A 114,469-nucleotide genomic window follows, 5' to 3' on the forward strand; every position below is an offset into this window, starting at 1 on the left:
GAGATGTCGAAGCTCGGCACCCTCGGCGCCCGACTGCACCACGGCGAGATCGGCTACGACTTCGTCAAGAACCGCAAGATCTGGTACGGCGTCTCGATCCTCATCACCATCCTGGCCATCGCCGGCCTGGCGGTGCGCGGCCTGCACATGGGCATCGAGTTCCAGGGCGGCGCGGTCTTCACCACCCCGAAGAACATGAGCGTCTCGGTGTCCACCGCCGAGGGCTTCGCGGAGGACGCCTCCGGCCATGACGCCATCGTCCAGAAGCTCGGCGACGGCAGCATGCGCATCCAGGTCGCGGGCATCGACACCAAGACCTCGGACACCATCAAGGAGCGGCTCGCCGACGACCTCAAGGTCGACGCCGAGAAGATCAACGCCGAACTGGTCGGTCCCAGCTGGGGCGAGCAGATCGCCAACAAGGCATGGCAGGGCCTGGGGATCTTCCTGATCCTGGTGGTGATCTATCTGGCGATCGCCTTCGAGTGGCGGATGGCCCTGGCCGCGTTCGTCGCGCTGATCCACGACATCACCATCACGGTCGGGATCTACGCCCTCGTCGGCTTCGAGGTCACCCCCGGCACGGTGATCGGTCTACTCACCATCCTCGGTTACTCGCTGTACGACACGGTGGTCGTCTTCGACAGCCTCAAGGAACAGACCAAGGACATCACCAAGCAGAACCGCTGGACCTACAGCGAGATCGCCAACCGCTCGATCAACAGCACCCTGGTGCGGTCGGTCAACACCACGGTGGTCGCGCTGCTTCCGGTGGCGGGCCTGCTGTTCATCGGCGGCGGCGTCCTCGGCGCCGGCATGCTGAACGACATCTCCCTGTCGCTGTTCGTCGGTCTCGCCGCCGGTGCGTACTCCTCGATCTTCATCGCCACCCCGCTCGTCGCCGACCTCAAGGAGCGCGAGCCGGCCATGAAGAGCCTGAAGAAGCGCGTGCTGGCCAAGCGCGCCCACGGCGGCGACCCGGACGAGGGGCAGGACGCCCCGGTGACCGGTGACGAGTACGACGAGCCCGCCGACGTCGCGGCGGCGGTCGTCGGGCCCCGCAACCAGCCGGCGTCCCGCGCCCGTGGCCGCGGCCGACCCTCGGGGAAGCGCCGATGACCGACCACGCCGACCTGTCCGACCTGCTGCTGAGCCGTATCCGGGACGTGGCGGACTACCCGGAGCCGGGCGTGATGTTCAAGGACATCACCCCGCTCCTGGCCGACCCCAAGGCGTTCGACGCGCTCACCGGCGCCCTCGCGGACGTCGCCCACCGGGCCGGCGCCACCAAGATCGTCGGCCTGGAGGCCCGCGGGTTCATCCTCGGCGCCCCGGTCGCCGTCCGCGCCGGGCTGGGCTTCATCCCCGTCCGCAAGGCGGGCAAGCTCCCCGGCGCCACCCTCAGCCAGTCGTACGACCTGGAGTACGGCTCGGCCGAGATCGAGGTCCACGCGGAGGACCTCGGCGCCGAGGACCGCGTCCTGGTCGTCGACGACGTCCTGGCCACCGGCGGCACCGCCGAGGCGTCCCTCCAGCTCATCCGCCGGGCGGGCGCCCGGGTCGCGGGCCTCGCCGTGCTGATGGAGCTCGGCTTCCTCGGCGGCCGGGCCCGGCTGGAGCCCGCCCTCGCGGGCGCCCCGCTGAAGGCGCTGCTCACGGTCTGAGGGCCCCGGGGCACCGGAGACGGCCCTCGGAAGCACCACGTAGGCGGACCCGGAGGAATCCGGCGTCCGCCTCGTGTGTTTCTCCTGTTGACGGTCCTCACACCGTTCCGGAGGCGATCGGCGGGCCCGGGCTCGCTACCATGGGGTCTCCGGAGCCTGACCGGGGGACCCGGATCGCGCACGAGGAGCCCTCTTGCCAGACGAGGCCCAGCACCTGACCGCCGCCAAGCCCGAGCCCGCCTCGGCCCCGGCGGCCAAGCCCGCGCCGGACACGCCCCAGGCGAAGAACGACACCCGCGGGCCGGTCCAGCGTGCCCAGGCGGCTCCCGTGGACAAGCCCGAGCAGGCGCGCCCCAAGCCATCCCCTCCCGAGCGCTCCGCGTCCCTGGCCCGCCCCAACACCGGCCAGCCCCGCTCCGGCTCCTCGAACCGCGTCCGCGCCCGCCTGGCCCGGCTCGGCGTCCAGCGGGCCAACCCTTACAACCCGGTGCTGGAGCCGCTGCTGCGGATCGTGCGCGGCAACGACCCCAAGATCGAGAACGCCACGCTCCGCCAGATCGAGAAGGCGTACCAGGTCGCCGAGCGCTGGCACCGCGGCCAGAAGCGCAAGAGCGGCGACCCCTACATCACGCACCCGCTCGCGGTGACCACCATCCTCGCCGAGCTGGGCATGGACCCGGCCACGCTGATGGCCGGACTGCTGCACGACACGGTCGAGGACACCGAGTACGGCCTGGAGGACCTGCGCCGCGACTTCGGCGACGTGGTCGCGCTGCTCGTCGACGGCGTCACCAAGCTGGACAAGGTCAAGTTCGGTGAGGCCGCCCAGGCCGAGACCGTGCGCAAGATGGTCGTCGCCATGGCCAAGGACCCCCGCGTCCTGGTCATCAAGCTCGCCGACCGCCTGCACAACATGCGCACCATGCGCTACCTCAAGCGCGAGAAGCAGGAGAAGAAGGCGCGCGAGACCCTGGAGATCTACGCGCCGCTCGCCCACCGCCTGGGCATGAACACCATCAAGTGGGAGCTTGAGGACCTCGCCTTCGCGATCCTCTACCCCAAGATGTACGACGAGATCGTCCGCCTGGTCGCCGAGCGCGCCCCCAAGCGCGACGAGTACCTCGCCATCGTCACAGACGAGGTGCAGCAGGACCTCAGGTCCGCCCGCATCAAGGCCACCGTCACCGGCCGCCCCAAGCACTACTACAGCGTCTACCAGAAGATGATCGTCCGCGGCCGTGACTTCGCGGAGATCTACGACCTGGTGGGCATCCGCGTCCTCGTGGACACCGTCCGCGACTGCTACGCGGCCCTCGGCACGGTGCACGCGCGATGGAACCCGGTCCCCGGCCGGTTCAAGGACTACATCGCGATGCCCAAGTTCAACATGTACCAGTCGCTGCACACGACGGTCATCGGCCCCGGCGGCAAGCCCGTCGAGCTGCAGATCCGCACGTTCGACATGCACCGCCGCGCCGAGTACGGCATCGCCGCGCACTGGAAGTACAAGCAGGAGGCCGTCGCCGGAGCCTCCAAGATCCGCACCGACGCGCCCAAGTCGTCCGGCAAGAGCAAGGACGACCACCTCAACGACATGGCGTGGCTGCGCCAGCTCCTCGACTGGCAGAAGGAGACCGAGGACCCGGGCGAGTTCCTGGAGTCGCTGCGCTTCGACCTCTCGCGCAACGAGGTCTTCGTCTTCACGCCCAAGGGCGACGTCATAGCGCTGCCCGCCGGCGCCACCCCCGTGGACTTCGCGTACGCGGTCCACACCGAGGTCGGCCACCGGACCATAGGCGCCCGGGTCAACGGCCGACTGGTGCCGCTGGAGTCGACCCTCGACAACGGCGACCTGGTGGAGGTGTTCACCTCCAAGGCGGCCGGCGCGGGCCCCTCCCGCGACTGGCTCGGCTTCGTGAAGTCGCCCCGCGCCCGCAACAAGATCCGCGCCTGGTTCTCCAAGGAGCGCCGCGACGAGGCGATCGAGCAGGGCAAGGACTCCATCGTCCGTGCCATGCGCAAGCAGAACCTGCCGATCCAGCGGATCCTCACCGGCGACTCGCTGGTCACGCTGGCGCACGAGATGCGCTACTCGGACATCTCCGCGCTGTACGCGGCGATCGGCGAGGGCCATGTCTCCGCGCAGAACATCGTGCAGAAGCTGGTGCAGGCCCTCGGCGGCGAGGAGGCGGCCACCGAGGAGATCGACGAGTCGGTCCCGCCGACCCGCAGCCGCCGCAAGCGCCGCTCCAGCGCCGACCCGGGCGTCGTCGTCAAGGGCGTCGAGGACGTGTGGGTCAAACTGGCCCGCTGCTGCACCCCGGTGCCCGGCGACCCGATCATCGGCTTCGTCACCCGCGGCAGCGGCGTCTCGGTCCACCGCAGCGACTGCGTGAACGTCGACTCGCTGTCCCGCGAGCCGGAGCGGATCCTCGAGGTCGAGTGGGCGCCCACCCAGTCCTCGGTGTTCCTCGTCGCCATCCAGGTCGAGGCGCTGGACCGCTCCCGGCTGCTGTCGGACGTCACGCGCGTGCTGTCCGACCAGCACGTCAACATCCTGTCCGCGGCCGTCCAGACCTCCCGCGACCGGGTCGCCACCTCCCGCTTCACCTTCGAGATGGGCGACCCCAAGCACCTGGGTCACGTCCTGAAGGCCGTACGCGGCGTGGAGGGCGTGTACGACGTCTACCGCGTCACCTCGGCCCGCAACCGAGGCTAGGAAGCGCGCCGGGCAACGGAAGGGGCCGCCGTACCCCGGGTACGGCGGCCCCTTCGTCGTGCGTGCGGCCCGCCCTCAGCCGCCGAACTCCTGCAGACCCTTCAGGGCCTGGCCCAGCAGGGCCTGGCGGCCCTCCAGCTCGCGCTCCAGCTTCTCCGCCTTCGCGGTGTTGCCCTGCGCGCGGGCCTGCTCGATCTGGCCCTTCAGCTTGTCCACGGCGGCCTGCAGCTGACCGGTCAGACCCTCGGCCCGGGCACGCGCCTCCGGGTTGGTCCGGCGCCACTCGGCCTCCTCGGCCTCCTGGATCGCGCGCTCCACGGCGTGCATCCGGCCCTCGACCTTCGGGCGGGCGTCCCTCGGCACATGGCCGATGGCCTCCCAGCGCTCGTTGATCTGACGGAACGCGGCCCTGGCGGCCTTCAGATCCGTGATCGGCAGGAGCTTCTCCGCCTCGCCGGCCAGCTCCTCCTTGAGCTTGAGGTTCTCCGCCTGCTCCGCGTCACGCTCCGCGAACACCGAGGAACGCGCGGCGAAGAAGACGTCCTGGGCGCCGCGGAAGCGGTTCCACAGCTCTTCCTCGTGCTCGCGCTGGGCCCGTCCCGCGGCCTTCCACTGCGCCATCAGGTCGCGGTACCGGGCCGCGGTCGGGCCCCAGTCCGTCGAGCCCGACAGCGCCTCGGCCTCGGCGACCAGCTGCTCCTTGATCCGCCGGGCGTCCTCGCGCTGCGCGTCCAACTGCGCGAAGTGCTGCTTGCGCCGCTTGGAGAACGCCGACCGCGCGTGCGAGAACCGGTGCCACAGCTCGTCGTCGGACTTGCGGTCCAGCCGCGGCAGACCCTTCCAGGTGTCCACCAGGGCCCGCAGCCGCTCGCCGGCCGCGCGCCACTGGTCGGACTGCGCCAGCTCCTCGGCCTCGGCGACCAGCGCCTCCTTGGCCTGCCGCGCCTCCTCGGACTGCCGGGCCCGCTGTGCCTTGCGCTCCTCGCGGCGCTTGTCGACCAGCTCCACGAGCTTGTCCAGCCGGACCCTGAGGGCGTCCAGGTCGCCGACCGCGTGATGGGCGTCGACCTGCTCGCGCAGGTGGTCGATCGCGGCCATGGCGTCCTTGGACGACAGGTCGGTGGTCCTCACCCGCTTCTCGAGGAGGCCGATCTCGACAACCAGGCCCTCGTACTTGCGCTCGAAGTAGGCCAGCGCCTCGTCAGGGGAGCCGGCCTGCCAGGAACCGACGACCTTCTCGCCGTCGGCCGTACGCACGTACACGGTCCCCGTCTCGTCGACGCGGCCCCACGGGTCGCTGCTCACAGCGCCTCCTCCACATGATGCCGTCGAGGGGCCTGTGCGCTCCCCCGGGCATCGTCCACAGTTTCGTCACGGCCAACATAGGCGACCGACGGGATGCCTGTCCGCATCCCGCGCGACCGAAATTACGCAGTTGGGGCTCAGGATGCGGTGACGGTCGCCTTGTCGATCACGACCGTCGCGTTGGGCGCCCCGTCGCCGGCTCCGGTGCTCTCCCCGGCGTCGGCGATCTTCTTCAGAACCTTCAGGCCCGCGTCCGAGACGGTGCCGAACGGTGTGTAGTTGGGCGGGAGCTGACTGTCCTCGTAGACGAGGAAGAACTGGCTGCCGCCACTGTCCTTCTGCCCCGTGTTGGCCATCGCGACCGTGCCCGCCGGGTAGACGCCGCCCTTGAGCGTCCCGTCCTTCAGGTTCTCGTCCGGGATCGTGTAGCCGGGACCGCCGGTGCCGGTGCCCGTCGGGTCACCGCACTGCAGGACGAAGATGCCGTTGGTGGTGAGCCGGTGGCACTTGGTGTGGTCGAAGTAGCCCTTGTTCGCGAGGAAGTTGAACGAGTTGACCGTGTGCGGGGCCGCCGACGCGTTCAGCGCCACGTCGATCGTCCCGCAGGTGGTCTCGAGCTTCATCGTGTACTTCGCCGACTCGTCGATCGACAGCGCCGGCTCCTTCTTCCACGTCTGCTTCCCGACCTCGCCCGCTGCCGGCTTCTCGCACGGGTCCGGCGCCTTGCTCGGCTTCTCGGGCTCAGGCGTGACCTCCGCGGCCGCGTTGGTCTTGTCGTCGTCCTGCTTGAGCACCCCCGTCGTGTACAGCGCGAGGCTGCCGACCAAGGTCACACCGAGGACCGACGCGATGACCGCGTTGCGGACCCGCGCCTTGCGCCGCGTCTCGGTACGCCGCTGCTGCTGCCGCAAGAACTTCTCCCGGGCGAGCTGACGCCGCCGCTGCTCCTGGCTGACCACCGGGTTCTCTCCTCATGCGTCTCGTGTGCCGGCCGGTACGCGTGCGTACGTGCGGTGAGCCGACCGCCTGCGTGTGCCCCGTACCGTATATGGGTTCGCTGAGGAATCGGCAGCGCCGGTAGGCTCTGACCACGGGCGCAGCCCGTCGCAAGCCTCACGTACCGACACAAACGAAGGACGATCGTGCTCATTGCCGGGTTCCCCGCCGGAGCATGGGGGACGAACTGTTATCTCGTCGCCCCCGCCGCCGGTGAGGAGTGCGTGATCATCGACCCGGGCCACCAGGCCGCCGACGGTGTGGCGGAGGCGGTCCGCAAGCACCGGCTCAAGCCCGTCGCCGTCGTCCTCACCCACGGCCACATCGACCATGTCGCCTCGGTGGTCCCGGTCTGCGGCGCGCACGACGTGCCCGCCTGGATCCACCCCGACGACCGGTACATGATGAGCGACCCGGAGAAGGGCATAGGCCGCGCCATCGGCATGCCGCTCATGGGGGAGCTGACGGTGGGGGAGCCGGACGACGTCAAGGAGCTCACCGACGGCGCCGCGCTGAAGCTGGCGGGTCTGGAGTTCTCCGTCGCGCACGCCCCGGGCCATACCAAGGGGTCGGTGACCTTCAACCTGCCCGAGTCGGCCGACATCCCGCCGGTCATGTTCTCGGGCGACCTGTTGTTCGCCGGCTCCGTCGGACGCACCGACCTGCCCGGCGGTGACATGGCCGAGATGCTCGACTCGCTGGCCCGCGTGTGCCTGCCGCTCGACGACTCGACCGTGGTGCTGTCCGGACACGGCCCCCAGACCACCATCGGCCAGGAGCGCGCCACCAACCCGTATCTGCGGCAGGTGGCCGCCGGCCCGGGAGCCCCGACCGAGGCTCCCCGACGAGGAATGTGACGAGTACTTCCGTGAGCACCTTCAAGGCCCCCAAGGGCACCTACGACCTGCTGCCGCCCGATTCGGCCAAGTACCTCGCCGTGCGCGAGGCGATCGCCGCCCCGCTGCGCGGATCCGGCTACGGCTACATCGAGACGCCCGGCTTCGAGAACGTCGAGCTGTTCGCGCGCGGCGTCGGCGAGTCCACCGACATCGTCACCAAGGAGATGTACGCCTTCGAGACCAAGGGCGGCACCAAGCTCGCCCTGCGCCCCGAGGGCACGGCCTCCGTGCTGCGCGCGGCCCTGGAGGCCAGCCTGCACAAGGCGGGCAACCTCCCCGTCAAGCTCTGGTACTCCGGCTCCTACTACCGCTACGAGCGCCCCCAGAAGGGCCGGTACCGGCACTTCTCGCAGGTCGGCGCAGAGGCGATCGGCGCGGAGGACCCGGCGCTCGACGCCGAGCTGATCATCCTGGCCGACCAGGCGTACCGCTCCCTGGGCCTGCAGAACTTCCGCATCCTGCTCAACAGCCTGGGCGACAAGGAGTGCCGCCCCGTCTACCGGGAGGCCCTGCAGACCTTCCTGCGCGGCCTGGACCTGGACGAGGACACCCTGCGCCGCGCGGAGATCAACCCGCTGCGTGTCCTCGACGACAAGCGCGAGTCGGTGCAGAAGCAGCTCGGCGACGCCCCGCTGCTGCGCGACTACCTCTGCGACGCCTGCAAGGCGTACCACGAGGAGGTGCGCGAGCTGGTCACGGCGGCGGGCGTGGTCTTCGAGGACGACCCCAAGCTGGTGCGCGGCCTGGACTACTACACCCGCACCACCTTCGAGTTCGTCCACGACGGCCTCGGCTCCCAGTCCGCGGTGGGCGGCGGCGGTCGCTACGACGGCCTGTCCGAGATGATCGGCGGCCCCGCGCTGCCGTCCGTCGGCTGGGCGCTCGGCGTCGACCGCACGGTGCTCGCCCTGGAGGCGGAAGGCGTCGAGCTCGAACTGCCCGCCACCACCAGCGTGTTCGCCGTGCCGCTCGGCGACGAGGCCCGCCGGGTGCTGTTCGCGAAGGTCACCGAGCTGCGCAAGAACGGCGTGGCAGCGGACTTCGCCTACGGCGGCAAGGGCCTCAAGGCCGCGATGAAGGCGGCCAACCGCTCGGGCGCGCGGTACGCGCTGATCCTCGGCGAGCGCGACATCGAGCAGGGCGTGGTCCAGCTCAAGGACCTGGAGTCCGGTGAGCAGACCGCGGTCGGCGTGAACGAGGTCGTGGCGGAGCTCGAGTCCCGCCTCGGCTGAGCCACCCGCTCCACGGGCGCCGGGTCCCCTCGCCAGGGGGCCCGGCGCCCGGCTCGTCAACGGGGCGCACCCCGCCGCCACCCGGAAGGGGAGCCGGGACCGGACGCCTGTGCGGGCGCCCCGCGAAGGTCGGCCGAAACCCTGCGCCCCGGGGCGAACAGATGTACGTCCTTATCCGCGGTCAACGGCGCACGCACCGAGCCGTACGGCACAATGGCCCCTGCCCGAAGCAGTCCCCACTCACCAGTGACGGAATCGGCGTGATGAGCAAGACGACAGTCAGGGACGTCGACATGGAGCCCGAATCCTCCTCCCCGCACCAGCGTGCCGCCTCCGCGCCGCGCACCGAGGGCGCGAGCCGGGCGTTCGCGCTGCTCCTCGTCATCACCGGCGCCGCCGGCGTCCTCGCCGCCTGGGTGATCACGCTCGACAAGTTCAAGCTGCTCGAGGCCAAGGTCAAGGGCGAGACGTTCGTCCCCGGCTGCAGCCTCAACCCGGTCGTCTCCTGCGGCAGCGTCATGGAGAGCGACCAGGCCTCCGTCTTCGGCTTCCCCAACCCGATGCTCGGCCTGGTGACCTACGGCATCGTGGTGTGCGTCGGCATGAGCCTGCTCGCCCGGGCCCGCTTCCCCCGCTGGTACTGGCTCACCTTCAACGCGGGCACCCTCTTCGGCGTCGGCTTCTGCGCCTGGCTGATGGTCCAGTCCCTGTACCGGATCAACGCCCTGTGCCTGTGGTGCTGCCTCGCCTGGGTCGCCACGATCGTCATGTTCTGGTACGTGACGTCGTTCAACATCCGCAAGGGCTTCCTGCCCGCGCCCTCCTGGCTCAAGAGCTTCTTCGGCGAGTTCACCTGGGTCCTGCCGGTGCTGCACATCGGGATCATCGGCATGCTGATCCTGACCCGCTGGTGGGACTTCTGGACCAGCTGACCGCCCGCGCCGGGCTGTCGGCGCGGTGCTTTAGGGTTTCAGCGTGGAGCCCGACCTGTTCACCGCCGCAGCAGAAGAACGCCAGGAGAAGGACCCCGCCGGGAGCCCCCTGGCGGTCCGGATGCGCCCGCGCACCCTCGACGAGGTGGTGGGCCAGCAGCACCTGCTGAAGCCGGGCTCCCCCCTGCGCAGACTGGTCGGCGAAGGCTCCTCGGGCCCCGCGGGACCGTCCTCGGTGATCCTCTGGGGCCCGCCCGGCACGGGCAAGACCACCCTCGCCTACGTGGTCTCCAAGGCCACCAACAAGCGCTTCGTGGAGCTGTCCGCGATCACCGCGGGCGTCAAGGAGGTCCGCGCGGTCATCGACGGCGCCCGCCGCGCCTCCGGCGGGTACGGCCAGGAGACGGTCCTCTTCCTCGACGAGATCCACCGCTTCAGCAAGGCCCAGCAGGACTCCCTGCTCCCCGCCGTGGAGAACCGCTGGGTCACGCTCATCGCCGCGACCACCGAGAACCCGCACTTCTCGGTCATCTCCCCGCTGCTCTCCCGTTCCCTGCTGCTCACCCTCGAGCCGCTCACCGACGACGACGTCCGCTCCCTGCTGCGGCGCGCCCTCACCGAGGAGCGCGGCCTGGGCGGAGCCGTCGCCCTCCCCGACGACACCGCGGAGCACCTGCTGCGCATCGCCGGCGGTGACGCCCGACGCGCGCTCACCGCCCTCGAGGCCGCCGCGGGAGCCGCGCTGGACAAGGGCGAGGCCGAGGTGAGCCTGGCGACCCTGGAGGAGACGGTCGACCGGGCCGCCGTGAAGTACGACCGCGACGGCGACCAGCACTACGACGTCGCCAGCGCCCTGATCAAGTCGATCCGCGGCTCGGACGTGGACGCGGCACTGCACTACCTGGCCCGCATGATCGAGGCGGGCGAGGACCCCCGCTTCATCGCCCGCCGCCTGATGATCTCCGCCAGCGAGGACATCGGCCTCGCCGATCCCAACGCGCTGCCCATCGCGGTCGCCGCCGCCCAGGCCGTCGCCATGATCGGCTTCCCCGAGGCCGCGCTCACCCTCAGCCACGCCACCATCGCCCTGGCGCTCGCCCCCAAGTCCAACGCGGCCACCACCGCGATCGGCGCGGCCCTGGAGGACGTCCGCAAGGGACTGGCCGGCCCGGTCCCGTCCCACCTGCGCGACAGCCACTACAAGGGCGCCGGCAAGCTCGGCCACGGCAAGGGCTACACCTACCCGCACGACCTGCCCGAGGGCATCGCCGAGCAGCAGTACGCCCCGGACGCCCTGAAGGACCGCGAGTACTACGAGCCCACCCGGCACGGTGCCGAGGCCCGGTACGCGGACGCGGTGGAGTGGACCAGGAAGCACCTCGGTCGCAAGCGGTCCTGAGCGCCCTGTAGACTCACGCGAAGTGCTGTGTCCCGTGTCCGGCTCCGGTCGGCGCCTCAGGCGGGACGACCAGCCGGATCCTTCGATCCAGGAGCGTCGCGCACCGTCGTAGGTGTCGCGGGCAGCCCACCACCACCCGTAAGTCCCGGGACCGGTCGGTGGGCCGTTCGTGTGCTGCACGTATGTGCCCAGACCAGGGGAGCGGCTGCCCGGCTCGTCCCATGTGGACCTGCTGGGATTCCCCGGCTGCGGATGCGACCTCCCGTAACTCTGAGGCAGCCGAAAAGGAAAAGGAAAAGAAGTGGCGAACCAGTCCCGCCCCAAGGTCAAGAAGTCGCGTGCCCTCGGTATCGCGCTGACCCCGAAGGCCGTCAAGTACTTCGAGGCCCGCCCGTACCCCCCGGGTGAGCACGGCCGTGGCCGCAAGCAGAACTCGGACTACAAGGTCCGTCTGCTGGAGAAGCAGCGTCTGCGCGCGCAGTACGACCTCTCCGAGCGGCAGCTCGTCCGTGCCTACGAGCGCGCCTCCAAGACCTCGATGAAGACCGGCGAGGCCCTGGTCATCGAGCTCGAGCGCCGTCTCGACGCGCTGGTCCTGCGTTCGGGCATCGCCCGCACGATCTACCAGGCCCGCCAGATGGTCACCCACGGCCACATCCAGGTGAACGGCAAGAAGGTCGACAAGCCTTCCTTCCGTGTCCGCCCGGACGACGTCGTGGAGGTCCGCGAGCGCAGCAAGGAGAAGACCCTCTTCACGATCGCTCGTGAGGGTGGCTTCGCCCCCGACGGTGAGATCCCGCGCTACCTGCAGGTGAACCTCAAGGCCCTGGCGTTCCGCCTGGACCGTGAGCCGAACCGCAAGGAGATCCCGGTGATCTGCGACGAGCAGCTCGTCGTCGAGTACTACGCCCGCTGACCCAGCAGGCACGCGGTATCCCGAGCCCGTCGTCCCTCCGCCCTCCGGGGCGGGGAGGCGGCGGGCTCGTCCTCGCCCGGGAGCCCTTCCGTCCTCCTCCGCCCGGACCGGCGCCGTGGCGGACGGTAATCCGGTACGGAGACCCGTCACCGGCGCGATAGGCTCGGTGACACGACTTTCTCGATGTTCAGGCGCGTTTCAAGGGAGCGGGTGCACACAGTGTCCGGTGGCGAGGTGGCCGGAATCCTGGTGGCCGTCTTCTGGGCGATCCTGGTCTCCTTCCTCGCCGTGGCACTGGCGAGGCTGGCCCAGACGCTCCGGGCGACCACCAAGCTGGTGGCGGACGTGACCGACCAGGCCGTCCCGCTGCTGGCGGACGCCTCCACGGCGGTCCGGTCCGCGCAGACCCAGATCGAGCGGGTCGACGCGATCGCCTCCGACGTCCAGGAGGTCACCTCCAACGCCTCCGCGCTGTCCACCACCGTGGCCTCCACCTTCGGCGGCCCCCTGGTCAAGGTCGCCGCCTTCGGCTACGGCGTGCGCCGGGCCCTCGGCGGCCGCAAGGAGGACGCGCCGGAGCGGACGCGGCGCAACGTGATCGTGGGCCGCACCGTCCCGGGAGCGCGGCGCGACAAGCGGACCCGGGGAAAGAAGGACTGACCCGACGATGTTCCGCCGAACGTTCTGGTTCACCACCGGCGTCGCCGCCGGCGTGTGGGCCACCACCAAGGTCAACCGCAAGATCAAGCAGCTCACCCCCGAGCATCTCGCCGTCGCCGCGGCCAACAAGGCGATCGAGGCCGGCGGCCGGCTCAAGGACCGCGCGGTGGACTTCGCCCTCGAGGTCCGCGACAACATGGCGCAGCGCGAGGCCGAACTCGGCGACGCGCTCGGGCTCAACGCCCCCGTCGACCGTGAACTGCCCGCGCCCCGCGGCTACGCCGTGATCGAGAACCGCAACAGCCCCCCGTACGTCGAGGGCTCCAAGAAGTCGACGTACCCGACGTACCCGTACAACCGGAATGAGGACCACTGATGGAGTCGGCCGAGATCCGCCGCCGCTGGCTGAGCTTCTTCGAGGAGCGCGGGCACACCGTCGTCCCGTCGGCGTCGCTCATCGCGGACGACCCGACTCTGCTCCTCGTCCCGGCCGGCATGGTGCCCTTCAAGCCCTACTTCCTCGGCGAGGTCAAGCCGCCCTTCGACCGCGCCACCAGCGTGCAGAAGTGCGTGCGCACCCCCGACATCGAAGAGGTCGGCAAGACCACCCGCCACGGCACGTTCTTCCAGATGTGCGGCAACTTCTCCTTCGGCGACTACTTCAAGGAAGGCGCCATCAAGCTCGCCTGGGAGCTGCTCACCAGCCCCCAGGACAAGGGCGGTTACGGCCTGGAGCCCGAGAAGCTCTGGATCACCGTCTACCAGGACGACGACGAGGCCGAGCAGATCTGGCGCGACGTCGTCGGTGTGCCCGCCGAGCGCATCCAGCGCCTGGGCAAGAAGGACAACTTCTGGTCCATGGGCGTCCCCGGCCCCTGCGGCCCCTGCTCCGAGATCAACTACGACCGCGGCCCCGAGTTCGGCGCCGAGGGCGGTCCCGCCGTCAACGACGAGCGGTACGTGGAGATCTGGAACCTCGTCTTCATGCAGTACGAGCGGGGCGAGGGGACCGGCAAGGACGACTTCGAAATCCTCGGCGACCTGCCCAGCAAGAACATCGACACCGGCCTCGGCCTCGAGCGGCTCGCCATGATTCTGCAGGGCGTGCAGAACATGTACGAGATCGACACCTCCATGGCCGTCATCGAGAAGGCCACCGAGCTGACCGGCGTCCGTTACGGCGACGCCCAGAGCTCCGACGTCTCGCTGCGCGTGGTCACCGACCACATGCGCACCTCCGTGATGCTCATCGGCGACGGTGTCACCCCCGGCAACGAGGGCCGCGGCTACGTGCTGCGCCGCATCATGCGCCGCGCCATCCGCAACATGCGTCTGCTCGGCGCCACCGGCCCGGTCGTCAAGGACCTCATCGACGTCGTCATCGGCATGATGGGGCAGCAGTACCCGGAGCTGATCACCGACCGCGTGCGGATCGAGAAGGTCGCCCTCGCCGAGGAGAACGCCTTCCTCAAGACGCTGAAGGCCGGCACCAACATCCTCGACACCGCCGTGTCCGAGACCAAGGCCGCCGGCTCCGACGTGCTCCCCGGCGACAAGGCCTTCTTGCTGCACGACACCTGGGGCTTCCCCATCGACCTCACCCTGGAGATGGCCGCCGAGCAGGGCCTCTCCGTGGACGAGGACGGCTTCCGCCGCCTGATGAAGGAGCAGCGGGAGCGCGCCAAGGCCGACGCCCGGTCCAAGAAGACCGGCCACGCCGACCTCGGCGCCTACCGTGAGATCGCCGACCGGGCCGGCGCCACCGACTTCATCGGTTACACGGACACCGAGGGCGAGTCGACCGTCGTCGGCATCCTCGTCGACGGCGTCTCCTCGCCCGCCGCCACCGAGGGCGACGAGGTCGAGATCGTCCTGGACCGCACCCCCTTCTACGCCGAGGGCGGCGGCCAGATCGGCGACACCGGCCGGATCCGCACCGACTCCGGCGCCGTCGTCGAGGTACGCGACTGCCAGAAGCCGGTCCCGGGCGTCTACGTGCACAAGGGCGTCGTCCAGGTCGGCGAGGTGACCGTCGGCGCCCGCGCCCACGCCGCCATCGACGACCGCCGGCGCAAGGCCATCGCCCGTGCCCACTCGGCCACCCACCTCACCCACCAGGCCCTGCGCGACGCCCTCGGTCCGACGGCCGCCCAGGCCGGCTCCGAGAACCAGCCCGGCCGGTTCCGCTTCGACTTCGGCTCCCCGGCCGCCGTCCCGCAGACGGTCATGCTGGACGTCGAGCAGAAGATCAACGAGGTGCTCGCCCGCGACCTCGACGTGCGCGCCGACGTCATGGGCATCGACGAGGCCAAGAAGCAGGGCGCCATCGCCGAGTTCGGCGAGAAGTACGGCGACCGGGTCCGCGTGGTGACCATCGGCGACTTCTCCAAGGAGCTGTGCGGCGGCACCCACGTGCACAACACCGCCCAGCTCGGTCTGGTGAAGCTGCTCGGCGAGTCGTCCATCGGCTCCGGCGTGCGCCGCATCGAGGCCCTGGTCGGCGTGGACGCCTACAACTTCCTCGCCCGCGAGCACACGGTCGTCAACCAGCTCACCGAACTGCTCAAGGGCCGCTCCGAGGAACTGCCCGAGAAGGTCTCCGCCATGCTCGGCCGGCTGAAGGACGCCGAGAAGGAGATCGAGAAGTTCCGCGCCGAGAAGGTGCTCCAGGCCGCCGCCGGTCTCGCCGAGTCCGCCAAGGACATCAAGGGCGTCGCCGTCGTCACCGGCCAGGTCCCGGACGGCACCACCGCCGACGACCTGCGCAAGCTGGTGCTCGACGTGCGCGGCCGCATCCAGGGCGGCCGGGCCGCCGTCGTGGCCCTGTTCAGCACGGTCAACGGCAAGCCGCTCACCGTCATCGCCACCAACGAGGCCGCCCGCGAGCGCGGACTCAAGGCCGGTGACCTGGTGCGCACCGCCGCCAAGACCCTCGGCGGCGGCGGTGGCGGCAAGCCGGACGTCGCCCAGGGCGGCGGCCAGAACCCGGCCGCCGTCGGCGAGGCCGTGGACGCCGTGGAGCGTCTCGTGGCGGACACCGCCAAGTGAACGGTTCCGCGCACCAGCAGGCGGACGGCCCGGCCCTGCGCCGAGGCCGCCGTCTCGCGGTCGACGTCGGGGACGCCCGGATCGGGGTCGCGTCCTGCGACCCCGACGGGATCCTCGCCACCCCGGTCGAGACCGTCCCCGGCCGGGACGTCCCGGCCGCACACCGCAGACTGAGGCAGCTCGTCGAGGAGTACGAGCCGATCGAGGTCGTCGTCGGTCTCCCTCGCTCGCTCAAGGGGGGCGAGGGCCCCGCCGCCGCCAAGGTCCGCGGCTTCACCCAGGAGCTGGCACGTATGATCGCTCCGGTTCCGGTGCGGCTCGTGGACGAGCGGATGACCACGGTGACGGCCAGTCAGGGGCTGCGCGCCTCGGGCGTGAAGTCCAAGAAGGGCCGCGCCGTCATCGACCAGGCCGCCGCTGTGATCATCCTCCAGCAGGCACTGGAATCCGAACGGGTGTCAGGCAGACCACCCGGCGAGGGCGTCGAAGTGGTCATCTGATCGCGATACGGTAACGTTCCGCGCGATGCGGGCGGTGTTCGAACAGCCCCCGCACAGAGAGAGACGGAACGGAAGCCGAGGTCTTCAGGTGGCCGGGCTGCCGCCGCCTCGCGGCTCTAGGGGATCGATGACTGAGTATGGCCGGGGCCAAGGCTCCGAACCGTGGCATCCGGACGACCCGTTGTACGGGGACGGCGGATGGGGAGGACAGCAGGCCGCCCAGCAGGCCCAGCAGTCCTACGGCGGCCAGCAGCAGCATTACCCGCAGCAGCCGCAGCAGCAGTACGGCGACTGGGGCACGGGCGAGCAGCACGGGTACGGCGATCAGTCGTACCCGCAGTACGACCAGTACGGTCAGTACGGTCAGCAGTACGCGCCCCAGCAGCACCAGCAGCCGCAGCACCCTCAGCAGCCCCAGCATCAGGCGCCGCAGCAGCACCAACAGCACCAGCAGCAGTACGACCAGAACGGCTGGCCCACCGGCTCCCACCCGCAGGACCCGTACGCCGGCGGCCCTCAGGACCCGTACGCGCAGCAGCCCGCGCCCTACGGCGGTGAGCAGTCCGACTACTACGGCACCGCCGAGGCCTACCCGCCGCCCGAGCCCCCCGGCCGCCGTCGGCCCGAGCCTGAGCGGGAGCCCGAGCCGCAGACCGACTGGGACCCCGGACCCGACCAGGGGGAACACGCGTTCTTCGCGGGCGGCGACGACGAGGACGGCCGCGACGGCGAGCCGGACGAGCGGCGCGGACGCGGCGAGCGCCGGGGCGGCGGGGAGCGCAGGGGAGGCGGCAAGGAGAAGAAGCGGCGCAGCGGACTGGCCTGCCTCGTGATCGTCGCCGTCTTCGGCGGCGGACTGGCCGGGGTGAGCTACTTCGGCTACCAGTTCTACCAGGATCGTTTCGGCAGCGCCCCGGACTTCGCGGGCTCCGGCAACGGCGAGCAGGTCACCGTCACCATCCCCAAGGGCTCCGGCGGCTACGCCATCGGCCAGGTGCTCAAGAAGATGGGCGTGGTCAAGAGCGTCGACGCGTTCGTCGCGGCCCAGGCGGCCAACCCGGACGGCAAGAACATCCAGGACGGCGTCTACACGCTCCAGAAGGAGATGTCGGCCGCGAGCGCGGTCGAACTCATGCTCAGCCCGAAGAGCCGCGACAACCTGATCATCGCCGAGGGCAAGCGCAACGCCGCCGTCTACGAGCTGATCGACGCGCGGCTCGAGGTCAAGAAGGGCACCACGGCCAAGGTCGCCGAGACCAAGTGGAAGACCCTCGGACTGCCCGACTGGGCCGTGAACCACCCCGACGTGAAGGACCCGCTCGAAGGGTTCCTCTTCCCCTCCAGCTACGCCGTCGCGAAGGGGCAGACGCCGGAGGACGTGCTCAAGCAAATGGTGGCTCGTGCCACCGAGAAGTACGAGTCCCTGGGCTTCGAGACCAAGGCGAAGAGCCTCGGCCTCGAGGGGCCGTGGGAGCTGGTGACGGTCGCCAGCCTGGTGCAGGCGGAGGGCAAGACGCACGACGACTTCCGCAAGATGTCGGAGGTCATCTACAACCGGCTGAAGCCGACGAACACGGAGACGAACCAGAAGCTCCAGTTCGACTCGTCCTTCAACTACCTCAAGGGTCAGAGCAAGATCGACATCTCCGAGTCGGAGATCAACAGCAACACCGACCCCTACAACACGTACACCAACAAGGGACTGCCGCCCGGTCCGATCGGCAACCCCGGTGACGACGCCGTCAAGGCGGCGCTCAACCCCACCTCGGACGGCTGGATCTACTTCGTGGCCACGGACGGCATGGACAAGACCGAGTTCGCCAGGAACATCGAGGAGCACCAGAAGCTCGTCGACAAGTTCAACGCGTCGAGGAAGAACTGATGCCGGAGCCCCGCCGTGCGGCCGTGCTCGGCTCCCCGATCGCCCACTCCCTCTCGCCCGTGCTGCACCGCGCCGCCTACGCGGAGCTGGGACTGGAGGGCTGGACCTACGACCGGTTCGAGGTGGACGAGGCGGCGCTGCCCGGCTTCTTCGAGACGCTCGGCCCGGAGTGGGCGGGGCTGTCGCTGACCATGCCGCTGAAGCGGGCCGTGATCCCGCTGCTCGACGGGATCAGCGAGACGGCGGCGTCCGTCGACGCGGTCAACACGGTGGTCCTCACCGGGGACGGCCGCCGCACCGGCGACAACACCGACATCCCCGGCATGGTCGCCGCCCTGCACGAGCACGGCATCGACAAGGTGGACACCGCCGCGATCCTCGGCGCGGGCGCCACCGCCTCCTCCGCGCTCGCCGCGCTCGCCCGCGTCTGCACGGGGGAGATCGTCGTCCACGTGCGCAGCAAGGCCCGCGCCGACGAGATGCGGCAGTGGGCGGAACGCCTCGACGTCACCGTGCGGATCGCCGCCTGGGACGACGCCGAGGAGGCCCTGCACGCCCCGCTGGTCGTCAGCACCACCCCGGCCGGCGTCACCGACGCCCTCGCCCACGCCGTGCCCGAGCGCCCGGCGGCCCTGTTCGACGTGCTGTACGACCCGTGGCCGACCGTCCTCGCCGCCCGCTGGTCCGCGTACGGCGGGGCCGTCGTCAGCGGCCTCGACCTGCTGGTGCACCAGGCGGTGCTCCAGGTGGAACAGATGACCGGCCGCTCCCCGGCCCCGCTGGAGGCCATGCGCCGTGCGGGCGAGGAGGCACTCGCCGCCCGGTAGGATCCCTCCTCGTTCCGCAGGGGGCGGAACCTCGGGGGAGGGGACCTTTTCATGTCCGCAGGCGTGCCTCTGGCGTCCTGGAAGACGCAGATGTTCGAGTCGCTGCTGGGCTTTCTGCCCGACTGGGTACAGATCACCGTCCTGGCGCTGGTGGTGCTCGCGCTCCTCACGGCCTGGGTGCTGAAGCTCAGGCGTCGGATCGCCGCCCGCCGCGCCCTGCGGACGGGCGCGCCCGTCCCTGTCCAGGGGAGCGGCACCGACTTCCTCGGCCCGTACGCCCCGCGGAACCAGGGCGGCACAGCTGCCCGTCCGGGCACTCGCCGGCCCGGCGGCGCCGACTTCCTCGGCGCCTACGCACCGCGTCGTGAGGACGGCGGACAGGGCTGATCCCGGTGGCCGGCCGGTGGTCCGGGCCGTCCGTCAGGTGGACCGGCGGCCGGATGCCGCGCCCGACGTGGGAGGATCGAAGGACGGCGGACCGGGACCCGCGCACCCCGTCCCGCCGCGCGCGTACGCGAGCAGGAGCGTGCGCTGGGCAGTACCGGGGCGCGAACACGGAGGAGCACCGTTGAGCAGGTTGCGCTGGCTGACCGCGGGGGAGTCCCACGGTCCCGCACTCGTCGCGACGCTGGAGGGCCTTCCCGCCGGCGTGCCGATCACCACGGACATGGTGGCGGACCACCTGGCGAGGCGGCGGCTCGGCTACGGTCGCGGTGCCCGGATGAAGTTCGAGCGGGACGAGGTCACGTTCCTGGGCGGAGTCCGGCACGGACTGACCCTGGGGTCCCCCGTCGCCATCATGGTGGGCAACACCGAGTGGCCCAAGTGGGAGCAGGTCATGGCGGCCGACCCGGTCGACCCGGAGGTGCTGGCCGGCCTCGCGCGCAACGCGCCGCTGACCCGCCCGCGGCCCGGCCACGCCGACCTCGCCGGCATGCAGAAGTACGGCTTCGACGAGGCCCGTCCGATCCTGGAGCGCGCCTCCGCCCGTGAGACCGCCGCCCGCGTGGCGCTGGGCGCGGTGGCCCGGTCGTACCTCAGGGCGACGGCCGGCATCGAGATCGTCTCCCACGTCGTCGAGCTGTGCTCGGTGAAGGCGCCGCAGGGCCTCCTCCCCACACCGGCCGACGTGGAGAAGCTGGACGCCGACCCGCTGCGCTGCCTGGACGCGGACACGTCGAAGGCGATGGTCGCCGAGGTCGACCAGGCGCACAAGGACGGCGACACCCTCGGCGGCGTCGTCGAGGTGCTGGCCTACGACGTCCCCGTGGGCCTCGGCTCGCACGTGCACTGGGACCGCAAGCTGGACGCCCGGCTGGCCGGGGCCCTCATGGGCATCCAGGCCATCAAGGGCGTCGAGATCGGCGACGGCTTCGAGCTGGCCCGTGTGCCCGGCTCCAAGGCGCACGACGAGATCGTCAACACGCCCGAGGGCATCAAGCGGGTCTCCGGCCGGGCCGGCGGCACCGAGGGCGGCCTTTCCACCGGCGAACTGCTGCGCGTCCGCGCGGCGATGAAGCCGATCGCCACCGTGCCCCGCGCCCTGAAGACCGTGGACGTCACCACCGGTGAGGCCACGCAGGCCCACCACCAGCGCTCCGACGTCTCCGCCGTCCCGGCGGCCGGCATCGTCGCCGAGGCCATGGTCGCGCTGGTGCTGGCGGACGCGGTGGCGGAGAAGTTCGGCGGCGACAGCGTCACCGAGACCCGCCGCAACGTCACCTCGTACCTCGACAACCTGGTGATCCGGTGAGCCCGCGGCTCGTTCTGACCGGCCCGATGGGCGTCGGCAAGTCCACCGTCGGGCAGCTCCTCGCGGAGCGTCTCGGCGTCGGGTACCGGGACACCGACGACGACATCGTCGCCGCCGAGGGCCGCGCCGTCTCCGACATCTTCGTCGAGGACGGGGAGCCCGTCTTCCGCGCCCTGGAGAAGGAGGCCGTGCGGCAGGCGCTCGCCTCGCACGACGGCGTCCTCGCCCTGGGCGGGGGCGCGATCCTGGACGCCGGCACCCGCGCGCTGCTCGCCGGACAGCGGGTGGTCTACCTGTCGATGGACGTCGAGGAGGCGGTCCGCCGCACCGGCCTCGGCGCCGCCCGCCCGCTCCTCGCGGTCAACCCGCGCAAGCAGTGGCGCGAGCTGATGGAGGCCCGCCGCCACCTGTACGAGGAGACCGCGACGGCCGTCGTGCCGACCGACGGACGCACGCCCGAAGAGGTCGCCGAGGCGGTCCTGGACGCACTGGAGCTGAAGGAAGCATGAGCAACGAGGCAGTGACCCGTATCCACGTCGCGGGCACGGCGGGCACCGAGCCCTACGACGTCCTGGTGGGCCGGCAGCTGCTCGGTGAACTCCCCGGGCTGATCGGGGAGAAGGCCCAGCGGGTGGCCATCATCCACCCCGAGGCCCTCGCCGAGACCGGCGACGCGCTGCGCGCCGACCTCGCGGGCCAGGGCTACGAGGCCGTCGCCATCCAGGTGCCGAACGCGGAGGAGGCCAAGACCGCCGAGGTCGCCGCCTACTGCTGGAAGGCGCTCGGCCAGTCCAACTTCACCCGCACCGACGTCGTCGTGGGTGTCGGCGGCGGGGCCACCACGGACCTCGCCGGGTTCGTCGCCGCGACCTGGCTGCGCGGCGTGCGCTGGATCGCCGTGCCGACGACCGTCCTCGCCATGGTCGACGCGGCCGTCGGCGGCAAGACCGGCATCAACACCGCCGAGGGCAAGAACCTCGTCGGCGCCTTCCACCCGCCGGCCGGCGTCCTCTGCGACCTCGCCGCCCTCGACTCCCTCCCGGTCCACGACTACGTCTCCGGGCTCGCCGAGGTCGTCAAGGCCGGCTTCATCGCCGACCCGGTCATCCTCGACCTGATCGAGTCCGACCCCGAGGCCGCCCGGACCCCGGCCGGACCGCACACCGCCGAGCTGATCGAACGCTCGATCCGGGTGAAGGCCGACGTGGTCTCCAGCGACCTCAAGGAGTCCGGCCTCCGCGAGATCCTCAACTACGGCCACACCCTCGGCCACGCCATCGAGAAGAACGAGCGGTACAAGTGGCGCCACGGCGCCGCCGTCGCCGTCGGCATGCACTTCGCCGCCGAACTGGGCCGACTCGCCGGCCGCCTGGACGACGCCACCGCCGACCGCCACCGCACGGTCCTGAAGACCCTCGGGCTCCCGCTGCACTACCGCTACGACCAGTGGCCCAAGCTGGTGGAGAACATGAAGGTCGACAAGAAGTCCCGCGGCAACCTGCTGCGCTTCGTCGTCCTCGACGGGCTCGCCAAGCCCACCGTGCTGGAGGGCCCCGACCCGGCCGTCCTGCTCGCCGCCTACGGCGAGGTGGGCGAGTAGCTGCCTGACGGGCACTCATCACCGCCCCCGGCCGTTCACACAACGACGGCAGGGGGCGGTACCGTTCGGTAACGCGGGGACGGCCCCCGTTGTCAGTGACCCATTGCCTGTACGAGACGGAGTGGCACCGGATGCAGCACGCAGTGGGTTCTCCGCTGCCGCCGCCCCACCAGCCGGGGCACGGACCGGCCGCCGGCTGGTCACCGGCCGCGCACCACCCAGGTCAGCATCAGCAGCAGGGCCCCTCGGCCCCGGCGCACGCCCAGCCCCCCGGTTACCCGGCGCCCCCGCCCCCGGCGGGCCCTCAGCACGCCTCCATGCCCCCGCCGCCGGACACCACCGGCCATGTCACGCTGCCCCCCGGCGGCCCGGTCGGCATACCGAGCGCGCCGCAGGCCCCGGCGACCCCCGACCCGACCGCGACGACCCTCGCCGTGCTGCTCATCGGGCCCGCCGGCGCCGGCAAGACGAGTGTCGCCAAGTACTGGGCGGACCACCGCCGTGTTCCCACCGCGCACATCAGCCTCGACGACGTCCGCGAATGGGTCCGCTCCGGCTTCGCCGACCCGCAGACCGGCTGGAACGACAACTCCGAGGCGCAGTACCGGCTGGCACGCCGCACCTGCGGGTTCGCCGCCCGTAACTTCCTGGCCAACGGCATCTCCTGCATCCTCGACGACGCGGTCTTCCCCGACCGCCCCGTCGTCGGCCTCGGCGGCTGGAAGCGGCACGTCGGTCCCGGCCTGTTGCCCGTCGTCCTCCTGCCCGGCCTGGACGTGGTCCTGGAGCGCAACGCGGAGCGCAGCGGCAACCGTCGCCTCAGCGACGAGGAGGTGGCCCGCATCCACGGCCGCATGGCCGGCTGGTACGGCTCGGGCCTGCCGATCATCGACAACTCCCAGCTGGACATACCGGAGACGGCCCGCATCCTCGACGACGTCCTCACCCGGGCGATCGCCAGCCCCCCGACGTGGTGAGCCGCGTCTTCCGGAGCCGCGTCTCTCGGAGCCGCGTTCTTCAGAACCGCGTCCTACGCAGCCGCGTTCTGTAGAGACCGCGTTCACCGGAGCCGCGTTCTTTAGAACCGCATCCTCCGGAACCGCACCGTCCAGAGCCGCATCCTCCGGAACCGCATGTCTCGGCGCGGAGCGGCCGCGCTGCCCCCGGTCGGCCCCGCTCGACCGGCGACATCCCGCCGCCGCTCCTACGCTCGAACCATGTCTGAGGTCTACGCGGTCCGCCGGACGCGCCTCCGGGAACGCTGCAACGCGAGCGGCAGCACCGCCGCGCTGGTGTCCCGGCCGGCCAACGTCCGCTACCTGTCCGGCGCCGCCCCCGAGAACGCCGTGCTGCTGCTCGGCAGGACCGAGGACGTCCTCGTGTGCGCGGAGCCGCCGGACGACCGCATCCCGCACAACCGCCCCGACGAGGCGCTGCGCCTGCACGTCATGACCGGCATCGGCGGCGACCCCGCCGTGGAGGCCGCCGCCCTCGCGGTGGCCCAGGGCGTCGACGCCCTCGCCGTGGAGGAGCACCACCTCACCGTCATCCGGCACCGCGCCATCCGCGAGGCCGCCCCGCCCCTGCGCCTCACCGGGGTCGCCGGCGCGGTCGAACAACTGCGTGTGGTCAAGGACGAGGAGGAGATCTCCTGTCTCCGCATCGGCGCGGAGATCGCCGACCAGGCCCTGGGCGAACTCCTGGAGTCCATCCTGGTCGGCCGCACCGAACGCCACCTCGCCCTGGAGCTGGAGCGCCGCCTGGTCGACCACGGCGCCGACGGCCCGGCCTTCCCCACCTCCGTCGCCACCGGGCCCAACGCCGGACGCCCCGGCCACCGGCCAACCGACCGCCGGGTGGAGGAGGGCGACTTCCTCTCCGTCTGCCTCGGCGCGACCTACCGCGGCTACCGCTGCGAGATCGGCCGCACCTTCGTGATCGGCACGGCCCCGGCCGACTGGCAGATCGAGCTCTACGACCTGGTGTTCTCCGCACAGCGCGCGGGACGCGAGTCCCTGGCGCCCGGCGCCGCATGCCGTGACGTGGACCGTGCGGCCCGCCAGGTGCTCGACTCCGCCGGGTACGCGGAGGCACTGCCGGTCCTCACTGGTCACGGCGTCGGACTGGAAATCGACGAGGACCCTCAATTGACCCCGGCGGCCATGGGTAAACTGGACGCTTGCGTGCCGGTCACCGTCGAGCCGGGGGTGCACCTCCCCGGCCGGGGCGGCGTCCGGATCGATGACACGCTCGTCGTGCGCCCCGAGGCGGACGGCGGACCCGAGCTACTCACCATCACGACCAAGGAGCTGCTCGCGCTCTAGCCTCGCGCAGTGCGCCTGCCCTCGCCCCGGCCGTCGTCCACGTCAGTCCAGTCCAGGAGATTCCGCAACCGTGGCTTCCACGAACGACCTCAAGAACGGCATGGTGCTCAAGCTCGAAGGCGGCCAGCTCTGGTCCGTCGTCGAGTTCCAGCACGTCAAGCCCGGCAAGGGCCCGGCCTTTGTGCGCACCAAGCTCAAGAACGTGCTCTCCGGCAAGGTCGTCGACAAGACCTTCAACGCCGGCGTCAAGGTCGAAACGGCCACCGTCGACAAGCGCGACATGCAGTTCTCCTACATGGACGGCGACTACTTCGTCTTCATGGACATGGAGACCTACGACCAGCTCATGGTCGACCGCAAGGCCGTCGGCGACGCCGCCAACTTCCTCGTCGAGGGCTTCACCGCCACCGTCGCCCAGCACGAGGGCGAGGTGCTCTTCGTCGAGCTGCCGGCCGCCGTCGAGCTGACGATCCAGGAGACCGAGCCGGGCGTCCAGGGCGACCGATCCACCGGCGGCACCAAGCCCGCCACGCTGGAGACCGGCCACCAGATCCAGGTCCCGCTCTTCATCACCACCGGTGAGAAGATCAAGGTCGACACCCGCACGAGCGACTACCTCGGCCGGGTGAACAGCTAACCGTGGCTGCCCGCAACACGGCCCGCAAGCGCGCCTTCCAAATCATCTTCGAGGGCGACCAGCGCGGCACCGAGGTCCTGACGGTCCTCGCCGACTGGATCCGGCACTCCCGGTCCGACACCCGGCAGCCGCCGGTGAGCGAGTACACGATGCAACTCGTCGAGGGCTACGCGGAGCACGCGAAGCGGATCGACGAGCTCATCGGCCAGTACTCGGTCGGCTGGACGCTCGACCGGATGCCCGTCGTGGACCGCAGCATCCTGCGGCTCGGCGCGTACGAGCTGATCTGGGTCGACGAGACCCCCGACGCGGTCGTGCTGGACGAGATGGTGCAGCTGGCGAAGGAGTTCTCCACGGACGAGTCCCCCTCGTTCGTCAACGGCCTCCTCGGCCGCCTGAAGGAACTCAAGCCTTCCCTGCGCCGCGACCAGTAGGACGCCCCGCCAGGGAGCGTCCCTCAGCGCCTGCGGGGAAGAACCGCGCGCTCAGCCTGACCCGGCCCGCGGCCGGGAAGGAACCGCAGCAGGCAGACGAAAAACCGCCGGGGTGCCGGAACCAGAAGGTTCCGGCACCCCGGCGGCACGTTTCTGCGCCCCCGCGAAGCGCCTACGCGTCCTCGTGGGACGCCACCGCACGGCGCGCGTCCGCGTCCAGCACACCCCAGCTGATCAGCTGCTCGGTGAGGACCGAGGGCGACTGGTCGTAGATCACGGCGAGCGTGCGCAGGTCGTCCTGGCGGATCGACAGCACCTTGCCGTTGTAGTCACCGCGCTGCGACTGGATCGTCGCCGCGTAGCGCTGGAGCGGGCCCGCCTTCTCGGCCGGCACCGTGGCCAGCCGCTCGAGGTCCAGGACCAGCTTCGGCGGCGGCTCGGCGGCGCCGCCCGGGGTCGTGCCCGGCAGCAGCTCCTGCACCGGGACGCCGTAGAAGTCCGCCAGCTCCGCGAGGCGCTGTACGGTCACGGCGCGGTCGCCGCGCTCGTACGAACCGACCACGACCGCCTTCCAGCGGCCCTGGGACTTCTCCTCGACACCGTGGAGGGAAAGGCCCTGCTGGGTGCGGATCGCCCGGAGCTTGGCCCCGAGCTGTTTGGCGTATTCGCTGGACATATAGCTCCCCGGCACTGTGTCGACGCGGATGGCTGGATTCCATGCCGCGCGGCTGGTAACTCACTGTGAGGTTACGCAGCGTTACTCTCGTGCGTCAAGCCGAATGGTCCACACCGACTCTTCCGTGGTAGCGAAGATCGGTTGCTCCATCCGGGTGAAAAGGGGTGTCGCTGCGGGCGCGGAACCACCTGCTAGCCTGAGGGACGTAATCCGACGTCCTTTAAGGTCCGTCCCGTGAGGCGGAGAAGGAGGTCCGTTTCGTATGGACACGCAGGACCCCGGGCCGCCGCCCGCATCCCAGGCAGACGCACGGCCCGTTCTCGAGGCCCCCGACATCGCCCGGGTCATGACCCGCATCGCCCACGAGATCGTCGAACGCGCCAAGGGCGCCGACGACGTGGTGCTCCTCGGCATCCCGACCCGAGGCGTCTTCCTCGCCCGGCGGCTCGCCGAAAAGCTCGAGCAGATCACCGAGCGCAAGGTCCCGGTCGGCTCGCTCGACATCACCATGTACCGCGACGACCTGCGCCTGCAGCCGCCGCGTGCGCTGGCCCGCACCGAGATCCCCGGTGACGGCATCGACGGCAAACTCGTCGTGCTCGTCGACGACGTGCTCTTCTCCGGCCGCACCATCCGCGCCGCCCTCGACGCGCTGAACGACATCGGCCGCCCCCGCGCGGTGCAGCTGGCCGTGCTCGTCGACCGCGGCCACCGCGAACTGCCCATCCGCGCCGACTACGTCGGCAAGAACCTCCCCACGTCGCTGCGGGAGACGGTCAAGGTCCTGCTCGCCGAGGAGGACGGCCGCGACACCGTGCTGCTCGGCGCCAAGCAGGCCCCCCAGTAGCACCGCGAAGCGCACGCCGGACGAGTGTGCGCCGGCGCGGCACGCCCACGCGCGTACCCGTCTGCCCGATTTCGCCTTATTGAACTGCCTTTACGGAGCCTGACAGATGCAGCGTCATCTCATCTCGGCCGCCGACCTCACCCGCGACGACGCCGTCCTCATCCTCGACACCGCCGAGGAGATGGCCCGGGTGGCCGACCGGCCGATCAAGAAACTCCCCACCCTGCGCGGCCGTACCGTCGTCAACCTCTTCTTCGAGGACTCCACCCGCACCCGGATCTCCTTCGAGGCCGCCGAGAAGCGGCTCTCCGCGGACGTCATCAACTTCTCCGCCAAGGGCTCCAGCGTCTCCAAGGGCGAGTCCCTGAAGGACACCGCCCAGACCCTGGAGGCCATGGGCGTCGACGCGGTCGTCATCCGGCACGGCGCCTCCGGCGCCCCCTACCGGCTCGCCACCTCCGGCTGGATCGACGCGCACGTCATCAACGCCGGCGACGGCACCCACCAGCACCCCACCCAGGCCCTGCTCGACGCCTTCACCATGCGCCGCCGCCTCGTCGGCCGGGACGCCGGGCTCGGCCAGGACCTGAACGGCCGCCGCATCACCCTCGTCGGCGACGTCCTGCACAGCCGGGTCGCCCGCTCCAACGTCGACCTGCTGCACACCCTCGGCGCCGAGGTCACCCTCGTCGCCCCGCCCACCCTGGTCCCGGTCGGCGTCGAGACCTGGCCCTGCGAGGTCTCCTACGACCTGGACTCCACGCTGCCCAAGTCCGACGCGGTGATGATGCTGCGCGTCCAGCGCGAGCGGATGAACGCCGCGTTCTTCCCCACCGAGCGCGAGTACTCGCGCCGCTACGGCCTCGACGGCGACCGCATGGCGCGGATGCCGGAGCACGCCATCGTCATGCACCCCGGCCCGATGGTCCGCGGCATGGAGATCACCGCCGAGGTCGCCGACTCCGACCGCTGCACCGTGATCGAGCAGGTGGCCAACGGCGTCTCCATCCGGATGGCCGTCCTGTACCTGCTGCTCGGCGGAGCCGAGTTCCAGACCCCGAGCACGTCCGCCGCCCCCGCCCGTACCGCCGAGGAGAACCGATGACGATGAGCAAGACCCTGATCCGTGGCGCGAAGGTGCTCGGCGGCGAGACCCAGGACGTCCTGATCGACGGCGAAACGATCACTCAGGTCGGCGCCGGCCTCTCCGCCGAGGGCGCCGAGGTGATCGAGGCCGGCGGCAAGGTACTGCTGCCGGGCCTGGTCGACCTGCACACCCACCTCCGCGAGCCCGGCCGTGAGGACTCCGAGACCGTCCTGACCGGCACCCGCGCTGCCGCGAGCGGCGGCTACACCAACGTCTTCGCCATGGCCAACACCTTCCCGGTCGCCGACACCGCAGGCGTCGTCGAGCAGGTCTGGCGGCTCGGCCAGGAGTCCGGCTACTGCGACGTGCAGCCGATCGGCGCCGTCACCGTCGGCCTGGAAGGGCAGAAGCTCGCCGAGCTGGGCGCCATGCACGAGTCCGCGGCCGGCGTCACCGTCTTCTCCGACGACGGCAAGTGCGTCCACGACGCCGTGATCATGCGCCGCGCCCTGGAGTACGTGAAGGCCTTCGACGGCGTCGTCGCCCAGCACGCCCAGGAGCCCCGCCTCACCGAGGGCGCCCAGATGAACGAGGGCGTCGTCTCCGCCGAGCTGGGCCTCGGCGGCTGGCCGGCCGTCGCCGAGGAGTCGGTCATCGCCCGCGACGTGCTGCTCGCCGACCACGTCGGCTCCCGCGTCCACATCTGCCACCTGTCGACGGCCGGCTCCGTGGAAATCGTCCGCTGGGCCAAGTCCCGCGGCATCCGCGTCACCGCCGAGGTCACCCCGCACCACCTGCTCCTCACCGACGAACTGGTGCGCAGCTACAACCCGGTCTACAAGGTCAACCCGCCGCTGCGCACCGAGCGCGACGTGCTCGCCCTGCGCGAGGCGCTCGCCGACGGCACCATCGACATCGTCGCCACCGACCACGCCCCCCACCCGCACGAGGACAAGGACTGCGAGTGGGCCGCCGCCGCCATGGGCATGGTCGGCCTGGAGACCGCGCTGTCGGTGGTCCAGGAGACGATGGTGGAGACCGGTCTGCTGGACTGGGCCGGCGTCGCCGACCGCATGTCCTTCACCCCGGCGCGGATCGGCCGCGCCGAGGGCCACGGCCGCCCCGTCTCGGCAGGTGAGCCCGCCAACCTCACCCTCGTCGACACCGCATACCGTGGACCGGTGGACCCCGCGGGCTTCGCCTCGCGCAGCCGCAACACGCCCTACGAGGGCCGTGAGCTGCCGGGCCGTGTCACCCACACCTGGCTCCGGGGCAAGGCCACGCTCGTCGACGGGAAGCTCACGTGACATCTCTCATCCTGCTGGCCGCCGAGAAGGAATCGGCGGAAGTGACCGACTGGGCCGCCCGGATCGGCTGGGTCGTGGGCCTCGCCCTCTTCGTCGCGCTCGTCTACTGGCTGATGCGCGAAGGCTGGAAGTGGCGCGGCACCCTCCAGAGCGACCTCCCCGAGCTGCACAGCGCGCCGGACGACCCCGGCCCGGCGACACTGGCCATGAGCGGCCGCTACCACGGCTCCACCACCGCCGGTCAGTGGCTGGACCGCATCGTGGCGCACGGCCTGGGCACCCGCAGCCGGGCCGAGCTCACGCTCGGCGAAGCCGGACTGGACGTCGTGCGCACCGGGGCGGAGGACTTCTTCATCCCCGCGGACGCACTGCGCGAGGCCCGGCTCGACAAGGGCATCGCCGGCAAGGTCCTCACCGAGGGCGGCCTGCTGGTGGTCACCTGGCAGCACGGCGACCGGCTCATCGACTCCGGTTTCCGCTCCGACCACGCGGCGGAGCACACCGAGTGGGTCGACGCCCTCACGAACATGATCAACAAGACGGAAGGCGCACGATGACAACCTCCACCAGGGGAGCCGACAAGGTTCCCGCCGTACTCGTCCTGGAGGACGGCCGGATCTTCCGCGGCCGTGCCTACGGGGCGGTGGGGGAGACCTTCGGCGAAGCGGTGTTCTCCACCGGCATGACCGGCTACCAGGAGACCCTCACCGACCCGTCGTACCACCGCCAGGTCGTGGTGATGACCGCCCCGCACGTCGGCAACACCGGCGTCAACGACGAGGACGCCGAGTCCAGGCGGATCTGGGTCTCCGGCTACGTCGTGCGCGACCCCGCGCGCGTGCCGTCCAACTGGCGCTCCCGCCGCACCCTCGACGAGGAGCTCGCCGCCCAGGGCGTCGTCGGCATCTGCGGTGTCGACACCCGCGCCCTCACCCGCCACCTGCGCGAACGCGGCGCCATGCGCGTCGGCATCTTCTCCGGCAACGCCCTGCCCGACGAGGGCACCATGCTCGCCGAGGTCCGCCAGGCCCCCGAGATGCAGGGCGCCGACCTCTCCGCCGAGGTGGCCACCAAGGAGGCGTACGTCGTCCCCGCGCAGGGCGAGAAGAAGTTCACCGTCGCCGCCGTCGACCTCGGTATCAAGGGCATGACCCCCTACCGGATGGCCGAGCGCGGCATCGAGGTGCACGTGCTGCCCGCCACCTCGACCGTCGACGACGTGTACGCGGTGAACCCGGACGGCGTGTTCTTCTCCAACGGCCCCGGCGACCCCGCCACCGCCGACCACGCCGTCTCCGTGATGCGGGGCGTGCTGGAGCGCGGCACCCCGCTGTTCGGCATCTGCTTCGGCAACCAGATCCTCGGGCGCGCCCTCGGCTTCGGCACCTACAAGCTGAAGTACGGCCACCGCGGCATCAACCAGCCGGTGCAGGACCGCACGACCGGCAAGGTCGAGGTCACCGCGCACAACCACGGCTTCGCCGTGGACGCCCCGCTCGACAAGGTCTCCGACACCCCGTTCGGCCGCGCCGAGGTGTCCCACGTCTGCCTGAACGACAACGTGGTGGAGGGCCTCCAGCTGCTCGACAAGCCGGCCTTCAGCGTCCAGTACCACCCCGAAGCGGCCGCGGGCCCGCACGACGCCGCCTACCTGTTCGACCGCTTCGTGAAGCTCATGGAGGGCCAGCGTGCCTAAGCGCACCGATATCCAGTCCGTCCTGGTCATCGGCTCCGGCCCGATCGTCATCGGCCAGGCCGCGGAGTTCGACTACTCCGGCACCCAGGCCTGCCGCGTGCTCAAGGCCGAGGGCCTGCGCGTGATCCTGGTCAACTCCAACCCGGCGACGATCATGACCGACCCGGAGATCGCCGACGCGACCTACGTCGAGCCGATCACGCCCGAGTTCGTCGAGAAGATCATCGCCAAGGAGCGGCCCGACGCCCTGCTGCCCACGCTGGGCGGCCAGACGGCCCTGAACACCGCGATCTCCCTGCACGGCAACGGCGTCCTGGAGAAGTACGGCGTCGAGCTGATCGGCGCCAACGTCGAGGCCATCAACAAGGGCGAGGACCGCGACCTGTTCAAGGAGGTCGTCGAGGAGGTCCGCCGCAAGATCGGCCACGGCGAGTCCGCCCGCTCCTACATCTGCCACTCCATGGACGACGTCCTCAAGGGCGTCGAGGAGCTCGGCGGCTACCCCGTCGTCGTCCGCCCCTCCTTCACCATGGGCGGCGCCGGCTCCGGCTTCGCGCACGACGAGGAGGAACTGCGCCGCATCGCCGGCCAGGGCCTCACCCTCTCGCCGACCACCGAGGTGCTCCTCGAGGAGTCCATCCTCGGCTGGAAGGAGTACGAGCTGGAGCTGATGCGCGACAAGAACGACAACGTCGTGGTCGTCTGCTCCATCGAGAACTTCGACCCCATGGGCGTGCACACCGGCGACTCCATCACCGTCGCGCCCGCGATGACGCTCACCGACCGCGAGTACCAGACGCTGCGCGACGTCGGCATCGCGATCATCCGCGAGGTCGGCGTGGACACCGGCGGCTGCAACATCCAGTTCGCGGTGAACCCCGAGGACGGCCGGGTCATCGTCATCGAGATGAACCCCCGGGTCTCGCGCTCCTCCGCGCTCGCCTCCAAGGCGACCGGCTTCCCCATCGCCAAGATCGCCGCCAAGCTCGCCGTCGGCTACACCCTCGACGAGATCCCGAACGACATCACGCAGGAGACCCCGGCCTCCTTCGAGCCGACCCTCGACTACGTGGTCGTGAAGGCCCCGCGGTTCGCCTTCGAGAAGTTCCCGAGCGCCGACTCCACCCTCACCACCACCATGAAGTCGGTCGGCGAGGCCATGGCCATCGGCCGTAACTTCACCGAGGCCTTCCAGAAGGCGCTGCGCTCGCTGGAGAAGAAGGGCAGCCAGTTCACCTTCGTCGGCGACCCCGGCGACAAGGCCGAGCTGCTGCGCGAGGCGGTCCGCCCCACCGACGGCCGGATCAACGCCGTCATGCAGGCCGTCCGCGCGGGCGCCACGCCCGAGGAGGTCTTCGAGGCCACGAAGATCGACCCGTGGTTCGTCGACCAGCTCTTCCTCATCAAGGAGACCGCCGACGAGCTGGCCGCCGCCCCCGAACTGACCCCCGGCCTGCTCGCCGAGGCCAAGCGGCACGGCTTCTCCGACCACCAGATCGCCGAGATCCGCGGCCTGCGCGAGGACGTCGTCCGCGAGGTCCGGCACGCGCTCGGCATCCGCCCCGTCTACAAGACGGTCGACACCTGTGCTGCCGAGTTCGCCGCGAAGACGCCGTACTTCTACTCCTCCTACGACGAGGAGACCGAGGTCGCGCCCCGCGAGAAGCCCGCGGTGATCATCCTGGGCTCCGGCCCGAACCGCATCGGCCAGGGCATCGAGTTCGACTACTCCTGCGTCCACGCCTCCTTCGCGCTCAGCGACGCCGGCTACGAGACCGTGATGGTCAACTGCAACCCGGAGACCGTCTCCACCGACTACGACACCTCCGACCGGCTCTACTTCGAGCCGCTCACCCTGGAGGACGTCCTGGAGATCGTCCACGCCGAGCAGCAGGCCGGACCGGTCGCGGGCGTGATCGTCCAGCTCGGCGGCCAGACCCCGCTCGGCCTCTCCCAGGCGCTCAAGGACAACGGCGTGCCGGTCGTCGGCACCTCGCCGGAGGCCATCCACGCAGCCGAGGACCGCGGAGCCTTCGGCCGGGTCCTCAAGGAGGCAGGCCTGCCCGCCCCCAAGCACGGCACCGCCACCACCTTCGCCGAGGCCAAGGCCATCGCCGACGAGATCGGCTACCCGGTCCTCGTCCGCCCGTCCTACGTACTCGGCGGCCGCGGCATGGAGATCGTCTACGACGAGACCCGGCTGGAGAGCTACATCGCCGAGTCGACCGAGATCAGCCCCTCCCGGCCGGTCCTCGTCGACCGCTTCCTCGACGACGCCATCGAGATCGACGTCGACGCCCTCTACGACGGCGAGGAGCTCTACCTCGGCGGCGTGATGGAGCACATCGAGGAGGCCGGCATCCACTCCGGCGACTCGGCGTGCGCCCTGCCCCCGATCACCCTCGGCGGCTTCGACATCAAGCGGCTGCGAGCCTCCACCGAGGCCATCGCGCGCGGCGTGGGCGTACGCGGGCTGATCAACATCCAGTTCGCTCTGGCCGGGGACATCCTCTACGTCCTGGAGGCCAACCCGCGCGCCTCGCGCACCGTCCCCTTCACCTCGAAGGCGACCGCGGTGCCGCTGGCCAAGGCCGCCGCCCGCATCTCGCTCGGCGCCGCCGTCGCCGAGCTGCGCGCCGAGGGCCTGCTCCCGGCCACCGGCGACGGCGGCGAGCTGCCGCTGGACGCGCCGATCTCCGTCAAGGAGGCCGTGATGCCGTGGTCCCGCTTCCGGGACATCCACGGCCGCGGCGTTGACACGGTCCTCGGCCCGGAGATGCGCTCCACCGGCGAGGTCATGGGCATCGACAGCGTCTTCGGCACCGCTTACGCCAAGTCGCAGGCCGGCGCCTACGGACCGCTGCCCACCAAGGGCCGCGCCTTCATCTCCGTCGCCAACCGGGACAAGCGCTCGATGATCTTCCCGGCACGTGAGCTGGTGGCCCACGGCTTCGAGCTGCTGGCCACCTCCGGCACCGCCGAGGTCCTCAAGCGCAACGGCATCAAGGCCACCGTGGTGCGCAAGCAGTTCGAGGGCACCGGACCCAACGGCGAGAAGACCATCGTCCAGCTCATCCACGACGGCGAGGTCGACCTCATCGTCAACACCCCGTACGGCACGGGCGGCCGGCTCGACGGCTACGAGATCCGCACCGCGGCCGTGGCCCGCTCGGTGCCCTGCCTGACCACGGTCCAGGCGCTCGCCGCCGCGGTCCAGGGCATCGACGCCCTCAACCGGGGCGACGTGGGAGTCCGCTCGCTCCAGGAACACGCGGAACATCTGACCGCGGCCCGCGAGGACCAGTAGCCCGAAGGGGGACACCGGAAACGGTGTCCCCCTCTCCATGAGGACACCATGTACAGGATTCTCTTCACCCTGCTCTTCTCACGGATGGACCCGGAGGAGGCCCACCACCTGGCCTTCCGCTGGATCCGCCGCGTCGCCCGCGTCCCTGTGCTGCGCACGTTCGTCGCCGCGATGCTCGCCCCGCGGTACGAGGAACTGCGCACCGAGGCCCTCGGCCTGCGCCTGCACAGCCCCTTCGGCCTGGCCGCCGGCTTCGACAAGAACGCCGTCGGCATCGACGGCCTGGCGATGCTCGGCTTCGACCACGTCGAGATCGGCACCGTGACCGGCGAACCGCAGCCCGGCAACCCCAAGAAGCGGCTGTTCCGCCTGGTCGCCGACCGCGCGCTGATCAACCGCATGGGCTTCAACAACGACGGCTCGCTCGCCGTCGCCGCACGCCTGGCCTCCCGCAGGCCGGTGTTCCGCACGGTCGTGGGCGTCAACATCGGCAAGACCAAGGTCGTCCCCGAGTCGGAGGCCGCCGCCGACTACGTGAAGTCCGCCGAACGGCTCGCGCCCCACGCCGACTACCTGGTCGTCAACGTCTCCAGCCCGAACACCCCGGGCCTGCGCAGCCTCCAGGCCGTGGACCAGCTCCGCCCGCTGCTGACCGCCGTGCGCGAGGCCGCCGACCGCGCGGTCCCGGCCCGCCGGGTGCCGCTGCTGGTGAAGATCGCCCCCGACCTGGCCGACGAGGACGTCGACGCCGTAGCCGACCTCGCCGTGGAACTCGGCCTCGACGGCATCATCGCCACCAACACAACCATCGCCCGCGAGGGCCTCGGCCTGACCTCGGACCCGTCCGCGGTGCAGGAGACCGGCGGACTGTCCGGAGCGCCCCTCAAGGCACGCTCCCTGGAGGTGCTGCGCCGCCTCTACGCGCGCGTGGGCGACCGGATCACGCTGGTCGGCGTCGGCGGCGTCGAGAACGCCGAGGACGCCTGGCAGCGCATCCTGGCCGGCGCCACGCTGGTCCAGGGGTACAGCGCGTTCATCTACGAGGGCCCCTTCTGGGCCCGTGCCATCCACAAGGGGCTCGCCGCGCGGCTGCGCACCAGCCCCTACGCCACGCTCGCCGACGCGGTGGGCGCCGACGTGAGGACTTCCGCATGACCGCACTCGAACCCTTCGGCGCACGGCTGCGCCGCGCCATGGACGAGCGGGGCCCTCTGTGCGTGGGCATCGACCCGCACGCCTCTCTGCTGGCCGAGTGGGGCCTGGGCGACGACGTCGACGGCCTGGAGCGGTTCAGCCGCACCGTCGTCGAGGCGGTCGCCGACCGGGTCGCCGTGCTCAAGCCGCAGAGCGCCTTCTTCGAGCGGTTCGGCTCGCGCGGCGTCGCGGTGCTCGAGACCACCGTGCGGGAGGCCCGGGAGGCCGGGGCGCTGGTCGTCATGGACGCCAAACGCGGCGACATCGGCTCGACCATGGCCGCCTACGCGGAGGCCTTCCTGCACAAGGACGCGCCGCTCTTCTCCGACGCGCTCACCGTCTCCCCGTACCTGGGCTACGGCTCGCTGAGCCCCGCCGTCGTGCTGGCGCGGGAGTCCGGCGCCGGACTGTTCGTGCTGGCGCTGACCTCCAACCCGGAGGGCGGCGAGGTGCAGCACGCGGTGCGGGCCGACGGGCGCACGGTCGGGGCGACCGTCCTCGGCCACCTCGCGCTGGAGAACGCGGGGGAGGAGCCGCTCGGCTCCTTCGGCGCGGTCGTCGGCGCAACCCTCGGCGACCTGTCCTCCTACGACCTCGACATGGGCGGGCCGATCCTGGCGCCGGGCATCGGGGCGCAGGGAGCGACGCCGGCGGACCTTCCGGCGGTGTTCGGGCGCGCGGTGCACAACGTCGTGCCGAACGTCAGCCGGGGAGTGTTGCGCCACGGTCCCGACACGGTCGCTCTGCGTGACGCCTCGGAGCGGTTCGCGGACGAGATCCGCGCCGCGCTGACGTCCGCCTGAGGGGGCCGACGAGGGACTCCGTGGTCGTCGCACTCTGAATACACCCTCAAATCCGTGGAATTTTGTCCAGAATGTCGGGCCTGGCGGAGGCTGACCAGGACTTTTCCGCTGTTCTCGCTGACTCAGGGCTCGAGGGCCGCTAGTCTCCGACGAGTGGGGGTACCTCCCACGCCTTTAGGCAGTGGGGGAGAACGGGCGGCACGTGTTGCTCGTGGCTCCCCAGGTGTGGGGCGACTAGGTTCCTCACCGGTCCGTATCCGACAGTTCGACATCCGAGGTGACGTAGGCGTGGCTCTTCCGCCCCTTACCCCTGAACAGCGCGCAGCCGCGCTCGAAAAGGCCGCCGCGGCTCGCCGGGAGCGGGCCGAGGTCAAGAATCGACTCAAGCACTCCGGCGCCTCCCTGCACGAGGTCATCAAGCAGGGCCAGGAGAACGACGTCATCGGCAAGATGAAGGTCTCCGCCCTGCTCGAGTCCCTGCCGGGCGTGGGCAAGGTCCGCGCCAAGCAGATCATGGAGCGTCTGGGGATCTCCGAGAGCCGCCGCGTGCGGGGTCTCGGTTCGAACCAGATCGCCTCCCTGGAGCGCGAGTTCGGCAGCACCGGCTCCTGAGTCACGGGCGGTCCGGGACCGGCGTCCCGGACACCCCGCGATTGCTGGAATAATCGCCGCATGGCTGCAACACCCCGGGGGGCGACCCCCGTACCCCCGGACGAGCGTCCGCGACTGACCGTGCTCTCCGGCCCCTCCGGGGTCGGCAAGAGCACGGTCGTCGCGCATATGCGCAAGGAACACCCCGAAGTCTGGCTCTCGGTGTCGGCGACGACCCGCAAGCCGCGCCCCGGTGAGCAGCACGGCGTCCACTACTTCTTCGTCACCGACGAGGAGATGGACAAGCTGATCGCCAACGGCGAGCTGCTGGAGTGGGCCGAGTTCGCGGGGAACCGCTACGGCACGCCCCGCGCGGCGGTGGCGGAGCACCTGGAGGCCGGAGTGCCCGTGCTCCTGGAGATCGACCTCCAGGGCGCGCGGCAGGTCCGCGAGTCCTTGGCCGACGCCCAGCTGGTGTTCCTGGCCCCTCCCTCGTGGGAGGAACTGGTCCGCAGGCTCACCGGCCGGGGCACCGAGTCGCCCGAGGTCATCGAGCGCCGGCTGGAGGCTGCGCGGACCGAACTCGCCGCCGAACCGGAGTTCGACACGACCTTGGTCAACACCTCCGTCGAGGAGGTGGCTCGCGAGCTGCTAGCCTTGATGAACGTCGTGTGATCGTGGACGACCGTCCGCCGGTCGAAACGACTGAATCTTTCCCATCCATCGGAAGGTAGAGCGTGTCCTCTTCCATCTCCGCGCCCGAGGGCATCATCAACCCGCCGATCGACGAGCTCCTCGAGGCCACGGACTCGAAGTACAGCCTCGTGATCTACGCGGCCAAGCGGGCCCGCCAGATCAACGCGTACTACTCGCAGCTCGGCGAGGGCCTGCTCGAGTACGTCGGTCCTCTCGTCGACACCCACGTCCATGAGAAGCCGCTGTCGATCGCGCTGCGCGAGATCAACGCGGGACTGCTGACCTCCGAGGCCGTCGACGGCCCCAACCAGTGACCGGTCAGTACGTCGTACCATCAGCTCGCAGCTGACTTTTCCACAGGCCCGGCAGACGTCTGCCGGGCCTGTGGTGTTCTCATGGGTGAGGGAAGCAGGATTCCGAGGTGCGGGGAGAGACGGTGGACAAGCCGAAGGTCGTTCTGGGGGTCAGCGGTGGCATCGCCGCCTACAAGGCCTGTGAGCTGCTGAGGCGGCTCACCGAGTCGGGACACGACGTACGCGTCGTCCCCACCGCCTCCGCGCTGCACTTCGTCGGCGCCGCCACCTGGTCCGCCCTGTCCGGCAACCCGGTCTCCACCGAGGTCTGGGACGACGTCCACGAGGTGCCGCACGTCCGCATCGGACAGCACGCGGACCTGGTCGTCGTCGCGCCCGCCACGGCCGACATGCTCGCCAAGGCCGCGCACGGCCTCGCCGACGACCTGCTCACCAACACCCTCCTCACCGCGCGCTGCCCGGTGGTCTTCGCCCCCGCCATGCACACGGAGATGTGGGAGCACCCGGCCACCCAGGAGAACGTGGCCACGCTGCGCGCCCGCGGCGCGGTCGTCATCGAGCCGGCCGTCGGCCGCCTCACCGGCGTCGACACCGGCAAGGGCCGGCTCCCCGACCCGGCCGAGATCTTCGAGGTCTGCCGCCGCGTCCTGGCCCGCGGCGCCACCGCCCCCGACCTCACCGGACGGCACGTCGTCGTGAGCGCCGGAGGCACCCGCGAGCCCCTCGACCCGGTCCGCTTCCTCGGCAACCGCTCCTCCGGCAAGCAGGGCTACGCCCTCGCCCGCACCGCCGCCGCCCGCGGCGCCCGCGTCACCCTGATCGCCGCCAACACCGCGCTGCCCGACCCGGCCGGAGTCGACGTCGTCCGCGTCGGCACGGGCGTGGAGCTGCGCGAGGCCGTTCTCGCCGCCGCCCGAGACGCCGACGCGGTCGTCATGGCCGCCGCCGTCGCCGACTTCCGCCCCGCCGTCTACGCCGCCGGGAAGATCAAGAAGAAGGACGACAAGGAGCCGGAGCCCATCACCCTGGTGCGGAATCCGGACATTCTCGCGGAGGTCTCCGGCGACCGGGTGAGGTCCGGTCAGGTGATCGTCGGCTTCGCCGCCGAGACCGACGACGTCCTCGCCAACGGCCGCGCCAAGCTGAAGCGCAAGGGGTGCGACCTCCTCGTGGTGAACGAGGTGGGTGAGGCGAAGACCTTCGGATCCGAGACCAACGAAGCCGTGGTGCTGGGCGCCGACGGCAGCGAGACGCCCGTGCCCCACGGACCGAAAGAGGCCCTCGCCGACACCGTCTGGGACCTCGTCGCCGAGCGCCTCGCATGAATGGCTCATCCGTTCCCCGGCCACCCGGAACGCCTCCATCCGGGGTGTGGCGCCTCTGGCGAAGCGCGCCCGGCCCGGAGAGAATGCCCGTGCCGCAGGTCACAGCGCTCTCGCGAGGCGAGACGGGGGGACCCGTGGCGACGCACGACCGATAAACTGTTCCACCGACGGCGTCGGGTGCAGCCCCCGCCGTTCGCCCATGATCAGCCAGCAGCCGCTGCAACCCCAGGGAGCATTGTGTCCCGTCGTCTGTTCACCTCGGAGTCCGTGACCGAGGGTCACCCCGACAAGATCGCTGACCAGATCAGCGACACCATTCTCGACGCGCTGCTCCGCGAGGACCCGACCTCCCGGGTCGCCGTCGAGACCCTGATCACCACCGGCCTCGTGCACGTGGCCGGCGAGGTCACCACCAAGACGTACGCGGACATCGCGACGCTGGTGCGCAGCAAGGTCCTCGAGATCGGTTACGACTCCTCGAAGAAGGGCTTCGACGGCGCCTCCTGCGGCGTCTCCGTGTCGATCGGCGCGCAGTCCCCGGACATCGCCCAGGGCGTCGACACGGCGTACGAGACCCGGGTCGAGGGCGACGACGACGAGCTGGACCGCCAGGGCGCGGGCGACCAGGGCCTGATGTTCGGCTACGCGACGGACGAGACGCCGACGCTGATGCCGCTCCCGATCTTCCTGGCGCACCGCCTGTCCAAGCGCCTGTCCGACGTCCGCAAGAACGGGACCATCCCCTACCTGCGCCCCGACGGCAAGACCCAGGTCACCATCGAGTACGACGGCGACAAGGCGGTCCGTCTGGACACCGTCGTCGTCTCCTCGCAGCACGCGTCCGACATCGACCTGGAGTCGCTGCTCGCCCCCGACATCCGCGAGTTCGTCGTGGAGCCGGAGCTGAAGGCGCTGCTCGAGGACGGCATCAAGCTCGACACCGAGAACTACCGCCTGCTGGTGAACCCGACCGGGCGCTTCGAGATCGGCGGCCCGATGGGCGACGCCGGCCTCACCGGCCGGAAGATCATCATCGACACCTACGGCGGCATGGCCCGCCACGGCGGCGGCGCCTTCTCCGGCAAGGACCCGTCCAAGGTGGACCGCTCGGCCGCGTACGCGATGCGCTGGGTCGCCAAGAACGTGGTCGCGGCCGGCCTGGCCGCCCGCTGCGAGGTGCAGGTCGCGTACGCGATCGGCAAGGCCGAGCCGGTGGGCCTGTTCGTGGAGACCTTCGGCACCGCCAAGGTGGACGTCGAGAAGATCGAGCGGGCGATCGACGAGGTCTTCGACCTCCGTCCCGCCGCGATCATCCGCGACCTGGACCTGCTGCGTCCGATCTACGCCCAGACGGCTGCGTACGGCCACTTCGGCCGTGAGCTGCCGGACTTCACGTGGGAGCGGACGGACCGCGTGGAGGAACTGCGGAAGGCCGCGGGGCTGTAGCCCGCGGGCTTGTTCCTGGCCGAGGCCCGGTGCAGCTTCCCCTTCGGGGGGAGGGGTGCCGGGCCTCGGTGCGTTTCGCGGGCCGCCAGAGTGCGGGTGGTTCGTGGCTGGTCGCGCAGTTCCCCGCGCCCCTGAGGGCGCTTTCGCAACGGCCCGCCGACAAGGCCGCGCCGCCGCGGGCAGTACGTGGGCTGAGCGCGCAGTTCCCCGCGCCCCTGAGGGGTGTCGCTGCGGGCGGCGGAGTTGTCAGTCGGGTTTGGAACAATGCAGGGGTGAGCAGCGAGGACGGACGGACGGACGGGGACGCGCAGGGCGCGCCCCCGGAGCAGCTCGCCCTCATCCGCGAGACCGTCCGCCGGACGAACACCCCCCGCGCCAAACCCCGCACCTGGCGCGGCGCCGCCCTCGCCAAGGAGCTGCCCGTCGCCCGCGTCCTCGTCGACAAGGGCGTCCTCCACCTCGACCGCTACTTCGACTACGCCGTCCCCGAGGAACTGGACGCCGACGCCCAGCCGGGAGTGCGGGTGCGGGTGCGCTTCGGCGCCGGGCGGCACCGCGTGCGGGACGGGCGGCGCGAGGGCGGCGGCCTGATCGACGGGTTCCTGATCGAGCGCCGCGCCGAGTCCGACTACTCCGGACCGCTGGCGGCACTGGCGCAGGTCGTCTCGCCCGAGCGGGTCCTGGACGAGGAGCTGCTCGGCCTCGCCCGCGCGGTCGCCGACCGGTACGCGGGCAGTCTCGCCGACGTCCTCCAGCTCGCGGTGCCGCCGCGCAACGCCCGCGCCGAGCAGCGACGCTCGCCGGACCCGCTGCCCCCGCCCCCGGCACCGGCGGCCGGGTCCTGGGAGCGGTACGAACAGGGACCGGCCTTCCTGGAGTCCCTGGCCTCGGGCGGCAGCCCGCGCGCGGTGTGGAACGCCCTGCCCGGTCCGCTGTGGTGCGAGGAGATCGCCCGCGCGGTCGCGGCGACGCTGTCCTCGGGGCGCGGCGCGCTGGTCGTGCTGCCGGACGGCCGGACCGTGGCCAGGCTCGACGCCGCGCTCACCGAACTGCTGGGGGACGGGCGGCACGCGGTGCTCACCGCCGACGCCGGACCGGAGAAGCGGTACGCGCAGTGGCTCGCCGTCCGGCGCGGGTCGGTGCGGGCGGTGATCGGGACGCGGGCGGCGATGTTCGCCCCGGTGCGCGACCTCGGGCTGGTCGCGGTGTGGGACGACGGCGACGACAACCACAGCGAGCAGCACGCGCCGCAGCCGCACGCCAGGGAGGTGCTGCTGCTGCGGGCCGCGCAGGACAGGTGCGGCTTCCTGCTGGGCGGCTGGAGCTGCACGGTGGAGGCGGCACAGCTCGTGGACACCGGCTGGGCGCGGCCGTTGCAGGCCGCGCGGGAGCGGCTGCGGGTGTCCGCGCCGCTGGTGCGGACGGTCGGAGATCACGACCTGGCGCGGGACGAGGCCGCCCGCGCCGCCCGGCTGCCCACGCTCGCCTGGCAGGCCGTCAGGGAGGGACTGCGGCACGGGCCGGTGCTGGTCCAGGTGCCCCGGCGCGGTTACGTCCCGCGCATGGCGTGCGCGACCTGCCGGGCGCCGGCGCGGTGCCGCCACTGCTCGGGCCCGCTGGAGGCGCACGGCTCCGACGACCTGCGCTGCGGGTGGTGCGGGCGCACGGAGAGCGGCTGGCACTGTCCCGAGTGCGGTGGGTTCCGGCTGCGTGCGCAGGTGGTGGGGGCGCGGCGGACCGCGGAGGAGCTGGGGAGGGCGTTCCCCGCGGTGCCGGTCCGTACGTCGGGGCGAGAGCATGTGCTGGACACGGTGCCCGGGGCGCCGGCGGTGGTGGTGAGCACACCGGGCGCGGAGCCGGTCGCCGAGGGCGGGTACGCGGCGGCGCTGCTGCTGGACGGCTGGGCCATGCTGAGCCGCCCCGACCTGCGGGCCGGGGAGGACGCGTTGCGGCGCTGGATGGGCGCGGCGGCGCTGGTCCGGCCGCAGACGGCGGGCGGCACGGTGGTCGTGGTCGCCGAGCCGACGCTGCGGCCGGTGCAGGCGCTGGTGCGGTGGGACCCCGCGGGGTTCGCGGTACGGGAACTTGCGGAGCGGGGTGAGCTGGGTTTTCCGCCGGTGTCACGGATGGCGGCGGTGGCCGGGCCCGGGGAGGCCGTGGCCGAGTTCCTCGGTGCCGTGGAGCTGCCGCCCAGCGCGGAGGTTCTGGGGCCGGTGCCGATGCCGGTCACTCCGGCGGGGCGTCCCCGCCGGCCGGGGGCGCCTCCGCCGGGGGAGCAGTGGGACCGGGCGTTGATCCGTGTTCCCCCGGGTCACGGGGCGGCCCTCGCAGGGGCGTTGAAGGTGGCGCAGGCGGCGCGGATGGCGCGGGGCGGGAGCACACCGGTGTGGGTGCGGATCGATCCGGCGGACATCGGGTGACGCGTGTGGGGCCGGCCGGGGTGCTGGGAGGCACGACTGCCGGCAACGGCGGGGAGTGCTTCAAGCAGCTCCCGCAGCAACGCCCTCAGGGGCGCGGGGAACTGCGCGATCAGGCAGGGACGACCCGCACTCGGTGTTGGTGAGGTGTTGCCGCGCCTGCGGCGGTGGTGGGTTGTTGTCAGCGGTCGTGGTGTCCGTGTCCTTCAGGGGCGCGGGGAACTGCGCGATCAGCCAGGGACGACCCGCACCCGGCGCTGAGAATGGCGTCGACGGCGGCGTCCATGACGGCCGTCGAGCCGTCGGTCGCGGCGGCCTCGATCAGGTCGAGGGCTCGGGGAAGGTCTCCAGCAGTTCCTCGAACAGCGGGGAGACTGCCCAATCGACGGGGCGCGCCCCTCAGAGAAGGGTGCGCGCCCTCCCGGGACGGCGGCGGGAGGGCGGGCGGCGGGGGTCAGCCGTTGCGGGGGGTCGGGAAGGCCGTGGGGCGGGGGTCCTCGCGGAGGGACGGGCTGCCGGCGGTCGGCTGCGTCGGCATCGCACGGGCCGCCGGCACGGTCGGCACCGTCGTCACGCCGGACCCGACGTTGACCGTCCGGGTGCCCGCCGACGACTCCGGGGCCCGCTCGGTCTCGGCGGAGGCCGACGCCTGCGCGGCCGCGCGGCGGGCGCCGTACCGGCGGTGCACGGCCTGCTTGGTGACCCCGAGCGCGGAGCCCACCGCGTCCCACGAGAAGCCCAGGGAGCGGTCGAAGTCCACGGCAGCCGTGACCAGGGTCTCGACGCTGTCCCGCAGTTCCTGGGCGAGACGGACGGTCGGGGCGGGGGCTCGTCCGTAGACGACGAAGCCCGTGGAGGGACCGGAGCGGCGGGGGCGGTAGACGTTGCCGAGCTGGGCGGTGAGCGTGCGCAGTGCGTCCACCTGCCGGCGGACCCGCTCGATGTCCCGCACCAGCAAGTGCAGGCTGGCCCGAGCCTGGGCGTCGTGGGTTGCGTGGTCGGCCATGAACAAGCCTCTCGAACCGGCGTTGAAAGGAACGGACCCCGTCGGGGCCCTTGGTCAACTCTTCCTTGACCAACGCCGTTCCGGTCCCCGGGTCACGGGCTGGGGCGCGGCGGCATATGCGTACGCCCCTGACGGGACCGGCGGGCACGGGACCGTCCCCAGCTCGGAACGTTCCTGCACCGCGAGCTCCGTGGCCCGGACGCGGACCCCGTCCCTGCGTCCCTGGGTGAAGACCGCCCCATAGACTGGTGCGTCGCCCGAACCGTTCCCGCCCGAGAGGCCCTGCGCACCCCATGAAGCTCGTCTTCGCCGGTACCCCCGAGGTCGCCGTTCCCGCTCTGGACGCTCTTCTCGCCTCCGGGCGGCACGAGGTCGCCGCTGTCGTCACGCGGCCCGACGCGCCCGCCGGTCGCGGCCGCCGGCTGGTCGCCTCGCCGGTCGCCGAGCGGGCGGAGGAGGCGGGCATCGAGGTGCTGAAGCCGGTCAGGCCGAAGGACCCCGACTTCCTGGAGCGGCTGCGGGAGATCGCCCCCGACTGCTGCCCAGTCGTCGCCTACGGTGCCCTGCTGCCGCGCGTGGCCCTCGACATCCCCGCCCACGGCTGGGTCAACCTGCACTTCTCGCTGCTGCCCGCCTGGCGCGGCGCCGCGCCCGTGCAGCACGCGATCATGGCGGGCGACGAGATCACCGGCGCCAGCACCTTCCTCATCGAGGAGGGGCTGGACTCCGGGCCCGTCTACGGAACGGTCACCGAGGGGATCCGCCCCACCGACACCAGCGGCGACCTGCTCACCCGGCTCGCCTTCGCCGGCGCCGGACTGCTCGCCGCGACGATGGACGGCATCGAGGACGGGACGCTGAAGGCCGTGCCGCAGCCCGCGGAGGGCGTCAGCCTGGCCCCCAAGGTCAACGTCGAGGACGCCCGCGTCGACTGGGGGACCCCGGCGCTGCGCGTGGACCGGGTGGTGCGCGGCTGCACGCCCGCGCCCGGCGCCTGGACCACCTTCCGCGGCGAGCGGCTGAAGATCGTGCAGGCCAGGCCCGTACCGGAGCGGACGGACCTGACGCCCGGGCAGCTGTCCGCCGGGAAGAACAACGTGTACGTCGGCACCGGTTCGTACGCCGTGGAGCTGCTGTGGGTGCAGCCGCAGGGCAAGAAGCCGATGCGCGGCGCGGACTGGGCGCGCGGGGTGCGGATCGCGGCCGGGGAGACCCTCGGCGGCTGACGGCCACGGGCTGCTCCCCGGCGTAAGCCGTAGGCTGGGGCGCGCATGTCCACCCACATCCGGAGCACCTTTTTCGTGAGCGACCAGCCCCGTCGGCCCCGCAGGCCCGCCAAGCCCTACCGCCGGCCCAAGAAGGACCCCGTCCGCATCCTCGCCTTCGAGGCGCTGCGGGCCGTGGACGAGCGTGACGCGTACGCCAACCTCGTCCTGCCCCCGCTGCTGCGCAAGGCGCGGGAGAGCGAGGGACCCGAGAAGTTCGACGCGCGGGACGCGGCGCTCGCCACCGAGCTGGTGTACGGCACCCTCCGCCGCCAGGGCACCTACGACGCCGTCATCGCGGCCTGCGTCGACCGCCCGCTGCGCGAGGTCGACCCGCCGGTGCTGGACGTGCTGAGCCTCGGCGCGCACCAGCTCCTCGGCACGCGCATTCCCACGCACGCCGCCGTGTCCGCCACCGTCGAGCTGGCCCGGGTGGTGCTCGGCGACGGGCGCGCCAAGTTCGTCAACGCCGTGCTGCGGAAGATCGCCCAGGACGACCTGGACGGCTGGCTGGAGCGGGTCGCGCCGCCGTACGACGAGGACCCGGAGGACCATCTCGCCGTCGTGCACTCCCACCCGCGCTGGGTGGTCTCCGCGCTGTGGGACTCCCTCGGCGGCGGACGCGCCGGTGTGGAAGAACTGCTGCGCGCCGACAACGAGCGGCCCGAGGTGACACTGGTCGCCCGTCCCGGGCGGGCCACCACCGACGAGCTGCTCGCAGAGGAGGCCGCCGTCGCCGGCCGCTGGTCCCCCTACGCGGTGCGGCTGACCGAGGGCGGGGAGCCCGGCGCGGTCCCGGCGGTCGCCGAGGGGCGGGCCGGGGTCCAGGACGAGGGCAGCCAGCTGGTGGCGCTCGCGCTCGCCGCGGCGCCGGTGGAAGGGCTGGACCGGCGGTGGCTGGACGCGTGCGCGGGCCCCGGCGGCAAGGCCGCGCTGCTCGGCGCGCTCGCGGCCGAACGCGGGGCGGTACTGCTCGCCTCCGAGAAGCAGCCGCACCGGGCGGGGCTGGTCGCCAAGGCGCTGGCCGGGAACCCCGGCCCGTACCAGGTGGTCGCCGCCGACGGGACGCGTCCGCCGTGGCGGCCCGGCAGCTTCGACCGCGTCCTGGTCGACGTGCCGTGCACCGGTCTCGGCGCGCTGCGCCGCCGGCCCGAGGCCCGGTGGCGGCGCCGCCCGGAGGACCTGGACGGCTTCGCGCCGCTCCAGCGCGGGCTGCTGCGCACCGCCCTGGAGTCCGTGCGGGTCGGCGGCGTCGTCGGCTACGCCACCTGCTCGCCGCACCTCGCGGAGACCCGGGCGGTGGTGGCGGACCTGCTCAAGCAGTTCCCGGACGCCGAACTGATCGACGCCCGCCCGCTGCTCCCGGACGTCCCGGACCTCGGCGAGGGCCCGGACATCCAGCTCTGGCCCCACCTCCACGGCACGGACGCGATGTATCTGGCGCTGCTACGCCGTACCGCCTGACCCGGAGGACGCCCGCGCCCTCCTGCTCCGGCTCCGACGAACGTACCGATGCCGCCGGTGACGCCTGAGCCACGTCCCGACGGCACCACCCCCGTCTCCGGCCTCGGCGAACGCACCGATGCCATCGGTGACGAGCCTCCTCCCGACGGCACCACCCCGTGGGCGGCGGCCGGCCTTCGCTCCGGCGTCCGGCCTGTCGGCCCTCCGGCGTCCGGCCTGTCGGCCCTCCGGCGTCCGGCCTGTCGCCCCTCCGGCGTCCGGCCTGTCGGCCCTCCGGCGTCCGGCCTGTCGCCCCTCCGGCGTCCGGCCTGTCGGTCCCCGGCGGCCGCAGATCACAGGCGCCGTGCGCGCCCGGGTTGTCGGGGCGGCTCGGCCCCGGGCCCAGGAACCCGTCTGTGCCCGCCGGGCGCGCCACCGCCCCGGGCAGCCGGACCGACCGGGCGGACCGTTCAACGGCGGGTGTGGGCACGGATCTTCCGTGCCGACACCCGCCGTTGACCAGTCCCCGGACCGTTCGCACCGCCGCGCGGCGCAGCGCATACGCTTGGGGCATGGCCCCGCAGATCAGTCCCAGCATCCTGTCCGCCGACTTCGCCCGGCTCGCCGAGGAGGCGAAGGCCGTCGAGGGAGCAGACTGGCTCCACGTCGACGTGATGGACAACCACTTCGTGCCGAACCTGACGCTCGGCGTGCCGGTCGTGGAGTCGCTCGCCAAGGCCACGGACACGCCGCTGGACTGCCATCTGATGATCGAGGCGCCCGACCGCTGGGCGCCGCAGTACGTGGAGGCGGGAGCCGGCTCGGTCACCTTCCACGTCGAGGCGGCCACCGCGCCCGTCCGGCTCGCCCGGGAGATCCGCGCCAAGGGAGCCCGAGCCTCCATGGCGCTGCGGCCCGCGACGCCGATCGAGCCGTACGAGGACCTGCTGCCCGAGCTGGACATGCTGCTGATCATGACGGTTGAACCCGGCTTCGGCGGGCAGGCGTTCCTCGACATCATGCTGCCGAAGATCCGCCGCACCCGTGAGCTGATCAGCAAGCACGGGCTGGAGCTGTGGCTCCAGGTCGACGGCGGCGTGTCGGCCTCGACCATCGAGCGGTGCGCCGACGCCGGCGCGGACGTCTTCGTCGCGGGATCCGCCGTGTACGGGGCGTCGGACCCGGCCGAGGCGGTCCGCGCCCTGCGCAAGCAGGCGGAGACCGCGACGGCCGAGGCGTCGTGGTTGCACGACCACTGAGCGTCATATACGTGAACGGCGGTCAGCAGGGCTGATCGACAGCGCCGGATCTGCAAGGATGAACGGCGAGTCCAGAGTGTGAACAGCAGTGAGGAGATCGCCGTGTCGGGTATGTCGGCGGGCCGGTCAGCCATGCGGATGGGACCCGCTGAGCTGGTTCAGGCGGCGGCCATGGCCCGCCGCTTCTACCTCGAGGGCAAGTCCAAGATCCAGATCGCCGAGGAGTTCGGCGTCAGCCGCTTCAAGGTGGCCCGGGTCCTGGAAACCGCCCTCGAGCGGGATCTGGTACGCATCGAGATCCGCGTGCCCGCCGAGCTGGACGCCGAGCGCTCGGACGCGCTCCGCGCCCGCTACGGCCTGCGGCACGCCGTCGTGGTCGAGTCCCCGGCCGAGGCCGAGGAGACGCCCGACCCGGAGAACCTGGGAGAGGTGGCCGCCGACCTGCTCGGCGAGCTGGTCAACGAAGGGGACGTGCTGGGCCTCGCCTGGGGGCGTTCCACCATCCACATGGCGGCGGCCCTGGACCGGCTGCCGCCCTGCACGGTCGTGCAGCTGACCGGCGTGTACGACGCGGGCACGGCGGAGCGCGGCTCGGTCGAGGCCGTGCGCCGCGCCGCGCAGGTGTCGGGCGGCGACGCCCACCCGATCTACGCGCCGATGCTGCTCCCTGACGCCGCCACCGCGGAGGCGCTGCGCCACCAGACGGGCATCGCGCGGGCCTTCGAGTACTTCGACAAGGTCACTGTCGCCTGTGTGTCCATCGGCTCCTGGGAGCCGGGCATCTCCACGGTGCACGACATGCTCAGCGACGAGGAGCGGGCCCACTACGCCTCCCTCGGCGTCGCCGCCGAGATGTCCGCCCACCTCTTCGACGCCGAAGGGCGCAGGGTCGGCCGCGACCTGGGCGAGCGGTGCATCACCGTCAAGACCGACCAGCTGCGCAAGATGCCCGAGGTCGTCGCCATCGCCGGCGGCCAGCGCAAGGGACCGGCCATCGACGCGGTGCTGCGCTCCGGCCTCGTCACCAGCCTGGTGACCGACACCTCGGCCGCCGACTACCTGATGACCGCCGGACCCGCCCCGCGCTCCGCCCTGAACCGCGCGGACCCGGACGGCCTCTGACGGCGTGTGAGCACGGGAGGGGCCTGGCAGCATCGGCCGCATGATGCCGCTCCGGGCCCTCCTCCCGCGTCTCGTGGCCTGCCTGCTCCTCGCCCTGCTGGCCGGCTGCTCGTCCGGCGGTGACGACGGAGGCGGCCGCACCGGGACCCCCGCCTGGGCCGAGGGGATGCCCGTCACCGATGTGTCCGGGCTGCCCGCCGAAGCCCGCCGCACCCTTCGGCTCATCGACGAGGGCGGCCCGTTCCCCTACGAGCGGGACGGCTCCGTGTTCGGCAACTTCGAAGGGCTGCTGCCCCGGCGCGAGCGCGGCTACTACCGCGAGTACACGGTGCCCACGCCCGGATCCGACGACCGGGGCGCCCGGCGCCTGGTCACCGGCCGGAACGGCGAGACCTACTACACCGACGACACTACGCATCGTTCACGGCGGTACCGAGATGACCCACGACCTCACCGGCCGGCTCGTCGTCCCCCTCGACCTGGACGGGGTGACCGACAAGGCGGCCCTGATGGACCGCTGCGCCCACGCGCTCGGCCTGCCCGACTGGTTCGGCCGCAACTGGGACGCCCTCGTCGACTCCCTCTCCGACCGCACCGTCTGGCCCGCTGGCGCGGACGGACGCGGCCTGCTGCTCGTCGTCCGCGGCTGGCATGCCTACGCGGACGCCCGTCCGCAGGAGTGGGCGACCGCCCAGGAGGTGTTCGCCGAGGCGTCGGAACGCGATCCCGCGCTCACCGTGGCGCTCGCCGTTGGAGGATCCGCCGAGCACCTTCCCGACCAGGCTGGACGATCCGACCGGGACTGACATTCCGGTCGCCGTGGGAGAATGAAGTACGTGCTCTTCCCCCTGGCTGACCTGTCCGGGGGCCACCTCTGATCGACTGGGATGTGCAGCACGTGCGTTTCCTCAACGACATCCAGCCCCCGTACGACCTGACGTACGACGACGTCTTCATGGTGCCGAGCCGCTCCGCGGTCGGCTCGCGGCAGGGTGTGGACCTCAGCTCGCCCGACGGCACGGGCACCACGATCCCGCTCGTCGTCGCCAACATGACCGCGATCGCCGGCCGCCGCATGGCAGAGACGGTCGCCCGGCGCGGCGGGCTGGTGGTCATACCGCAGGACATCCCGATCGAGGTCGTCGCCGAGGTCGTCTCCTGGGTGAAGTCCCGCCACCTGGTGCTGGACACCCCGATCGTGCTGGCCCCGCACCAGACGGTCGCCGACGCGCTGTCCCTGCTGCCCAAGCGGGCGCACAACGCGGGCGTGGTCGTCGACGAGGAGCGCCGTCCGGTCGGCGTGGTCACCGACGCCGACCTGACCGGCGTGGACCGCTTCACCCAGCTCGACGAGGTCATGTCCAAGGACCTGCTCCTCCTCGACGCCGGCATGGACCCGCGTGAGGCCTTCAACACCCTCGACGGCGCCAACCGCCGCTACGCGCCCGCGGTGGACGCCGAAGGCCGCCTGGCCGGCATCCTGACCCGCAAGGGCGCCCTGCGCGCCACCCTGTACACGCCCGCCACGGACGCGCAGGGGCGGCTGCGCATCGCCGCCGCCGTCGGCATCAACGGCGACGTGGCGGGCAAGGCCAAGCAGCTCCTCGAGGCGGGCGTCGACACCCTCGTCATCGACACCGCGCACGGCCACCAGGAGTCGATGATCAACGCCGTCCGGCTGGTGCGCGGGCTCGACCCGCAGGTGCCGGTCGTGGCCGGCAACATCGTCTCCGCCGAGGGCGTCCGCGACCTGATCGAGGCGGGCGCGGACATCGTCAAGGTCGGCGTCGGCCCCGGCGCCATGTGCACCACGCGCATGATGACCGGCGTCGGCCGGCCGCAGTTCTCCGCCGTGCTGGAGTGCGCCGCCGAGGCGAAGAAGTACGGCAAGCACGTGTGGGCCGACGGCGGCGTCCGGCACCCGCGCGACGTGGCCATGGCCCTCGCGGCCGGCGCGTCCAACGTGATGATCGGCTCCTGGTTCGCAGGTACCTACGAGTCCCCGGGCGACCTCCAGCACGACGCGAACGGCCGCCCCTACAAGGAGTCCTTCGGCATGGCCTCCGCCCGCGCCGTGCGCAACCGCACCTCCGAGGAGTCCGCCTACGACCGCGCCCGCAAGGCGCTGTTCGAGGAGGGGATCTCCACCTCCCGCATGTTCCTCGACCCGGAGCGCTCCGGCGTCGAGGACCTGATCGACTCGATCATCGCGGGCGTCCGCTCCTCCTGCACCTACGCCGGCGCCGCCTCGCTGGAGGAGTTCGCCGAGAAGGCCGTCGTCGGCATCCAGAGCGCGGCCGGCTACGCCGAGGGCAAGCCGCTGCACGCCAGCTGGAGCTGACCCCGTCCGGTGGGGCGGGTGTGGAACGGCCCACACGGCCGGCGCAACGAACACCCGCCTCACCTCGAGGAACGCAATGATCTTGCGGTGGTGCGCAAGGTTGCTGCATTTCAGCAGCAACGAAGAACCTCGTAGGGTTACGCGCTGTACGTGTGTGGCGGGGACCCCGCTCGGCGGGTCCCGGCTGTCGCGGGGTGCCGTCCGGTCCCGGCCGCGGAAGTCCGGCAGCGATCAAGGAGTCCCCGCGTGCTCGACCATGGCGCACCCCCGCACAACGGCGGTCCCTCCGCCCCGCACTCCCAGGGCCTGGGCATGCGTCTGATGCGCCGCAAGCCGGTGGAACGCCTGGTCGCCGAGGGTGGCCATGGCGAGGGCGGCACCCTTCGCCGCTCCCTCGGGCTGTGGCAGCTGACCATGATCAGCATCGGTGCCACGCTCGGCACCGGCATCTTCGTCGTCCTCGGCGAGGCGGTCCCCAAGGCCGGTCCCGCGGTCACGCTGTCCTTCGTCATCGCCGGTCTGACGGCCCTCTTCTCCGCCCTCTCGTACGCCGAGCTGGCCGGCACGATCCCCGTCTCCGGCTCCTCCTACTCGTATGCGTACGCAACGATGGGCGAACTGATCGCCTGGGTCTGCGGCTGGTGTCTGATGCTGGAGTACGGCGTCTCGGTCGCCGCCGTCGCCGTCGGCTGGGGCGAGTACCTCAACGAACTCCTCGACGGCACCATCGGCGTCACCCTGCCCGCCGCGCTGTCCGCCCCGCCCGGCGACGGCGGCGTCTTCAACGCGCCTGCGCTGATCGTCGTCATGCTGGCCATGGCGTTCCTGCTCGGCGGCGCCCGCGAGTCCGCCCGCGCCAACACCGTGATGGTCATCGTGAAGATCGGCGCGCTGGTGCTGTTCTGCGCCATCGGCGTCCAGGGCTTCCGCTCCGGCAACTACGAGAACTTCATGCCGCTCGGCATGGCCGGCGTCAGCGCCGCCGGAGCCACCCTGTTCTTCTCCTACATCGGTTTCGACGCCGCCTCCACCGCCGGCGAGGAGGCGAAGAACCCCCAGCGCGACCTGCCCCGCGCGATCCTGCTGTCCCTCGCGATCATCACCGCGCTGTACGTCCTCGTCGCCGCCGTCGCCGTGGGCGCCAAGCCGTGGCGGCAGTTCACCGACTCAGAGGCCACCCTCGCCCAGATCATGCGCGAGGTCACCGGCCAGAGCTTCTGGGGCACCCTGCTGGCGTTCTGCGCCGTCATCGCCATCGCGAGCGTCGTCCTCACCGTGCTCTACGGCCAGACCCGCATCCTCTTCGCCATGTCCCGCGACGGCCTGGTGCCCAAGGTGTTCGCCCGGGTCAGCCCGCGCACCGGCACGCCCCGCGCCAACACCCTGATCGTCTCCCTGTTCTGCGGAGTCCTCGCCGCCGCCGTCCCGCTCGGCCAGCTCGCCGACGCCACCAGCATCGGCACCCTCTTCGCCTTCGCCCTGGTCAACGTCGCCGTCGTGGTGCTGCGCCGCAGCCGCCCCGACATGCCGCGCTCCTTCCGGGTCCCGCTGTCCCCGCTGCTGCCCGCCCTCGGCTTCGGCTTCTGCCTGTGGATGATGGGCAGCCTGTCCACCGTCACCTGGGTCGTCTTCGGTGTCTGGATGGCCGTCGGGCTCGTGTTCTACTTCCTCTACGGCTACCGCCGCTCCCGGCTCGCCGCCCCCGCCCCGTCAGAAGCGAAGTGAACCACCCGCAGTGCTGAACGATCTCGACGAACGCATCGTGCACGCCCTCGCCGAGGACGCCCGCCGCTCCTATGCGGACATCGGCCAGCTCGTCGGCCTCTCCGCGCCCGCCGTGAAGCGGCGCGTGGACCGGCTGCGCGCCACCGGGGCCATCACCGGCTTCACCGTGCGGGTGGACCCTGCCGCCCTCGGCTGGGAGACGGAGGGGTTCGTCGAGATCTACTGCCGCAGCAACACCTCCCCGGAGACCATCCAGCGGGGCCTGGAGCGCTACCAGGAGGTCGTCGCCGCGTCCACCGTCACCGGGGACGCGGACGCGGTGGCCCAGGTCTTCGCCTCCGACATGCGGCACTTCGAGCGGGTGCTGGAGCGGATCGCCGGCGAGCCGTTCGTCGAGCGGACCAAGTCCGTGCTGGTGCTGTCGCCGCTGCTGCGGCGCTTCTCGTCCGGCTCGCCGACCTAGGTCGCGACACCGGTTCCTCACGCGGGGACGGCCCGCCCTTCCCGGCGGGCCGTCCCCGCGTGAGGGTCACTGGACCGGCGTAATCTGGGGCGTATGCGGCAGCCCTCCGATTCCGGTGCGGTGACCGGTGAGCCCGAGGGGCCGGATCCGGTTTTCGTCGACGCCTCCGGCCGGCGGGCCCGGCTGCTGCGGCGGGCCGGATACGGGGCGGCCGGGCTGGCGGCCGGCTATCTGAGCGTCCTCGCGCTGAGCCTGATGGGGGCGACCCCGTTCGCGCCGGAGGCCCTGCTGCCGCCACTGCCCGGCGAGTCCTCCCCGACCGCCCCGCTGCGCCAGGACGCCGAGGGGGAGGCCCGGCCGCCCGAGGAGGCCGGGGCCGGGGTGGGGCCGGGCACGCCGCTGATCCCGCTCATCGCCGGTGAGGATCCGGCGGGCTCCCTGCTGCTGCCGCCCGGCGCCGGTCCCGGGAGCGTCGCCGGGGTGCCGGTGCAGCCGCCGGACGCGGGCGGGGTCGAGGTCACGGACGGGTCGACGCCCCCCGAGGAGCCCGACGCCGAGGAACCGGGTGCGCCCGAGGAGCCACAGGAACCGGGCGCCGGTGAACCGTCCGCGCCGGGCGACGGCGGCGACTCCGAGACGCCGCCGCCCGACACCGACGAGCCGTCCGGGCCCGGCACGGACGACCCGTCCGAACCGCCCGGGACGCCGCAGCCCACGCCCGAGGCGCCGTCCGAGAACCCCGGCACCCCCCAGCCCGACGACCCGCCGGCCGCCGGGACCCCGTGATGCGGGGGCGCCGGCACCACCCGGCCGCTCCACCACCCGCGACACCGGTGCCGCGGCGGCGCTGGTTCCGCATCGTGGTGCCGCTGGTGCTGCTGGCCTTCGTCGTCTCCGTCCTCGCCGTCGAGGGATACACCTCCCGCGGATTCGCCGGAGACCAGGAAGGCCGCGGGGAGCGGGCCGCACGGAGCGGGGCGGGCGTCCCCCCGGAGGTCGCGGGCGGGGGACCGGTCGTCGACGCGGGCCACGATCCGCCGCGCACCTACCGGGCCCCGGCCAGGACGGTCGTCCTGACCTTCGACGACGGACCCGACCCCGCGTGGACGCCCCGGATCCGCGAGGTCCTCGACCGCCACGGCGTACCCGGCACCTTCTTCGTCACCGGACGGCAGACCGCCCGCCACCCCGGCCTCGTACGGGACCTGATCCGCTCGGGACACGAGATCGGGGTGCACACCTTCTCGCACCCCGACCTGGCCACACAGCCGCAGGACGCGGTCGACCGGGAACTGGCGTTCACCCAGCTCGCCCTCGCCGGGGCCGCCGGCGTCCACAGCTCGCTCGTGCGGATGCCGTACTCCTCGACCACGGGCGCGCTGGACGGCCCCTCCTGGACCGTCGCCCGGTACCTCGGCGAGAAGGGGTACGTGCTGGCCTTCGTCGACCAGGACACCCGCGACTGGAGCCGGCCCGGCGCCCGTGCCATCGCCGACGCCGCCGTTCCCGAGGTGCCCGGCCGGGGCACGATCGTGCTGCTCCACGACTCCGGAGGCGACCGCTCGCAGACCGTGCGGGCGCTGGAGACGCTGGTGCCACGGCTCAAGGCCGACGGCTACCGCTTCTCCACGGTCGCCGAGCTGGTGGGCGTCGAACGCCTCACGGGTGGTGTCGACACGGCGGAGCGGTGGCGCGGGTTGGTGTTCGTGACCGCCGTGACCGTGTCGGGCACGACGGTGTCCGTGCTGGGCGCGCTGCTGCTGGTCGTCGGGGGGCTGGTGCTGGCGCGGTGCGTGCTGATGCTCGGGCTGGCCCACCGTCATGCGCGGCTCGCACGCCGGCGTCCGCGCGCCGGGCCGGGACCGCCCGTCACCGGGCCGGTCAGCGTGGTCGTGCCCGCGTACAACGAGGTCGTGTGCATCGGCAAGACGCTGCGGTCGCTGGCCGCGAGCGACCACCCGGTGGAGATCGTCGTCGTGGACGACGGCTCCGACGACGGGACCGCGGACGCCGCCGAGGCGCTGGGGCTGCCCGGGGTGACCGTGGTGCGCACGCCCAACCGGGGCAAGGCCGCCGCGCTGAACACCGGGGTGCTGCGCGCCTCGCACGAGATCGTCGTGATGCTCGACGCGGACACCGTCTTCGAGCCCTCGACGGTCCGCCGCCTCGTCGAGCCGTTCGCCGACCCGTCAGTAGGCGCCACCGCCGGCAACGCCAAGGTCGGCAACCGGCACGGCATGCTCGGCCGCTGGCAGCACATCGAGTACGTCATGGGTTTCAACCTCGACCGGCGCATGTACGACCTGCTGCGCTGCATGCCGACCGTGCCCGGCGCCGTCGGGGCCTTCCGCGTCACCGCCCTGCGCCGCGCCGGGATGCTCAGCGGGGACACACTCGCCGAGGACACCGACCTCACCATGGCCCTGCACCGGGCCGGTTGGGAGGTGCGCTACGCGGAGCACGCCGTCGCCTGGACCGAGGCGCCGGGTTCGCTGCGACAGCTGTGGCGCCAGCGGTACCGGTGGAGCTACGGCACCATGCAGGCCGCGTGGAAGCACCGGCACGCCCTCGTCGAGCGCGGGCACGCCGGGCGGTTCGGACGGGTGGGGCTGCCGCTGCTGGCGGTGTTCCAGATCCTCACGCCGCTGCTCGCCCCGCTGATCGACCTGCTGACCGTGTACGGGCTGGTGTTCGGGAACGCGGCGCTCACGCTGCTGGCGTGGTGCGGGGTGCTGGCGGTGCAGGGCGTGTGCGCCGCGTACGCCTTCCGTCTCGACGGGGAACCGCTGCGGCCGCTGTGGGCGCTGCCGGTGCAACAGGTCGTGTACCGGCAGGTGATGTACCTGGTGCTGGTGCAGGCCTGCCTGACCGCGCTCAGCGGGTACCGGCTGCCCTGGCAGCGGCTCAAGAGGAAGGGGAATGTGGTGGTGCCGCCGAAGGGCGGAGGACTACCCTCAGGAGTATGACCTGGCGACATTGATTCATCCGTAGTGCCTCCCGAGGGCCGCCGCGGGCGCCGTTCGACCTCAGCGTCCGGTGTCCGAACCGCCCTTACGGGAAGGCCTCATGACTCTCACGCCCACGCGTGCCGTCGACGTGCGCGTGCGTCGGCTGACGACCACGCTGTACGGCTACTCGTTCCTCGAAGAATTCGTCCTGCTGTACCCGGTGTACGCGCTGCTGTTCAGCGACGCCGGGCTGTCCGTGTGGCAGATCTCGTCGCTGTTCGCCCTCTGGTCGGTGACGGCCGTGGTGCTGGAAGTCCCGTCCGGGGCGTGGGCCGACGCGGTGTCGCGTCGGCTGTTGCTGGTCGTCGGTCCGCTGCTGACGGGTGCCGGGTTCGCGCTGTGGGTCCTCACGCCGTCGTACGCCGCGTTCGCGGTGGGGTTCGTGCTGTGGGGGACCGGCGGGGCGCTGTGCTCCGGTGCGCTGGAGGCCCTCGTCTACGACGAGCTGGAGCGCGGTGGGGTCTCCGACCGGTACGCGCGCGTGCTGGGGCGGGCACGGGCGGCGGGGCTCGTTGCCGTGATGGCGGCGATGGGGCTGGCCGGGCCCGTGCTGGCGTGGGGCGGGCATGCGGCCGTGGGGGCGGCGAGTGTGCTGGTGTGCCTGCTGACCTCGGTGACGGCGCTGAGGTTCCCCGAGCACCGGGTGGCGCGGGCCGAGGAGCCTCGGGGCTGGGGTGTCGCTCTGCGGGCGGGCCTGGGTGAGGCCCGACGGGACCGGTCCGTGCGGGGCGCGTTGCTGCTGGTGCCGGCGGTGGCGGCGGTGTGGGGGGCGCTGGACGAGTACACGTCGTTGCTGGTGCGCGAGGCGGGGGTCGCCGATGTGGCCGTGCCGTGGGTGCTGCTGGTGATCTGGGGCGGGGCCACGGCCGGAAGCCTGCTGGCGGGTGAGGGGGAGCGGTTCGGCACGGGCGGGCTCGCTCTGCTGCTGGGCGGGGGAGGCGTAGCCCTGGCGGCGGGCGCCGTCACCGGGACGGTGACGGGACTGCTGCTGGTCGCGGTGGCGTTCGGTGCGTTCCAGGCGGCGACCGTGCTGGCGGAGGCGCGCCTGCAGCACCGGATCGAGTCGACGGGGCGGGCGACGCTGACGTCGGTGGCGGGGCTGGGCACGGAGGCCGTGACGCTGACGGTGTTCGCGGGGTACGCGGTGGTCGCGTCGGGTCACGGGCACGGTGCGGCGTTCGCGGTGTCGGCGGTGCCGTACGTGGTGCTGGCGGTGGGGTTGGGCGTGGTGCGGCTGAGGGGGCGGGTGGGGGCCGAGGTGTGACGCCTGGGGCGCAGGGTTTCGTCCGGTGGGGGACGCTTGCGGCGCAGGGTTTCGTCCGGTGGGGGTGCTGTAGCGCCCACGGCGGGGTGGTGGTGCGGGGGCGCGGCGGGGGTGGGCGTCCTCGGTCCGGCGCGACCGGGTCGCCAGGAGAGGCACAGGGCGCGGACGCGCCGGCCGCTGCGGGCACCCACCTCCGCCCGCCCCCTCCTCGCCGTGGGCGGCTGCCGGGCGGTGGTCGTCACCCTTGCGAGGTCTCGGGTACGCCGACCGTGGTGAAGTCCTCGCGGTGGATCCGCTCGGTGCCCCAGGCGCCGAGCGGGGCGAGGGCCTTGTTCAGTGCGCGTCCGGACTCCGTCAGGGAGTACTCCACCCTCGGCGGCACCTCGGCGTGCACCTCCCGGTGGACCAGACCGTCCTCCTCCATCTCCCGCAGGTGCTGCGTCAGCATCTTCTCGCTCACCCCGGGCAGACCGCGGCGCAGCTCGGCGAAGCGGCGTACCCCATGGGCGTCGAGCTCCCAGAGGATCAGGCCCTTCCATTTGCCGCTCACCACGTCGAGCGCGGCGTCGATGCCGCAGATGTACGGCCCGTTCCTCGGCGCCTTCGCCATCACCGAACCCCCTTACGAAAAGGTAAGTACCGCAGTAAAAAGTCGGTACTTCCGAGCGTAGTGACGGCGTCGAAGGATGGAGGGGTGAATGAACGAGAGAACAGCAGCCACGACCGCCCCGTCACCGTGGTCGGGCTCGGTCCGATGGGGCAGGCCACGACCCGTACGCTTCTCGCCGCCGGTCACCCGGTCACCGTCTGGAACCGCACCGCCGCCCGGGCCGACGCCGTCGTCGCCGACGGAGCGACGCTCGCAGCAACGCCCGGGGAGGCGGTCGAGGCGAGTGACCTGGTGATCCTCAGCCTCACCGACTACCGGGCGATGTACGACATCCTCGGCGGCGTCACCGCCTCGCTCGCCGGACGGACCCTGGTCAATCTGAGCTCCGACACTCCCGACCGCTCGCGTGAGGCGGCCGCCTGGGCGGAGGGGCACGGCGCCGCCTTCCTGACCGGAGGTGTCATGGTCCCCGCGCCGATGGTCGGCACGGAGGCGGCCTTCGTCTACTACAGCGGACGTGAACGCGTGATGGAGAGCCACCGGGCCGCGTTGGCGCTGCTGGGGACGCCGAAGTACCTGGGCGGGGACCCGGGTCTCGCCCAGATGATGTACCAGGCCCAGCTCGCGGTGTTCCTCACCACCCTGTCCGGGCTGATGCACGCCACGGCGATGCTGGGCTCCGCGGGGATGAAGGCCCGGGAGGCGCTGCCGGAGCTGATCTCCTCCGCCGACTCGATCGGCGACATCCTGCGGGCCGGTGGAGAGAACCCCGGTGCCGCTCTCGACGCCGGCGAACATCCCGGCGATCTCAGCACCGTCACCATGATGGGCGCCACGTCCGACCACATCGTCGAGACCAGCCGGTCACTCGGTCTCGACCTCGCCCTCCCCCTGGCCGTGCAGGGGCACTACCGGCGCGCGATCGAGAACGGGCACGGCGGCGACAACTGGACCCGCATCATCGACAGCATCCGGGGCGCAGGCTGAACCCGTGCAACGAATCGCCGTGACCGGCCCTCCACGCGCAACGATCGGCGCACCGGTGCGCAACGGCTTCTCCTTGTCCCGCGCGGACACGCGACCGTACCTTCATGGGTGACCCCCCAGCCCCCGCCTGTCCGGTGAGGATCACGCATGCGCACCGCCCTGCTCCAGAGCTCCGGCCACCCCGGCCACGTCGTCGAGAACCTCAAGGCTCTCGACGCCGCGGCCGCCCGCGCGGCCGCGGCGGGCGCGGATCTGCTGGTGACCTCCGAGCTCTTCCTCACCGGCTACGCCATCGGCGACGACCTCGGCCGCCTCGCCGAGCCCGCCGACGGCTACGCTGCGGACGCGGTCGCGGAGACCGCCGGCCGGCACGGTCTCGCCGTCGCCTACGGCTACCCCGAGCGGGCCGGCGGCACGGTGTACAACTCCGTCCAGCTCGTCGCCCCCGACGGCACCCGTCTCGCGAACTACCGCAAGACCCACCTCTACGGCTGCTTCGAGCACGACCACTTCACCCCGGGCGACCGGCCCGTCGTGCAGGCGGAGCTCGACGGTCTCACCGTCGGCCTGATGATCTGCTACGACGTGGAGTTCCCGGAGAACGTCCGCGCCCACGCCCTCGCCGGCACCGATCTGCTGCTGGTGCCCACGGCCCAGCTGCACCCGTACCAGTTCGTCGCCGAGTCCGTCGTGCCGGTGCGCGCCTTCGAGAGCCAGATGTACATCGCCTACGTCAACCGGGTCGGCCCGGAGGGCGAGTTCGAGTTCGTGGGGTTGTCCACGCTGGCCGGGCCCGACGGGGTCGCCCGCTCCCGCGCCGGCCGGGCCGAGGAACTGCTCCTCGCCGACGTCGACCCGGTGCTCCTCGCCGCGTCCCGCGAGGCCAACCCGTATCTGCGGGACCGCCGGCCGCCCCTCTACGGGTCCCTCGTCTGATCTTCCCCGGTTCCACCACTGCAAGGAGTCCCCACCCCATGACGTCCACGGTGCCCAACGCCGTCGAGCACGCCGACGAGCAGCAGCCGCCGATCACCATGTTCGGCCCTGACTTCCCGTACGCGTACGACGACTTCCTGGCCCACCCCGCCGGGATCGGGCAGGTGCCGGCCACGGGGCACGGCACCGAGGTCGCCGTCATCGGCGGTGGGCTGTCCGGGATCGTCGCCGCCTACGAGCTGATGAAGATGGGGCTCAAGCCGGTCGTGTACGAGGCCGACCGGATCGGCGGGCGGCTGCGGACCGTCGGGTTCGAGGGATGCGACCCGTCGCTTACGGCGGAGATGGGGGCCATGCGGTTCCCGCCGTCGTCCACGGCCCTGCAGCACTACATCGACCTGGTGGGACTGGAGACCCGGCCCTTCCCGAACCCGCTTGCCGAGGCGACCCCTTCGACCGTCGTCGATCTGAAGGGCGAGTCGCACTACGCGGAGACGATGGCCGATCTCCCGCAGGTCTACCGTGACGTGGCCGACGCCTGGGCGCGGTGCCTGGAGGAGGGGGCCGACTTCTCCGACATGAACCGGGCCCTGCGCGAGCGGGACGTGCCGCGGATCCGGGAGATCTGGTCGCGGCTGGTGGAGAAGCTCGACAACCAGACCTTCTACGGGTTCCTGTGCGAGTCGGAGGCCTTCAAGTCCTTCCGGCACCGGGAGATCTTCGGGCAGGTCGGGTTCGGGACCGGGGGATGGGACACCGACTTCCCGAACTCCATCCTGGAGATCCTGCGGGTCGTCTACACCGAGGCCGACGACCACCACCGCGGGATCGTCGGCGGGTCGCAGCAGCTCCCGCTCCGGCTGTGGGAGCGGGAGCCCGAGAAGATCGTCCACTGGCCGTACGGCACCTCGCTGCAGTCGCTGCACGTGGACGGGGAGCCGCGGCCCGCCGTGACGCGGCTCGGGCGTACCGCCGGCAACGGGATCACCGTGACGGACGCGCGCGGCGACATCCGTACCTACCGTGCGGCCGTCTTCACCGCGCAGTCCTGGATGCTGCTGTCGAAGATCGACTGCGACGACTCGCTCTTCCCCATCGACCACTGGACCGCCATCGAGCGCACCCACTACATGGAGAGCTCCAAGCTCTTCGTACCGGTGGACCGGCCGTTCTGGCTGGACAAGGACGAGTCAACCGGGCGGGACGTCATGTCGATGACGCTCACCGACCGCATGACCCGCGGCACCTACCTTCTGGACAACGGCCCGGACAAGCCCGCCGTGATCTGCCTGTCCTACACCTGGTGCGACGACAGTCTGAAGTGGCTGCCGCTGTCCGCCAACGAGCGGATGGAGGTCATGCTGAAGTCGCTCGGCGAGATCTACCCCAAGGTCGACATCCGGAAGCACGTCATCGGCAACCCGGTGACCGTCTCCTGGGAGAACGAGCCCTACTTCATGGGCGCGTTCAAGGCCAACCTGCCCGGCCACTACCGCTACCAGCGGCGGCTGTTCACCCACTTCATGCAGGACCGGCTGCCGGAGGACAAGCGGGGCATCTTCCTCGCCGGCGACGACATCTCGTGGACGGCGGGCTGGGCCGAGGGCGCCGTGCAGACCGCGCTCAACGCGGTGTGGGGCGTGATGCACCAGCTCGGCGGCGCCACCGACCCGACCAACCCGGGTCCTGGCGACCTGTACGACGAGATCGCGCCCGTCGAACTCCCGGAGGACTGACGTCAGTCGGGCAGCGGCGTGAGCAGCATGCGGCCCGCGAATCCCACCGCGGTGTCCAGCCGTTCGGTGAACTCCGCCGCCACGTCGGGCAGCCGGCGCAGCGCCCACAGGGCGCGCGCCGCCGTCCAGGCCGCGTCCCGGGCCCGGTCCAGGCTCCACGCACCGAGCAGATGGGTCAGCGGGTCGGCGATCCTCAGTGACTCCGGGCCGGGCACCAACTCGTCGCGGATGCGCTCCTCCAGCGACAGGAGGAGTTCACCCACGGCCTCGAACTCGTCCTCGAGATCGGCGGGTTGGCAGCCGAGCGTACGGCAGGTGTCCACCACGGCAAGCGCGAGGTCGTGCCCGATGTGCGCGTTGATGCCCGCCAGCGCGAACTGCACCGGACGTACACCGGGATGGCGGCGGAACTGGAACAGCGGACGCCAGCAGGCGGGGGGACGCCGGCCGTCCGCCGCCGCGTCGACGGCCGCCAGGTAGTACTCCGCGAAGCGGACGTCCAGGGTGATGACCGCACGGGCGTCGGGGAACAGCCCGGCGTCGATACGCCGGTCTACGGCCCGGGTCACGGCGAGGTAGACACGGTTGAAGACCGCGACCCCGTCCCGCGCGGGCAGGGCCGCGTCGAGGGCGCGCAGACGGGCGACGACCCCGTCGACCGGGGTGAGGACTTGTTCGCATTGCGCCATGAGCGCAGGGTGACACCTTTAGTCTGACTCCGGTGGCGGCGGGCCCGGCGCTTCCCCGGAACGGGGGAACGCGCCCGTCGCGGGGGAGGGGGGAAGCACAAGGTGGCAGGCTCGCGTGCCCGCAGACTCTCGGCGCGCCGTGCGGACCGCCGGCGCGAGGCACGGAGGGCCACGATGGTCGCGGCGGCCTCGGTCGTGGTCGTGGCAGGCACCGTGTCCGGGGTGATCTCGGCGACGGGGGAGGGACCGGACGTGCCGGAGGCCCGGCCCGTGCCGTCCGTGTCGTCCCGTCCGGTGCCGCTGCCCGCCCTGCCGTCGGCGTCGCCCTCGCCCTCGGCCACGGTGCCCGCCTCGCCGTCCGCCAGGGCGAAACGGTCGAGTGCGCCGGCTTCCGCGCCGCCGCAGACCGAGAGGGCCACGGCTTCCGCACGGCTCTACCGCCACCCCGCCTCCCGCGTGCTCGACTGGGTGCGGACGCACCCCGACGACCCGCGCCGCCCGGTCATCGAGTCACGTATCGCCGATCAGCCGGCGGCCGTGTGGTTCGCGGACTGGTCGCCGGACACCGTCACCGCGCGGGTGAGGGCGGTGACGTCCGGCGGGGCCGCCGAGGGGCGGGTGCCCGTCGTCGTGCCGTACGTGATCCCCGGGCGGGACTGCGGCGGTCACTCCGAGGGCGGTGCGCCGGACCTCGACGCCTACGACGACTGGATCGACCGGTTCGCCGCCGGGCTGGGCGGCGGGGAGGTCGTGGTGATCCTGGAACCCGACTCGGTCGCGCAGGCCGACTGCCTGTCCGCCGGGCAGCGGGCCGAGCGGTTCGCCTCGCTGGCCCGCGCCGGGCGGGTGTTCAAGGAGGCCAACTCCCGCACCCGCGTCTACTACGACGCCGGGCACTCCGGCTGGCACGCGCCCGCCAAGCAGGCGGACCTGCTCCGCCGGGCGGGGGCCGCCTCTCCCGCGTCGTCGGACGGCGTCTTCAGCAACGTGTCCAACTTCCACGGCACGGCCGACGAGATCGCCTACGACCGTGCCGTGCTCGACGCCCTCGGCGGCACGGGCCTCGGCGCGGTGATCGACACCAGCCGCAACGGCAACGGAGCCCCCGCCGACGGTGAATGGTGCGACCCCGCGGGCCGCACACTGGGCCGGGCCCCGACGCTCAGCACCGGCGAGGCCCGGATCGACGCCTACCTGTGGGTGAAGCTCCCCGGCGAGTCCGACGGCTGCAAAGGCGCGCCGGGGACGTTCAGCCCGTCGTACGCCTACGACTTGGCGCGCTGATCCTCATCGGAGCCGCCCGGGTCGTAGGAGGAGGTGCCCTCGTCGAGCAGCGGCTGCTGCGTCTTGAGGTGGGCGGGGGCGAAGGCGCGCAGCGCGTGGTAGCCGGTGATGACGACGACCGTGCCGAGGGCGATGCCGCTGAGCGAGAACGTGTCGGTGAACTCCATGGAGACGTTGCCGACGCCGATGATGATGCCCGCCGCGGCCGGCACCAGGTTCAGCGGATTGCGCAGGTCCACCTTGGCGTTGAGCCAGATCTGGGCGCCGAGCAGACCGATCATGCCGTACAGGATGACGGTGATGCCGCCCAGCACACCGCCGGGAACGGCCGCCACGACCGCGCCGAACTTGGGGCACAGGCCGAACAGCAGGGCGAAGCAGGCGGCGGCCCAGTAGGCGGCGGTGGAGTAGACGCGGGTCGCGGCCATCACGCCGATGTTCTCGGAGTAGGTGGTGTTGGGCGGGCCGCCGACCGCGGTGGACAGCATGGAGCCCACGCCGTCGGCGGAGATGGCCGTGCCGAGCTTGTCGTCCAGGTTGTCGCCGGTCATCTCGCCGACGGCCTTCACATGGCCCGCGTTCTCGGCGATCAGGGCGATGACCACCGGCAGGGCGACCAGGATGGCCGACCACTCGAAGGACGGCCCGTGGAAGTCGGGCAGGCCGATCCAGTCCGCCCGGCCCACGCCCGAGAGGTCCAGCCGCCAGTGGTCGGTGACCTTGCCGCTCGCGTCCGCCGAGTGGATCCGCCCGAAGACCCGGTCCAGGGCCCAGGACAGGACGTAGCCGAAGATCAGGCCGAGGAAGATCGCGATGCGGGACCAGAAGCCGCGCAGACAGACCACGGCGAGTCCGGTGAACAGCATCACGAACAGCGCGGTCCACTGGTCCTGCGGCCAGTACGTCGAGGCGGTCACCGGCGCCAGGTTGAAGCCGATCAGCATGACCACCGCGCCGGTCACCACGGGCGGCATCGCCGCGTGGATGATCCGCGCGCCGAACTTCCGCACCGCGAGGCCCACCAGGAACAGCGCGCCGCCCACCACGAACACCGCGCCCGTCACGGTGGCGCTGGAACCGCCGTCCGCCCGGATCACCGCGGCGACACCGACGAAGGAGAGCGAGCAGCCCAGGTAGCTCGGCACCCGGCCGCGGGTGGCCAGCAGGAAGACCATGGTGGCGACGCCCGACATCATGATCGCCAGGTTGGGGTCCAGACCCATGAGGACGGGCGCCACGAAGGACGCGCCGAACATGGCGACCACGTGCTGGGCGCCGAGGCCCGCTGTGCGCGGCCAGGAGAGGCGCTCGTCGGGACGGACCACCGCCCCGGGTGCCGGAGTGCGTCCGTCTCCGTGCAGTTTCCAGCGGACGCCGAGATCCATGGGTTGTCGCTTTCGTCGTGCGGCCAGCGTGTCCGCACCATTGTGCGGCCCGGAGAGAAGTGGTTCGCACAGGTGGGCGGGCACCCGGGCGTCTCTGAGCGACTGCTTAGGATGAGGTCACGCCGTCGATCGATGCACACGGCACCGATCCCGTACGTCCCAGGAGCACCGCCCGTGACCGCCGAAGCCCCGCCCGCGCCCGCCCTCTCCTACGGCCGGCTGATCCCCGTGACCGTCCACTTCGACGACCTCGACGCGCTGGGGCTGTTGCACAACGCCCGCTACCCGCTGCTCGTCGAGCGCGCCTGGGCCGAATGGATGCAGGCGGTCGGCGTCGCCTTCGACGGCGACTGGGCCGCCGCGGGCGACGCCTGCAACGCGGTCAAGGAACTGCGCCTCACCTACGAGGCCCCGGTGACCAGGCCCGGCCCCTACGCCGTCCACCTGTGGCTGGACCGGCTGGGCACCACCGGACTCACCTACGGTTTCCGGTTCTGTTCGGCGGACGGCGCGGTGACCTACGCCCGGGGCAGCCGGGTGCTGGTGCGGCTGGACGCCACGACCCTGCGCCCGGCGCCGTGGAGCGACGGGTTCAGGGGCGCCGCTCGGGAACTGCTGCGTCCGGACGCGTGACCTTCGCCCGGTCGCCCGCGTGCAGCACCCCGGCGAAGCCCGCGATGCCGCTCGTCAGGACGGTCACCAGCACGAACGACACCACCAGGCTCGTCGCCTGGGCCAGCATGCCGATCGCGCTCGGGGCGATCAGCCCCGAGGTGTAGGTGATGGTCGCCACGCCCGCGATGGCCAGGCTCGGGTTGGAGCCGCTGCGGCCGGCGGCGGCGAAGCAGAGCGGGACGACCACCGCGATGCCCAGCCCCATGAGGGCGAACCCGGCCATCGCGACGGCCGGGTGGCCGGCGGACACGATGAGCAGGCCGCCGAGCAGGGCGACCACGCCGCTCGCGCGGACCGTGCGCACCGCGCCGTAGCGGTCCACCACGCGGTCGCCCGCGATGCGGGCGACCGCCATGGTGAGCGTGAAGCCGGTGGTGCAGGCGGCCGCGAGACCGGCGGAGGTCTCCAGCTGGTCGCGCAGGTAGACCGCCGACCAGTCCAGGCTCGCCCCTTCGGCGAAGACCGCGCAGAAGCCGATCGCGCCGATCAGCAGCGCCGAGCGGGGCGGCAGCGCGAACCGGGGCGGCGGTTCCTCGTCCTCCGTCGGCTGCAGGTCGAGCACCCACGCGCAGGCCACGAAGCCCACGACCGTCAGCACGGCGGCCGCCAGCGCGTGGTGCAGCCGGGCGTCCGAGCCGAGGTGCGCGGCGAGTGTGCCGGCCGCGGAGCCGACGACCGCGCCGACGCTCCACATGCCGTGCAGGCCCGACATGATCGACCGGTCGAGCCGGTTCTCCACCTCGACGCCCAGGGCGTTCATCGCCACGTCCGACATGCCCGCCGTGGCGCCGAAGACGAACAGGGCCAGACAGAGGGTCAGCAGGTTCGGGGCGAGGGACGGCAGGATCAGCGCGAGCGTCCACAGGGCGAGCAGCCCGCGCAGCGCGTTGCGGGCGCCGAAGCGGTGCGAGATGCCGCCCGCGAGCGGCATCGCGAGGGACGCGCCCAGCGCGGGGAAGGCGAGCGCCAGGCCCAGCTGGCCCGCGCTGACCCCCGCGTGGTCCTGGATCCAGGGGACCCGGGTCGCGAAGGAACCGGTGACCGCGCCGTGCACGGCGAACACCGCGGCCACGGCGTACCGGGCCCGCTTCACCTCGCCCGATGTGTGAACCACTGCGCTCATCGACCCGCCCCTCCCTGATCACCGCCGTCGTGTGCGCGTTCCTCTGTCGTGCGCGCCGCCGTAAACTATCAGGAACCCTGCCTGAAAGAAACGGGGTATCCCGGGACACGGCACCCGCCGGCCGGGTCCGCCGATCTGGAAGGATCCCGGCATGGCCGCATCCCCGAGCACTGCCCGAGCCATCAACGACCGGCTCGCCCTGCGCCTGCTCCAGCAGGAGGGCCCGCTGACCGCGGGGCAGCTGAAAGAGCTCACCGGGCTGTCCCGGCCCACCGTCGCCGACCTGGTCGAACGGCTCACCGCCGCCGGCCTGATCGAGGTCGCCGGTGAGGCCCGAGCCCCACGGAGGGGCCCCAACGCCAGGCTCTACGGCATCGTCGCCGGCCGTGCGCACCTCGCCGCCCTGGACGTGCGCACCGAGGGTGTCGCCCTCGTCGTGTCCGACCTCGTCGGCGGGGTGCTGGGCGAGGCGTCCCTGCCCATCGCCGACGACACGGGCACCGGCCCCGCGGTCGAGCAGGCGGTGGCCCTGGTCGAGCGGACGGCCAAGGAGGCGGGCGCCGACCGGCTGCACACGGTGGGCATCGGCGCGCCCGGCCTCATCGACCCCGCGACCGGCGAACTCCGAGACTCCACGAGCCTGCCCGAGTGGCACCGGCGCCTGGTGGCCGCCCTCCAGGAACGGCTGCCCGAGGCCCGGGTCAGTGTGGAGAACGAGACCAACCTCGCCGCGCTCGCCGAGCAGCGCGACGGGTCCGCCCGTGACCGGGACACCTTCGTGCTGCTGTGGCTGGGCCACGGCACGGGCGCCGCCGTGATCCTCGACGGCGCCTTGCGCCGGGGCGCCTCCGGCGGCACCGGCGAGATCGGCTTCCTCCCCGTCCCGGGGACCCGGGGCCTGCCCTCCGCGACCGACTGCGCGGGCGGCTTCCACTCCCTGGCCGGCGCGGCGGCGGTCGCGACGCTCGCGAGGGAGTGCGGGGTCGTACCGGGCGCCGGGTCCGGCCCGGAGGCGGCGGGCGCGGTACGGACAGCCGTCGCCGGGCCGGAGAGCGCGGCACACACGCGCTTCCTCGACACCCTGGCCGACCGGATCGCGGTGGGCGTGGCCTCCGTGGTCGCGCTGCTGGACCCCGGGTGCGTGATCCTGGGCGGCGAGATCGGCCAGGCGGGCGGCGAGGCTCTGGCGTCCCGCGTCCACGACCGCCTGACCGTGATGTCCCCGCTCCCCGTCGAGGTCCGCCCCAGCGCCCTGGGCGGAGGGGCGGTCCTGCGCGGGGCACTGCTGACGGCCCGCGACCACGCCCAGGACGAACTGTTCGGTGTGCCGGGGCACTGACGGGATTCCCCGTGGGCCGGACCGCCTCGCCAGGCGTCTCCGGGCCGGCGCCGGCCTCGCCGCCGCTGGCGGGATGCCGGTCCAGGTGTACGCCTACCGCCGAGCCCCTGCCGCCCAGCGCCTATCGCCGAGCCCCCCGCACCACCGCGGTCCGTTCCGCGAGGTAGTCCTCGAACGTGCGGGTGCCCACCGCCCGGTCCGGGGCCAGATGGCCCCCCGCGCGGAACGCTTCGTACGCCGATCCGCGGAGCGGGACCTTCACCAGCGCGCGGCGGCGGCCCACGGCGTCCAGGTACGAGCGGGCCAGGGAGTGCATCGTGCGGACCTCGGGGCCGCCCATGTCGTCCGCGCGGCCTGCGGGCGCGCCCTGCGCCAGCTCGGCCAGGCGCTGCGCGACCTCCCCGACCTCCACCGGCTGGTCCTTCACCCGGGCGGGCAGCGGCATCACCGGCGACTTCGACAGGCCCTGGAACAGCCGGAACAGCAGGTCGTGGAACTGGGTGGCGCGCAGTACCGTCCAGCCGGTTCCGCAGTCCTCGAACTGCCGCTCCACCGCCAGCTTCGTGCGGTAGTAGGGGTACGGCACCCGGTCCACGCCGACGATCGACATGTAGACCAGATGCGCCACACCGGCCCGCCGGGCCGCCGCGATCAGATTCCGCGCGGCCTGCTCGTCACCGCCGCGCGCCGAGGTGGCGCAGTGCACGACGGTGTCCGTGCCGTCCAGGGCGTGGTCCAGCCCGGTGTCGCCCGCGCGCAGGTCGACGGCGTAGGGCGCGGCGTGGCGGCTCAGTACCCGCACCTCGTGGCCGTCCGCCCGCAGCCGCGTGACGACATGCCTGCCGAGGGTTCCGGTACCGCCGGTCACCAGGATCGTGGTCATGCTGCTCAAGTCCCTCCGGACACGGGCGCCCTGGGGTGGCGTGCGCGTGGCGCCGTACGGGATCCAGCTTGGCCGGGCCGGGCGTCGGGCGCATCCGCGCGCGTGGTGAGGCCCGGCGGCGGGCAAGGGCCGTCGTCACCGCCGCCGGGCCGGCTGGAGGGGAGCGCGGCGGACCCCTGGTCCGGCCGACGCTCCGCGGGAGGTGGGTCGGACCCTAAGAGGACTAGACCAGTTGGGTCAATAGGTATGGACCACCCGCCGGAGGCGGAGGGGGCGCCAAGGGGGCGCACGTCTGCGGCAGTTGTGCATCGTGCGACCCTCGGTTGCCACGACGTCGCCCGCTGTGAGCCACTCCACACGCCTCACCCGCGTGGTCGAGTCACCGCCGTGGCAAACTGGTGCTGTACCAGTAGCAGCGCACTCCGGGGTCGGTGAAAGTCCGAACCGGCGGTTACAGTCCGCGACCCGGTCGCCTCCAGCGACCGGTTGACCAGGTGAAATTCCTGGACCGACGGTTAAAGTCCGGATGGGAGGCAGTGCGCGGCGGGCGGGCATCCATGCGCGCCGCCGTACCGGTTCGCCCTTCGGGCGATCCCTGTCCGGCGTCGCCCTCGGTGTTCTCGTCCGTGATTCTGTCGTCATCGACAGCCCCGGAGTCCGTGCCCGAAGAGGCAGGAGGACCCGGGAAGTGTTCACCGGAATCGTCGAAGAGCTGGGCGAAGTCATCGCCGTCGAGACCCTCGACGACGCCTGTCGCTTCCGCCTGCGCGGCCCTGTGGTCACCCAAGGCGCGAAACACGGCGACTCCATCGCCGTCAACGGCGTGTGCCTCACCGTCGTCGACCACGAGGGCGACGAGTTCACCGCCGACGTCATGGCGGAGACCCTGAACCGCTCCAGCCTCGGCGCCCTCGCCGTCGGCTCCCGCGTCAACCTCGAGCGGCCCACCGCCGTGGGCGACCGCCTCGGCGGCCACATCGTGCAGGGCCACGTCGACGGCACCGGCGAGATCCTCGACCGCACCCCGTCCGAGCACTGGGAGATCGTCAAGATCTCCCTCCCCGCGGAGCTCAGCCGCTACGTCGTGGAGAAGGGCTCCATCACCGTCGACGGCATCAGCCTCACCGTCGTCGACGCAGGGCGCGACCACTTCACCGTCAGCCTCATCCCCACCACCCTCGCCCTGACCACTCTCGGCATCAAGAAGCCCGGGGACCCGGTCAACCTCGAGGTGGACGTCATCGCCAAGTACGTCGAGCGCATGCTCGGCGACCGCGTCGCCGGCGAGGGGGGCACCCGGTGAACTGGCTCAACTCCGAGGCCTTCACCCTCTTCGGCCAGCACATCAAGTGGGCCGACATGATCGGCAACGTGATCGGGCTGATCGGCCTCGCCCTCGGCTGGCGCCGCTCCCTGTGGACCTGGCCCGCCCAGTTCGTCTCCGGACTCATCCTCTTCACGGCCTTCGCCACCGCCCACCTCTCCGGCAGCGCCGGCAAGCAGGTCGTCGTCATGCTCGTCGCCGTCTGGGGCTTCCGGCAGTGGAACCGCGGCCGGCAGCAGGCCCAGGACGGCTCCGTCGCCGTACGGTTCGCCACCTGGCGCGAACGGGGCGTGCTGCTTGTCGGCGCCGCCCTCGGCACCCTCGCCGTCGGGGGCCTCTTCACCGCCTACCCGTCCCTGTCCTGGGACCCCTGGCCGGACGCCTACATCTTCGTCGGCACGGTCGTCGCGATGTACGCCCAGGCCCGCGGCATGGTCGAGTTCTGGTTCGCCTGGCTGCTCGTCGACCTCGTCGGCGTCCCGCTGAACTTCGCCAACGGCTTCGCGTTCTCCGGCTTCGTCTACGTCATCTACGGCGCACTCGTCCTGTGGGGCATGCGCGACTGGTGGCTGCGCTCCCGCGACGCGCGGCCCGCACTGGAAGGAGCGCCGGCATGAGCGCGGCACCGATCCTGTACGACACCGAGGACCTCGACCTCCGGCTCGACCCCGTCGAGCAGGCGATCGCCGACATCGCCGCCGGCCGCCCCGTGGTGGTCGTCGACGACGAGAACCGGGAGAACGAGGGCGACCTGATCGTCGCCGCCGAGAAGGCGACCGAGGAGATCGTCGCCTTCATGATGACCGAGTGCCGCGGCATGATCTGCGCGCCCATGACGGGGGAGGAGCTCGACCGGCTCCGGATCCCGCAGATGGTCGAGCAGAACACCGAGTCCATGCGGACCGCGTTCACCGTCACCGTCGACGGCTCCGCCGCGCACGGCGTCACCACCGGCATCTCCGCCTCCGACCGGGCCACCACGCTCCAACTGCTGGCCTCCGGCGCGTCCGCGCCCGACGACTTCGTCCGCCCCGGCCACATCTTCCCGCTGCGCGCCCGCCCCGGCGGCGTGCTCGAGCGCGACGGCCACACCGAGGCCGCCGTCGACCTGGCCCGCCTCGCCGGACTGCGCCCGGCCGGCGCCATCGTGGAGATCGCCGGCGAGGACGGCCGCATGCTGCGCCTGCCGGAGCTGGTCCCGTTCGCCCGCAAGCACGGCCTGTCGATCATCTCCATCGAGGACCTGATCGCCTACCGGCGCGGCAGCGAACCCACCGTCCGCCGTGAGGCCGAGGTCCGGCTGCCCACCGCCCACGGCACCTTCACCGCGTACGGCTTCCGCTCCACCGTCGACGGGGTCGAGCACGTCGCCCTGGTGCACGGCGACCTCGGCGACGGCAAGGACGTCCTCGTCCGCATGCACTCCGAATGCCTCACCGGTGACGTCTTCGGCTCCCAGCGCTGCGACTGCGGCCCCCAGCTCGACGCCTCCCTGGACCGCATCCAGGAGGAGGGCCGGGGCGTCGTCGTCTACCTGCGCGGCCACGAGGGACGCGGCATCGGTCTGATGTCCAAGCTCCGTGCCTACGAACTCCAGGAGCGCGGCCGCGACACCCTCGACGCCAACCTGGAACTCGGCCTGCCCGCCGACGCCCGGGACTACGCGGCCGGCGCGCAGATCCTCGCCGACCTCGGTGTCCGCAGCGTCCGCCTGATGACCAACAACCCCGACAAGTCCGACGCGCTCGCCCGCCACGGCATCGACGTCGCCCGGCGCGAGCCGATGCCCGTCACCACGAGCGAGCACAACCTCCGCTACCTGCGCACCAAGCGGGACCGGATGGGCCACGACCTGCCCTGGCTGGACACGCCGACCGTGCCCGCCTGCGGCAACCAGTAACAAGAACCACGAGGAGAGACGTGAGCGGCAAGGGTGCACCGGAGCTGACGGTACGCAACGTGGGTGACCTGCGGGTCGCCGTCGTCGCGGCACAGTGGCACGAGAAGGTGATGGACGGACTGGTGGACGGCGCCCTGCGCGCCCTGCACGACCTGGGTATCGACGAGCCGACCCTGCTGAGGGTCCCCGGCAGCTGGGAACTGCCCGTCGTCGCCAAGGTCCTGGCCGGCCGGGGCTACGACGCGATCGTCGCCCTCGGCGTCGTCATCCGCGGCGGCACGCCCCACTTCGAGTACGTGTGCCAGGGCGTCACCCAGGGGCTCACCCAGGTGTCCGTCGACACCGGTGTCCCCGTCGGCTTCGGCCTTCTCACGTGCGACGACGAACAGCAGGCCCTCGACCGCGCCGGACTGCCGGGCTCCCGCGAGGACAAGGGGCACGAGGCGGTCACCGCGGCCGTCGCGACCGCCGCCTGCCTGCGCTCGGTGTCCGAACCCTGGCGGTGAGCAGTCCCCGTCACCGCGTAGGGTAAGGACCACCATGTCCAAGAAGACGTTCGAGGAGCTCTTCACCGAGCTCCAGCACAAGGCCGCCCACGGGGACCCCGCCACCTCCCGCACCGCCGAGCTGGTGGACAAGGGCGTCCATGCCATCGGCAAGAAGGTCGTCGAGGAGGCCGCCGAGGTCTGGATGGCCGCCGAGTACGAGGGCAAGGAGGCGGCCGCCGAGGAGATCTCGCAGCTGCTGTACCACGTCCAGGTGATGATGGTCGCCCGCGGCATCTCCCTCGACGACGTCTACGCCCACCTGTAAGAAGCCACCGCTCCACCCCACCCCTTCACGCAAAGGAAGCCGACCTCATGCTGCGCATCGCCGTCCCCAACAAGGGTTCCCTGTCAGGACCTGCGGCGGAGATGCTGCATGAGGCCGGCTACCAGCAGCGCAGGGAGTCCAAGGAGCTGCGGATCGTCGACCCGGTCAACGAGGTCGAGTTCTTCTACCTCCGGCCCCGCGACATCGCCATCTACGTCGCCTCCGGGCAGCTGGACATCGGCATCACCGGCCGTGACCTGCTGATCGACTCCGGCGCCGACGCCGAGGAGATCCTGCCGCTCGGCTTCGCCCGCTCCACCTTCCGGTACGCCGCCAAGCCCGGCACGGTCACCGGCCCCGCCGACCTCACCGGCAAGACCGTCGCCACCTCCTACGAGGGCATCGTCGCCGCGCACCTGGCGGAGCACGGCATCGACGCCTCCGTAGTCCACCTCGACGGCGCCGTCGAGACCGCCATCCAGCTCGGCGTCGCCCAGGTCATCGCGGACGTCGTCGAGACCGGCACCTCCCTGCGGAACGCCGGCCTGGAGGTCGTCGGCGAGCCGATCATGCAGTCCGAGGCCGTCGTCATCCGGCGTACCGGCACGGACGGCGAGGACCCCAAGGTGCAGCAGTTCCTGCGCCGCCTCCAGGGCGTCCTGGTCGCCCGGACGTACGTGATGATGGACTACGACTGCCGGGTCGAGCAGCTGGAGAAGGCCGTCGCGCTCACCCCCGGACTCGAGTCCCCGACCGTCTCCCCGCTGCACAACGAGGGCTGGGTCGCCGTCCGCGCGATGGTCCCCTCCAAGGAGGCGCAGCGCATCATGGACGACCTGTACGACATCGGGGCGCGCGCCATCCTCACCACGGCGATCCACGCCTGCCGTCTCTGACGGGGCGGGGAGAGCCACCATGTCCGGCACCGAGCTTCCCGGACTGCCCGTCACGTTCCGGCCCGGCCGCACCCGCGCCGTGCTGCTCACCGCGGGCGTCGCGCTGTTCGTCGTGGTCAGTCTGATCGGGCTGCTCCTGAACGGGCTGGGCCCGGGGGAGCGGACCAGCTTCGTCTTCACCGCCGCGCTGCTCGCGGGTGTGCTGTTCCTGCTGGCGCGGCCGAAGATCGTCGCCGACGAGGCGGGCGTCACGGTCGTCAACATCGTGACGCGCCGCCGTCTGGAGTGGGCGGAGATCCTTCAGGTGAACCTCCGCTCGGGTGATCCCTGGGTCTTCCTCGACCTCAGCGACGGCACCAGCCTGCCCGCGCTCGGCATCCAGCCCGGCATCGCCCGGCAGCGCGCGGTCGCCGACGCCCGCGCCCTGCGGGCCCTCGCCGAGGCGCACTCCGCACCCGAGGCCGAGGCGCCCCGCGACTGACGCGGACATGTCGGATGTTGTCTCGCGGGTGAAAACGGACCTGCCGCAGTCGCCCCTGTCTTGATTAATCTGTTGGGCGGAGGCACGCCGACAGCGCCTCCGCCCCTGCCGCCCCGCCCGGTGCGCCGAGGGGCCCCAGCTATCCGAGGAGTGACCCTCTCCGGCGATGGACGGATCGTCCTGCAGTACCTGCGCCGCCCCCTGCCGACATAGCGCTCACCGCCCGGTGGGCGCCCATGCGGAGGCGGCGGCATCATGAGCACCCCTCTGCTGCTTCTCGCAGCCGCCTTCCTGCTGATCCTCGCCAACGGCTTCTTCGTGGCCGCCGAGTTTGGGCTGGTCACCGTCGAACGGGCCGACGCCGAGAAGGCCGCCGCAGCCGGCGACCGGCGCGCCCGCCGGGTCGTCGCGTCCCTGCGCGAACTGTCCTTCCAGCTCTCCGGCACCCAGCTCGGCATCACCATCACCTCCCTGGTGGTGGGCATGCTCGCCGAACCGGCCCTCGCCCAGTTGCTGGACGGCCCCCTCACCGGCGCCGGCATACCCGAGGGCGCGGTCTCCGGCGTGTCCGTGGTGATCGGCATGCTGCTCGCCTCCGCCGTGCAGATGGTGGTCGGCGAACTCGTACCGAAGAACTGGGCGGTGTCCCGGCCGATGCAGGTCGCGCGATTCGTCGCCGGCCCGCAGCACGCCTTCGCCCGCCTGTTCCACCCGGTCATCGCCGGACTGAACGCCGTGGCCAACCGGCTGGTGCGCGCCATGGGCATCGAACCCGCCGAGGAACTCGCCTCCGCCCGCACCCCCGGCGAACTGGTCTCCCTGGCCCGGCACTCGGCCCGGGCAGGCGCCCTGGAGCAGGACACCGCGGACCTCTTCGTCCGCACCCTGTCCCTGGGCGAGCTGACCGCCCAGCACGTCATGACCCCGCGTGTCCGGGTCAGCGCCCTCCAGGCGTCCGCGACCGCGGAGGACGTGGTCAACCTGACCCGCGCCACCGGCCTGTCGCGCTTCCCCGTGTACCGGGAGCGGATCGACGAGATCGCCGGCATGGTCCACCTCAAGGACGCCCTGGCGGTCCCCGCGCACGAACGGCTGCGCACCCCGGTCGCCCGCATCGCCCGCCCGGCGCTGCTGGTCCCCGAGACCCTGCCGGTGCGCCCGCTGCTCACCCGGCTGCGCAGCGAGCAGCCCATCGCGGTCGTCGTCGACGAGTACGGCGGCACCGCCGGCGTCGTCACCCTCGAGGACATCGTCGAGGAGATCGTCGGCGAGGTGCGCGACGAGCACGACGGGCAGGACGTGCCCGAACTCGCCCCCGCCCCGCCCGAGGACGGCAACCCGGCCTGGGACGTCGACGGCGGCGCCCGGGTCGACATCCTGCGCCGCATAGGACTGGAGGTCCCGGAGGGCCCCTACGAGACGGTGGCCGGCCTGGTCGCCGATCTCCTCGGCCGTATCCCGGCCGTGGGGGACCGCGCGGAACTTCCGGGCTGGCGGATGTCGGTGCGCCGAGTCGGCCACTACCGCGCGGAACGTGTCCGCCTGGTCCGTACGGCCCGTGTCCCTCTCGCGGAGGCCGCCGGATGAGCGTCCTGCAACTGCTGTTCGCCGCGCTGCTCGTGCTGGCCAACGGCTTCTTCGTCGGCGCCGAGTTCGCCCTGGTGTCGGTCCGCCGCAGCCAGATCGAACCGCTCGGCACCGCCCGCGCCCGCCAGGTGCTGTACGGCCTGGAGCACCTGCCGCAGATGATGGCGGCCGCCCAGTTCGGCATCACCGTCTGCTCGCTCACCCTGGGTGCGGTCGCCGAACCGACCGTCGCCCGGCTGCTGGAGCCGGTGTTCGCGTGGATGCAGCTGCCGCACGGGGTGATCCACCCGCTCGGCTACGTCATCGCGCTCGCCGCCGTGGTCTTCTCCCACCTCGTCATCGGCGAGATGGTGCCGAAGAACCTGGCGATGGCCGCGCCCGGGAAGGCGGCCCTGTGGCTCAGCCCCGGCCTGGTGTGGTTCGCCCGCCTGTGCAGGCCGGTCACCGCCGCCCTCGGCGCCTGCGCCCAGGGCATCCTGCGGCTCTTCCGCGTGGAGCCCAAGGACGAGGTGGAGGCGGTCTTCACCAGCGAGCAGCTCAATCGCCTGGTGGAGGACGCAGGACAGGCCGGCCTGCTCGACCCGGAGGAGGCGGAGCGCCTGGAGGACGCCCTGGAACTGGGCTCGCGCCCGGTGACGGACGTTCTGCTGCCCCGCGAGTCCCTGGTGACGGTCACCCCGGCGGTCACCCCGGGGCAGATCGTGGAGCTGACCGCCCGCACCGGTTACTCCCGCTTCCCGGTGGCCGCCGAGGGCGGCGCCTTCATGGGCTATCTGCACGTCAAGGACGTGCTGGACCTGGAGGACGCCGACCGGGCCGTCCCGCAGCACCTGTGGCGCCCGATGACCACCCTGCGGCCCGAACTCCCGCTGGACGACGCCCTCACGGTGATGCGCCGGGCGGCCACCCATCTGGCGCAGGTGGCGGACGCGTCCGGCAGGGTGCTGGGCCTGGCCGCCCTGGAGGACGTGCTCGAGATGCTGGTCGGCGAGGTGCGGGACCCCGCCCACCGGGAGGTCACGCTCACCCCGCAGCGGGCGAGCGGGGCGCCGGAGGAGGCGATGGCCACCTGACCTCGGGCGGCCGTACGCCACACGCCCGTCGGGGTCCTAGGGCCCCGACGGGTCCGACGGGCCCCGCCCCGACAGCACCTCCCCGTACGCCTGCATCAGGTCCGGCAGGCGCAGGGTTGCCAGGTCCTCCCGGGACAGCGGCCCTGGGTACACCGACAGCCGCAGATCGCGATAGGCGCAGCTCTTCTCGTACAGGGTGCGCAGGAACCGGCCGTTGCCCAGCTCGTCGATCCACCCCTGGTCCACCACGTGCCCGGCGATGGAGCGCAGCTCGTCCAGGGCCTCCTCGTCCCACACGTCGCCGTTCTCCGTGGCCAGCACCTCGCCGATCCTGGTCAGCTCCAGCGGCCGGTACGACGGGAAGTCCACGCGGGTGGTGAAACGGGACGACAGTCCGGGGTTCGCCGCCAGCAGCCGGTCCATGCCCTCGGGGTAGCCGGCGAGGATCACCACCAGATGGTCGCGGTTGTCCTCCGCCCGCTTCAGCAGCACCTGCAGCGCCTCGTCGCCGTACGCGTCGCCCTTGCCGTAACCGGAGTTGGACAGGGAGTACGCCTCGTCGACGAAGAGCACCCCGCCGAGCGCGGAGTCGATCAGCTCGTTGGCCTTCACCGCGGTCTGCCCGAGGTACTCGCCCACGAGGTCCGCCCGCTGCGCCTCCACCAGATGGTCGCCGCCGAGCAGCCCGAGGGCGTAGAAGACCCGGCCCAGGATCCGGGCGACCGTGGTCTTGCCCGTGCCGGACGGGCCGGAGAAGACGAAGTGCCGTTTCGGCGGCTGCACCGGAAGCCCCTGCCCCGCCCGCAGCCGCGCCATGTTCAACTGCGCGGACAGCGCCTTGACCTGGCGCTTCACCGGCTCCAGACCGACCATGCGCTCCAGCTCCGCGAGCGCCTCCTCCAGCAGTGCCGGGTCGGTGGGGCCCGGGGGGAGCACCGGGCCGGAGCCTCCGGAGCGCTCGCGCACCCCGGACCCGCCGAACGAGGGCGTCGGGGGAGGGGTGGGGTCGGGGTCGGTCAGCCGCAGGTCGCGGCCCTCCGTCCCGAAGAGCGGGTCCAGCGTGTCGGGGCCGTCGACGCTGTCCTGCCCGGCGCCGGCCAGGGTGATCGCGGCGAAATCCGCGGAGTCGTCGTAGTAGCCGTCGCCCTCGGCGATCGCCGCGAGCCGGGCGGAGGTGTCCATGAAAGCCGGGTCGACCCGGTGCACGGCCCGGTACAGGGGGAGCGCGGCGGCGCTGCGGCCCGTGCCCTCGCGGGCGCGCGCCAGCCAGTAGCGCAGCTCCTTGCGCTGCGGCTGTTCGCTGCGGCACCGCATCAGCGCCGCCGCCAGTAAAGGCTCCGCCTGCCCGTACATCTCGAGGCGCACCCGGGCCATGCCGCCGAACAGGCCCGCCTCGATGCCCAGCAGCGGGTCGTCGACGAGCGGGTCGGTGTGCCGGACCAGTTGCTCCCAGTCCTTGACGAGGTAGGCGCGGCAGGCGTGCAGGAAGCGTACCTGCGGGTCGGCGTCCACCGGGGGGAGCCCGGCGAGCGCGCGGTCCAGCTCGGGGACGTGCCGGCCGTCCAGCCAGTGCGAGGCGTGGGCGAGCAGCAGGTCGCGCGGGGTTTCCAGCACGGGCTGCACCCACCAGCCCAGCCAGTACCAGGAGTTGAGCGTGCGGTGGTGCCGGGTGCGCTGCTCGCCGAAGCGGTCGCGGTGGCGGAACATCCGCAGCAGGGCGGTCGTCGTGTCGATGCGCAGCGCGTGCAGTCCGAGCCAGCCGTCCGCCATCCCCGGGTCGATCCGTACGGCGGTCCGGAACTCCTCCTCCGCCTGCGGATAGGCGCCCATCGTGTAGGCGTCCACGCCTCGCAGCCAGGCGAGGTCGGCCGGGGCCTGCGGGCCCTGCGTGCCGAAGTCCATCACGTCCCCCACAAACCGTGCCCCCGTCGGTGTGCCGGCCGCCCCTCGGCCGCCGGCGCCCTGTGGCCGAACCGCTGTGCCGCGGACCGGAGTTGCAAGGTGCGCGAAGCTTCGTCGTCGGTCGCACCGAGGGCATCGTACCTGCGGGGGCGCGGTGTCCGCAGGGTGCGGAGGAGGCGAAACGGAGAAGGGAGGGGGCGCGTGGGCGGGGCACGGAAGGTGATCCTCACCGAGGGTGATCGTCATATGCCGCTGCGCGCCCGGAAAACGTGAAAAGGGCAGAACGAAGCCCCCGATCACGGGGGAACAACCGGGGGCTTCGCGTCTGCCGGCGGCTCCCGAAGGGCCGCACATTGAGAACGTAAGACCTGTACGGGCCCTGGGTCAAGCCGAGTTGGGGGACTGCGGCAACTTGTCCTGGACCGCCCTTCACAGGATCACCACATTGCCTACGACCCGTCACTTTCCGTGATCGAGAGTGGCGTCTCGCCCGTCCCGGCAGGCCCGGGAATCACCTCGTAGCCCTGCTGTCTCTGCCGTACCAACAGGTGTGCGAAGGGGCGCGAGGGGTCGGCGGCGAAGTGCGCGCGCTCCGCCCGCTCCCAGCCGTCCCAGAACTCCCGCTGCTCCTCGCCGTCCCGCGCCCGCCCTCGCGCCCAGGACTCCTCACGCGGCACGTCCATCCAGAGCAGCAGCGCCAGATGCGGGCGCAGTGCGGCGCGTCCGGCGCCGACGCCTTCGACCAGCACCACCGGCGCGGCGGGCAGCGGGCGCGGCGGTCCGGGGCGGCGGGCGCGCCAGTCGTAAGGGCGGTAGTGCGCGGTGGCGCCGCCGGAGAGCGGGCCGATCACCTCGTCGTGCAGCCGCGCCGTCCAGTCGAACAGTTCGTCGTGGCGGGCGATGTCGTCGAGGTGCAGCACCGGAGCGCGGCCGAGCCGGCCGGCCACCAGCCCGGCGAACGTCGACTTCCCGGACCCGGCGTGCCCGTCGACGGCGACGAGCCGCACCGGGCCGCACGAGGGGGGAAGCCGGCGGATGCGGGAGGCGAGCGGGTGAATGGCTGGCTCCCGGGGCTGTCGGGGAGATCGGACGGGAGCACTCTAGGCCCTGTCGCCCACCTGCGGCGCTTCCGCCATTGGTCCACTCCCATGTTGGTCGGCGCCGCACGGCCAGGATGCTGGCAGGACCCGCCCGGCTGCGTTCATAGTGGGGCGCACACCCGCTCCATCCGGCGGACGCACACCCGTCCGGCGGCCGTGCACCGGTCCCGTCCCGACTCCGAAAACCTGGGGGTCCCCCACCCATGAGCAGAGCCGAACTGCCGTCCCGCAGAACTCTTCTGGCCGCGGCGGTCGTCGCCGCCGTCACCGGAAGCGCGGCGACGGCGTCCGCGGCCGTCCCGGCCGCCGGCGCCACCCGGCCCGCGGCGCCCGGGCGGGCCGCCGCCCGCACCGTCGACAACCGCGCCTGGACCACGTACCCCGACTGGCGTTCCGGCACCGCCGTCGGCACCCGCCCCGTCGCCGGCCTCCGCCCCGGCCTGGTGATCGCCGAGGCGGCCGGCACCACGGACTACACCGACCCGCACACCGGCCGCACGGCCGCCTGGGAGTACGCGACCTGGACCTCGCCCGTCCACCGGCTCGCGGTCCCCTCCACCGAGGCGATCGCCTCCTGGAACGCGCACACCCCCGAGGGCACCTGGATCCAGGTCGAGCTGAAGGGCACGTACTCCGACGGCACGGACACCCCCTGGTACGTGATGGGCCGCTGGGCGGCCGGCGACGGCGACATCCGGCGCACCTCCGTGGACGACCAGGAGGACGGGAAGAGCAGCGTGTGGACGGACACGCTCGCCGTCGACGACGCCGCCTCGGGGCTGCGCATCGCCTCCGTCCGGCTGCGCCTCACCCTGTACCGCCGCCCCGGCACACGCCTCACCCCGACCGTGTGGCGCCTCGGCGTGATGGGCTCCGACGTGCCCGACCGGTTCACCGTCCCCGCCTCGAAGCCCGGGCTCGCCGAGGAACTCCTCGTCCCGCGTTACTCGCAGGAGACCCACAAGGGCCAGTACCCGGAGTACGACAACGGCGGCGAGGCCTGGTGCAGCCCCACCTCCTCGCAGATGATCATCGAGTACTGGGGCGGCCGGCTCACCCAGGAGCAGCTCTCCTGGGTCGACCCGGCGTACGCCGACCCGCAGATCTGCCACGCGGCCCGTCACACCTACGACTACCAGTACGCCGGGTGCGGCAACTGGCCGTTCAACGCGGCCTACGCGGCAACCTTCCCCGGCCTCCAGGGCGTGGTCACCCGGCTCCGGTCGCTGACCGACCTGGAGACGCTGATCGCGGCGGGCATCCCGGCCATCACCTCGCAGTCGTTCCTGAAGGAGGAGCTGACGGGGGCGGGCTACGGCACCTCCGGGCATCTGATGACGGTGATCGGCTTCACCGCCGACGGCGACGTGATCGCCAACGACCCCGCCTCGGACGACAACAAGGCCGTGCGCCGGATCTACAAGCGGCGCGAGTGGGAAAACATCTGGCTGAGGACCAAGCGGTACAACGCCTCCGGGAAGGTCGTCTCCGGCACCGGCGGCGTCTGCTACCTGTACTTCCCGGCGCGCCCGACCCCCGGCCAGCGCAAGGCGCTGGCAGCCGTGGGCGTGCGCTGAGCCCACGCGCGCGGCGGGCCCCGGCCGCCACCGTGGCCCGCCGCGCGCGAGCAACATCGGGGCCTGCCGTGTGCGAGCAACATCGGGGCCTGCCGTGTGAGCAACATCTCGGCGGTGTCCGCCGTTTCCGGTGGCAAGGTGGACGACATCGCTTGGGGGGGATCCACGCACAACCGAGGACCAGGTAGAAGCCATGAGCGCCGACGCAGCCACCGTCACCCGTGCCCGTACCGGCGGACCCCGTGAGGACGGTCCGAAGATCCTCGAGCACGTCCTGGGCTGGACCCTCGTCGTGGTCCTCGCGATGCTGGTGACGCAGCTGGGACTGCTGTAGTCCCGGGGGACGAACGGCCCTGCCGCGGTGCGGGCCGACCTGCCATACTCCTGCGGGACCGTCCCGCCCCCGCAGGAGACCTGGGCCGACATTGAACATCAGCCAGCAGTCCGCCGTGCCTCCGTCGACCCGCGGCACCCGGCGAGCGTCGGCCCGTCGCGCCGAACTCATCGCCATCGGACGCCGCTTGTTCGCCGACCGGTCCTACGACGCGCTGTCGATGGACGACATCGCACGCCAGGCGCGGGTCGCCAAGGGACTGATCTACTACTACTTCCACTCCAAGCGCGGCTACTACCTGGCCATCATCGAGGACTCGGTGACCGGCCTGGTCACGATGGCGGCGAGCGGCGACGAACTGCCGCCCGTGGAGCGGGTGCAGCGCACCATCGACAGCTACCTGCGCTACGCGGAGCACAACCAGGCCGCCTACCGCGCGATCGTGAGCGGCGGCGTGGGCTTCGACGCCGAGGTGCACGCCATCCGTGACGGGGTGCGGGAGGCGATCGTCGCGACCATAGCCGAGGGCGCCTACGGCCGCTCCGACGTCGCCCCGGTGGCCCGGATGGGGCTGCTGGCCTGGGTGTGCAGCGTGGAGGGCGCGGTGCTGGCCTGGATCGACCGCCCCGACCTGTCCCGCGAGACGATGTGCGAGCTGCTGGTGAAGACGCTCGGCGGGGCGATGCGCGCGATCGAGGAACTCGACCCCGCCCACCCGGCCCCCGGGCCCGCGCGCCGCGACGGCTGACGCGGAGGCGGGCCGCCGGGGGACGCGCGCGGGGCGGGAGTCCCCCCGTGGAACCCCCGCCCCGCGCCTGCGGCGTCCGTCGGTTACCGGATGGCCTTGATCAGCTCACCGTTCGCGGTGTCGCCGCTGAGCTCCCAGAAGAACGTGCCGCCCAGTCCCTGCTGGTTCTTCCACTCCGTCTTGGAGGCGACGGTCTCCGGGGTGTCGTAGCTCCACCACTGGTCGCCGCACTTGGCGTAGGCGGTGCCGCCGACCGTGCCGGTCGCGGGGCACCTGTCCTTCAGCACCTTGTAGTCGTCGATCCCCGCCTCGTACGTGCCCGGCGCGGGACCGGTCGCGGTGCCGCCCGGCTCCGCCTGCGTGACGCCGGTCCAGCCGCGGCCGTAGAAGCCGATGCCGAGCAGCAGCTTGTCCGCGGGGACGCCGAGACCGGTCAGCTTCGCGATGGTGGCGGCGCTGTTGTACTCCGCCTTCGGGATGCCGTCGTACGAGGTCAGCGGTGAGTGCGGGGCGGTCGGCCCGGCGGTGTCCCAGGCGCCGAAGAAGTCGTACGTCATCGGGTTGTACCAGTCGACGTACTGGGCGGCGCCGGCGTAGTCGGCCGCGTCGATCTTGCCGCCGTCGGTGGCGTCCGCAGGGATGGCGGCGGTGACCAGGCGGTCGGGGCCGAACGTGGAGCGCAGCGCCGCCATCAGCTCGCGGTAGGCGTCACGGCCGCTGGTGTCGCAGGTGGCGCCGCAGGCGTTCGGGTACTCCCAGTCGATGTCGATGCCGTCGAAGACGCCGGCCCAGCGCGGGTCCTCCACCAGGTCGAGGCAGGACTGCGCGAAGGCGGCCGGGTTCTTCGCGGCCTCGCCGAAGCCGCCGGACCAGGTCCAGCCGCCGAAGGACCAGATCACCTTGAGGTCGGGGTGCTTCTCCTTGAGCTTCCGCAGCTGGTTGAAGGTGCCGCGCAGCGACTGGTCCCAGGTGTCGGCAGTCCCGTCGACGGACTCCTCGGCGGTGTAGGCGCGGTCGGTGGCCGCGTAGGCGTCGCCGATGGCGCACTTGCCGCCGGTGACGTTGCCGAAGGCGTAGTTGATGTGGGTGAGCCGGTCCGCGGAGCCGGACGTCTCGATGTTCTTGACGTAGTACTTCCGGTCGTAGGTGCCCCATTCGGTGAAGTAGCCGACGACCTTGGAACCTGCGGCGGCCTCCTGAGCCGAGGTCGCCGCGGTGGCGGCCGAGGCGCCTGTGCCGGCGAGCAGTCCGGCGCCGAGCACGGCGGTACAGGCGGCGGACACGAGCGCCCGCAGCGTGCGGGGGCGGTGGGGGGATGGCATCCGGTGTCTCCTCGTGGGGGAGGGGAGAGCCGCGTTGCTTGGCATGAACGCGGTGACTCGGGGTTGGAGCGAAACCCTAGAAGGACTAGACCAGTTGGTCAATGGTGCGGACCAATGTGATCGCGGAGGGGGCACCGTAAGGTGTCGCGAAGTAAGCGGTCGTTAACTGGTGACGCGATGCCGCCGATCGGGCATACTCACAGCGCACAGCCGCTGGTCAGCAGCTTCCGTGACCCGGGAGTGCGAGCATCGGCCCGACACCGGAACGACCCCGGCGGAGCCGCCTCCACCCAAGGCGCACGCCGTGTGCCCCAACAGGGAGGAGAGCGACGCCATGCCCGACCGCGCCCCGCAGCCGGTGGACCGGCTACTGCCCACGGACGAGGCCCGGGACCTGCTCACGCTCGTCCGCGACATCGCGCAGCGCGAGGTCGCCCCCAGGGCCGCCGAGGAGGAGGAAGCAGGCCGCTTCCCGCGCGAGCTGTTCACCCTGTTGTCCGAGTCCGGCCTGCTCGGCCTGCCCTACGACTCCGACCACGGTGGCGGCGACCAGCCCTACGAGGTCTACCTCCAGGTCCTGGAGGAGCTGGCCCGCGCCCGCCTCACCGTCGCCCTCGGCGTCAGCGTGCACACCCTTGCCACCTATCCGCTCGCCGCCTACGGCACCAAGGAGCAGCACGCCGAGCACCTGCCGGCCATGCTCGGCGGCGGACTGCTCGGCGGCTACTGCCTCTCCGAGCCCTCCTCCGGCTCCGACGCCGCCTCCTTGCGCACCCGTGCGGTCCGTGACGGCGACGAATGGGTCATCGACGGCACCAAGGCGTGGATCACCCACGGCGGCGTCGCCGACTTCTACACGGTCATGGCGCGGACCGGCGGCGAGGGGGCGCGCGGCATCAGCGCGTTCCTGGTGCCCGGGGACGCAGACGGGATCAGTGCCGCCGCCCCCGAGAAGAAGATGGGCATGAAGGGCTCGCCCACCGCCCAGGTCCACTTCGACGGCGTCCGGGTCCCCGACGCGCGCCGCATCGGCGACGAGGGGCAGGGCTTCGCCATCGCCCTGTCGGCGCTGGACGGCGGACGGCTCGGCATCGCCGCGTGCGCCATCGGCGTGGCCCAGGCGGCGCTCGACGAGGCCGTGGGCTACGCCACCGAGCGGCGCCAGTTCGGCAGGCCGATCGCCGACTTCCAGGGGCTGCGCTTCATGCTCGCCGACATGGCCACCCAGATCGAGGCCGGACGCGCGCTGTACCTGGCGGCGGCCCGGCTGCGCGACGTGGGCCGGCCGTTCGGCCGACAGGCCGCCATGGCGAAACTGCACTGCACCGACGCCGCGATGAGGGTCACCACCGACGCCGTGCAGATCCTCGGCGGCTACGGCTACACCGCCGACTTCCCCACCGAGCGCTACATGCGCGAGGCGAAGGTGCTGCAGATCGTCGAGGGCACCAACCAGATCCAGCGCATGGTCATCGCCCGGCACCTCGCGGGGCCGGAGACGCGCTGAACCGGCCGAAGCCCCGCCAGGGCTCGGCGAGCCGGGCCCACTCCGGGTCGTGCCGCCCCGGCACCGTGCGGCCCCGGTCCGTCCACGTCCGCATCATCTCGCGGTAGATCGGCGGGTCCGGGAGCTGCGGCGGCGGGACGGCCACGGCCGCCTCGACGGGCGGCGGCACGAACACGTGGCGCTGACGCCCGGTCGTCGAGTACGTGGGGGTCGTCATGCCCGGCCAACGCGCGAACGGGCGGCCGGGTCACCACCGTGCCGAATAGAGCGTGCGTTCAGCGATGCCCCGTGCGGCGGACACCGGCGGGGCGAGATGGCGAAGGGGCGGGGCGGCCGACGGCGAGGGTGGCGGCGCTGCGCCACCCTCGGGCCGGTCCGCGCTCAGGCGGCGTCGCGCCGCATCACCGGGAACCGGATCGGACGTGATCCCGGTCCGCCGACGTGGGAGAAGGGCTGGGTCCGCCAGTCGAGCCCCTGCGGGAGCGTCAGCAGCAGCGCCGTGTCCTGCTCCTGGGGCGTGACGGTCTCGTCCGCGGGCCGGGCCTCGGACGCCCGGCGGCCCGTGCCGGGGCAGACCGTGAGCCCGAACGGGTTCCACGGCGAGGCGCACAGGGCGTGCTCCGGCAGGATCTCCTCGTCCGCCAGGAGGGCGATGGGCTGCGAGCAGTCCGGGCACACGACCCGGAACATCTCGAAGGTGTCGTACGCGTCGTCGTCGTCCGGGGTTCCGGGTTCGACGTACTCCGGCTCGGGCGCGACGACGGGCTGCTGCCGCTTGGACGTGGTACGACCAGGGCGCTTAAGACTCTGCATTGGGTTCTCCCCCTCGGGCTGGGCCGTTCAGGCACTGCGGCCTCGACCACAGCAAGCACTTCCCGCCACCCCGGGGGGGTAATCACGAGAACATCACGGAGACGGCGCAAGGTGTGTGGTCTTCGTCACATGCCGCTCGCAGGTGCGGTCCGCGGCCGTCGCGCACGGCCGTTCCGGTATCCGAGGCGATCAAGTGCCCTGTAGGTTCAACCCCATGGAGGAGCTGGACCGACAGATCGTGCAGCTGCTCGTCAAGGACGGGCGGATGAGCTACACGGACCTGGGCAAGGCCACGGGCCTGTCCACGTCGGCCGTGCACCAGAGGGTGCGACGGCTGGAGCAGCGCGGCGTCATCCGCGGCTACGCGGCGGTGGTCGACCCGGAGGCGGTCGGCCTGCCCATGACCGCGTTCATCTCGGTCAAGCCGTTCGACCCCAGCGCCCCCGACGACATCGCGGACCGCCTGGCGGGCGTCCCGGAGATCGAGGCGTGCCACAGCGTCGCGGGCGACGAGAACTACATCCTCAAGGTCCGCGTGGCGACCCCGCACGAACTGGAGGAACTCCTCGCGAGGCTGCGCTCCTTGGCCGGGGTCTCCACCCGCACGACGGTGGTCCTGTCGACACCGTACGAGGCGCGGCCGCCGCGTATCTGAGGGGCACGCGGTTGCGTGCCGCGCGCCCGGGACACCCCCGGTGGGACCTGCGTGCCGGAGTGCGTGCGCGGCGCGCGAGACTAAGGGCATGAGTGAACGTACCGCCACGCCGCCCACCGTCCTGCTCCGCCGTGGAGAGGTGCACAGCCCCGCCGACCCCTTCGCCACCGCGATGGTCGTCGAGCGCGGCCAGGTCGCCTGGGTGGGGTCCGAGGGCGCGGCCGACGCCTTCGCGGACGGGGTCGACGAGGTGGTCGACCTCGACGGGGCGCTGGTCACCCCGGCGTTCACCGACGCGCACGTCCACACCACCGCCACCGGCCTCGCCCTCACCGGCCTGGACCTGTCCACCGCGGCCTCGCTGGAGGACGCCCTCGCCCGGGTGCGGGAGTTCGCCGCCGCCCGCCCCGACGACCGGGTGCTCCTCGGGCACGGCTGGGACGCAGCCCGCTGGCCCGGCGGCCGGCCCCCGACGCGCGCGGAGCTCGACGAGGCCACCGCAGGGCGCCCGCTCTACCTGAGCCGCATCGACGTGCACTCCGCCGTCGTCTCCACCGCGCTGCTCGACCTCCTCGCGGGGGGCGTGACCCGCGAGGACCGCCCCCTCACCGGCGACGACCACCACGCGGTGCGCGCCGCCGCCCTGGGCGCCGTCACACCCGCCCAGCGCACCGCCGCCCAGCGCGCCGCGCTCGCCCACGCGGCGTCCCTCGGCATCGGCACCGTGCACGAGTGCGGCGGCCCCGAGATCTCCTCCGAGGACGACTTCACCGGCCTGCTGCACCTCGCCCGCGAGGAGTCCGGACCCCGTGTCGTCGGCTACTGGGCCGAGCAGGACGTCGCCAAGGCCCGCGACCTGGGAGCGCTCGGCGCGGCGGGCGACCTCTTCGCCGACGGCGCCCTCGGCTCGCACACGGCCTGCCTGCACGACCCGTACGCCGACGCCGCCCACACCGGCACCGCGCACCTCGACGCGGACGCGGTCGCCGCCCATGTCGTCGCCTGCACCGAGGCGGGCCTCCAGGCGGGCTTCCACGCCATCGGCGACGCCGCCGTGAGCACCGTCGTGGACGGTGTCCGCGCGGCGGCGGAGAAGCTCGGTCTCGCCCGCGTGCGCGCGGCCCGGCACCGCGTGGAGCACGCCGAGATGGTCACCCCTGAGACGATCGGGGCGTTCGCCGAGCTCGGCCTCACGGCCTCCGTCCAGCCCGCCTTCGACGCGTTGTGGGGCGGCGAGGACGGCATGTACGCCCAGCGCCTCGGCGCGGAGCGCGCCCGCACGCTCAACCCGTTCGCCGCACTGCTGCGGGCCGGCGTGCCGCTCGCCTTCGGCTCCGACAGCCCGGTCACCCCGCTCGACCCCTGGGGCACCGTGCGTGCGGCTGCCTTCCACCGCACCTCCGAGCACCGCGTCTCCGTCCGTGCCGCCTTCACCGCCCACACCCGCGGCGGCTGGCGGGCCACCGGACGGGACGACGCGGGCGTCCTGGTGCCCGGCGCCCCCGCCGACTACGCCGTCTGGCGCACCGGCGAACTCGTCGTCCAGGCGCCCGACGACCGGGTGGCCCGCTGGTCCACCGACCCTAGGTCCGGAACCCCTGGCCTGCCCGACCTCACCCCCGGCCGTGACCTGCCCGTCTGTCTCCGCACGGTGGTCGGCGGCCGCACCGTCTTCGTACGGCCGGGCGAGTGATCTGCGCGGGCGGCGCGGTGGTCGATCATGCACCGCGCCCCCGTGGCGCGACCTGCGCATCCTCGTCTCTGACCAGGCGTTTGAACCACACTGCGCAGGTGGGACGACTGTTGACAGGCGGCCGCAGAGGGCCGGTAGGTTCGGCCGGGTCCACCACCGGACGCCCGACCGGAGACCGTCCGGCCACTCGGGCCGGCGCCGCTGGGTCAGGGACGGTGTGCCGCACCGGGGCACCGTCGCTGGGAGCCAGGCTCAGCGCGGCGCGGGGCCGAGGGACGTGTCCGACGGCCGGGGAGGTGCGACCCCGGGTGGGGCCCGGGCGCTCAGTAGACAACGGCTCCAGGTGATCCGCAGCCGGCGGGTCCCGGGCCGGCCCGAAGGGCGCCGGGCCCCCACCCGCCGTCCGCGCGCACCCGGTGGAAGAAGATGTGCCTACCCGATGATCGGGAAACGACACCACCGTATGTACGTCCTGTCACGTCACGGCAGGCCGTGCACACTAAGGTGGGTTCCTGCGCACAGGACATGAAGGGGCAGCAGTGAACGACGGCGGCGGGACCCTCGCGGCAGGATCCCAGGGGCGGAAATTCGGCCCGCTCGGTACGGCTTTGGTGATCATCCCCACGTTCAACGAGGCGGAGAACATCAAGGCGATCGTCGGACGCGTGCGCAAGGCCGTTCCCGAGGCGCACGTCCTCGTGGCCGACGACAACAGCCCCGACGGCACCGGCAAGCTCGCCGACGAACTGGCCGCCGGGGACCACCACGTCCAGGTGCTGCACCGCAAGGGCAAGGAAGGCCTCGGCGCCGCCTACCTGGCGGGCTTCCGCTGGGGCATGGAGCACGGCTACGGCGTACTGATCGAGATGGACGCCGACGGCTCCCACCAGCCCGAGGAACTGCCCCGGCTGCTCACCGCCCTCAAGGGCGCCGACCTGGTGCTCGGCTCGCGCTGGGTGCCCGGCGGTCGGGTGGTCAACTGGCCGAAGTCCCGCGAGTTCATCTCCCGCGGCGGCAGCCTCTACTCGCGCATGGCGCTCGACCTGCCGCTGCGGGACATCACCGGCGGCTTCCGCGCGTTCCGCCGCGAGACGCTGGAGGGCCTCGGCCTGGAGGAGGTCGCCTCCCAGGGCTACTGCTTCCAGGTCGACCTCGCCCGCCGCGCGGTGAAGGCCGGCTACCACGTCGTCGAGGTGCCCATCACCTTCGTGGAGCGCGAGCTCGGCGACTCCAAGATGAGCAAGGACATCCTCGTCGAGGCGCTGTGGCGGGTCACCGCCTGGGGTGTGGGGGAGAGGGTCGGCAAGGTTCTCGGTCGCGCCGAAGACAACAAGCCCGGCCGGCCCCGCGCCGGGAAGGGCGTCCCGGTCAAGGAGACGACGGCGGACGCAGGGCGCTCCGAGCGCTCCGAGCCGTAGACCCGGGCTGCGGGACCACCGGACCACGGGCCCGCTTATCCCGTGCTGAGCAGGACCCAGGCACACTGGGAGTATGACGACTGGTGCTCAGAGCCCGTACCCCGCCCGGCCCCGGCGCTCCCGGCTGCGCACGTGGCTGCCGCTCGGCGTCGCCGCATGGCTCGTACTGGAGATCTGGCTGCTGACCCTCGTCGCCGGCGCGTCCAGCGGCCTGGTGGTCTTCCTGATCCTGCTGTCCGGCATCGTCCTCGGCTCGTACGTGATCAAGCGGGCCGGCCGCCGCGCCTTCAGGAACCTCACCGAGACCGTGCAACAGCAGCAGAGCGGCGGACCGGTGACCCCGGGCGCCCGGTCCGGCAGCGAGGGCAACGGGCTGACGATGCTGGGCGGTCTGCTGATCGTCCTGCCGGGTCTGATCTCCGACGCGCTGGGGCTGCTCCTGTTGGTGCCGCCGGTCCAGAAGGCCGTCAGCCGCTACGCGGAGCGCACCTTCGAGCGCAAGCTCCGCGAGGCCGCCGCGCAGAGCCCGCTGGGGGACGCCTTCACCCAGGCCCGTATGCGCCGCCCTGACGGCAAGGTGGTCCAGGGAGAGGTCATCAGGGACGAGCCCGGCAGCGGCAGCCCGGAGGGACCGCGGCCACCGTTGACCAAGTAGGGCAGGCCCGGACGTGTCCGGGCACGCAGACAGGACCGAGGGCGCCGTACGTGTACGGCGCCCTCGGTCCTGTCTCTGTGCGTTCGGGCGGGCTCCCGCCGGGATCAGGCCGACTTGCGGCTGTCCCGCGGATGCACCGCGATGTTCATCGCACCGGACCGCAGAACGGCGAGACGCTCCTCGAGGACCTCTTCGAGCTCCTCACGGGTGCGCCGCTCCATCAGCATGTCCCAGTGCGTACGCGCAGGCTTGGCCTTCTTCTCCTCCGGACCGTCTCCGTCCACCAGGAGTGCCTGGGCACCGCAGACCTTGCACTCCCACTCCGGCGGGATCTCCGCCTCGACCGAGAAGGGCATCTCGAAGCGGTGCCCCTTCTCGCATGCGTACTCCACGGCCTGGCGCGGGGCCAAGTCGATGCCGCGGTCCGTCTCGTAGCTGGTCACCACGAGGCGCGTGCCGCGAAGAGCTCGCTCACTCATGAATCGTGCCTCCCGGGCTTGTCGCCCACAGGACAGGTGTCGCTGTCGTCGTCATCCGGTCAACGTCCGGTCGGCGGTAAAGATTCCCGGTCGGAGATCCGTTCCGGGTCATGTGTCGCCGTCGTGGCCGCAGCCCTTGTCAACCAGTGCAGTACCCACCGACGCCCGGTTTGTCACATCTAGTCACAGATGTCACACAGCGGTTCGGCATCTTTGACGCGCAGTAACGGTACGCCTGGCAGGCCAAACGCGTACACTACCGCCCTTTCGCGCCGAACGCTAAATCCGCTGGGGCACCGGGTTGCCCGCGTCGGCTATCGCCCTGTGTACGGGTACCCGCGCGAGCAGGACGAATCCCAGGACGAAGAAGCCCACCAGCGAGAGGATCGCGTCCCGGTAGCTGCCGGTCAGCTGGTACGTCAGACCGAACAGCAGCGGCCCGAGCCAGCTGAGCCCCCGGTCGCTGATCTCGTACGCCGAGAAGTACTCGGCCTCCTTGCCGGGAGGGACCAGATGGGAGAAGAGGGAGCGGGACAGGGCCTGGCTGCCGCCGAGGACCAGGCCGATCCCGGCGGCCAGCACGAAGAACCACTCCGGCGCGCCGGCCGGCAGGAAGTACCCGGCGGCCAGCGTCAGCGTCCAGGCGACCAGCGAGCCGAGGATCGTGCGCTTCGCGCCGTACCGCCGGGCCAGCCGGCCCAGCAGCAGCGCGCCGGCCACCGCCAGCACCTGGACCAGCAGCACGGCCACGATCAGCGTCGACTGCCCGAGCCCGAGCTCCTTCGAGCCGTACACGGATGCCTGGGAGATCACCGTCTGGATGCCGTCGTTGTAGACCAGGTAGGCCAGCAGGAAGGCGAGCGTCAGCGGGTGCCGGCGCATGTCGCGGATCGTCGCCGCCAGCTGCCGGAACCCCGGCAGGGCCGCCTCACGCGCGGGCGTTCGGCGGTCCCGCAGCCGGCGCAGGGGTATCAGTGCGAACGCGCCCCACCACAGCCCGGCCGACGCCAGGCAGATGCGCACCGCCATGCCCTCGGACACGCCGAAACTGTCGTGCCCCGTGTAGAGGACGAGGTTCCCCACCAGGACCAGCGCGCCCGCCGCGTAGCCGAAGGCCCAGCCGCGCGAGGAGACGGCGTCGCGCTCCTCCGGCCGCGCGATCTGCGGCAGGTACGAGTTGTAGAGCATCATCGCGACCGACTGCGCGGCGTTCGCCACCACGAGCAGCAGACCGCCCAGCAGATAGCGGTCGCCGTCGAGGAAGAACATCCCCGCGGTGGCGGCGGCGCCGGTGTACGCGGCCGCCGCGAGCAGCGGCTTCTTGCGCCCGGTGCGGTCGGCGGCAGCCCCCACCAGCGGCATCACCAGCACCGCCACCACCACCGACAGGGACACGGCGTACGCGAAGAAGGAGCCCGCGCGCACCGGTACGCCCAGCGGGTGCACGAACCCGTCCGCGTCCGCCGCGGCCTCGGCGACCGTGGTCAGGTAGGGGCCGAGGAACACGGTGACGACGGTCGTGGAGTAGACCGAACAGGCCCAGTCGTAGAAGTACCAGCCGCGCTGCTCCCGCCGCCGTCCGGCGCTGTCGTCCGCCGCCGGTGACCGCACGGTGTCGGTGTCCACCCGTGCCCTCGCTTCCCCGTGAGCGCGCCGGGCGACGGGGGCTGCGGGGGTCTCAGACCCAGGTGCCGCGGTCCTCCATGACCTTGCGCAGTGTGTCGATGTGATCGGTCATGATGCCATCCACTCCGAGGTCGAGGAGCCGGTGCATGCGTTGCGGTTCGTTCACGGTCCACACGTGGACCTGGAGCCCGCGCGCGTGGGCCGTCCGCACGAGCCGCTCGTCGACCACGCGGACGCCCGACTGCTCCTCGGGCACCTGGGCGGCGACGGCCGACCGGCGCAGCGGGGCCGGCAGCCCCCAGGACCGCAGCCGCAGACCGAGCACGCCCCGGGTGCCGAACGACGTGGCGAGCCGGGGCCCGGCCAGCCGCTGGGCGCGCACCACGCGCGCCTCCGAGAACGACCCGACGCAGATCCGGTCCCAGGCTCCGGTGCGCTCGACCAGGTCCAGCAGGGGGAGCAGCGCCGGTTCGGCCTTCACGTCCACGTTCCAGCGGACCTCGGGGAAGGTCTCCAGCAGTTCCTCGAACAGCGGGACCGGCTCCTGGCCGGCCACCCGCGCCCGCGCCACCTCCGCCCACGGCAGGTCGGCGATGCGGCCCGCTCCGTCCGTCACCCGGTCCAGGGTGGAGTCATGGAAGGCGACGAGCCGGCCGTCGCGCGTCGCGTGGACGTCGGTCTCGATGTACCGGTAGCCCGACTCGACGGCGCTCCGGAACTGCCGGACGGTGTTCTCGAGGCCGTCCGCGGCCCCGCCCCGGTGGGCGAAGGCGAGCGGTCCGGGGTGGTCGAGGTAGGGATGGCGTAGACGACGGTGCTGCCCTCGCCGGGTCCGGGGACGGCGAAGACGCGCAGGAACAGCTGGGCGAGCGGGCCGATGGCCACCGCGTACAGCACGGTGCCGACGCCGACCGTGCCCCCCAGTACGAAGCCGGTGACCACCACGGTGATCTCGATGGCCGTGCGGACCAGACGCACCGACACCCCTGTGCGCTGGTGCAGGCCCGTCATCAGGCCGTCGCGCGGGCCCGGACCGAACCGGGCCGCGATGTACAGTCCGGTCGCCGCGCCGTTCAGCACGATCCCCGACGCCATCAGCGCCACGCGTACGCCCATGCCGTGCGCGTCCGGCAGCACGGCCAGGGTCGCGTCCATGGCCACGCCGATCACCAGCACGTTGGAGACCGTGCCGAGCCCCGGCCGCTGCCGCAGCGGGATCCACAGCAGCAGGACCAGCGCGCCCAGCGCGGTCAGCACCACGCCCATGGACAGGCCGGTCCGCTCGGACAGGCCCTGGTGCAGGACGTTCCACGGCTCGAGCCCGAGCCCGGACCGCACCAGCAGCGCCGAACTCGCTCCGTACAGGGCCAGGCCCGCGTAGAGCTGGAACAGCCGCCGCACGACATGGCGCTCGCCGAGCGCGCTTCTGGCCAAGAGGTGCCCCCTGATGGTGAAAGTGGACCGTCGCGTGCCACCCTGGAGTCTGACTGGTCATGTCATCCATGGCCAATCCGGGGAAGGTGGACTGATTCGAATGGCGCAGTGGACTTCCGCAGTGGGCGCCGCCCAGCTGGCGCGGCTGCTCGGCTCCCAGCAGGACCGCCCGGCAGGGCCCGGCACCCGGCGGCCGCCCGCCTACCGCGCCCTCGCCGACGGCGTCCGGCTGCTGGTGCTCGAAGGGCGCGTGCCGGTCGCCGCGCGGCTGCCCGCCGAGCGGGAACTCGCCCTCGCCCTGTCCGTGAGCCGCACCACCGTCGCGGCCGCCTACGAGGCGCTGCGCGGCGAGGGCTTCCTCGAGTCACGGCGCGGCGCGGGAAGCTGGACCGCCGTCCCGGCAGGCAATCCGGTGCCGGCGCGGGGCCTGGAGCCGCTGCCGCCCGAGGCGCTGGGCTCGATGATCGACCTGGGCTGCGCCGCCCTGCCCGCCCCGGAGCCGTGGCTCACCCGCGCCGTCCAGGGTGCGCTGGAGGAACTGCCGCCGTACGCGCACACCCACGGCGACTACCCGGCCGGGCTGCCCGCCCTGCGTGCGATGATCGCCGACCGCTACTCCCGGCGGGGCATCGCCACCATGCCCGAGCAGATCATGGTCACCACCGGTGCGATGGGCGCCATCGACGCGATCTGCCATCTCTTCGGCGGACGCGGCGAGCGCATCGCCGTCGAGTCGCCCTCCTACGCCAACATCCTCCAGCTGATGCGGGAGGCCGGCGCGCGGCTCGTCCCCGTCGCGATGGCCGAGGGGCTGACGGGGTGGGACCTCGACCGCTGGCGCCAGGTGCTGCGCGAGGCCGCGCCGAGGATCGCCTACGTCGTCGCCGACTTCCACAACCCGACCGGCGCGCTCGCCGACGACGACCAGCGGCGCCGGCTCGTCGACGCGGCCCGCTCGGCGGGGACGGTGCTCGTCGCCGACGAGACGATGAGCGAGCTGTGGCTCGACGAGGACGTGGACATGCCGCGGCCGGTGTGCGCGTTCGACCCCGCCGGGTCGACGGTGATCACGGTCGGCTCGGCGAGCAAGGCGTTCTGGGCCGGGATGCGGATCGGGTGGGTGCGGGCCGCGCCGGACGTGATCCGCAGCCTGGTCGCCGCGCGGGCGTATGCCGATCTGGGGACGCCGGTGCTGGAGCAGCTGGCCGTGAACTGGCTGTTCGGCACGGGCGGCTGGGAGGAGGCGGTGGAGCTGCGCCGCGTGCAGGCCCGGCAGAACCGGGACGAACTGGTGAGCGCGGTACGGCGGGAACTGCCCGGCTGGGAGTTCGAGGTGCCCCGCGGGGGTCTCACCCTCTGGGTCCGCACGGGCGGCCTGTCCGGGTCCCGGCTCGCGGAGGCGGGGGAGCGGGTGGGGGTACGTGTGCCGTCCGGGCCCCGCTTCGGGGTGGACGGCGCCTTCGAGGGCTACGTCCGGCTGCCGTTCACGGTGGGAGGCGCGGTCGCGGAGGAGGCGGCGGTACGCCTGGCGGCGGCGGCGCGGATCGTGGAAACGGGCGGAACGACGGGCGGGGAGGACCCGCGCACGTTCGTCGCGTAAGGGCGACGCCTTCAGGGGGCGCGGAAAGCCGAGCGCTCAGCGCTCCAATGCCCGCAGCCGGGCGCCCCTTCAGGGGCGCGGGGAACTGCGCGCTCAGCGCTCGACGGGCCGCGCTCGGTGTACGAGGCTGCGAGGCACCCCGAGCCGCGGGTACGGCGCCTTCGGCGGGGGCGCCGGGAGGGTGCCGCCTGCGCCGACCCGTGCCGCCCCAAGGGGCACGAGTGCCCGCAGCCGGGCGCCCCTTCAGGGGCGGCGGGGAACTGCGCGCTCAGCGCTCGACGGGCCGCGCTCGGTGTACGAGGCTGCGAGGCACCCCGTGAGCCGCGGGTGCGGCGCCTTCGGCGGGGCCCGCCTGCGCCCACCCTCCTCCACTCGCGGCTTCGCTCGAGCGGGGGCCCCCATCGTCCCAAGCGGTACGACTGCCCGCAGCCGGCGGCGGAATCACGCCCTCGCCTCAGGACGACGACTCCGCCACCGCCGCGCCCTCCGGAGCCGCCGGCTCCGATACCTCCACCTCCGGCACCAGCCCGGCCGCCGCAGCGACCTTCTCCGTCGCCGCCTTGTCCAACCGCACAGCCTCCGGCACCGGACCCGGCTCCTCGTCCGCCGGCGTCGTGCGGGGAGGAAGGAGGTCGAGGACGGCCTGGCGGTGCGCCTCGCTGGTCGCGTCGTCGTACGGGTCCGGCGTCGCCGGCACCTGGAGCCGGTGGACAGGCCCGCTGCCCAGCCGCGCGTACCCGCGGCCGGACGGCATCTGATCCACCGGCGTGGTGTGCGGCGGCGCGCCCAGCACGGTCTCCAGCTGCTCCGCCGTGGCGGGGCCGAGAACGACACGCGCGCGCGTGTGCTGCCGCACCGGTGCCGCCAAGGCGTCGAGCCCGTCGAACTGCTCCGCGACCACCACGGTCACGTTCGCCGCCCGCCCGTGCCGCAACGGGGCCATCAGCAGGGCCTGCGGATCGGTGCCGTCGTCGTCCGCCGCCGCCAGATGGGTGAAGACGCTCGGCCGGTCGAGCAGCAGCCACAACGGCCGCTTGGTGTCCTCGGGCGGCGGGTCACCCGCCTGGTGCGCCTTGCTCGCCGCGGCCAGCCGCCGTTCCGTCTCGGCGGCAGCCCACTCCAGACTGGTCACCGCCCCCGACAGGGCGCACTCGACGGCCAGCACACCGTCCCGCCCGGTGAGGCAGGCGTACTCACCGGTCCCGCCGCCGTCGACGATCACCACGTCGCCGTGGTGCAGCGCCTGGAGGGCGATGGACCGCAGCAGCGTCGAGGTGCCGCTGCCCGGCTGGCCGACGGCGAGCAGATGCGGCTCGGTGGAGCGGACGCCGGTGCGCCATACGACCGGTGGGACGTCGGTCCGCTCCTCGCCGTGCGCGCCGTGGGTCAGCGGCAGCGTCCGCTGCACGCGCGTGGGGTCGGTGAAGCCGAGCACCGTCTCGCCGGGAGCCGTGACGAACGGCTGTGCGGCGATGTCGGTGGGCAGCGGGGCGAGGACGCGGACGGCGAGCTGGTTGGCCTCCTCGTCCCACGAGAAGTGGTACTCCCGGCCGCGTCCGCACTTGGCGCCGAGCAGGTGCTCGATCCGCGCCCGGGACGCGGGCTCGGCGTCGGTGAAGTAGGCCGGGTAGGAGATCAGCAGGTGCGCGAGACGGCCGTCGCCGTCGAACTCGTACTCGGAGAAGACCTTCCCCCAGTCCCCGCCACGGGCGTACAGAGGCTCGGGGTCGTCGCCGGCCGAGAAGTACGGCACGAGCGCCTCGTACAGGGACTTCAGGCGCTGCAGCTGGCCGGGGGCCGGTCCGGCGGGGGCCGCGGGCGTGCGGTCCCGGCCGTGCCAGGCCGCCGCCGCCATCAGGGCGACGACGGCGAGCAGCGGACCGTACGGCGCGAGCGCCACGGCCAGCAGCACCGCCGCCACACCGAAGAGCAGCGCGCCGCGCCGGTCCTTGGGCGTGTCGACCCACCTGCGCCGTCCGGCCGAGGCCAGTCGGCGCAGCCCGCGCGTGATGGTGATCAGCGGGTGGAGGACGTCCGTGGCGCTGTCGGCCGCCGTCCTGGCCAGCTCCCGGCTCCGGGCGAGCTGGGCGCTGCCGTTGCTGAGGATGCGGGGAAGGGGACGCCGGGCCACTACTGTCTCCAGAGGGTGCGTGCGGGCGGGCGGGGCGTGGTCGGCCGGGTCAGAACTTGAACCCGCCCAGGAGGCCGGCGAGGCTCTCGCCGCCCGCCTTGATGCTCGGCGCGATGGCCGTGCTGGCCAGATAGAAGCCGAACAGCATCGCCACCAGTGCGTGCGACAGCTTCAGTCCGTCCTTGCGGAAGAAGACGAAGACGACGATGCCGAGCAGCACCACGCATGAGATCGAGATGATCATGTGAGTTCTCCTGGTTCACGGGGGCAGTCACCATGAGTACTTCCCTGATCACAGAATGTATCTATACGATAAAAGGTGCAACTGGGTGGATATCCGCCCTGTACGCCGCGCGGTGTCTGCGGTGATCATTACCTCGGCCGTGTCGGCTCATGTGCCGCCCGAGCCAGTACCCTGGCGATTCACCCGTACGGCTGCCCCACGTGCAGACGTACGCCCTGTTCCCGATGCGTGCACCCGTGCAGTGAGAGGCGGTCCGGCGATGAGTGAAGCCCCCGACCCCGAGGTCGTGGAGCTCGCGACCAAGATCTTCGACCTGGCCCGGCGCGGCCGCACCGAGGAACTCGTGGCCTACGTCGACGCGGGCGTCCCCGCCGACCTCACCAACGACCGCGGCGACTCCCTCGTGATGCTCGCCGCCTACCACGGCCACGCCGAGGCGGTGCGCGCCCTGCTCGCCCGCGGCGCCGAGGCCGACCGCGTCAACGACCGCGGCCAGACGCCACTCGCGGGAGCGGTCTTCAAGGGCGGGACCGACGTCGTCGAGGCCCTCCTCGAGGGCGGTGCCGACCCTTCCGCGGGCACCCCGTCGGCCGTCGACACGGCCAGGATGTTCGCCCGCACGGAGCTGCTCGAGCTGTTCGGCAAGAGCTGAGCGGACTCCGCTCCGACCAGCGACGACACGGAAAACGGGGGAGGCGGTACAAGGCCGCCGAAATACGGTCGCGGTAGATGTGACCGCCGGGTCATCATGACGACGTGATTCACGGACGCGATGGCTGGGCAGGTGTTGCCGCACCGCGCGGGCCGTGACGCGGTCCGCATGGGCCACCGACGAGAGGCAGAGAGAGATGGTCTACAACAAGCAGGAAACGGCGGGCGCCCCGACGTGTTGTCACGCGGCCAGGTAATCCACACTCCCGGTTGCGTCGACGCTTGATGTGAGGCTGTTTCCCATGTTCGATCCGGTCATAGCGCCCAGCGGTACGCTGCTCGGCCTGCTCCAGCGGGGCCGCGGCGACGGCACACTGCACGCGCTCACCGCCCCGCGCTCCGAGGCGCTCGCGGCGCTGAACCACTGCGTGCTGCGCGACCCGCGCCACGACTGGCAGGTGGAGAACCGCTCCCTGTACTACGCCCGCCTCTACCTCGACCTGCACGGCGGACTCGAGGCGATCGAGGCGCACCTCTTCGACCCCGAGGACGTCCTCGGCACCGACGAGTCACGCACCGGGCTCTCCCTCGCCGTCCTGGGCCACCTCGCCTCCTACGGCAGGCAGGACGCCCTGCACCTGTTGCGCAGGTACGCCGCCCAGGGCAGCAACTGGGCCTGGGCCCTCGACGAACTCGCCCTGCGCGACGACGACGCCGGCCTGCGCTCCCTCGCCGCCCCGGTGCTGGCGCGCTTCTCTACCGACGCCGAGGGCGAGGCCGAACTGGCCGCGACCGTGCGGGACGCCTTCGAACCCCGCCCCTGGCGGTTGTGGGCCGACGATCCCCGCCCCGCCGTCGCCACTCGCGTACGGGCCGCCCAGGAGGCCGGCTCCTTCGACCGCTGGCAACGGCAGATGCGGCCCGCCGGGCCACGCCCCGGCTGGAGCGTCCAGGCCGTGTTCGACTGGGCCCAGCAGGGCATGGACCGCGGCGCCGCCCTGCATGTGCCGGCCGCCCGGTGTCTTTCCGCCGTGGCGGGGCCCGAGGACCGTCCGGAGATCGTCCGGGCCGCCCGGGACGGCTCCGACGGAGCCCGCTGCACAGCCTTGCGCTATCTCGCCGACACCGCCGATCCCGACGCCCTCGACCTGATCGAGGCCGCCGCGACCGACGGCTCGACGGCCGTCGTGGACGCCGCCGTCGACGCCTTCGAACGCACGCGCAGTGTGGCCGCCGTCGACCGGGCGCGGGGCTGGGCCCGGCGGCCCGACGCGCTCGGCGAGGCCGCCGCCCGCGTCCTCGCCTGCCGGGGCGGCACACGCGACCGTGACCTGGTCCTCGGGGCGCTCCGGGAGGCGGTGCGGGGCGAAGGCCCTGACGCGACGACCCTGTGGACCCTCGTCGACGGTGCCGGACGCCTCGGCATCGTCTGTGCCGCGCCCGTGCTGCGGCACATCTACCGTGAGACCGCCTCCTCCCACCTCCGCGGCCGCGCCGCCCGCGCCCTCGCCGCCACCGACCCGTCCTTCCCCACGGGCTTCGCCGTCGAATGCCTCTGGGACTGCGAGGAGACCACACGCGAGATCGCGGCCCGCCACGCCGAGACGGGCGACACCCGTGTGGTGGACCGCCTCCGCCGCCTGGCCGCCGACCCGGCGGAGGAGGCGGAGGTCCAGACAGCGGTCCGCAGCAGAATCGGCCCCGAAGGCACAGCCGTATAACCCCGGGTCCCCGCCCCGGACCCCGCTCCTCAGTCGCCGGAGGGGCTGTATGTGGCTCCGCCCCGGGCTCCTTTCGGCAGGCACGGAGGCGGGATTCGGGGCTCGGCCCCGGACCCCGCTCCTCGATCGCCGGAGGGGCTGTATGTGGCTCCGCCCCGGACTCCTTTCGCCAGGCACGGAGGCGGGATTCGGGGCTCGGCCCCGGACCCCTCTCCCCAAGCGCCGGAGGGGCTGTCTTCCGCTTCGTCCCGGGGCCTTGTCCTGAGAGCCCCCGGGAGATTCGCTTCCAGCCCGTCCGGCGTTCGAGGGACAGGTCCGCCAGGGCCGACAGGGGGTCCGGGGCCGAGCCCCGGGGACGGCACGGGAAGGGGCGGCGGGGGCGAGGAAACCTCAGGAACGCCCACGCCTCCGCACCGCGACGAACCGCACCGGCGTCCCCGGCCGAGCCTGCGCCGCCGCAGGCAGATCCTCCGCCTGCACCACACCGATCACCGGATACCCCCCGGTCGTCGGATGATCGGCGAGAAAGATCACCGGCGTCCCCGCCGGAGGCACCTGCACAGCCCCCAGCACCATCCCCTCACTGGGCAGCTCCTCCCCCCGCGCTCGCTCCAGCACCGGCCCCGTCGTCCGCACCCCGATCCGATTGCTCGCCGGCGAGACACGGAACACCCCGGACAAGAGCCGCCGCACGGCCTCCGCCGTGAACCAGTCGTCCCGCGGACCGAGGAAGACCCGCAGAACGAGTTCCGACGGCGGCCCCGCCTGCGGAGCCACGTCCACGCGCGCGTGCACCCCCGTCGGCGCCCCGAGCGGCAGCACCGCCCCGTCCGTCAGCGGCGCCGGCCCCAGCCCGGACAACAGGTCCGTGGACCGGCTCCCGAGCACCGGCTCGACGGCCACCCCGCCGGACACGGCGACGTAGGCCCGTACCCCGAGCACCGCGGGCCCGACGTCCAGCACGGCCCCAGCCCGCACCCGCACCGGCGCGCCCCACGCCGCGGGGCGGCCGTCCACCGTCACCCGGCACGGCGCCCCGGTCACCGCCACCGTCACGGCCGACCGAGGCCGCAGGGAGCAGCCGTCGAGGGTGGTCTCCAGGACGGCCGCGTCCGGCCCGTTGCCCACCAGGCGGTTGGCGAGCGCGGCGGCGGGACCGTCCAGGGCGCCGGAGCGGGGGACGCCCAGGTGGGCGTGACCGGGCCGGCCGCGGTCCTGAACGGTCGTCAGGGCTCCCGCCCGGACGACGGAGAGCGCGCGGTCCGTCATGTCGCCGGTCCGCTCGGGGCCACCGGGACGAACCGCACGCGAGTGCCGGGCGACAGCAGCGCCGCGGGCTCCCGGGTGTGGTCCCACAGCACGACGTCCGTGGTGCCGATCAGCTGCCAGCCGCCGGGGGAGGAACGCGGGTAGACGCCCGTGTACGGCCCGGCCAGGGCCACCGAGCCCGCCGGGACGGACGTGCGCGGGGCGGAGCGCCGGGGGACCTCGTAGCGGGCGGGGAGGCCCGTGAGGTAGCCGAAGCCGGGGGCGAAGCCGCAGAAGGCCACGCGGAACTCGGCGTCCGCGTGGATCCGCGCCGCCTCCGCCTCGCCGACACCCCAGTGGGCCGCCACGTCGGCCAGGTCGGGACCGTCGTACCGCACGGGGATCTCGACCGTCTCGGCCGTGCGGGGCGGTACGGACGGCACCGGACGTGAGGTCAGTTCGGCGGCCAGGCGGGCGGGGTCGGGCAGGCCGTCGAGCAGCACCGTGCGCGCGGCCGGGACGATCTCACGGGCCGTCAGGGATCCTTCGGCGCGGCGGCGCAGCAGGTCCGCGTGGAGCGCCTGCGCCTCCTCGCCCGAGGCGACCTCGACGAGCAGGGCGTCCACGCCGACGGGCAGCGTCCTCATGCGAACGCCTCCACGTGGACCCCGGACGCCTCCAGCGCGTCCCGCACCTGCCGCGCCAGGTCCACCGCGCCCGGGGTGTCACCGTGCAGACACAGGGAGCGGGCCCTCATGCCGATGCGCCGCCCCGAGAGCGCGACGACCTCGCCGCGGCGAGCCAGGTCCACCGAGCGCCTCAGGACGGCCGCCGGGTCGGTGACCAGGGCGCCCTCCTGGCCGCGCGCCACCAGCGTGCCCTCGTCGGTGTACGCGCGGTCCGCGAACGCCTCCTCGACCGCCGGGAGCCCTGCCTTCGCCGCAAGCTCCAGCAGCCGTGAGCCGGGCAGTCCGAGCACGGGCAGCGTGGGGTCGGCGAGGACCACCCCGTCGACCACCGCGCGCGCCTGCTCCTCGTCGCGCACCACCCGGTTGTAGAGCGCGCCGTGCGGCTTGACGTACGCGACGCGGGTTCCCGCCGCGCGGGCGAACACCTCGAGGGCGCCGATCTGGTACGCGACCTCGGCCGTCAGTTCGGCCGGCGGCACGTCCATCGCCCGTCGGCCGAACCCGGCCAGGTCCCGGTAGGAGACCTGGGCGCCGATCCGCACCCCGCGCGCGGCGGCGAGTTCGCACACCCGGCGCATGGTGGGGGCGTCGCCCGCGTGGAAGCCGCAGGCGACGTTGGCGCTGGTCACCACCGACAGCAGCCGCTCGTCGTCGGTGAGCGTCCAGCGGCCGAAGCCTTCGCCGAGGTCGGCGTTCAGATCGATCGAGGTCATGGATCCTTCGTTTCTCCGTGCGGGTGAGGGCGCCGGTCAGAGCACGCGGAACTGCTCGTCCCGGGCGTCGCCGACGAACATCCGGCCCGGTGCGTGGGTGAGGGCGAACGGCGGCCGGGACGCCATGACCGCGGCCTGCGGGGTGACGCCGCAGGCCCAGAACACCGGGATGTCGTCCGGTTCCGGCTCCACCCGGTCGCCGAAGTCGGGGCGGTCCAGGTCGTCGACGCCGAGCGCGGACGGGTCGCCGCAGTGCACCGGGGCGCCGTGCACGGCGGGCATCAGCCCGCTCTCCCTGATGGCGGCGTCGAGGTGCTCCGGCGGCACCGGGCGCATCGACACCACCATGGGGCCGCTCAGCCGCCCCGCCGGACGGCACTGCCACGTCGTCCTGTACATCGGGACGTTCCGCCCCTGCTCGACGTGGCGCAGCGGCACCCCGGCGGCCGCGAGCGCCCACTCGAAGGTGAAGCTGCAGCCGATGAGGAACGACACCAGGTCGTCCCGCCAGTACGCCCGTACGTCCGTCGGCTCGTCCACCAGCTCGCCCTCCTCCCAGACCCGGTAGCGCGGCAGATCGGTGCGCAGGTCGGCCCCGGAGGCGAGCACGGTGGACGTCGAACCGGCGTCGGTGACGTCGAGGAGGGGGCACGCGCGCGGGTTGCGCTGGCAGAACAGCAGCATGTCGTACGCCCAGTCGGCGGGCACGGAGACCAGGTTGGCCTGGGCGTACCCGGCGGACACGCCCGCCGTGGGGATCGCGAGGCCCTCACGGAACCGGGCGCGGGCCGTCCGCGGGCTCCACGCGCGCGTGGTGTCGTCGGCGAGGACCACGGGGCGGTCGTCCACAGCGGTGCGGGCGCCGTCTCCGGAGGGGGTGGTCACTCGAGCTCCTTCCCGCGCGTCTCCGGCAGCCCCAGCAGCGCCAGCGCGGCCAGGCCGTAGCCGATCGCGCCGAAGACCAGGGCGCCGCCGACGCCCCAGCTGTCGGCGAGGAAGCCGACGGTGGTGGGGAAGACGGCGCCGACGGCGCGGCCGGTGTTGTAGGTGAAGCCCTGCCCGGTGCCGCGCACGGCCGTCGGGTACAGCTCGCTCAGGTAGGAGCCGAAGCCGCTGAAGATGGCCGACATGCAGAACCCGAGGGGGAAACCGAGCACCAGGACCAGGGTGTTCGCGCCGCTGGGGATGTTCGTGTACGCGACGATGCACACCGCCGACAGCAGGGCGAACAGCCAGATGTTGCGCCGGCGGCCCAGCAGGTCGGTCAGGTAACCGCCCGTCAGGTAGCCGAGGAACGCGCCCGAGATGAGGAAGGTCAGATAGCCGCCGGTGCCCACGACCGACAGGTCGCGCTCGGACTTGAGGTAGGTCGGCACCCAGGTGGCGAGGGTGTAGTAGCCGCCCTGGACGCCGGTGGAGAGCAGCACGGCGAACAGGGTGGTGCGCAGCAGCCCGGGGGAGCCCGCGCGGGACCGCCGGAAGATCGCCGCGAACGATCCCTTGCTCGCGCTCTCCTCGCGCGCGGCGGCCGCCTCCGGCGCGTCCTGCACGCTGCGCCGCACCCACACGACGAGCAGCGCGGGCAGTGCGCCGGTCCAGAACATCACGCGCCAGGCCAGGTCGCCGTCGACCAGCGAGAAGACCGCCGTGTAGACGATCACGGCCAGGGCCCAGCCCACGGCCCAGGCGCTCTGGACCGCGCCGAGGGTGCGGCCCCGGTGCTTGGCGCCGGCGTACTCGGCGACCAGGATCGCGCCGACCGCCCACTCGCCGCCGAAGCCGAGGCCCTGGAGGGCGCGGAAGACCAGCAGCGTCTCGTAGTTGGGGGCGAAGCCGCAGGCCACGGTGAACACCGCGTAGGTGATCACGGTCAGCAGCAGCGCCTTGACCCGGCCGATGCGGTCCGCGAGGACGCCCGCGAGGGCGCCGCCGACCGCCGAGACGATCAGGGTCACGGTGGTCAGCAGTCCGGTCTGACCGCTGTTCAGGCCGAAGTACGCGGACAGCGCCACCATCGTCAGCGGCAGCGTGAAGTAGTCGTACGAATCCAGGGCATAGCCGCCGAAAGCACCGCCGAAGGCGCGCCGACCGCGCGGGCCGAGCGCGCGCAGCCAGCCGAACGCCCCGCCCTCGGAGGGCGGCTCGGGCTTGACGGGGCGTGGGGTTCCGGCCAGGGCGCTCGGCGGTGGAGGGGTCGTGCTCATGGGCACCTCGCAGAGGGGGGACGGGGGTGCAAGGAAGGGGTGAGCCGTGCCAATGCCTCAGCAAGGTAGAGGATCGTTGAACGATCCTTCAATACCCATGTTGTCTCGTCCTTCCCGGTGCGCTTGAATTCCGGGCATGGCAGAGCAGATGAGCGGACTGGCGGGCGACCGTGCCCTGCTGGGGCGGACCAGCACCGCCGAGCGTGTCGCGGACATCCTCAGGAGCCGCATCGCCGAAGGGTTCTTCCCGCCCGGCACCCGGCTCTCGGAAGACAGCATCGGCGGCGCCCTCGGCGTCTCCCGCAACACGCTCCGGGAGGCGTTTCGGCTGCTCACGCACGAACGACTGCTCGTCCACGAGCTCAACCGGGGTGTGTTCGTAAGGGTGCTGACCGTCGAGGACGTCGAGGACATCTACCGCACCCGCCGGCTCGTCGAGTGCGCCGTCGTCCGAGGGCTCGGCGAGCCGCCCCACGCCCTCGACGGGCTCGCCCAGGCGGTCGAGGAGGGGCGGCGGGCGGCCCGCGAAGGTGACTGGAAAGCGGTGGGTACGGCCAACATCCACTTCCACCAGGAACTCGTCGCCCTCGCCTCCGGCGAGCGCACCGCCGAGCTGATGCGCAGCGTCTTCGCCGAACTCCGGCTCGCCTTCCACGTGGTGGACGAGCCACAGCGACTGCACGAACCGTACATCGCCCGAAATGTCGAGATTCTCCAGGCTCTTGAGGCGGGTGACCGGGACGCCGCCGAACGCCTGCTGGCCGCCTACCTCGACGTGTCGCTGGAACGGGTGGTGGAGGTCTACCGACGCCGGGTGGGTGACGGGGAGTAGGCCCGTACGGCAACCGGTCTCCGCGGGCGTTCCGCAGGTCACGGCGCCGAGGCGCAACTGCCTCGTTTGGGCCGTTGTCGGACCGAGGACCTAGTCTGTGCACCGTGACTTCGCCTGCATCGACGGACAGCGCTCCGCCCCAGCTCGGCGCGGGGCCGCGCCCCGCGCCGGGCCCGGCCGCCGACGAAGGGCTGGCGCGGCGGCTGCGCGCGCTCGCGTGCACCGCGCCGCTGCACGACCTGGACACCCGCAAGGCCAATCTCGCGGGCGAGTACTCGGTGTACGGCATGGCGGAGATCGCGCTCGCCGGCATCGACCTGGTCACGCTCAACATGGACTTCGACACCGGCGCCGACCACGAACAGATCGTCGCCCGGCTCCTCCCGCGCGTCGCCGCCCAGGCCCCCGAGCGCCCCGCCGCCGAGCACGAGCGGGTGGCCCGCTGGGTCCTGGAGAACCTGATCAACGTCGGCAGCGTCGACCGCGGCTTCCGCGCGGTGTACGGCGTTTTCGGCCCGGACGGCACCTACGTCCGCCGCGACTACGACTTCAAGCTGATCGAGGAGGTCCCGGGCCCCGGCGGCACGGTGTACCTGCGCACCACCGACGAAGCGGTCAACGTCCTGGTCGGCGCCCTGGACACCGACGTCACCAGCGCCCAGATCGCCGCCGAGGTCAAGCTCGAGGTGCTGATCAGCCGGGGCAGGCTCGCCGACGCCCAGCTCGCCGCCGAGCAGGCCCGCTACCGCACCGTGCAGTACTCCGAGACCCTGCGCCGCGCCCTGGAGGCCACCCGGCGCAACGTCCGCGCGGTGGACTGGCTCAGCGCCGTGCCTGACATGATCGCCGAGGCCCTCGACCACGTGGCCGACCGCTACCGGCACGAGAACGCGATCCTCACCAACATCCGCAAGGCCCGCGACGAATCCGAGGACCCCGAGCACAAGCGCCGCGCCGCCGAGCTGGTGGACATCGTCAAGGACTGCATCCGGCGCCACACCCAGCTCCAGTCCCGTCTCCTGGAGGCCGGCCCGCTGTTCCGCGCCGAGCAGGACCGGCAGGCCTTCGCCACGCCCGCCGCGGCCGCCGGCACCGACCTCTACGGCCAGCTCCTCGCCCCGCTGCTGCCGCTCCCCGTGGAGCGGGCCTCCCGGGTCACCGACGCGTTCTTCGCCCACGGCACCGGGCTGCGCACGCCCGTCTCCGTGCGGGTCGCCGACCTCGTCGAGATCCTGCTGACCCCGCCCGTCGAACGGGAGCATCTCGGCGCGGAGATGCCCGAGCCGGACCTGATCGCCACGCCCGACGACAGCCGCTTCAGCGAGGAGCAGCTCGCGGCCGCCACCGAGCTGCTCGACCTCCCGGCCGACGCGCCCCGCCGGCTGTCCGGGCTGCTCGCGGAGGCCCGCCGCAAGGACCCCGAGCTGCCCTACCTGGTGGCCCTGCTGGCCGTCCACGCCGCCAGCCCGCCCGTCGGCACGGCCTACCGCCAGGGCGAGCGGAAGCTGCTGTTCGCGGTGGACGACGGCACCGAGCTCGACGACTCCGAGTTCGGCGGCGCGGACCTCATCGTGGGCACGGCCCTGCTGGACGCGGCGGGCATGGCCGCGGACCGCACGGAGGCGGCATGACCGCGACACCGGCACCCCGCACCCGCGCCTCCCGCGGCCGCATCCCCCGCACCGACCCGGCGCGCACCGACATCGCCCGCACCGACCCCGCGCGCACCGACCCAGCGCGCACCGGCATCGCGCGCACCGACCCCGCCCGCACCGACATCGCCCGCACCGAGGAGCTCCGACCGTGACCGAGCACGCCGACTGGAGCGAGCCGGAGCCCGCGGCGACGCCGGCGAGCACCGCCGTCACGCCCGCCGACGCCGCCGACGCGGCCCGGCTCGTCGCCTTCGGCCTCCAGCCCAGGCTCCAGCCCGCCCGCGACCAGGAGTACGCCGACCTGCTGCGCCGCTACCGCGAGGACCCGCCGTTCGCGCGGCTCGCCGACGCCGTCGCCACCGGTCTCGGACTGATCGTGCTGGAGGTCTCCCCGCGCGCCGGCATGGCCGTCACCGCCGCCGAGGACTCCGTGTTCGCCGTCCGCATGGGCGACTACGCCCGCCGCGCCTCCGCCGACGGCGGCGACCGCTTCCTGCACGGCCTCGCCCACCTCGCCGTAGCCGCCATGGCCTTCCCCCGCCCCGAGGACCTCGCCGACGACGGCTACATCGGACGCGTCACGGTCAACGGCGTCGACGCCTTCGTCCGCCAGGCCTGCCACCGCCTGGAGGAGCGGGCCGCCGAACAGGGCGAGAACACCGACCCGGCCACCGACGCCCCCGGACTCGAGGCAGCCTGGCGCATCTGGTCCCGGCGCAGCGCCACCGGCGCCACCAAGGACGCCCGTCGGCTGGCCGGATCCACCACCGGCATCGTCGCCAAGGCCGTCTCCTTCCTCACCGACTCCGGCTTCCTCCAGCGCACCGGCGACGACAACGGCGGCACCTACCGCACCACCGCCCGCTACCAGCTCCAGGTCCGCGACATGGCGGGCAGCGCCGCCATGGCCGAACTGCTCGACCTCGGCGTCGTCCCCGTCACCGACGGCACCCCCACCCTGCTGCCCCCCGAGGACGGCGACGCCCTCGACCTGGTCGCCGACGCCGGCCTCCCCTTCCACTCCGCCTGACCCCCACCCCACGAAGCCTCACGAGAGTCCGCCATGTACGAGCTGTCCCGGGTCCGCCTCTACTCCATCGGACCGGCCGGCGCACGCTACGCCGACACCGTGCTCGACCTGCGCGGCGTCGGCGCCACCGTGCCGAACCCGGCACCGACGCAGGCGGAGTTCTTCGCGGACGAGCCCGTCGGCCCGCCCCGCCGTCCGGCGCCCGCCGGGGTGCTCTTCCTGGAGAACGGCGGCGGCAAGTCCGTCCTGCTCAAGCTGATCTTCTCCGTGATGCTGCCCGGCCACCGCAACACCCTCGGCGGCGCCAGCTCCGGCGTGCTGCGCAAATTCCTCCTCGCCGACGACTGCGGCCATGTGGCGCTCGAATGGCAGCACGTGCAAACCGGCGAGTGCGTCGTCGTCGGCAAGGTCAGCGAGTGGCGCGGCCGCCAGGTCTCCAACGACCCGCGGAAGTTCGCCGAGGCCTGGTACTCCTTCCGCCCGGGACCGGGGCTCAGCCTGGACAGCCTCCCCGTCGCGGAGGCCACCACCGTGCGTCCGCCCGTCGAGGGCCAGTCCGGCGCGCGCGGCCGGCGCCGCACCATGAAGGGCTTCCGTGACGCCCTCACCGAGGCGGGCAGGACCTACCCGCACCTGGAGGTGCACTGGGAGGAGATCCACGAGCGCTGGACCGAACACCTCGGCGACCTCGGGCTCGACCCCGAACTCTTCCGCTACCAGCGGGAGATGAACGCGGACGAGGGCGAGGCGGCCGGTCTCTTCGCGGTGAAGAGGGACTCCGACTTCACCGACCTGCTGCTGCGCGCCGTCACCGACACCCGTGACACCGACGGCCTCGCCGACCTGGTCGGCGGCTTCGGCAACAAGCTCGGCCGGCGCGCCGAACTCATCGCCGAACGCGACTTCACCGCCGGGTCGGTGGACCTGCTGGGCCGGATCGTCGAGGCCGCCGAGACCCGCACCCGCGCCCGGGAGATCCACGCCTCCGCGGAACGCCGCACCCGCGCCCTCGCCCGCCGGCTCTCCGCGCGCGGCGCCCAGGAGCGCGAGCGCGCGGCCGACCTCGCCCACCGCGTGACCTCCGCAGCCCACGCCGTCACGCAGGCCGAGTCCGCCCGCGCGCACAGCGCGTCCGTCGCCGCCGAACTCGCCTACCGGCACGCCTCGCTGGCGCTCGCCGCCGCCGAGAAGTCCGCCGCCGCCCAGAAGCGCGAACTGGCCGACGCGCGCACCCTGTACTCCGCCTGGCAGGCCGCCGAGTCCGTGCTGCGGCACCGCGCCGCCGCCGACCGGGTGGCACGGGTGTCCGCCGCGATCCAGGAGGCCGAGCGGGACGCCGCCCCGGCCCTCGCCGCCCGCGCCAAGGCCGCCGTCGACCTGGTACGCGCCCTGCACGCCGCCGCGCGGAACGCCGAGAACCTCGCCAACGAGGAGGAGGAGCGGTCCGCCGCCCTCCAGGAGGCCGGCGACGGCGCCCACCGCGACTCCACCGCCGCCGCCACCGAGGCGCAGCGCGCCCGCAGCGAGATCGGCCACCTGCGCCAGCGGCTCGCCGAGGTCGAGCAGGAGACCGCCGAGGCCGTCCGGTCCGGCTGGCTCGACGACAGCGCCCCGGACGCCGACCCGGCCCGCGCCGCCCTCGCGGCCAGCGACGCCGAGAAGACCACCGTCGCCGCCTGGGACACCGCCCGCGAGACCGCCCGACGGGCCACCGAACAAGCCCGCGAGGCGGCCGCCGCCGAGAGCCGCGCCGACCTCACCGCCGCCCGCGCCGCCGACGCGGCCACCGCCGCCGAGCGCGCCCACGAGGGCGAGCGCCGCACCGCCGAGGGCCTCGCCGCCGAGCAGAGGTTCGCGGAACTGCTCAGCCTGCCCGGCGCCTCCGGCAAGCGGCGGACCTCGGTACCCGGCCAGCGCACGGACTCCGACGGCGGGGCCGACGGCCCCCGCGAGGGCGGGCTGAGCGCGGAGGAACTCGACCGGTTCGCCGACGAGTTGCGTGAGCTGCTCGACGACGCCGTGTCCTCCGCCGAGCGCCAGCTGTTCGAGCTGCGCACCGCCGCCGCGGACGACGCCCGTATCCTCGGCGCCCTCGGTGACGGCGGACTGCTGCCGCCCGGCCCGGACGTGCTGGCCACCGTCGAGTTCCTCGGCGAGCACGGCATCCCCGCCCTCCCCGGGTGGCGCTACCTCGCCCAGGCCGTCGACCCCGCCGACCACGCGCGCGTGCTGGCCGCCCGCCCCGAGCTGGTCGACGGCGTCGTCATCACGGACCCCGACTCCCACGTGCGCGCCCGTGAGGCGCTCGGCGAAGCCGCCCTGCTGCCCCGGTCCGCCGTCGCCGTCGGCACGGCCGCCGCGCTGCTCGCGCCCACGCCGGCGGCCGACTCCGGCGACGTGTTCCTCGTACCGCCGAACCCGGCCATGCACGACGAGCACGCGGCCGACGAGGAGCGGCAGGCGCTGCGGGCCCGCGCCGCAGAGCGGGACGAGGAGATCCGCGCCCTGGCCGCCCGGCTCGGCAAGGACCGCGAACTCGCCGCCCGGCTCGCCTCGTGGCGCACCGGCTGCCCCGCCGGGCGCCTCGCCGAACTGACCGCCACGGCCGAGCAGGCACGGGCGTTCGCAGAGGAGACCGAGGCCGAGCTGGCAGAGGCGCGCAGTCTGCGGGCGGAGGCCGAGGAGGCCGCCGCCGAGGCGGTCCGGGTCCGTGACGAACGGCAGGAGGCCGCCCAGAAGGCCCGCCGCGCCGCCGACGCCCTGGCCGGACTCGCCTTCCGGCTGCGGGAGCGCGCGGGCTGGCAGGCCAAGCTGCGCGAACTGGCTGACGACGCCGCCGAGGCGGAGGCCCGCGCCCAGTCCTGCCTGGAGCTCGCCCGCGCCGCCGACGAGGACCGGCGCGCCGCCCAGCGCGCCGCCGACGACGCCCGTCGCACCGCCCGCACCCTGCGCGCCGAGCGCTCCGAGATCGCCGGCGCCCCCGACGACCTGCCCGAGGACGGCGACGGCGCTCCGCAGGCGTCCCTGCCCGCCCTGCGGGAGGCCTACCGTGCCGCGTCCCAGCTGTACGAGAAGGTCGGCGTCGGGGCCGACCTGCGCGCCGAGCAGGCCCGCGCGGAGAGCGACGAGAGCGCCGCCCGCGCCGAGCTGGACCGGCTCAGCAACAAGGTCCGCACCCGCGCCGAGCAGCTGCTCCAGTCGCCGGACGGCTCCGACGGGCCCAGCCGGCAGGCGGCCGCCGCCCGCGCCGAGGAACTGGTGCAGATCCTGGAGACGCGGATGTCCGGCGCGAGCGAGCAGCTCGGCCGGCTCCGCGGTGAGGCCGAGCGCCTCGCTCCCGCCGACGGCGAGGCGCATACGGAGCTTCCTGAGGAGCTGGTCCCGCGCGACGCCGAGCACGCACAGGTGCTCCTGCGCACGGCCACCGGCGAACTTGCCGCACACGAGGAGGAGTTGAGGCAGGCCAAGGAGGCGCACGCCGAGCTGCTCGCCGCCCACCGGGCCGCCGAGGACGCGGCCGGTGGCTTCGACGAGATCGCCGCGATGCTCCGCGACCTGCTGCGCGAGCACGTCGTCGAGGAGGAGCAGGAACGGCCCGAGCCGTACCCCGGCGGCCTGGAGGACGCCCGGCGGTCCGCCGCCGAGGCGCGACGTTCGCTGCGCGGCTGCGCCGCAGACCTGTCCGCCGCCGAGGCCGCCGTGCGCGAGGCGAGCGACGTGCTGGTGCGGCACGCCAACTCCACCCGCTACGAACAGGTCCGCACGCCCGCCCGCCAGCAGATCCGCGAACTGCCCGCCTCCGCACTGCCGGAGCACGCGAAGAAGTGGGCCGACGCCTTCGCCCCCCGGCTGCGGGTGCTCACCGACGAGCTGGAGCAGCTGGAGCGCAACCGCGACTCGATCGTGGACCGGCTGCGCGGTCTGGTCGAGTCCGCCCTCGCCACCCTGCGCTCCGCCCAGCGGCTGTCTCGGCTCCCCGAGGGCCTGGGGGAGTGGTCGGGGCAGGAGTTCCTGCGCATCCGCTTCGAGGAGCCCGACCAGGCCACCCTCACCGAGCGCCTCGGCGAGGTGATCGACGAGGCCACCCGCGCGGCCGTCAAGAAGAACTCCGACCTGCGGCGCGACGGCATGTCCCTGCTGCTGCGGGGCGTCGCCGCCGCCCTGAGGCCCAAGGGCGTGGCGGTCGAGATCCTCAAACCCGACGCGGTACTGCGCGCCGAGCGGGTGCCGGTCGGCCAGATGGGCGACGTGTTCTCCGGAGGCCAGCTGCTCACCGCGGCCATCGCCCTGTACTGCACCATGGCGGCGCTGCGCTCCAACGACCGGGGCAGGGACAAGCACCGGCACGCCGGCACGCTGTTCCTCGACAACCCCATCGGCCGGGCCAACGCGACCTATCTTCTGGAGCTCCAGCGGGCGGTCGCCGACGCGCTCGGCG

The 114,469-nt window shown here is 72.6% G+C and carries 101 protein-coding genes, 3 pseudogenes and 1 riboswitch (1 of these 105 only partly in view); of the genes and pseudogenes, 79 read left to right on the forward strand and 25 right to left on the reverse strand.

Translation table 11 applies throughout. The features are described 5' to 3' along the window. Nucleotides 1-3 precede the first annotated feature (3 nt). The 3 genes from secF to relA all read left to right on the forward strand — a co-directional run bounded on the left by secF (nt 4) and on the right by relA (nt 4,383). Nucleotides 4-1,119: a protein translocase subunit SecF gene (gene secF / locus ACF1AG_RS23140; protein WP_359605659.1), complete on the forward strand. Its 1,116-nt coding sequence runs from the start codon at nt 4-6 to the stop codon at nt 1,117-1,119. Next, complete coding sequence (locus ACF1AG_RS23145; protein WP_391810341.1) at nt 1,116-1,664, forward strand: adenine phosphoribosyltransferase; 549 nt, start codon at nt 1,116-1,118, stop codon at nt 1,662-1,664. Before secF ends, ACF1AG_RS23145 begins: the two co-directional genes overlap by 4 nt. A gap of 193 nt (nt 1,665-1,857) precedes the next feature. Continuing rightward, nucleotides 1,858-4,383: a GTP pyrophosphokinase gene (gene relA, locus ACF1AG_RS23150; protein WP_359605655.1), complete on the forward strand. Its 2,526-nt coding sequence runs from the start codon at nt 1,858-1,860 to the stop codon at nt 4,381-4,383. Between the two features lie 75 nt (nt 4,384-4,458). Here the strand turns inward: relA and ACF1AG_RS23155 are convergent, their stop codons facing one another. Both ACF1AG_RS23155 and ACF1AG_RS23160 read right to left on the reverse strand, forming a co-directional pair. After that, nucleotides 4,459-5,688, reverse strand: a complete 1,230-nt coding sequence (locus tag ACF1AG_RS23155) for a DUF349 domain-containing protein (RefSeq protein WP_359605653.1) — start codon at nt 5,686-5,688, stop codon at nt 4,459-4,461. A 137-nt stretch (nt 5,689-5,825) separates the two neighbouring features. Further along, nucleotides 5,826-6,647: a peptidylprolyl isomerase gene (locus ACF1AG_RS23160; RefSeq protein ID WP_359605651.1), complete on the reverse strand. Its 822-nt coding sequence runs from the start codon at nt 6,645-6,647 to the stop codon at nt 5,826-5,828. A 183-nt stretch (nt 6,648-6,830) separates the two neighbouring features. Between ACF1AG_RS23160 and ACF1AG_RS23165 the strand changes: the two genes are divergently transcribed. The 19 genes from ACF1AG_RS23165 to nusB all read left to right on the forward strand — a co-directional run bounded on the left by ACF1AG_RS23165 (nt 6,831) and on the right by nusB (nt 25,727). Next, the gene (locus ACF1AG_RS23165) at nt 6,831-7,541 is read left to right on the forward strand and encodes an MBL fold metallo-hydrolase (protein ID WP_086698850.1); all 711 of its coding nucleotides are present in this window, start codon (nt 6,831-6,833) and stop codon (nt 7,539-7,541) included. Nucleotides 7,542-7,552: 11 nt separating this feature from the next. Continuing rightward, a complete protein-coding gene (gene hisS / locus ACF1AG_RS23170) occupies nt 7,553-8,815 on the forward strand; it encodes a histidine--tRNA ligase (protein WP_359605650.1) in 1,263 nt (420 codons plus the stop codon). 263 nt (nt 8,816-9,078) lie between these two features. Then, nucleotides 9,079-9,747: a vitamin K epoxide reductase family protein gene (locus ACF1AG_RS23175; RefSeq protein WP_359605648.1), complete on the forward strand. Its 669-nt coding sequence runs from the start codon at nt 9,079-9,081 to the stop codon at nt 9,745-9,747. A 43-nt stretch (nt 9,748-9,790) separates the two neighbouring features. Continuing rightward, complete coding sequence (locus ACF1AG_RS23180; RefSeq protein ID WP_359605646.1) at nt 9,791-11,146, forward strand: replication-associated recombination protein A; 1,356 nt, start codon at nt 9,791-9,793, stop codon at nt 11,144-11,146. Between the two features lie 301 nt (nt 11,147-11,447). Then, a complete protein-coding gene (gene rpsD / locus ACF1AG_RS23185) occupies nt 11,448-12,062 on the forward strand; it encodes a 30S ribosomal protein S4 (RefSeq protein ID WP_019523761.1) in 615 nt (204 codons plus the stop codon). Between the two features lie 210 nt (nt 12,063-12,272). Beyond that, complete coding sequence (locus ACF1AG_RS23190; protein ID WP_106963240.1) at nt 12,273-12,722, forward strand: DUF948 domain-containing protein; 450 nt, start codon at nt 12,273-12,275, stop codon at nt 12,720-12,722. Between the two features lie 7 nt (nt 12,723-12,729). Then, on the forward strand, nt 12,730-13,098 hold the full coding sequence (locus ACF1AG_RS23195; protein WP_191882537.1) for a hypothetical protein: 369 nt from the start codon (nt 12,730-12,732) through the stop codon (nt 13,096-13,098). Beyond that, nucleotides 13,098-15,770: an alanine--tRNA ligase gene (alaS, locus tag ACF1AG_RS23200; RefSeq protein WP_359750257.1), complete on the forward strand. Its 2,673-nt coding sequence runs from the start codon at nt 13,098-13,100 to the stop codon at nt 15,768-15,770. Before ACF1AG_RS23195 ends, alaS begins: the two co-directional genes overlap by 1 nt. Further along, nucleotides 15,767-16,270: a Holliday junction resolvase RuvX gene (gene ruvX, locus ACF1AG_RS23205; protein WP_359607155.1), complete on the forward strand. Its 504-nt coding sequence runs from the start codon at nt 15,767-15,769 to the stop codon at nt 16,268-16,270. Before alaS ends, ruvX begins: the two co-directional genes overlap by 4 nt. 127 nt (nt 16,271-16,397) lie before the next feature. Then, nucleotides 16,398-18,152 (forward strand): endolytic transglycosylase MltG, encoded by a 1,755-nt coding sequence (gene mltG, locus ACF1AG_RS23210; protein ID WP_387796801.1) that lies wholly within the window; start codon nt 16,398-16,400, stop codon nt 18,150-18,152. Continuing rightward, nucleotides 18,152-18,979 carry a shikimate dehydrogenase gene (locus ACF1AG_RS23215; RefSeq protein WP_359607151.1) on the forward strand — a complete coding sequence of 276 codons (828 nt, stop codon included), beginning with the start codon at nt 18,152-18,154 and terminating at the stop codon, nt 18,977-18,979. The genes mltG and ACF1AG_RS23215 overlap by 1 nt, the downstream gene beginning before the upstream one ends. A 51-nt stretch (nt 18,980-19,030) precedes the next feature. Next, a complete protein-coding gene (locus ACF1AG_RS23220; protein ID WP_359607149.1) occupies nt 19,031-19,366 on the forward strand; it encodes a hypothetical protein in 336 nt (111 codons plus the stop codon). Between the two features lie 181 nt (nt 19,367-19,547). Continuing rightward, on the forward strand, nt 19,548-20,732 hold the full coding sequence (gene aroC, locus ACF1AG_RS23225) for a chorismate synthase (RefSeq protein WP_359607148.1): 1,185 nt from the start codon (nt 19,548-19,550) through the stop codon (nt 20,730-20,732). Beyond that, a complete protein-coding gene (locus ACF1AG_RS23230) occupies nt 20,729-21,241 on the forward strand; it encodes a shikimate kinase (protein ID WP_359607146.1) in 513 nt (170 codons plus the stop codon). The genes aroC and ACF1AG_RS23230 overlap by 4 nt, the downstream gene beginning before the upstream one ends. Then, the gene (aroB, locus tag ACF1AG_RS23235; protein WP_391810342.1) at nt 21,238-22,332 is read left to right on the forward strand and encodes a 3-dehydroquinate synthase; all 1,095 of its coding nucleotides are present in this window, start codon (nt 21,238-21,240) and stop codon (nt 22,330-22,332) included. Before ACF1AG_RS23230 ends, aroB begins: the two co-directional genes overlap by 4 nt. A gap of 131 nt (nt 22,333-22,463) precedes the next feature. Next, on the forward strand, nt 22,464-23,309 hold the full coding sequence (locus tag ACF1AG_RS23240; protein WP_359607142.1) for a Pro-rich N-terminal domain-containing protein: 846 nt from the start codon (nt 22,464-22,466) through the stop codon (nt 23,307-23,309). A 240-nt stretch (nt 23,310-23,549) separates the two neighbouring features. Beyond that, the gene (locus ACF1AG_RS23245) at nt 23,550-24,656 is read left to right on the forward strand and encodes an aminopeptidase P family protein (protein ID WP_391810343.1); all 1,107 of its coding nucleotides are present in this window, start codon (nt 23,550-23,552) and stop codon (nt 24,654-24,656) included. A 70-nt stretch (nt 24,657-24,726) separates the two neighbouring features. Beyond that, complete coding sequence (efp, locus tag ACF1AG_RS23250) at nt 24,727-25,293, forward strand: elongation factor P (RefSeq protein ID WP_006131211.1); 567 nt, start codon at nt 24,727-24,729, stop codon at nt 25,291-25,293. A gap of 2 nt (nt 25,294-25,295) precedes the next feature. Then, entirely contained in the window at nt 25,296-25,727 is a 432-nt protein-coding gene (gene nusB, locus ACF1AG_RS23255; RefSeq protein ID WP_033275099.1) for a transcription antitermination factor NusB, read from the forward strand. 172 nt (nt 25,728-25,899) lie between these two features. On the opposite strand, the gene bldD is transcribed toward nusB, so the two are convergent. Then, nucleotides 25,900-26,403 carry a transcriptional regulator BldD gene (bldD, locus tag ACF1AG_RS23260; protein WP_006131213.1) on the reverse strand — a complete coding sequence of 168 codons (504 nt, stop codon included), beginning with the start codon at nt 26,401-26,403 and terminating at the stop codon, nt 25,900-25,902. Nucleotides 26,404-26,665: 262 nt separating this feature from the next. On the opposite strand from bldD, the gene pyrR reads away from it, so the two are divergent. The 14 genes from pyrR to ACF1AG_RS23330 all read left to right on the forward strand — a co-directional run bounded on the left by pyrR (nt 26,666) and on the right by ACF1AG_RS23330 (nt 43,436). After that, the gene (gene pyrR, locus ACF1AG_RS23265; RefSeq protein ID WP_359603673.1) at nt 26,666-27,250 is read left to right on the forward strand and encodes a bifunctional pyr operon transcriptional regulator/uracil phosphoribosyltransferase PyrR; all 585 of its coding nucleotides are present in this window, start codon (nt 26,666-26,668) and stop codon (nt 27,248-27,250) included. Between the two features lie 106 nt (nt 27,251-27,356). Continuing rightward, entirely contained in the window at nt 27,357-28,355 is a 999-nt protein-coding gene (locus ACF1AG_RS23270) for an aspartate carbamoyltransferase catalytic subunit (RefSeq protein ID WP_359603675.1), read from the forward strand. Between the two features lie 2 nt (nt 28,356-28,357). Then, nucleotides 28,358-29,644 (forward strand): dihydroorotase, encoded by a 1,287-nt coding sequence (locus tag ACF1AG_RS23275; protein ID WP_359603677.1) that lies wholly within the window; start codon nt 28,358-28,360, stop codon nt 29,642-29,644. Then, a complete protein-coding gene (locus tag ACF1AG_RS23280) occupies nt 29,641-30,201 on the forward strand; it encodes a hypothetical protein (RefSeq protein WP_387796808.1) in 561 nt (186 codons plus the stop codon). The genes ACF1AG_RS23275 and ACF1AG_RS23280 overlap by 4 nt, the downstream gene beginning before the upstream one ends. Continuing rightward, nucleotides 30,198-31,340, forward strand: coding sequence for a glutamine-hydrolyzing carbamoyl-phosphate synthase small subunit (gene carA / locus ACF1AG_RS23285; RefSeq protein ID WP_387796810.1), 1,143 nt, complete (start codon nt 30,198-30,200; stop codon nt 31,338-31,340). The genes ACF1AG_RS23280 and carA overlap by 4 nt, the downstream gene beginning before the upstream one ends. Next, entirely contained in the window at nt 31,333-34,647 is a 3,315-nt protein-coding gene (gene carB, locus ACF1AG_RS23290) for a carbamoyl-phosphate synthase large subunit (RefSeq protein WP_359603683.1), read from the forward strand. Before carA ends, carB begins: the two co-directional genes overlap by 8 nt. 48 nt (nt 34,648-34,695) lie before the next feature. Next, nucleotides 34,696-35,802 carry a quinone-dependent dihydroorotate dehydrogenase gene (locus tag ACF1AG_RS23295; protein WP_359603684.1) on the forward strand — a complete coding sequence of 369 codons (1,107 nt, stop codon included), beginning with the start codon at nt 34,696-34,698 and terminating at the stop codon, nt 35,800-35,802. Then, the gene (pyrF, locus tag ACF1AG_RS23300; RefSeq protein ID WP_359603686.1) at nt 35,799-36,644 is read left to right on the forward strand and encodes an orotidine-5'-phosphate decarboxylase; all 846 of its coding nucleotides are present in this window, start codon (nt 35,799-35,801) and stop codon (nt 36,642-36,644) included. Before ACF1AG_RS23295 ends, pyrF begins: the two co-directional genes overlap by 4 nt. A gap of 288 nt (nt 36,645-36,932) precedes the next feature. Next, nucleotides 36,933-37,256, forward strand: a complete 324-nt coding sequence (locus ACF1AG_RS23305) for an integration host factor (RefSeq protein WP_003977346.1) — start codon at nt 36,933-36,935, stop codon at nt 37,254-37,256. A 60-nt stretch (nt 37,257-37,316) separates the two neighbouring features. Further along, a complete protein-coding gene (gene gmk / locus ACF1AG_RS23310; protein ID WP_051724516.1) occupies nt 37,317-37,910 on the forward strand; it encodes a guanylate kinase in 594 nt (197 codons plus the stop codon). A 62-nt stretch (nt 37,911-37,972) separates the two neighbouring features. Then, nucleotides 37,973-38,245 (forward strand): DNA-directed RNA polymerase subunit omega, encoded by a 273-nt coding sequence (gene rpoZ / locus ACF1AG_RS23315; protein WP_006131222.1) that lies wholly within the window; start codon nt 37,973-37,975, stop codon nt 38,243-38,245. Nucleotides 38,246-38,367: 122 nt separating this feature from the next. Then, on the forward strand, nt 38,368-39,570 hold the full coding sequence (gene coaBC / locus ACF1AG_RS23320) for a bifunctional phosphopantothenoylcysteine decarboxylase/phosphopantothenate--cysteine ligase CoaBC (RefSeq protein ID WP_387796815.1): 1,203 nt from the start codon (nt 38,368-38,370) through the stop codon (nt 39,568-39,570). A 237-nt stretch (nt 39,571-39,807) separates the two neighbouring features. Then, on the forward strand, nt 39,808-41,016 hold the full coding sequence (gene metK, locus ACF1AG_RS23325) for a methionine adenosyltransferase (protein ID WP_359603690.1): 1,209 nt from the start codon (nt 39,808-39,810) through the stop codon (nt 41,014-41,016). Nucleotides 41,017-41,288: 272 nt separating this feature from the next. After that, entirely contained in the window at nt 41,289-43,436 is a 2,148-nt protein-coding gene (locus ACF1AG_RS23330) for a primosomal protein N' (protein WP_387796818.1), read from the forward strand. A 451-nt stretch (nt 43,437-43,887) separates the two neighbouring features. Here ACF1AG_RS23330 and ACF1AG_RS23335 read toward each other — a convergent pair whose 3' ends face one another. Next, a complete protein-coding gene (locus tag ACF1AG_RS23335; RefSeq protein ID WP_359603694.1) occupies nt 43,888-44,439 on the reverse strand; it encodes a hypothetical protein in 552 nt (183 codons plus the stop codon). Nucleotides 44,440-44,732: 293 nt separating this feature from the next. Between ACF1AG_RS23335 and fmt the strand changes: the two genes are divergently transcribed. The 12 genes and pseudogenes from fmt (at nt 44,733) to ACF1AG_RS23395 (ending at nt 58,329) form a co-directional block, all read left to right on the forward strand. Further along, the gene (gene fmt / locus ACF1AG_RS23340) at nt 44,733-45,665 is read left to right on the forward strand and encodes a methionyl-tRNA formyltransferase (RefSeq protein WP_387796820.1); all 933 of its coding nucleotides are present in this window, start codon (nt 44,733-44,735) and stop codon (nt 45,663-45,665) included. Nucleotides 45,666-45,740: 75 nt separating this feature from the next. After that, nucleotides 45,741-47,168, forward strand: a complete 1,428-nt coding sequence (locus ACF1AG_RS23345) for a transcription antitermination factor NusB (protein WP_359603697.1) — start codon at nt 45,741-45,743, stop codon at nt 47,166-47,168. Nucleotides 47,169-47,719: 551 nt separating this feature from the next. Beyond that, nucleotides 47,720-48,406: a ribulose-phosphate 3-epimerase gene (rpe, locus tag ACF1AG_RS23350; RefSeq protein ID WP_359750229.1), complete on the forward strand. Its 687-nt coding sequence runs from the start codon at nt 47,720-47,722 to the stop codon at nt 48,404-48,406. Nucleotides 48,407-48,484: 78 nt separating this feature from the next. Beyond that, nucleotides 48,485-49,528: a sugar-binding domain-containing protein gene (locus ACF1AG_RS23355; protein WP_359603701.1), complete on the forward strand. Its 1,044-nt coding sequence runs from the start codon at nt 48,485-48,487 to the stop codon at nt 49,526-49,528. Nucleotides 49,529-49,568: 40 nt separating this feature from the next. After that, a pseudogene (locus ACF1AG_RS23360) lies at nt 49,569-49,969 on the forward strand (ribonuclease domain-containing protein). After that, on the forward strand, nt 49,966-50,334 hold the full coding sequence (locus ACF1AG_RS23365; RefSeq protein WP_359603705.1) for a barstar family protein: 369 nt from the start codon (nt 49,966-49,968) through the stop codon (nt 50,332-50,334). Before ACF1AG_RS23360 ends, ACF1AG_RS23365 begins: the two are co-directional and overlap by 4 nt. Before the next feature lie 92 nt (nt 50,335-50,426). Beyond that, complete coding sequence (locus ACF1AG_RS23370) at nt 50,427-51,869, forward strand: GuaB1 family IMP dehydrogenase-related protein (protein ID WP_391810366.1); 1,443 nt, start codon at nt 50,427-50,429, stop codon at nt 51,867-51,869. A gap of 246 nt (nt 51,870-52,115) precedes the next feature. Continuing rightward, entirely contained in the window at nt 52,116-53,594 is a 1,479-nt protein-coding gene (locus ACF1AG_RS23375) for an amino acid permease (RefSeq protein ID WP_359603707.1), read from the forward strand. Between the two features lie 10 nt (nt 53,595-53,604). Continuing rightward, entirely contained in the window at nt 53,605-54,057 is a 453-nt protein-coding gene (locus ACF1AG_RS23380; protein WP_033275118.1) for an Lrp/AsnC family transcriptional regulator, read from the forward strand. A 93-nt stretch (nt 54,058-54,150) separates the two neighbouring features. Then, nucleotides 54,151-54,843 carry a hypothetical protein gene (locus tag ACF1AG_RS23385; protein ID WP_359607769.1) on the forward strand — a complete coding sequence of 231 codons (693 nt, stop codon included), beginning with the start codon at nt 54,151-54,153 and terminating at the stop codon, nt 54,841-54,843. Then, entirely contained in the window at nt 54,843-57,023 is a 2,181-nt protein-coding gene (locus ACF1AG_RS23390) for a bifunctional polysaccharide deacetylase/glycosyltransferase family 2 protein (protein ID WP_391810344.1), read from the forward strand. The genes ACF1AG_RS23385 and ACF1AG_RS23390 overlap by 1 nt, the downstream gene beginning before the upstream one ends. A 100-nt stretch (nt 57,024-57,123) precedes the next feature. Continuing rightward, on the forward strand, nt 57,124-58,329 hold the full coding sequence (locus ACF1AG_RS23395; protein ID WP_359607765.1) for an MFS transporter: 1,206 nt from the start codon (nt 57,124-57,126) through the stop codon (nt 58,327-58,329). Nucleotides 58,330-58,567: 238 nt separating this feature from the next. Here the strand turns inward: ACF1AG_RS23395 and ACF1AG_RS23400 are convergent, their stop codons facing one another. After that, nucleotides 58,568-58,939, reverse strand: a complete 372-nt coding sequence (locus ACF1AG_RS23400) for a helix-turn-helix domain-containing protein (RefSeq protein ID WP_359607763.1) — start codon at nt 58,937-58,939, stop codon at nt 58,568-58,570. Nucleotides 58,940-59,023: 84 nt separating this feature from the next. Between ACF1AG_RS23400 and ACF1AG_RS23405 the strand changes: the two genes are divergently transcribed. The 3 genes from ACF1AG_RS23405 to ACF1AG_RS23415 all read left to right on the forward strand — a co-directional run bounded on the left by ACF1AG_RS23405 (nt 59,024) and on the right by ACF1AG_RS23415 (nt 62,598). Then, a complete protein-coding gene (locus ACF1AG_RS23405; RefSeq protein ID WP_391810345.1) occupies nt 59,024-59,926 on the forward strand; it encodes an NAD(P)-dependent oxidoreductase in 903 nt (300 codons plus the stop codon). A 147-nt stretch (nt 59,927-60,073) separates the two neighbouring features. Beyond that, a complete protein-coding gene (locus tag ACF1AG_RS23410) occupies nt 60,074-60,862 on the forward strand; it encodes a carbon-nitrogen hydrolase family protein (RefSeq protein WP_391810346.1) in 789 nt (262 codons plus the stop codon). 38 nt (nt 60,863-60,900) lie between these two features. Continuing rightward, nucleotides 60,901-62,598, forward strand: a complete 1,698-nt coding sequence (locus ACF1AG_RS23415) for a flavin monoamine oxidase family protein (RefSeq protein ID WP_391810347.1) — start codon at nt 60,901-60,903, stop codon at nt 62,596-62,598. A gap of 2 nt (nt 62,599-62,600) precedes the next feature. Here the strand turns inward: ACF1AG_RS23415 and ACF1AG_RS23420 are convergent, their stop codons facing one another. After that, complete coding sequence (locus tag ACF1AG_RS23420; RefSeq protein ID WP_359605068.1) at nt 62,601-63,287, reverse strand: DUF5995 family protein; 687 nt, start codon at nt 63,285-63,287, stop codon at nt 62,601-62,603. Between the two features lie 174 nt (nt 63,288-63,461). Between ACF1AG_RS23420 and ACF1AG_RS23425 the strand changes: the two genes are divergently transcribed. Then, entirely contained in the window at nt 63,462-64,571 is a 1,110-nt protein-coding gene (locus ACF1AG_RS23425; protein ID WP_391810348.1) for a glycoside hydrolase family 6 protein, read from the forward strand. On the opposite strand, the gene ACF1AG_RS23430 is transcribed toward ACF1AG_RS23425, so the two are convergent. After that, entirely contained in the window at nt 64,553-65,956 is a 1,404-nt protein-coding gene (locus ACF1AG_RS23430) for a solute carrier family 23 protein (RefSeq protein WP_359605064.1), read from the reverse strand. The genes ACF1AG_RS23425 and ACF1AG_RS23430 overlap by 19 nt on opposite strands. Before the next feature lie 174 nt (nt 65,957-66,130). On the opposite strand from ACF1AG_RS23430, the gene ACF1AG_RS23435 reads away from it, so the two are divergent. Continuing rightward, nucleotides 66,131-66,589 carry an acyl-CoA thioesterase gene (locus tag ACF1AG_RS23435; protein WP_359605062.1) on the forward strand — a complete coding sequence of 153 codons (459 nt, stop codon included), beginning with the start codon at nt 66,131-66,133 and terminating at the stop codon, nt 66,587-66,589. Here the strand turns inward: ACF1AG_RS23435 and ACF1AG_RS23440 are convergent. Beyond that, the gene (locus ACF1AG_RS23440; RefSeq protein ID WP_391810349.1) at nt 66,549-67,754 is read right to left on the reverse strand and encodes an MFS transporter; all 1,206 of its coding nucleotides are present in this window, start codon (nt 67,752-67,754) and stop codon (nt 66,549-66,551) included. The genes ACF1AG_RS23435 and ACF1AG_RS23440 overlap by 41 nt on opposite strands. A gap of 151 nt (nt 67,755-67,905) precedes the next feature. On the opposite strand from ACF1AG_RS23440, the gene ACF1AG_RS23445 reads away from it, so the two are divergent. Beyond that, nucleotides 67,906-69,093, forward strand: coding sequence for an ROK family transcriptional regulator (locus ACF1AG_RS23445; RefSeq protein ID WP_359605058.1), 1,188 nt, complete (start codon nt 67,906-67,908; stop codon nt 69,091-69,093). 121 nt (nt 69,094-69,214) lie between these two features. On the opposite strand, the gene ACF1AG_RS23450 is transcribed toward ACF1AG_RS23445, so the two are convergent. Beyond that, complete coding sequence (locus tag ACF1AG_RS23450; protein WP_391810350.1) at nt 69,215-69,976, reverse strand: SDR family oxidoreductase; 762 nt, start codon at nt 69,974-69,976, stop codon at nt 69,215-69,217. A 413-nt stretch (nt 69,977-70,389) separates the two neighbouring features. Further along, a riboswitch (FMN riboswitch) is annotated at nt 70,390-70,520 on the forward strand. A gap of 144 nt (nt 70,521-70,664) precedes the next feature. On the opposite strand from ACF1AG_RS23450, the gene ACF1AG_RS23455 reads away from it, so the two are divergent. The 9 genes from ACF1AG_RS23455 to ACF1AG_RS23495 all read left to right on the forward strand — a co-directional run bounded on the left by ACF1AG_RS23455 (nt 70,665) and on the right by ACF1AG_RS23495 (nt 78,050). Continuing rightward, nucleotides 70,665-71,279, forward strand: coding sequence for a riboflavin synthase (locus ACF1AG_RS23455; protein ID WP_359605054.1), 615 nt, complete (start codon nt 70,665-70,667; stop codon nt 71,277-71,279). Then, nucleotides 71,276-71,917, forward strand: a complete 642-nt coding sequence (locus ACF1AG_RS23460; RefSeq protein ID WP_387796840.1) for a nicotinamide riboside transporter PnuC — start codon at nt 71,276-71,278, stop codon at nt 71,915-71,917. Before ACF1AG_RS23455 ends, ACF1AG_RS23460 begins: the two co-directional genes overlap by 4 nt. Continuing rightward, on the forward strand, nt 71,914-73,200 hold the full coding sequence (locus ACF1AG_RS23465; protein WP_359752401.1) for a bifunctional 3,4-dihydroxy-2-butanone-4-phosphate synthase/GTP cyclohydrolase II: 1,287 nt from the start codon (nt 71,914-71,916) through the stop codon (nt 73,198-73,200). Before ACF1AG_RS23460 ends, ACF1AG_RS23465 begins: the two co-directional genes overlap by 4 nt. A 20-nt stretch (nt 73,201-73,220) precedes the next feature. Further along, nucleotides 73,221-73,706: a 6,7-dimethyl-8-ribityllumazine synthase gene (gene ribH / locus ACF1AG_RS23470; protein ID WP_033275135.1), complete on the forward strand. Its 486-nt coding sequence runs from the start codon at nt 73,221-73,223 to the stop codon at nt 73,704-73,706. Nucleotides 73,707-73,740: 34 nt separating this feature from the next. Beyond that, on the forward strand, nt 73,741-74,013 hold the full coding sequence (locus ACF1AG_RS23475; RefSeq protein ID WP_004990764.1) for a phosphoribosyl-ATP diphosphatase: 273 nt from the start codon (nt 73,741-73,743) through the stop codon (nt 74,011-74,013). A 47-nt stretch (nt 74,014-74,060) separates the two neighbouring features. Next, nucleotides 74,061-74,909, forward strand: coding sequence for an ATP phosphoribosyltransferase (gene hisG / locus ACF1AG_RS23480; RefSeq protein ID WP_359605050.1), 849 nt, complete (start codon nt 74,061-74,063; stop codon nt 74,907-74,909). 19 nt (nt 74,910-74,928) lie between these two features. Further along, nucleotides 74,929-75,390, forward strand: a complete 462-nt coding sequence (locus ACF1AG_RS23485; protein ID WP_359605048.1) for a PH domain-containing protein — start codon at nt 74,929-74,931, stop codon at nt 75,388-75,390. Between the two features lie 255 nt (nt 75,391-75,645). Beyond that, nucleotides 75,646-76,977, forward strand: coding sequence for a hemolysin family protein (locus ACF1AG_RS23490; RefSeq protein ID WP_359605046.1), 1,332 nt, complete (start codon nt 75,646-75,648; stop codon nt 76,975-76,977). After that, nucleotides 76,974-78,050 carry a hemolysin family protein gene (locus ACF1AG_RS23495; RefSeq protein WP_359605044.1) on the forward strand — a complete coding sequence of 359 codons (1,077 nt, stop codon included), beginning with the start codon at nt 76,974-76,976 and terminating at the stop codon, nt 78,048-78,050. The genes ACF1AG_RS23490 and ACF1AG_RS23495 overlap by 4 nt, the downstream gene beginning before the upstream one ends. Before the next feature lie 36 nt (nt 78,051-78,086). Here the strand turns inward: ACF1AG_RS23495 and ACF1AG_RS23500 are convergent, their stop codons facing one another. Continuing rightward, a complete protein-coding gene (locus tag ACF1AG_RS23500) occupies nt 78,087-79,952 on the reverse strand; it encodes an AAA family ATPase (RefSeq protein WP_387796844.1) in 1,866 nt (621 codons plus the stop codon). A gap of 449 nt (nt 79,953-80,401) precedes the next feature. Next, nucleotides 80,402-80,959 (reverse strand): hypothetical protein, encoded by a 558-nt coding sequence (locus ACF1AG_RS23505; RefSeq protein ID WP_359605040.1) that lies wholly within the window; start codon nt 80,957-80,959, stop codon nt 80,402-80,404. 296 nt (nt 80,960-81,255) lie between these two features. Between ACF1AG_RS23505 and ACF1AG_RS23510 the strand changes: the two genes are divergently transcribed. From ACF1AG_RS23510 to ACF1AG_RS23520, 3 genes are all read left to right on the forward strand, one after another. After that, complete coding sequence (locus ACF1AG_RS23510) at nt 81,256-82,629, forward strand: peptidase C39 family protein (protein WP_387796846.1); 1,374 nt, start codon at nt 81,256-81,258, stop codon at nt 82,627-82,629. 193 nt (nt 82,630-82,822) lie between these two features. Further along, complete coding sequence (locus tag ACF1AG_RS23515) at nt 82,823-82,963, forward strand: SCO1431 family membrane protein (protein WP_359607308.1); 141 nt, start codon at nt 82,823-82,825, stop codon at nt 82,961-82,963. 91 nt (nt 82,964-83,054) lie between these two features. After that, a complete protein-coding gene (locus ACF1AG_RS23520; protein ID WP_359607310.1) occupies nt 83,055-83,711 on the forward strand; it encodes a TetR/AcrR family transcriptional regulator in 657 nt (218 codons plus the stop codon). Nucleotides 83,712-83,794: 83 nt separating this feature from the next. Here the strand turns inward: ACF1AG_RS23520 and ACF1AG_RS23525 are convergent, their stop codons facing one another. Continuing rightward, nucleotides 83,795-85,033, reverse strand: a complete 1,239-nt coding sequence (locus ACF1AG_RS23525; RefSeq protein ID WP_359607312.1) for a glycoside hydrolase family 18 protein — start codon at nt 85,031-85,033, stop codon at nt 83,795-83,797. 334 nt (nt 85,034-85,367) lie between these two features. On the opposite strand from ACF1AG_RS23525, the gene ACF1AG_RS23530 reads away from it, so the two are divergent. After that, entirely contained in the window at nt 85,368-86,540 is a 1,173-nt protein-coding gene (locus ACF1AG_RS23530) for an acyl-CoA dehydrogenase family protein (protein WP_387796849.1), read from the forward strand. On the opposite strand, the gene ACF1AG_RS23535 is transcribed toward ACF1AG_RS23530, so the two are convergent. Beyond that, the gene (locus ACF1AG_RS23535; RefSeq protein ID WP_359607316.1) at nt 86,503-86,757 is read right to left on the reverse strand and encodes a hypothetical protein; all 255 of its coding nucleotides are present in this window, start codon (nt 86,755-86,757) and stop codon (nt 86,503-86,505) included. The two genes, ACF1AG_RS23530 and ACF1AG_RS23535, sit on opposite strands and share 38 nt — an antisense overlap. Before the next feature lie 164 nt (nt 86,758-86,921). After that, a complete protein-coding gene (locus ACF1AG_RS23540) occupies nt 86,922-87,353 on the reverse strand; it encodes a hypothetical protein (protein ID WP_359607318.1) in 432 nt (143 codons plus the stop codon). Between the two features lie 214 nt (nt 87,354-87,567). Here ACF1AG_RS23540 and ACF1AG_RS23545 point away from each other — a divergent pair, with 214 nt between their 5' ends. From ACF1AG_RS23545 to fxsA, 4 genes are all read left to right on the forward strand, one after another. After that, complete coding sequence (locus ACF1AG_RS23545; RefSeq protein WP_004002750.1) at nt 87,568-88,008, forward strand: Lrp/AsnC family transcriptional regulator; 441 nt, start codon at nt 87,568-87,570, stop codon at nt 88,006-88,008. Nucleotides 88,009-88,096: 88 nt separating this feature from the next. Further along, nucleotides 88,097-89,701, forward strand: coding sequence for an amidohydrolase (locus ACF1AG_RS23550; protein WP_387796852.1), 1,605 nt, complete (start codon nt 88,097-88,099; stop codon nt 89,699-89,701). 539 nt (nt 89,702-90,240) lie between these two features. Then, nucleotides 90,241-91,119, forward strand: coding sequence for a polyprenol monophosphomannose synthase (locus ACF1AG_RS23555; RefSeq protein WP_387796854.1), 879 nt, complete (start codon nt 90,241-90,243; stop codon nt 91,117-91,119). Nucleotides 91,120-91,192: 73 nt separating this feature from the next. Further along, nucleotides 91,193-91,774 carry an FxsA family membrane protein gene (fxsA, locus tag ACF1AG_RS23560; protein WP_387796856.1) on the forward strand — a complete coding sequence of 194 codons (582 nt, stop codon included), beginning with the start codon at nt 91,193-91,195 and terminating at the stop codon, nt 91,772-91,774. A gap of 104 nt (nt 91,775-91,878) precedes the next feature. On the opposite strand, the gene ACF1AG_RS23565 is transcribed toward fxsA, so the two are convergent. The 4 genes and pseudogenes from ACF1AG_RS23565 to ACF1AG_RS23580 form a co-directional block, all read right to left on the reverse strand. Further along, nucleotides 91,879-92,253: an RNA polymerase-binding protein RbpA gene (locus tag ACF1AG_RS23565; protein ID WP_003977404.1), complete on the reverse strand. Its 375-nt coding sequence runs from the start codon at nt 92,251-92,253 to the stop codon at nt 91,879-91,881. A gap of 279 nt (nt 92,254-92,532) precedes the next feature. Next, the gene (locus ACF1AG_RS23570) at nt 92,533-93,879 is read right to left on the reverse strand and encodes an MFS transporter (protein ID WP_359607140.1); all 1,347 of its coding nucleotides are present in this window, start codon (nt 93,877-93,879) and stop codon (nt 92,533-92,535) included. A gap of 52 nt (nt 93,880-93,931) precedes the next feature. Next, a pseudogene (locus ACF1AG_RS23575) lies at nt 93,932-94,690 on the reverse strand (glycerophosphodiester phosphodiesterase); the annotation flags it as partial. Next, a pseudogene (locus tag ACF1AG_RS23580) lies at nt 94,687-95,313 on the reverse strand (YitT family protein); the annotation flags it as partial. The pseudogenes ACF1AG_RS23580 and ACF1AG_RS23575, both read right to left, overlap by 4 nt. A gap of 100 nt (nt 95,314-95,413) precedes the next feature. Here ACF1AG_RS23580 and ACF1AG_RS23585 point away from each other — a divergent pair. Then, nucleotides 95,414-96,913 (forward strand): PLP-dependent aminotransferase family protein, encoded by a 1,500-nt coding sequence (locus ACF1AG_RS23585; RefSeq protein ID WP_359607135.1) that lies wholly within the window; start codon nt 95,414-95,416, stop codon nt 96,911-96,913. A gap of 454 nt (nt 96,914-97,367) precedes the next feature. On the opposite strand, the gene ACF1AG_RS23590 is transcribed toward ACF1AG_RS23585, so the two are convergent. Continuing rightward, complete coding sequence (locus ACF1AG_RS23590) at nt 97,368-99,044, reverse strand: hypothetical protein (RefSeq protein WP_359607134.1); 1,677 nt, start codon at nt 99,042-99,044, stop codon at nt 97,368-97,370. Nucleotides 99,045-99,093: 49 nt separating this feature from the next. Next, nucleotides 99,094-99,288 carry a hypothetical protein gene (locus ACF1AG_RS23595; protein WP_024887312.1) on the reverse strand — a complete coding sequence of 65 codons (195 nt, stop codon included), beginning with the start codon at nt 99,286-99,288 and terminating at the stop codon, nt 99,094-99,096. A gap of 259 nt (nt 99,289-99,547) precedes the next feature. On the opposite strand from ACF1AG_RS23595, the gene ACF1AG_RS23600 reads away from it, so the two are divergent. Together ACF1AG_RS23600 and ACF1AG_RS23605 are read left to right on the forward strand one after the other, a co-directional pair. Next, the gene (locus ACF1AG_RS23600) at nt 99,548-99,940 is read left to right on the forward strand and encodes an ankyrin repeat domain-containing protein (protein WP_359607132.1); all 393 of its coding nucleotides are present in this window, start codon (nt 99,548-99,550) and stop codon (nt 99,938-99,940) included. Nucleotides 99,941-100,241: 301 nt separating this feature from the next. Beyond that, nucleotides 100,242-101,660: a HEAT repeat domain-containing protein gene (locus tag ACF1AG_RS23605; RefSeq protein WP_391810351.1), complete on the forward strand. Its 1,419-nt coding sequence runs from the start codon at nt 100,242-100,244 to the stop codon at nt 101,658-101,660. 390 nt (nt 101,661-102,050) lie between these two features. On the opposite strand, the gene ACF1AG_RS23610 is transcribed toward ACF1AG_RS23605, so the two are convergent. Genes ACF1AG_RS23610 through ACF1AG_RS23630 form a run of 5 tightly spaced genes read right to left on the reverse strand, consistent with a single transcriptional unit; the run spans nt 102,051 to nt 106,514 of the window. Next, a complete protein-coding gene (locus tag ACF1AG_RS23610) occupies nt 102,051-102,929 on the reverse strand; it encodes a biotin-dependent carboxyltransferase family protein (protein ID WP_391810352.1) in 879 nt (292 codons plus the stop codon). Then, on the reverse strand, nt 102,926-103,555 hold the full coding sequence (locus ACF1AG_RS23615; protein ID WP_359608141.1) for an allophanate hydrolase subunit 1: 630 nt from the start codon (nt 103,553-103,555) through the stop codon (nt 102,926-102,928). Before ACF1AG_RS23615 ends, ACF1AG_RS23610 begins: the two co-directional genes overlap by 4 nt. Then, nucleotides 103,552-104,310 carry a 5-oxoprolinase subunit PxpA gene (locus ACF1AG_RS23620; protein ID WP_359752441.1) on the reverse strand — a complete coding sequence of 253 codons (759 nt, stop codon included), beginning with the start codon at nt 104,308-104,310 and terminating at the stop codon, nt 103,552-103,554. Before ACF1AG_RS23620 ends, ACF1AG_RS23615 begins: the two co-directional genes overlap by 4 nt. Before the next feature lie 36 nt (nt 104,311-104,346). Continuing rightward, complete coding sequence (locus tag ACF1AG_RS23625) at nt 104,347-105,195, reverse strand: putative hydro-lyase (protein ID WP_391810353.1); 849 nt, start codon at nt 105,193-105,195, stop codon at nt 104,347-104,349. After that, entirely contained in the window at nt 105,192-106,514 is a 1,323-nt protein-coding gene (locus tag ACF1AG_RS23630) for an MFS transporter (RefSeq protein ID WP_391810354.1), read from the reverse strand. The genes ACF1AG_RS23625 and ACF1AG_RS23630 overlap by 4 nt, the downstream gene beginning before the upstream one ends. 136 nt (nt 106,515-106,650) lie before the next feature. Here ACF1AG_RS23630 and ACF1AG_RS23635 point away from each other — a divergent pair, with 136 nt between their 5' ends. The 5 genes from ACF1AG_RS23635 to ACF1AG_RS23655 form a co-directional block, all read left to right on the forward strand. Continuing rightward, nucleotides 106,651-107,346 carry a GntR family transcriptional regulator gene (locus tag ACF1AG_RS23635; protein WP_391810355.1) on the forward strand — a complete coding sequence of 232 codons (696 nt, stop codon included), beginning with the start codon at nt 106,651-106,653 and terminating at the stop codon, nt 107,344-107,346. Nucleotides 107,347-107,450: 104 nt separating this feature from the next. Further along, a complete protein-coding gene (locus ACF1AG_RS23640; protein WP_391810356.1) occupies nt 107,451-108,977 on the forward strand; it encodes a hypothetical protein in 1,527 nt (508 codons plus the stop codon). Further along, a complete protein-coding gene (locus ACF1AG_RS23645; protein ID WP_391810357.1) occupies nt 108,974-109,153 on the forward strand; it encodes a hypothetical protein in 180 nt (59 codons plus the stop codon). The genes ACF1AG_RS23640 and ACF1AG_RS23645 overlap by 4 nt, the downstream gene beginning before the upstream one ends. Beyond that, a complete protein-coding gene (locus ACF1AG_RS23650) occupies nt 109,150-110,031 on the forward strand; it encodes a hypothetical protein (RefSeq protein WP_359603156.1) in 882 nt (293 codons plus the stop codon). Before ACF1AG_RS23645 ends, ACF1AG_RS23650 begins: the two co-directional genes overlap by 4 nt. 33 nt (nt 110,032-110,064) lie before the next feature. Then, nucleotides 110,065-114,469 carry the 5' portion of a hypothetical protein gene (locus ACF1AG_RS23655; protein WP_391810358.1) on the forward strand. Its footprint extends 221 nt past the window's final position, so the window shows 4,405 of its 4,626 coding nt (coding positions 1-4,405); the start codon lies at nt 110,065-110,067; its stop codon lies off the right edge, out of view.

The organism is Streptomyces sp. NPDC014764 (assembly GCF_043082785.1).
Taxonomy (GTDB): Bacteria; Actinomycetota; Actinomycetes; order Streptomycetales; family Streptomycetaceae; genus Streptomyces; species Streptomyces althioticus.

Coding starts and splice junctions, on each gene's coding strand:
- ACF1AG_RS23245 (WP_391810343.1), top strand. CDS start 23,550: ATGTCTGAGGTCTACGCGGTCCGCCGGACGCGCCTCCGGGAACGCTGC.
- ACF1AG_RS23540 (WP_359607318.1), bottom strand. CDS start 87,353: ATGCAGAGTCTTAAGCGCCCTGGTCGTACCACGTCCAAGCGGCAGCAG.
- alaS (WP_359750257.1), top strand. CDS start 13,098: ATGGAGTCGGCCGAGATCCGCCGCCGCTGGCTGAGCTTCTTCGAGGAG.
- ACF1AG_RS23600 (WP_359607132.1), top strand. CDS start 99,548: ATGAGTGAAGCCCCCGACCCCGAGGTCGTGGAGCTCGCGACCAAGATC.
- ACF1AG_RS23615 (WP_359608141.1), bottom strand. CDS start 103,555: ATGAGGACGCTGCCCGTCGGCGTGGACGCCCTGCTCGTCGAGGTCGCC.
- ACF1AG_RS23510 (WP_387796846.1), top strand. CDS start 81,256: ATGAGCAGAGCCGAACTGCCGTCCCGCAGAACTCTTCTGGCCGCGGCG.
- aroB (WP_391810342.1), top strand. CDS start 21,238: ATGAGCAACGAGGCAGTGACCCGTATCCACGTCGCGGGCACGGCGGGC.
- ACF1AG_RS23270 (WP_359603675.1), top strand. CDS start 27,357: ATGCAGCGTCATCTCATCTCGGCCGCCGACCTCACCCGCGACGACGCC.
- ACF1AG_RS23620 (WP_359752441.1), bottom strand. CDS start 104,310: ATGACCTCGATCGATCTGAACGCCGACCTCGGCGAAGGCTTCGGCCGC.
- ACF1AG_RS23515 (WP_359607308.1), top strand. CDS start 82,823: ATGAGCGCCGACGCAGCCACCGTCACCCGTGCCCGTACCGGCGGACCC.
- ACF1AG_RS23425 (WP_391810348.1), top strand. CDS start 63,462: ATGGTCGCGGCGGCCTCGGTCGTGGTCGTGGCAGGCACCGTGTCCGGG.
- ACF1AG_RS23605 (WP_391810351.1), top strand. CDS start 100,242: ATGTTCGATCCGGTCATAGCGCCCAGCGGTACGCTGCTCGGCCTGCTC.
- ACF1AG_RS23550 (WP_387796852.1), top strand. CDS start 88,097: ATGAGTGAACGTACCGCCACGCCGCCCACCGTCCTGCTCCGCCGTGGA.
- ACF1AG_RS23500 (WP_387796844.1), bottom strand. CDS start 79,952: ATGGACTTCGGCACGCAGGGCCCGCAGGCCCCGGCCGACCTCGCCTGG.
- ACF1AG_RS23440 (WP_391810349.1), bottom strand. CDS start 67,754: ATGAGCGCAGTGGTTCACACATCGGGCGAGGTGAAGCGGGCCCGGTAC.
- hisG (WP_359605050.1), top strand. CDS start 74,061: ATGCTGCGCATCGCCGTCCCCAACAAGGGTTCCCTGTCAGGACCTGCG.
- ACF1AG_RS23390 (WP_391810344.1), top strand. CDS start 54,843: ATGCGGGGGCGCCGGCACCACCCGGCCGCTCCACCACCCGCGACACCG.
- ACF1AG_RS23565 (WP_003977404.1), bottom strand. CDS start 92,253: ATGAGTGAGCGAGCTCTTCGCGGCACGCGCCTCGTGGTGACCAGCTAC.
- ACF1AG_RS23145 (WP_391810341.1), top strand. CDS start 1,116: ATGACCGACCACGCCGACCTGTCCGACCTGCTGCTGAGCCGTATCCGG.
- ACF1AG_RS23335 (WP_359603694.1), bottom strand. CDS start 44,439: ATGGCCGACCACGCAACCCACGACGCCCAGGCTCGGGCCAGCCTGCAC.
- ACF1AG_RS23490 (WP_359605046.1), top strand. CDS start 75,646: ATGAGCACCCCTCTGCTGCTTCTCGCAGCCGCCTTCCTGCTGATCCTC.
- ACF1AG_RS23215 (WP_359607151.1), top strand. CDS start 18,152: ATGCCGGAGCCCCGCCGTGCGGCCGTGCTCGGCTCCCCGATCGCCCAC.
- ACF1AG_RS23365 (WP_359603705.1), top strand. CDS start 49,966: ATGACCCACGACCTCACCGGCCGGCTCGTCGTCCCCCTCGACCTGGAC.
- ACF1AG_RS23385 (WP_359607769.1), top strand. CDS start 54,151: ATGCGGCAGCCCTCCGATTCCGGTGCGGTGACCGGTGAGCCCGAGGGG.
- ACF1AG_RS23275 (WP_359603677.1), top strand. CDS start 28,358: ATGAGCAAGACCCTGATCCGTGGCGCGAAGGTGCTCGGCGGCGAGACC.
- fxsA (WP_387796856.1), top strand. CDS start 91,193: ATGACGACTGGTGCTCAGAGCCCGTACCCCGCCCGGCCCCGGCGCTCC.
- ACF1AG_RS23465 (WP_359752401.1), top strand. CDS start 71,914: ATGAGCGCGGCACCGATCCTGTACGACACCGAGGACCTCGACCTCCGG.
- ACF1AG_RS23635 (WP_391810355.1), top strand. CDS start 106,651: ATGGCAGAGCAGATGAGCGGACTGGCGGGCGACCGTGCCCTGCTGGGG.
- ACF1AG_RS23175 (WP_359605648.1), top strand. CDS start 9,079: ATGAGCAAGACGACAGTCAGGGACGTCGACATGGAGCCCGAATCCTCC.
- pyrR (WP_359603673.1), top strand. CDS start 26,666: ATGGACACGCAGGACCCCGGGCCGCCGCCCGCATCCCAGGCAGACGCA.
- ACF1AG_RS23410 (WP_391810346.1), top strand. CDS start 60,074: ATGCGCACCGCCCTGCTCCAGAGCTCCGGCCACCCCGGCCACGTCGTC.
- bldD (WP_006131213.1), bottom strand. CDS start 26,403: ATGTCCAGCGAATACGCCAAACAGCTCGGGGCCAAGCTCCGGGCGATC.
- ACF1AG_RS23610 (WP_391810352.1), bottom strand. CDS start 102,929: ATGACGGACCGCGCGCTCTCCGTCGTCCGGGCGGGAGCCCTGACGACC.
- ACF1AG_RS23420 (WP_359605068.1), bottom strand. CDS start 63,287: ATGGCGCAATGCGAACAAGTCCTCACCCCGGTCGACGGGGTCGTCGCC.
- ACF1AG_RS23220 (WP_359607149.1), top strand. CDS start 19,031: ATGTCCGCAGGCGTGCCTCTGGCGTCCTGGAAGACGCAGATGTTCGAG.
- fmt (WP_387796820.1), top strand. CDS start 44,733: ATGAAGCTCGTCTTCGCCGGTACCCCCGAGGTCGCCGTTCCCGCTCTG.
- pyrF (WP_359603686.1), top strand. CDS start 35,799: ATGACCGCACTCGAACCCTTCGGCGCACGGCTGCGCCGCGCCATGGAC.
- ACF1AG_RS23430 (WP_359605064.1), bottom strand. CDS start 65,956: ATGGATCTCGGCGTCCGCTGGAAACTGCACGGAGACGGACGCACTCCG.
- ACF1AG_RS23195 (WP_191882537.1), top strand. CDS start 12,730: ATGTTCCGCCGAACGTTCTGGTTCACCACCGGCGTCGCCGCCGGCGTG.
- ACF1AG_RS23645 (WP_391810357.1), top strand. CDS start 108,974: ATGACCGCGACACCGGCACCCCGCACCCGCGCCTCCCGCGGCCGCATC.
- gmk (WP_051724516.1), top strand. CDS start 37,317: ATGGCTGCAACACCCCGGGGGGCGACCCCCGTACCCCCGGACGAGCGT.
- ACF1AG_RS23535 (WP_359607316.1), bottom strand. CDS start 86,757: ATGACGACCCCCACGTACTCGACGACCGGGCGTCAGCGCCACGTGTTC.
- ACF1AG_RS23485 (WP_359605048.1), top strand. CDS start 74,929: ATGTCCGGCACCGAGCTTCCCGGACTGCCCGTCACGTTCCGGCCCGGC.
- ACF1AG_RS23240 (WP_359607142.1), top strand. CDS start 22,464: ATGCAGCACGCAGTGGGTTCTCCGCTGCCGCCGCCCCACCAGCCGGGG.
- ACF1AG_RS23295 (WP_359603684.1), top strand. CDS start 34,696: ATGTACAGGATTCTCTTCACCCTGCTCTTCTCACGGATGGACCCGGAG.
- ACF1AG_RS23400 (WP_359607763.1), bottom strand. CDS start 58,939: ATGGCGAAGGCGCCGAGGAACGGGCCGTACATCTGCGGCATCGACGCC.
- ACF1AG_RS23630 (WP_391810354.1), bottom strand. CDS start 106,514: ATGAGCACGACCCCTCCACCGCCGAGCGCCCTGGCCGGAACCCCACGC.
- ACF1AG_RS23445 (WP_359605058.1), top strand. CDS start 67,906: ATGGCCGCATCCCCGAGCACTGCCCGAGCCATCAACGACCGGCTCGCC.
- ACF1AG_RS23475 (WP_004990764.1), top strand. CDS start 73,741: ATGTCCAAGAAGACGTTCGAGGAGCTCTTCACCGAGCTCCAGCACAAG.
- ACF1AG_RS23545 (WP_004002750.1), top strand. CDS start 87,568: ATGGAGGAGCTGGACCGACAGATCGTGCAGCTGCTCGTCAAGGACGGG.
- ACF1AG_RS23495 (WP_359605044.1), top strand. CDS start 76,974: ATGAGCGTCCTGCAACTGCTGTTCGCCGCGCTGCTCGTGCTGGCCAAC.
- ACF1AG_RS23450 (WP_391810350.1), bottom strand. CDS start 69,976: ATGACCACGATCCTGGTGACCGGCGGTACCGGAACCCTCGGCAGGCAT.
- ACF1AG_RS23530 (WP_387796849.1), top strand. CDS start 85,368: ATGCCCGACCGCGCCCCGCAGCCGGTGGACCGGCTACTGCCCACGGAC.
- ACF1AG_RS23415 (WP_391810347.1), top strand. CDS start 60,901: ATGACGTCCACGGTGCCCAACGCCGTCGAGCACGCCGACGAGCAGCAG.
- ACF1AG_RS23525 (WP_359607312.1), bottom strand. CDS start 85,033: ATGCCATCCCCCCACCGCCCCCGCACGCTGCGGGCGCTCGTGTCCGCC.
- carA (WP_387796810.1), top strand. CDS start 30,198: ATGACAACCTCCACCAGGGGAGCCGACAAGGTTCCCGCCGTACTCGTC.
- ACF1AG_RS23595 (WP_024887312.1), bottom strand. CDS start 99,288: ATGATCATCTCGATCTCATGCGTGGTGCTGCTCGGCATCGTCGTCTTC.
- secF (WP_359605659.1), top strand. CDS start 4: ATGTCGAAGCTCGGCACCCTCGGCGCCCGACTGCACCACGGCGAGATC.
- ACF1AG_RS23585 (WP_359607135.1), top strand. CDS start 95,414: ATGGCGCAGTGGACTTCCGCAGTGGGCGCCGCCCAGCTGGCGCGGCTG.
- rpe (WP_359750229.1), top strand. CDS start 47,720: ATGGCCCCGCAGATCAGTCCCAGCATCCTGTCCGCCGACTTCGCCCGG.
- ACF1AG_RS23395 (WP_359607765.1), top strand. CDS start 57,124: ATGACTCTCACGCCCACGCGTGCCGTCGACGTGCGCGTGCGTCGGCTG.
- mltG (WP_387796801.1), top strand. CDS start 16,398: ATGACTGAGTATGGCCGGGGCCAAGGCTCCGAACCGTGGCATCCGGAC.